Source organism: Shewanella sp. TB7-MNA-CIBAN-0143, from assembly GCF_040310065.1.
Classification (GTDB): domain Bacteria; phylum Pseudomonadota; class Gammaproteobacteria; order Enterobacterales; family Shewanellaceae; genus Shewanella.
In genome coordinates this window covers 1-101,236 of record NZ_JBEOPL010000018.1, presented here as the reverse complement: position 1 = coordinate 101,236, position 101,236 = coordinate 1, and the positions used below count along the sequence as shown (strand labels likewise).

The 101,236-nt window shown below is 41.8% G+C and carries 89 protein-coding genes and 1 pseudogene; 49 read left to right on the top strand and 41 right to left on the bottom strand.

Going from position 1 to position 101,236, the window contains the following annotated elements; all coding sequences use genetic code 11:
• Positions 1-384 precede the first annotated feature (384 nt).
• Together AAEY97_RS15430 and AAEY97_RS15425 are read left to right on the top strand one after the other, a co-directional pair.
• Positions 385-930 (top strand): gamma carbonic anhydrase family protein, encoded by a 546-nt coding sequence (locus tag AAEY97_RS15430; protein WP_350999808.1) that lies wholly within the window; start codon positions 385-387, stop codon positions 928-930.
• 272 nt (positions 931-1,202) lie between these two features.
• The gene (locus tag AAEY97_RS15425; RefSeq protein ID WP_335692848.1) at positions 1,203-2,411 is read left to right on the top strand and encodes a sensor domain-containing diguanylate cyclase; all 1,209 of its coding nucleotides are present in this window, start codon (positions 1,203-1,205) and stop codon (positions 2,409-2,411) included.
• Here AAEY97_RS15425 and AAEY97_RS15420 read toward each other — a convergent pair.
• The 4 genes from AAEY97_RS15420 to AAEY97_RS15405 are packed head-to-tail and all read right to left on the bottom strand — an operon-like array spanning position 2,408 to position 6,208.
• Positions 2,408-2,665 (bottom strand): DUF1488 family protein, encoded by a 258-nt coding sequence (locus tag AAEY97_RS15420; RefSeq protein WP_162021972.1) that lies wholly within the window; start codon positions 2,663-2,665, stop codon positions 2,408-2,410. The two genes, AAEY97_RS15425 and AAEY97_RS15420, sit on opposite strands and share 4 nt — an antisense overlap.
• Complete coding sequence (aroE, locus tag AAEY97_RS15415; RefSeq protein WP_101087387.1) at positions 2,665-3,498, bottom strand: shikimate dehydrogenase; 834 nt, start codon at positions 3,496-3,498, stop codon at positions 2,665-2,667. Before aroE ends, AAEY97_RS15420 begins: the two co-directional genes overlap by 1 nt.
• A 56-nt stretch (positions 3,499-3,554) precedes the next feature.
• Positions 3,555-4,814 (bottom strand): amidohydrolase family protein, encoded by a 1,260-nt coding sequence (locus AAEY97_RS15410; protein WP_350999803.1) that lies wholly within the window; start codon positions 4,812-4,814, stop codon positions 3,555-3,557.
• Between the two features lie 11 nt (positions 4,815-4,825).
• On the bottom strand, positions 4,826-6,208 hold the full coding sequence (locus AAEY97_RS15405) for an amidohydrolase (RefSeq protein WP_350999800.1): 1,383 nt from the start codon (positions 6,206-6,208) through the stop codon (positions 4,826-4,828).
• 183 nt (positions 6,209-6,391) lie between these two features.
• Between AAEY97_RS15405 and AAEY97_RS15400 the strand changes: the two are divergent.
• A pseudogene (locus tag AAEY97_RS15400) lies at positions 6,392-6,825 on the top strand (group II truncated hemoglobin).
• Here the strand turns inward: AAEY97_RS15400 and hemF are convergent.
• The 6 genes from hemF to AAEY97_RS15370 all read right to left on the bottom strand — a co-directional run bounded on the left by hemF (position 6,822) and on the right by AAEY97_RS15370 (position 11,644).
• Positions 6,822-7,754: an oxygen-dependent coproporphyrinogen oxidase gene (hemF, locus tag AAEY97_RS15395; RefSeq protein ID WP_011635522.1), complete on the bottom strand. Its 933-nt coding sequence runs from the start codon at positions 7,752-7,754 to the stop codon at positions 6,822-6,824. The pseudogene AAEY97_RS15400 and the gene hemF sit on opposite strands and share 4 nt — an antisense overlap.
• 4 nt (positions 7,755-7,758) lie before the next feature.
• The gene (tsaC, locus tag AAEY97_RS15390; protein WP_059746088.1) at positions 7,759-8,325 is read right to left on the bottom strand and encodes an L-threonylcarbamoyladenylate synthase type 1 TsaC; all 567 of its coding nucleotides are present in this window, start codon (positions 8,323-8,325) and stop codon (positions 7,759-7,761) included.
• Positions 8,326-8,350: 25 nt separating this feature from the next.
• On the bottom strand, positions 8,351-8,914 hold the full coding sequence (locus AAEY97_RS15385; RefSeq protein WP_162021967.1) for a DNA topoisomerase family protein: 564 nt from the start codon (positions 8,912-8,914) through the stop codon (positions 8,351-8,353).
• 59 nt (positions 8,915-8,973) lie between these two features.
• Complete coding sequence (locus AAEY97_RS15380; RefSeq protein ID WP_011635519.1) at positions 8,974-9,447, bottom strand: DUF494 family protein; 474 nt, start codon at positions 9,445-9,447, stop codon at positions 8,974-8,976.
• A gap of 2 nt (positions 9,448-9,449) precedes the next feature.
• Positions 9,450-10,478 (bottom strand): DNA-processing protein DprA, encoded by a 1,029-nt coding sequence (dprA, locus tag AAEY97_RS15375; RefSeq protein WP_502959467.1) that lies wholly within the window; start codon positions 10,476-10,478, stop codon positions 9,450-9,452.
• 71 nt (positions 10,479-10,549) lie between these two features.
• The gene (locus AAEY97_RS15370; RefSeq protein WP_409085822.1) at positions 10,550-11,644 is read right to left on the bottom strand and encodes a LysM peptidoglycan-binding domain-containing protein; all 1,095 of its coding nucleotides are present in this window, start codon (positions 11,642-11,644) and stop codon (positions 10,550-10,552) included.
• A gap of 138 nt (positions 11,645-11,782) precedes the next feature.
• Here AAEY97_RS15370 and def point away from each other — a divergent pair, with 138 nt between their 5' ends.
• The 5 genes from def to AAEY97_RS15345 are packed head-to-tail and all read left to right on the top strand — an operon-like array spanning position 11,783 to position 17,420.
• Positions 11,783-12,295, top strand: a complete 513-nt coding sequence (def, locus tag AAEY97_RS15365; RefSeq protein WP_101087380.1) for a peptide deformylase — start codon at positions 11,783-11,785, stop codon at positions 12,293-12,295.
• Between the two features lie 8 nt (positions 12,296-12,303).
• A complete protein-coding gene (gene fmt / locus AAEY97_RS15360) occupies positions 12,304-13,260 on the top strand; it encodes a methionyl-tRNA formyltransferase (RefSeq protein WP_350999795.1) in 957 nt (318 codons plus the stop codon).
• A gap of 1 nt (position 13,261) precedes the next feature.
• Positions 13,262-14,545, top strand: a complete 1,284-nt coding sequence (gene rsmB / locus AAEY97_RS15355; RefSeq protein ID WP_350999792.1) for a 16S rRNA (cytosine(967)-C(5))-methyltransferase RsmB — start codon at positions 13,262-13,264, stop codon at positions 14,543-14,545.
• Between the two features lie 16 nt (positions 14,546-14,561).
• Complete coding sequence (trkA, locus tag AAEY97_RS15350) at positions 14,562-15,971, top strand: Trk system potassium transporter TrkA (RefSeq protein WP_011635513.1); 1,410 nt, start codon at positions 14,562-14,564, stop codon at positions 15,969-15,971.
• A 6-nt stretch (positions 15,972-15,977) separates the two neighbouring features.
• The gene (locus AAEY97_RS15345) at positions 15,978-17,420 is read left to right on the top strand and encodes a TrkH family potassium uptake protein (RefSeq protein WP_162021964.1); all 1,443 of its coding nucleotides are present in this window, start codon (positions 15,978-15,980) and stop codon (positions 17,418-17,420) included.
• Positions 17,421-17,488: 68 nt separating this feature from the next.
• On the opposite strand, the gene hemG (AAEY97_RS15340) is transcribed toward AAEY97_RS15345, so the two are convergent.
• Positions 17,489-18,034, bottom strand: coding sequence for a menaquinone-dependent protoporphyrinogen IX dehydrogenase (gene hemG / locus AAEY97_RS15340; protein WP_101087375.1), 546 nt, complete (start codon positions 18,032-18,034; stop codon positions 17,489-17,491).
• A gap of 198 nt (positions 18,035-18,232) precedes the next feature.
• Between hemG (AAEY97_RS15340) and AAEY97_RS15335 the strand changes: the two genes are divergently transcribed.
• Entirely contained in the window at positions 18,233-18,538 is a 306-nt protein-coding gene (locus AAEY97_RS15335; protein WP_011635510.1) for an ArsR/SmtB family transcription factor, read from the top strand.
• A gap of 131 nt (positions 18,539-18,669) precedes the next feature.
• On the opposite strand, the gene hemG (AAEY97_RS15330) is transcribed toward AAEY97_RS15335, so the two are convergent.
• The 4 genes from hemG (AAEY97_RS15330) to pepQ all read right to left on the bottom strand — a co-directional run bounded on the left by hemG (AAEY97_RS15330) (position 18,670) and on the right by pepQ (position 22,657).
• Positions 18,670-19,200, bottom strand: coding sequence for a menaquinone-dependent protoporphyrinogen IX dehydrogenase (gene hemG / locus AAEY97_RS15330; RefSeq protein ID WP_350999785.1), 531 nt, complete (start codon positions 19,198-19,200; stop codon positions 18,670-18,672).
• Positions 19,200-20,657, bottom strand: a complete 1,458-nt coding sequence (locus AAEY97_RS15325; RefSeq protein WP_059746096.1) for a TrkH family potassium uptake protein — start codon at positions 20,655-20,657, stop codon at positions 19,200-19,202. Before AAEY97_RS15325 ends, hemG (AAEY97_RS15330) begins: the two co-directional genes overlap by 1 nt.
• 73 nt (positions 20,658-20,730) lie before the next feature.
• Positions 20,731-21,345, bottom strand: coding sequence for a YigZ family protein (locus AAEY97_RS15320; protein WP_350999782.1), 615 nt, complete (start codon positions 21,343-21,345; stop codon positions 20,731-20,733).
• The gene (pepQ, locus tag AAEY97_RS15315; protein WP_011635506.1) at positions 21,338-22,657 is read right to left on the bottom strand and encodes a Xaa-Pro dipeptidase; all 1,320 of its coding nucleotides are present in this window, start codon (positions 22,655-22,657) and stop codon (positions 21,338-21,340) included. Before pepQ ends, AAEY97_RS15320 begins: the two co-directional genes overlap by 8 nt.
• Positions 22,658-22,892: 235 nt before the next feature.
• Between pepQ and fadB the strand changes: the two genes are divergently transcribed.
• The 5 genes from fadB (at position 22,893) to AAEY97_RS15290 (ending at position 30,645) form a co-directional block, all read left to right on the top strand.
• Positions 22,893-25,043 carry a fatty acid oxidation complex subunit alpha FadB gene (fadB, locus tag AAEY97_RS15310; RefSeq protein WP_350999778.1) on the top strand — a complete coding sequence of 717 codons (2,151 nt, stop codon included), beginning with the start codon at positions 22,893-22,895 and terminating at the stop codon, positions 25,041-25,043.
• A 22-nt stretch (positions 25,044-25,065) separates the two neighbouring features.
• Positions 25,066-26,229, top strand: a complete 1,164-nt coding sequence (gene fadA / locus AAEY97_RS15305; protein ID WP_101087370.1) for an acetyl-CoA C-acyltransferase FadA — start codon at positions 25,066-25,068, stop codon at positions 26,227-26,229.
• A gap of 247 nt (positions 26,230-26,476) precedes the next feature.
• The gene (gene tusA / locus AAEY97_RS15300; protein WP_011635503.1) at positions 26,477-26,722 is read left to right on the top strand and encodes a sulfurtransferase TusA; all 246 of its coding nucleotides are present in this window, start codon (positions 26,477-26,479) and stop codon (positions 26,720-26,722) included.
• Between the two features lie 3 nt (positions 26,723-26,725).
• Positions 26,726-27,169: an MOSC domain-containing protein gene (locus tag AAEY97_RS15295; protein WP_059746101.1), complete on the top strand. Its 444-nt coding sequence runs from the start codon at positions 26,726-26,728 to the stop codon at positions 27,167-27,169.
• A 293-nt stretch (positions 27,170-27,462) separates the two neighbouring features.
• Positions 27,463-30,645, top strand: a complete 3,183-nt coding sequence (locus tag AAEY97_RS15290; RefSeq protein WP_350999775.1) for an amidohydrolase family protein — start codon at positions 27,463-27,465, stop codon at positions 30,643-30,645.
• Positions 30,646-30,706: 61 nt separating this feature from the next.
• Here the strand turns inward: AAEY97_RS15290 and AAEY97_RS15285 are convergent, their stop codons facing one another.
• Positions 30,707-31,270 carry a DNA-3-methyladenine glycosylase I gene (locus AAEY97_RS15285; protein ID WP_350999772.1) on the bottom strand — a complete coding sequence of 188 codons (564 nt, stop codon included), beginning with the start codon at positions 31,268-31,270 and terminating at the stop codon, positions 30,707-30,709.
• 112 nt (positions 31,271-31,382) lie between these two features.
• On the opposite strand from AAEY97_RS15285, the gene glyQ reads away from it, so the two are divergent.
• Positions 31,383-32,288 (top strand): glycine--tRNA ligase subunit alpha, encoded by a 906-nt coding sequence (gene glyQ, locus AAEY97_RS15280; protein WP_011635499.1) that lies wholly within the window; start codon positions 31,383-31,385, stop codon positions 32,286-32,288.
• 9 nt (positions 32,289-32,297) lie between these two features.
• Positions 32,298-34,382, top strand: coding sequence for a glycine--tRNA ligase subunit beta (gene glyS / locus AAEY97_RS15275; protein WP_350999769.1), 2,085 nt, complete (start codon positions 32,298-32,300; stop codon positions 34,380-34,382).
• Between the two features lie 151 nt (positions 34,383-34,533).
• Here the strand turns inward: glyS and AAEY97_RS15270 are convergent, their stop codons facing one another.
• The 5 genes from AAEY97_RS15270 to dnaA form a co-directional block, all read right to left on the bottom strand.
• Positions 34,534-35,586, bottom strand: coding sequence for an HDOD domain-containing protein (locus AAEY97_RS15270; protein WP_101087366.1), 1,053 nt, complete (start codon positions 35,584-35,586; stop codon positions 34,534-34,536).
• A gap of 100 nt (positions 35,587-35,686) precedes the next feature.
• Positions 35,687-38,104 carry a DNA topoisomerase (ATP-hydrolyzing) subunit B gene (gene gyrB / locus AAEY97_RS15265; RefSeq protein WP_101087365.1) on the bottom strand — a complete coding sequence of 806 codons (2,418 nt, stop codon included), beginning with the start codon at positions 38,102-38,104 and terminating at the stop codon, positions 35,687-35,689.
• Between the two features lie 15 nt (positions 38,105-38,119).
• Positions 38,120-39,202 carry a DNA replication/repair protein RecF gene (gene recF, locus AAEY97_RS15260; protein ID WP_162021954.1) on the bottom strand — a complete coding sequence of 361 codons (1,083 nt, stop codon included), beginning with the start codon at positions 39,200-39,202 and terminating at the stop codon, positions 38,120-38,122.
• 88 nt (positions 39,203-39,290) lie between these two features.
• Complete coding sequence (gene dnaN / locus AAEY97_RS15255; protein ID WP_101087363.1) at positions 39,291-40,391, bottom strand: DNA polymerase III subunit beta; 1,101 nt, start codon at positions 40,389-40,391, stop codon at positions 39,291-39,293.
• 19 nt (positions 40,392-40,410) lie between these two features.
• Positions 40,411-41,796, bottom strand: a complete 1,386-nt coding sequence (gene dnaA, locus AAEY97_RS15250; protein ID WP_011635493.1) for a chromosomal replication initiator protein DnaA — start codon at positions 41,794-41,796, stop codon at positions 40,411-40,413.
• A gap of 445 nt (positions 41,797-42,241) precedes the next feature.
• Here dnaA and rpmH point away from each other — a divergent pair, with 445 nt between their 5' ends.
• The 6 genes from rpmH (at position 42,242) to AAEY97_RS15220 (ending at position 46,684) form a co-directional block, all read left to right on the top strand.
• The gene (gene rpmH, locus AAEY97_RS15245; RefSeq protein ID WP_006083827.1) at positions 42,242-42,379 is read left to right on the top strand and encodes a 50S ribosomal protein L34; all 138 of its coding nucleotides are present in this window, start codon (positions 42,242-42,244) and stop codon (positions 42,377-42,379) included.
• A 12-nt stretch (positions 42,380-42,391) separates the two neighbouring features.
• On the top strand, positions 42,392-42,748 hold the full coding sequence (rnpA, locus tag AAEY97_RS15240) for a ribonuclease P protein component (RefSeq protein ID WP_011639470.1): 357 nt from the start codon (positions 42,392-42,394) through the stop codon (positions 42,746-42,748).
• A complete protein-coding gene (yidD, locus tag AAEY97_RS15235) occupies positions 42,715-42,969 on the top strand; it encodes a membrane protein insertion efficiency factor YidD (protein ID WP_011639469.1) in 255 nt (84 codons plus the stop codon). Before rnpA ends, yidD begins: the two co-directional genes overlap by 34 nt.
• Before the next feature lie 3 nt (positions 42,970-42,972).
• Complete coding sequence (gene yidC / locus AAEY97_RS15230; RefSeq protein WP_162024243.1) at positions 42,973-44,601, top strand: membrane protein insertase YidC; 1,629 nt, start codon at positions 42,973-42,975, stop codon at positions 44,599-44,601.
• Positions 44,602-44,682: 81 nt separating this feature from the next.
• Complete coding sequence (gene mnmE / locus AAEY97_RS15225) at positions 44,683-46,044, top strand: tRNA uridine-5-carboxymethylaminomethyl(34) synthesis GTPase MnmE (protein WP_101087361.1); 1,362 nt, start codon at positions 44,683-44,685, stop codon at positions 46,042-46,044.
• A 25-nt stretch (positions 46,045-46,069) separates the two neighbouring features.
• Complete coding sequence (locus AAEY97_RS15220; RefSeq protein ID WP_101087360.1) at positions 46,070-46,684, top strand: 3'-5' exonuclease; 615 nt, start codon at positions 46,070-46,072, stop codon at positions 46,682-46,684.
• On the opposite strand, the gene AAEY97_RS15215 is transcribed toward AAEY97_RS15220, so the two are convergent.
• The gene (locus AAEY97_RS15215; RefSeq protein WP_192116444.1) at positions 46,685-47,551 is read right to left on the bottom strand and encodes a LysR substrate-binding domain-containing protein; all 867 of its coding nucleotides are present in this window, start codon (positions 47,549-47,551) and stop codon (positions 46,685-46,687) included.
• A 141-nt stretch (positions 47,552-47,692) separates the two neighbouring features.
• Between AAEY97_RS15215 and AAEY97_RS15210 the strand changes: the two genes are divergently transcribed.
• Both AAEY97_RS15210 and fghA read left to right on the top strand, forming a co-directional pair.
• Positions 47,693-48,823, top strand: a complete 1,131-nt coding sequence (locus AAEY97_RS15210) for an S-(hydroxymethyl)glutathione dehydrogenase/class III alcohol dehydrogenase (RefSeq protein WP_350999763.1) — start codon at positions 47,693-47,695, stop codon at positions 48,821-48,823.
• Positions 48,824-48,896: 73 nt separating this feature from the next.
• Positions 48,897-49,742 (top strand): S-formylglutathione hydrolase, encoded by an 846-nt coding sequence (gene fghA / locus AAEY97_RS15205; protein WP_350999760.1) that lies wholly within the window; start codon positions 48,897-48,899, stop codon positions 49,740-49,742.
• Between the two features lie 78 nt (positions 49,743-49,820).
• Here the strand turns inward: fghA and AAEY97_RS15200 are convergent, their stop codons facing one another.
• Entirely contained in the window at positions 49,821-51,188 is a 1,368-nt protein-coding gene (locus tag AAEY97_RS15200) for an alanine/glycine:cation symporter family protein (RefSeq protein ID WP_162024241.1), read from the bottom strand.
• 115 nt (positions 51,189-51,303) lie between these two features.
• Between AAEY97_RS15200 and mioC the strand changes: the two genes are divergently transcribed.
• The 17 genes from mioC to glmS all read left to right on the top strand — a co-directional run bounded on the left by mioC (position 51,304) and on the right by glmS (position 68,038).
• Positions 51,304-51,744, top strand: a complete 441-nt coding sequence (mioC, locus tag AAEY97_RS15195) for an FMN-binding protein MioC (protein ID WP_350999755.1) — start codon at positions 51,304-51,306, stop codon at positions 51,742-51,744.
• A 471-nt stretch (positions 51,745-52,215) separates the two neighbouring features.
• Positions 52,216-54,105, top strand: a complete 1,890-nt coding sequence (gene mnmG / locus AAEY97_RS15190) for a tRNA uridine-5-carboxymethylaminomethyl(34) synthesis enzyme MnmG (protein WP_101087355.1) — start codon at positions 52,216-52,218, stop codon at positions 54,103-54,105.
• A gap of 112 nt (positions 54,106-54,217) precedes the next feature.
• Positions 54,218-54,838 (top strand): 16S rRNA (guanine(527)-N(7))-methyltransferase RsmG, encoded by a 621-nt coding sequence (gene rsmG, locus AAEY97_RS15185; protein WP_101087354.1) that lies wholly within the window; start codon positions 54,218-54,220, stop codon positions 54,836-54,838.
• 62 nt (positions 54,839-54,900) lie between these two features.
• Entirely contained in the window at positions 54,901-55,689 is a 789-nt protein-coding gene (locus AAEY97_RS15180; RefSeq protein ID WP_101087353.1) for a ParA family protein, read from the top strand.
• 9 nt (positions 55,690-55,698) lie between these two features.
• The gene (locus AAEY97_RS15175) at positions 55,699-56,580 is read left to right on the top strand and encodes a ParB/RepB/Spo0J family partition protein (RefSeq protein WP_101087352.1); all 882 of its coding nucleotides are present in this window, start codon (positions 55,699-55,701) and stop codon (positions 56,578-56,580) included.
• A 225-nt stretch (positions 56,581-56,805) separates the two neighbouring features.
• The gene (locus AAEY97_RS15170) at positions 56,806-57,189 is read left to right on the top strand and encodes an ATP synthase subunit I (RefSeq protein WP_101087392.1); all 384 of its coding nucleotides are present in this window, start codon (positions 56,806-56,808) and stop codon (positions 57,187-57,189) included.
• Between the two features lie 12 nt (positions 57,190-57,201).
• Positions 57,202-57,996, top strand: a complete 795-nt coding sequence (gene atpB / locus AAEY97_RS15165; RefSeq protein WP_101087351.1) for a F0F1 ATP synthase subunit A — start codon at positions 57,202-57,204, stop codon at positions 57,994-57,996.
• Positions 57,997-58,061: 65 nt separating this feature from the next.
• The gene (gene atpE, locus AAEY97_RS15160; RefSeq protein ID WP_011639455.1) at positions 58,062-58,313 is read left to right on the top strand and encodes a F0F1 ATP synthase subunit C; all 252 of its coding nucleotides are present in this window, start codon (positions 58,062-58,064) and stop codon (positions 58,311-58,313) included.
• A gap of 37 nt (positions 58,314-58,350) precedes the next feature.
• Positions 58,351-58,821, top strand: coding sequence for a F0F1 ATP synthase subunit B (gene atpF, locus AAEY97_RS15155; RefSeq protein ID WP_101087350.1), 471 nt, complete (start codon positions 58,351-58,353; stop codon positions 58,819-58,821).
• Positions 58,822-58,837: 16 nt separating this feature from the next.
• Entirely contained in the window at positions 58,838-59,371 is a 534-nt protein-coding gene (gene atpH / locus AAEY97_RS15150) for a F0F1 ATP synthase subunit delta (protein WP_101087349.1), read from the top strand.
• 14 nt (positions 59,372-59,385) lie between these two features.
• Positions 59,386-60,927, top strand: coding sequence for a F0F1 ATP synthase subunit alpha (atpA, locus tag AAEY97_RS15145; RefSeq protein ID WP_101087348.1), 1,542 nt, complete (start codon positions 59,386-59,388; stop codon positions 60,925-60,927).
• A 53-nt stretch (positions 60,928-60,980) separates the two neighbouring features.
• Positions 60,981-61,841, top strand: coding sequence for a F0F1 ATP synthase subunit gamma (atpG, locus tag AAEY97_RS15140; RefSeq protein WP_101087347.1), 861 nt, complete (start codon positions 60,981-60,983; stop codon positions 61,839-61,841).
• 35 nt (positions 61,842-61,876) lie between these two features.
• Positions 61,877-63,268: a F0F1 ATP synthase subunit beta gene (gene atpD, locus AAEY97_RS15135; protein ID WP_101087346.1), complete on the top strand. Its 1,392-nt coding sequence runs from the start codon at positions 61,877-61,879 to the stop codon at positions 63,266-63,268.
• Between the two features lie 36 nt (positions 63,269-63,304).
• Positions 63,305-63,733 carry a F0F1 ATP synthase subunit epsilon gene (locus AAEY97_RS15130; RefSeq protein WP_101087345.1) on the top strand — a complete coding sequence of 143 codons (429 nt, stop codon included), beginning with the start codon at positions 63,305-63,307 and terminating at the stop codon, positions 63,731-63,733.
• Positions 63,734-63,881: 148 nt separating this feature from the next.
• Positions 63,882-65,246: a bifunctional UDP-N-acetylglucosamine diphosphorylase/glucosamine-1-phosphate N-acetyltransferase GlmU gene (glmU, locus tag AAEY97_RS15125; RefSeq protein ID WP_335692772.1), complete on the top strand. Its 1,365-nt coding sequence runs from the start codon at positions 63,882-63,884 to the stop codon at positions 65,244-65,246.
• 154 nt (positions 65,247-65,400) lie between these two features.
• Complete coding sequence (locus tag AAEY97_RS15120; RefSeq protein WP_350999750.1) at positions 65,401-66,171, top strand: DeoR/GlpR family DNA-binding transcription regulator; 771 nt, start codon at positions 65,401-65,403, stop codon at positions 66,169-66,171.
• Between the two features lie 37 nt (positions 66,172-66,208).
• Positions 66,209-68,038, top strand: a complete 1,830-nt coding sequence (glmS, locus tag AAEY97_RS15115) for a glutamine--fructose-6-phosphate transaminase (isomerizing) (RefSeq protein WP_101087342.1) — start codon at positions 66,209-66,211, stop codon at positions 68,036-68,038.
• A 416-nt stretch (positions 68,039-68,454) separates the two neighbouring features.
• Here the strand turns inward: glmS and AAEY97_RS15110 are convergent, their stop codons facing one another.
• Complete coding sequence (locus AAEY97_RS15110; protein WP_162024236.1) at positions 68,455-68,952, bottom strand: fasciclin domain-containing protein; 498 nt, start codon at positions 68,950-68,952, stop codon at positions 68,455-68,457.
• 210 nt (positions 68,953-69,162) lie between these two features.
• Here AAEY97_RS15110 and AAEY97_RS15105 point away from each other — a divergent pair, with 210 nt between their 5' ends.
• Positions 69,163-69,408 (top strand): DUF805 domain-containing protein, encoded by a 246-nt coding sequence (locus AAEY97_RS15105; protein WP_350999814.1) that lies wholly within the window; start codon positions 69,163-69,165, stop codon positions 69,406-69,408.
• Between the two features lie 165 nt (positions 69,409-69,573).
• Here the strand turns inward: AAEY97_RS15105 and AAEY97_RS15100 are convergent, their stop codons facing one another.
• Both AAEY97_RS15100 and AAEY97_RS15095 read right to left on the bottom strand, forming a co-directional pair.
• A complete protein-coding gene (locus AAEY97_RS15100; RefSeq protein WP_350999746.1) occupies positions 69,574-70,767 on the bottom strand; it encodes a class I SAM-dependent rRNA methyltransferase in 1,194 nt (397 codons plus the stop codon).
• Between the two features lie 499 nt (positions 70,768-71,266).
• Positions 71,267-71,932 (bottom strand): class I SAM-dependent methyltransferase, encoded by a 666-nt coding sequence (locus AAEY97_RS15095; RefSeq protein WP_335692765.1) that lies wholly within the window; start codon positions 71,930-71,932, stop codon positions 71,267-71,269.
• Positions 71,933-72,480: 548 nt separating this feature from the next.
• Here AAEY97_RS15095 and AAEY97_RS15090 point away from each other — a divergent pair.
• The 3 genes from AAEY97_RS15090 to AAEY97_RS15080 all read left to right on the top strand — a co-directional run bounded on the left by AAEY97_RS15090 (position 72,481) and on the right by AAEY97_RS15080 (position 75,101).
• Positions 72,481-73,656, top strand: a complete 1,176-nt coding sequence (locus AAEY97_RS15090) for a porin (RefSeq protein WP_350999742.1) — start codon at positions 72,481-72,483, stop codon at positions 73,654-73,656.
• Positions 73,657-73,770: 114 nt separating this feature from the next.
• Positions 73,771-74,301, top strand: coding sequence for an FMN-binding protein (locus AAEY97_RS15085; protein WP_101087336.1), 531 nt, complete (start codon positions 73,771-73,773; stop codon positions 74,299-74,301).
• A complete protein-coding gene (locus AAEY97_RS15080) occupies positions 74,259-75,101 on the top strand; it encodes a PepSY domain-containing protein (RefSeq protein ID WP_350999811.1) in 843 nt (280 codons plus the stop codon). Before AAEY97_RS15085 ends, AAEY97_RS15080 begins: the two co-directional genes overlap by 43 nt.
• 18 nt (positions 75,102-75,119) lie before the next feature.
• On the opposite strand, the gene AAEY97_RS15075 is transcribed toward AAEY97_RS15080, so the two are convergent.
• From AAEY97_RS15075 to AAEY97_RS15040, 8 genes are all read right to left on the bottom strand, one after another.
• Complete coding sequence (locus tag AAEY97_RS15075) at positions 75,120-76,721, bottom strand: methyl-accepting chemotaxis protein (RefSeq protein ID WP_162024233.1); 1,602 nt, start codon at positions 76,719-76,721, stop codon at positions 75,120-75,122.
• Positions 76,722-76,934: 213 nt separating this feature from the next.
• Positions 76,935-78,386 carry an SLC5 family protein gene (locus tag AAEY97_RS15070; protein ID WP_162024232.1) on the bottom strand — a complete coding sequence of 484 codons (1,452 nt, stop codon included), beginning with the start codon at positions 78,384-78,386 and terminating at the stop codon, positions 76,935-76,937.
• A gap of 35 nt (positions 78,387-78,421) precedes the next feature.
• A complete protein-coding gene (locus tag AAEY97_RS15065) occupies positions 78,422-79,186 on the bottom strand; it encodes a SapC family protein (RefSeq protein ID WP_162024231.1) in 765 nt (254 codons plus the stop codon).
• Positions 79,187-79,195: 9 nt separating this feature from the next.
• Complete coding sequence (locus AAEY97_RS15060) at positions 79,196-80,719, bottom strand: tryptophan halogenase family protein (protein WP_350999736.1); 1,524 nt, start codon at positions 80,717-80,719, stop codon at positions 79,196-79,198.
• 130 nt (positions 80,720-80,849) lie between these two features.
• Positions 80,850-83,615, bottom strand: a complete 2,766-nt coding sequence (locus AAEY97_RS15055; protein WP_350999733.1) for a TonB-dependent receptor — start codon at positions 83,613-83,615, stop codon at positions 80,850-80,852.
• Positions 83,616-83,982: 367 nt separating this feature from the next.
• Entirely contained in the window at positions 83,983-85,344 is a 1,362-nt protein-coding gene (locus AAEY97_RS15050) for an alpha/beta hydrolase family protein (RefSeq protein WP_502959468.1), read from the bottom strand.
• 130 nt (positions 85,345-85,474) lie between these two features.
• Positions 85,475-86,626 (bottom strand): galactokinase, encoded by a 1,152-nt coding sequence (galK, locus tag AAEY97_RS15045; protein ID WP_350999729.1) that lies wholly within the window; start codon positions 86,624-86,626, stop codon positions 85,475-85,477.
• Positions 86,619-87,671 (bottom strand): UDP-glucose--hexose-1-phosphate uridylyltransferase, encoded by a 1,053-nt coding sequence (locus AAEY97_RS15040; RefSeq protein WP_101087327.1) that lies wholly within the window; start codon positions 87,669-87,671, stop codon positions 86,619-86,621. The genes galK and AAEY97_RS15040 overlap by 8 nt, the downstream gene beginning before the upstream one ends.
• A gap of 252 nt (positions 87,672-87,923) precedes the next feature.
• Here AAEY97_RS15040 and glpD point away from each other — a divergent pair, with 252 nt between their 5' ends.
• On the top strand, positions 87,924-89,447 hold the full coding sequence (gene glpD / locus AAEY97_RS15035; protein ID WP_350999726.1) for a glycerol-3-phosphate dehydrogenase: 1,524 nt from the start codon (positions 87,924-87,926) through the stop codon (positions 89,445-89,447).
• A gap of 73 nt (positions 89,448-89,520) precedes the next feature.
• Here the strand turns inward: glpD and AAEY97_RS15030 are convergent, their stop codons facing one another.
• From AAEY97_RS15030 to AAEY97_RS15020, 3 genes are read right to left on the bottom strand one after another with little or no spacing between them, the layout of a single operon-like run.
• Positions 89,521-90,447 (bottom strand): SMP-30/gluconolactonase/LRE family protein, encoded by a 927-nt coding sequence (locus AAEY97_RS15030; protein ID WP_162024225.1) that lies wholly within the window; start codon positions 90,445-90,447, stop codon positions 89,521-89,523.
• Positions 90,440-91,402: a 2-dehydro-3-deoxygalactonokinase gene (locus AAEY97_RS15025; protein WP_162024224.1), complete on the bottom strand. Its 963-nt coding sequence runs from the start codon at positions 91,400-91,402 to the stop codon at positions 90,440-90,442. The genes AAEY97_RS15030 and AAEY97_RS15025 overlap by 8 nt, the downstream gene beginning before the upstream one ends.
• Position 91,403: 1 nt before the next feature.
• The gene (locus tag AAEY97_RS15020) at positions 91,404-92,171 is read right to left on the bottom strand and encodes an SDR family NAD(P)-dependent oxidoreductase (protein WP_254439841.1); all 768 of its coding nucleotides are present in this window, start codon (positions 92,169-92,171) and stop codon (positions 91,404-91,406) included.
• A gap of 195 nt (positions 92,172-92,366) precedes the next feature.
• On the opposite strand from AAEY97_RS15020, the gene AAEY97_RS15015 reads away from it, so the two are divergent.
• Positions 92,367-93,065 carry a FadR/GntR family transcriptional regulator gene (locus AAEY97_RS15015; RefSeq protein WP_101087323.1) on the top strand — a complete coding sequence of 233 codons (699 nt, stop codon included), beginning with the start codon at positions 92,367-92,369 and terminating at the stop codon, positions 93,063-93,065.
• 95 nt (positions 93,066-93,160) lie between these two features.
• Here the strand turns inward: AAEY97_RS15015 and AAEY97_RS15010 are convergent, their stop codons facing one another.
• Positions 93,161-95,293 (bottom strand): alpha-galactosidase, encoded by a 2,133-nt coding sequence (locus tag AAEY97_RS15010; protein ID WP_162024223.1) that lies wholly within the window; start codon positions 95,291-95,293, stop codon positions 93,161-93,163.
• A 278-nt stretch (positions 95,294-95,571) separates the two neighbouring features.
• On the opposite strand from AAEY97_RS15010, the gene AAEY97_RS15005 reads away from it, so the two are divergent.
• Complete coding sequence (locus AAEY97_RS15005; RefSeq protein WP_350999720.1) at positions 95,572-97,536, top strand: beta-galactosidase; 1,965 nt, start codon at positions 95,572-95,574, stop codon at positions 97,534-97,536.
• Positions 97,537-97,589: 53 nt separating this feature from the next.
• Here the strand turns inward: AAEY97_RS15005 and AAEY97_RS15000 are convergent, their stop codons facing one another.
• The 3 genes from AAEY97_RS15000 to AAEY97_RS14990 form a co-directional block, all read right to left on the bottom strand.
• Positions 97,590-97,811 (bottom strand): DUF2061 domain-containing protein, encoded by a 222-nt coding sequence (locus AAEY97_RS15000; protein WP_101087320.1) that lies wholly within the window; start codon positions 97,809-97,811, stop codon positions 97,590-97,592.
• A gap of 196 nt (positions 97,812-98,007) precedes the next feature.
• Positions 98,008-98,922 carry a 1,4-dihydroxy-2-naphthoyl-CoA synthase gene (locus AAEY97_RS14995; protein ID WP_101087319.1) on the bottom strand — a complete coding sequence of 305 codons (915 nt, stop codon included), beginning with the start codon at positions 98,920-98,922 and terminating at the stop codon, positions 98,008-98,010.
• 99 nt (positions 98,923-99,021) lie between these two features.
• Entirely contained in the window at positions 99,022-99,369 is a 348-nt protein-coding gene (locus AAEY97_RS14990) for a hypothetical protein (protein ID WP_101087318.1), read from the bottom strand.
• Positions 99,370-99,445: 76 nt separating this feature from the next.
• On the opposite strand from AAEY97_RS14990, the gene ccoG reads away from it, so the two are divergent.
• Positions 99,446-100,873, top strand: a complete 1,428-nt coding sequence (gene ccoG / locus AAEY97_RS14985) for a cytochrome c oxidase accessory protein CcoG (RefSeq protein WP_101087317.1) — start codon at positions 99,446-99,448, stop codon at positions 100,871-100,873.
• Positions 100,874-101,236: the final 363 nt, after the last annotated feature.

Here is a 101,236-nt window from a genome sequence, read left to right as displayed (position 1 = left end):
GAATGTCCACACAGATTTCTTGTTTAGATTGTTAAAGAACGTTGCTAACATGAACATCTTTCGATTTTTCATTCAGCAGCCGTTGACGCTAGGTCGTTGGCTTGGGGTGCGTATTTTACGCTTTCCCGGGTTGGCGTCAAGTGTTTTTTCAAACTTTCTTTTCGCCTTGAATTCTGTGTTTTGAAGCACTTAATTCAACCTGACTCAGTAACCGCTTGCGCTGTCTGCCGTGTCAGTGGATGCGCATTATAGGCACCACACGGTTTTGCGCAAGGCCTTTTTTAAGGTTATTTGTTATTTTCGGCTTGTTTGCGGATAATTTAGCCTGACCAGCTAGTTTTTAAGCATTATACTGTCACAAACCATGAATATATAAGGATTGTTATGTCGACTAATATAAGAACTTACCAAGGAATACACCCTGATTTAGCTGATAACGTCTATGTTGACGAGTCTGCAGTGCTGGTTGGTGACATTAAATTAGACCATGACGCGAGTGTTTGGCCATTAGTTGCTGCGCGCGGTGACGTAAATAAGATACGCATAGGTAAACGCAGTAATGTGCAGGACGGCAGCATATTACATGTAAGCCGTAAGTCTGCGGCAAATCCTGATGGGCATCCATTGATTATTGGTGATGATGTCACTATTGGTCACAAAGCAATGTTACATGGCTGCAAGATTGGTCATCGTGTACTTATCGGTATGGGTGCAATTTTACTTGATGGTGCAATAGTAGAAGATGATGTGATTGTGGGAGCGGGTTCATTAGTTCCTCCCAATAAGGTTTTGCAGAGTGGTTATTTATATGTTGGCAGCCCATGCAATCAAGTGAGGCCATTAACTGAAGCCGAACGTGCATTTTTGCCACAGTCTGCTGATAACTATGTTCGTTTAAAAAATGAATACTTAGTAGACCTACAACAATAAGCCTGTTCGTTTAATGTAATGGATCGATTTTTCTTGGTCCATTGCATGTCCCCACTAAAATACCTTACTCCACACATTTTTTTATACTATCTGTTGATAAACTAATGTGGTCTTATATGATAGTAACTCATTAAGTTATGCTGTACTGCGTGTTTGATTGTTGCAACTAAAAATCTAAGAGTCACTATATTGAGCTTTATTGCTAGATAGAGTGACTACATACAGTTTTGAATGCTAACCAGTATCGCTGAATATTTAACAAGGATGGTTAAGTGAAAACCCAAAAACGCGTTTCCACCAAATATATCGGCTATCTTGATATTAAGCAGCACTTACTACTCTTGGTCATCCCTCTATTACTTATCAGTATTATTTCATTTACAGCATTTGATACAGGTAGTGCTTATCAATTCCTATCTCTTATTGGTTGTGGTTACACTACCTGTTATGCCATCACATATTTTGTCCATAGACAAAATATGTTACGCCTTTGGCAACATTTGGAACATGTAATCCACATTAACGATACGACTTATGAGCTAGTCAATTTATCGAGCCAATACGATTCAGAACAAGCTTTTTTGGATGCACTACTACTAAAAGCAATAAGTGTTATAGATGATGCTGAAATGGGCAGTATCATATTGGTAGATAATCAGACTAATCAGTTACAGTTTGAATCTGTTATTGGACTCAATATTGATGCCTTGCAAAATATTAACTTTACCCTAAAAGACACTTTTCTATATCGATTGACTCAAGGACGTTGCCATAAAACCGTTGTCATTAGTAACATCAATGCTAAAAACCCCAAGCAATATGATCAATTTGTGCTACCAAATGCTTCAATCAAACCAATTTGTTCCACCTTGTCTAGCCCCATCCGTATTGACGGAGAGCTTTACGGGATGATGAATTTAGACAGTAGCAAGATGGAAGCCTTTGGTGATTACGATATAAATCTGGTGAATATTCTTACATCAGAAGCCGCGAACGCAATTTCACTGTACCAAAAGTCTAAAAAAATTGAGCTCCTGGCTGATTATGATGGATTAACAGGACTGTATAATCGCAAAAAATTTGATGCAACAATTCTACAATGGCAACACCACCCAGAGTTAGCAAGCTATATCATTATTTTGGATATGGATAACTTAAAGCCATTAAATGATCAGTACGGACATCAAGCCGGGGACGATGCATTAAAGGCTTTTGCGCAATCACTAAAATCAATGTGGCATCCACATTTTTTAGTCGCTCGATATGGCGGTGATGAATTTATTGCACTATGCCGTGGCCCCATCGATGTCTTAGAGCAGCAAATAACACAACTGCAGCATGACCTAACGCTGTTAAACCCCGCGATTCATTTTAGCTATGGACTTGCCCAGTATAATCAAGATTGGTCTAACGCGTTTAAACAGGCAGATAATAATATGTATAGCCAAAAGCGACTGAAGAAACAACTGAATCAGCCTTAAGCTAGAATAATATTACCACTGTCACTAAAAGCTTCTTGTTCAATCAATGCTTCTGCTTGGTCTTCAAGGTCAAAACGACATTGCTCAAATAAACACACGGCATTACTTCCACTCACAATTTGCTTGTCGCAAAGCTCACTGATGGCCGAAAAACTGGCATAACAGTTGATATTAACCCCTTGCTGCTGAGCAACAAACTTCACTTGATTGGTTTCGAGGTAGACTTGATCGGTAAATATCACGCTTTGATTCATTAGTCAGCTGCCTTTTGTGCTAATGATTCACGCAGTTTTAGCATAACCGAACCCGTATCAGGAGTAACCCCACGCCACAAACTAAAGCTTTTTGCCGCTTGACCAACCAACATACCTAGCCCATCAGCGGTTTTACGAGCGTGTTGTTCTTGAGCCCATTGGTTAAAGACTGTGGTTTGTTGGCTGTAGGTCATGTCGTAACAATCTGTTGTTTCATCAACGATAACGCTAGGTAAGGAAATTAATTGTCCAGATAGACCAGCTGAAGTTGAGTTAATCACTAAATCAAATGGCGATATTAGCTCTTCAATGGGTTTAGCAAAAAAGTTACCATACTCATTGAATAAGGCTTGAAGTTGCTCTGCTTTTTCGTGGGTCCGATTACAGATAATCAACTGAGCAACATTGTGTTGTAATATCGGTAAAATGCAGCCTCTTGCCGCGCCACCAGCTCCCACCAATAACACTCGCTTACCTTTCAGCGAACCGAACAGCATTTCTAGGTCATTCACCAAACCAACACCATCGGTATTGTCACCGCCAATTTTACCATCAGGCAAATTAAACAGGGTGTTTACCGAGCCTGCGAGTTTAGCCATCTCACTGAGTTCGTCACACATGGCAAATGCTTGCTCTTTAAAAGGTGCAGTAACATTAGCGCCTTTACCACCATCGGCAAAGAATGCCGTTAACGAAGAGTCAAATTGATCGACCGGCGCGAGAATAGCTTCATAGCTCAAGTCTTGCTGAGTTTGCTTGGCAAACTCAGTATGTATAAATGGTGACTTACTTTGGGCTATTGGGTTACCAAATACAGCATACTTATCTGTCATTCGCTTTGTCTCTTCATTAACGATTTAGGGAAACGCCCCACGTAAATCGTGAGATGCTATCGGCTATAGGCTTCAGGCATTGCCGTTTTTTGTAAATAGCGATCACGGAGCTTGTCTTGACGACTGTCTGTGCTTTGCTCCTCTCCTGCAATCCACATCTTTTGCACTTTACTACTGAACTCGAAAGGATCGCCGCTCCATAATACTAAATCGGCAGGCTTGCCGACCGCAATCCGCCCAGAGTCTAAATGAAAAATATCAGCCACATTTGCCGTCACAGAAGCCAGAGCATCATCATAATTCATCCCGTTAGCAACCGCATTACCAGCACTAAAGCGTAGTGCGTAAATACCATGACTATCACCGGGTAATGCAATGGCTACTTTGACACCCGCGTTTGCTAGTTTACCTGCATTTTCGAGTGAATTATGCAATGCATCAAAACTTTCTGGTAAGTTACGCATGCTATCAATAACCACAGGGATGTTTGCTTGCGCGAGCTTATCAGCCACTAATACAGCATCAGCAGCATTGACCAGGATAAGATCTATGCCTAAGTCTTGTTTAAGTTTAATTAAATGCAAAATATCGCTGGCACGGTCGACGTCGATAATTAATGGTTTTTCACCCGCGAGTACCGCGTGAATAATCTCATCTTCACGGCTTGGCACTTCGCTATCATCTTCAGCTGTTTTTTTCGTTTTACTCTTTTTGGCTTGCGCTTTTTTAGCATCTTCAAGTTTATGGATCAATTGCTGCATTCCTGCTGCACGAGAGCCTTCTTCTTTGGCACCTAATGCAACCACTAATCCGGTGTTAGCGGCCAGTATACTGTCCCAATCACCACTTAAGTCTACGGTAAATGTTTGTCCTGCAAAAATGCCTTCGCCACCACCTGATGACACTACATTACGAGTTATCCCGCCTTTGCGAGCAAATGGCACTGTAGATGCCTTGGGGTTGTAAGCTAAACTAGGATCAAAAATGACATCCGCTTCTTTTTCGTAAGCATCACGTGAAGAGGCTACCGCACCGATTTCTACTAAGCCTAAATCATTCATACTCGCGATAAAGCCTGGAGTTAATATTGCCCCTTTAGCATCTATCACGGTATCAGCTGTCGGTGACGCCGGATTTATGGCCACAATAGTGCCGTCTTCAATCACAACTGTGGCATCAGTTAATACGCCTTGTTCTGTGGCGGTATGCACTGTGGCATGGATAATTGCTACGCTTTCAGCTTGAACTACACCGCAACTTAACGCAAAGCTGATAGATAAACTCAAGGCAAGTACTGATTTATTAAATAATGTCATTGTCTTGCTCCTTATTGTTGACCTAACATAAAGTCACTTTGTGCCTGGTAGGCAGGGTCTTGGCGGTCATACACTTTTGCACCATCAATAAATACCTGATCAGCTTGAGCGTATACGCTAAACGGATTGGTATTCCATACAACCACATCTGCATTTTTACCCTTTTCGAGTGAACCGGTCTTATCGCTAATACCCAATGATTTTGCCGCATTAGCAGTAATCCAACCAATTACGTGCTCAGCTTTTAAGTCAAAGCCGTTAGCATTCGCGTTATTCATAATTTTTGCCGTTTCTTGATTAAGGCGCTGAATGGTTACGCCAGAGTCTGAATGTACGACAGCACAAGAGTTTTTAACGGCATCGACCATAGCAACATTTTCAAGCACCATGTCGTATGCTTCGAGTTTAAAGCCCCACCAATCTGGCCACATAGCAGCACAGTTACCATTCTCAGCAAGCAAATCGGCAATTTTATAAGCTTCTACCGCATGATGGAATGTACCTGCGTGATAACCGAACTCCTTACCTAGGTCGATCATCATTGCCATTTCTTCCGCTTTGTAACAATGGTTGTGAATTAAAATATCACCTTCAAGCACACCTTTAAGCGTGTCTTTCATTAAGTCGCGCTTAGGTGCTACAGGGTTATTACCTGCGGCATAGTCAGCATCATATTTATCCCAAGCACGTTTGTATTCTGTTGCTTGAATAAACGCTGTACGGTAACCCGCCATATTACCCATACGAGTCATAGGTAATTCGTTACGGCTGCCATATAAAGATTTAGGATTTTCACCACAGGCCATTTTTAATCCATAAGGCGCGGCTGGGAACTTCATCGCTTGCATAGTCGTAGCAGGAACATTTTTGAGTGTCACCCCACGGCCACCAATCAGGTTGGCTGAACCAGGTAAAATTTGTAGCGTAGTGATGCCACCTTCTCGGGCACGATTAAACCCAGGGTCTTGTGGCCATACACTATGCTCTGCCCATACCTCAGCGGTTACTGGGTTGGTCATTTCATTACCGTCATTGTGTGACTCGGCATTGGGACTTGGATAAACCCCTAAGTGTGAATGCACATCAATAATACCAGGGGTAATCCACTTGCCTTTAGCGTCGATAACTACAGCATCTTCAGCGGAAAGCTGTTGACCAACTGCGCTAATTTTACCGTCTTTAATTAATACATCGGCATCATCAATACGTTCACCAGTGCCGGTTAACACAATGGCATTTTTTAACAGTGTGGTTGAATTAGGCAGTATTTGATAAGTACTTGGATACGGATTGGCATTGATTGTGATTTTAGGGTCTTGTTGTTCTGCTGGGCTACAACCTGCAATTGCAGTTGATAGCGCCACAGCAACCAAAGAAGGCATTAATTTTGCCATTGGGATCTCCTGTCTTATTTTGCGACTAATCTAACCAAGTTAACTGCCGAAATACAGCCTAATCGTTAAATAATTGGTATCAAAACGTTAACAAAAAAATGATCCTGCCATGACATTGATTTAGATATAATAACCCCGACACTCTTAAACACTGACTTAAACACTGACTTAAACACTGACAATATGAACTGGTTACGTAAATTATTCGCTAAGCCGCAAACCGCTGATGACAGAGATACAGCGCAGTCAAATGCCTACGACCTTATTGGTGGCGACAAGGTTATCCGCACAATTGCCCATGACTTTTATCAACAAATGCAAACACGTCCCGAAACCCAAGCGTTATTAGCGATGCATCGCTCGCCAATGCAAGAGTCTGAACAAAAACTGTATGGTTCTTAAGTGGTTGGTTAGGTGGTCCGCAACTGTATCAACAAAAACATGGTCATCCGGCTTTACGTGCCAGACACATGCACTTCGCGATTGATGAATCAATGCGAGATCAATGGTTAATCTGTATGCGTGCAGCCATTCAAAACAACATAAAAAAGCCTGAACATCAGCAAGTGATTATTCAGGCTATTTCTGCGCTAGCAGATAATATGCGTAATCGTTAGACTGCAGCTAACCAGTCTTGTGGCTTTAGGTAGATGTCATACAGCTCTGCTTCTGCAGTCCCTTCTTCTGGGGTGAATGCATATTCCCAGCGAACCAATGGTGGCATCGACATTAAAATGGATTCTGTTCGGCCACCAGTTTGCAGACCAAATAAAGTGCCACGATCATAGACCAAGTTAAACTCAACATAGCGGCCACGGCGATAAAGCTGGAACTGACGTTCGTCATCGCCATATTCTAACTCTTTGTTGCGTTCGACTATCGGCGCATAAGCTTCAATAAAACCGTTGCCTACCGCTTGCATAAACTCAAAGCTTCGCTCAAAACCAGGTTCGTTAAGATCATCAAAAAACAATCCACCGACACCACGGGTTTCATTACGATGCGGTAAGAAGAAGTACTCATCACACCATTTTTTATACTTTGGATAAACATCTTCACCAAATGGATCGCAAATATCTTTAGCCGTTTGATGCCAGCTAACGACATCTTCTTTAAATGGATAGTAAGGCGTTAAATCAAATCCACCACCAAACCACCATACTGGGTCGGCACCTTCTTTACGGGCAATAAAAAAACGCACGTTAGCATGAGTCGTTGGAATAAACGGATTATTAGGGTGAATAACCAATGACACCCCCATAGCTTCAAAACTTCGGCCAGCTAATTCTGGACGATGTGCCGTGGCCGATGCGGGCATAGCGGCGCCCATCACATGAGAAAAGTTAACGCCGGCTTGCTCAAATACTTGGCCTTGAGTTAATACTCGACTCGTACCACCGCCACCTTCTTCACGTTCCCACGAATCTGCTTTAAACGTCGCTTTACCATCGAGCAGCTCTAAACGCTGACAAATATTTTGCTGTAATCCCAACAAAAACGATTTTACTTGTTGTGCGTCTGGCACATGGGAAGAGGTGTTTGACATAGTATTAGCTTCCATTACGAAGAATTTGACCACTGCGAGCATCGATAATGGTTGATGGCTGACGTTGTTCGCCCAGCTTACCTAAAATCAATGCATCAATTTTATCGCTAAAATCAGTGATGATATGTTGTGCATCGACTACCGGTTGCTCACCGGCTAAATTGGCACTTGTCGATACTAAGGGTTTATTGAGGGTGTCGCATAACTCTCGAACTACTGGGTGAGCAGATACCCGTACGGCAATTGAATCAAACTCGCCGCATAATAATTTTGATACGTGTGACTGAATAGGCATAACAAATGTAAATGGCCCAGGCCACTTTGATTGAGCAAACTGCAGTTGTTGCTCAGTTAACTGAGTGATATCAAGATAAGGTAATAGTTGCTCAAATGAACTGGCCACCAAAATTAAACCTTTTTGCCAAGGACGCTGTTTTACTGCCAACAGTTTCTCGATAGCACTGTCATTATCAGGATCGCATCCTAAACCAAATACAGCTTCTGTTGGGTAAGCTATCACGCCACCTTGTTGTATGGTGGTGGCGACAGCCGATGGCTGCAGTTGTAACATTGGATTTCCTTTCATGGTATAGAAACTATAAAGCACGCTTATATTTACAGGATTTTTGCGGACACTCGACTCGGCTACCAGCCGCACCTTTACGTTCGACTAAAATTCCGAAGCCACAGTCTGGGCACGCTTCATTATGGGGAGGATAGTTTACGATAAACTTACATTTTGGGTAGGCACTGCATGCAAAAAAAGTTTTACCATACCGGCTCGTTCGAGATTCTAGATGGCCTTTTTTGCACAATGGGCAAGTTATCTGCTCAGCTTCATTGGCGTGGTCATGCTTTTCAATATGGGTACATTCAGGATAATGCGTACAACCGATAAAAATACCAAATCGACCAGACTTAACAGCCAACTCATTACCACATTTAGGGCACTCAGAACCGCTAATAATTTGGGTTTCGATCGACTCGTGTTGCACTAGCGGACGGGTATAGTCGCAGGTTGGATAGTTATTACAGCCCACAAAACTGCCATGTTTACTGTGTTTAACCGACAACTCAGCGCCACAAACAGGACAAAGTTCAAACTCTTTCTCCAATGCATGTTCGTGGACAGTAAATAGCTGCTGATCAATTTTCGACATGGGTTTCTCTATGAGTAATATTCTATAGACCTAAAAAAGGAGGCTAAGCCTCCTTTCTGTTATGAGTGTAAGCGCCCTTCTGGCTGCTCGAAGATTAAATCTTCCATTTGCTCATAGGCTGACTCATTTCCTGGCACATTAAATAGTACCATTAATACCACCCATTTGAGATCTTCTAACTCTAATGTTGGTTCATCTAACTCCATAACACGGTCAATAACCATTTCACGAGTTTCGACACTGAGCACTTGAATCTGTTCTAAAAACAGTAAAAAACCACGACACTCAACATCTAATTTGGCCATTTCCGCTTTAGTATAAATACGGAATGAATGTTGTGCATGATTACACAAGTACGGTTTATCACTCTCTTGTAGATCAGCTAAGTGCTCTAACCAAGAAAGTGCTTTGATAATATCAACTTGATGAAAACCCGCACGGGTTAACTCTTTAGTGAGTTCATCTTCATCAACTAATAACTCAATCTCACTATGAACATAATTTTCAAATAAATACATGAGGATATCGAACATGGCTAACTCCTCTTTAGTCTGACGTAACCACCGGGCACAGCTGCAACCCACCCTTGTAACTCAAGTTCAAGCATTTGTATTAACACCAGATCTATCGGTTTCCCACTATCCTCAACCACCGAGTCTATCGCGGTTGTTTCATATCCTACACTAGCTAACAGCGGAGGAAATGGCAAATCACTAATATCATTATCCTGTATATGGTGCCGTAGATGCAATTGTTCAAGGTGATAATCTGATAAACAGCCTAATTCTTCTATTATATCGGCAGCAGACTCGACAAGTTTTGCACCATTTTTAATTAAATCATGACAACCTTGGCTATATCCTCCTAATACCGATCCAGGTACAGCAAACACTTCACGATTTTGCTCCATTGCCAACCGAGCACTTATTAATGAACCACTTTTACGGCTTGCCTCAACCACCACAGTACCTAAGCTTAAACCGCTGACAATACGGTTACGCCGAGGAAAGTTACCAGCAAAAGGCCCTATACTTGGCCAGTATTCACTGATGACGCAACCAGTATTAATGATCTCATGATACAAGTGTTGATGACGCTTAGGATAAATACACTCTACTCCACAGCCCAGCACTGCCATGGTCGTTCCATTAACCGCCAAAGTCGCTTTATGGGCTGCACCATCAATACCCGTCGCCATGCCGCTAGTGATCGAAAAACCTTGATTAGCTAAATGACCAGCGAGATCTGTTGCCATATCTAAGCCGCCTCGAGAGGCATTACGGCTACCAACAATCGCAATACTCGGTAATAAAAGGGATGCTATCGAGCCTTTAATAAATAATACCTGCGGTGGATCTGATATTTGCGCAAGTAATGGGGGGTAAAGTGGATCAGAGAGGGTCACAATGTAGTGATTAGGCTGCGAATCGAGCCAGGTTAGAGCTTGCTCTACTTTATTAAAGTCGATATGGCATTTAGCCAACAGGCTTGCCGATAAAGGTAAGGCCTGTGGCTCAAACTCTAGACGTTGACGAATCTCTTCAACGTCCATTTGAGTTAACAATTGTTGAATCCGAGCAGGTCCTAGCCCAGATACTGCACAAACAACTAGCCAGTCGACCAGTTTATCTGAAATTATTCACCTTTAATCGTCAATGGATTTGGTTTGGTCAATTTATCACCCACTCGAACAGGATGGTCATTAAACATAATCAACCCTAAACTGGTTTTATCAAACACTTTAAAAACCATCAAATTACCATGGAAAATATCGGGCATTTTATACACGGTATCTTCTGAAAAATTCGCCAACACTTTATCGTAAGATGAACGGTCAAGAGGGCGAACAGGATTACCATCATTATCGATAATAATGTTTTCGCCATCACGGTACATTGAAAAAACATGTCCAGTCTCAACGCCATCATTGGCACCACGATCTATATAGACAACGTCTAATTTACCTGCTTCGCGAATATTACCTGTTGTACCAATAATAGATGTAGCAACGCTTAAATCTGCCGCTTTAGGAATAAAATAAGCCGACATTAACGCTTCATCTTCTACAGGTGCAACATGAAATCCACCTTTGGTTTCACGTAAACTACTCAGTAATTCAACTTTCGAGACATCGCCAGACTCAATAACACGTCCACTAGAGGTTAAAATAAGTTCTAGGCCTAATAATTCACCGCTATCTGGAGCAAAAAACTCACGTCCAGTTTGATAAATTGCCACTTTAAGACCTTGCTCAAGCTTTGAGTTCACATAGACAACGTCATTGACCACATGATGAATTGATGAGCTTTCACCACTCATAACTATCGGTAATCCCGCCAACCAAGTTGGATCAACAACTCTGTTCTGCACTAGATAGGGCTTAATCAACGCAAGGTCAACAGGTGGGATAGGACCATCTTTCGATATCATCCGCCCTTCTGGACTCTTTTTAATGTGCTGCTTAACAACCAAACGGGGCTGACCATCAATAAAGACTAATGTCAGTCGATCCCCTGGATAAATTAAATGTGGGTTAGCAATTTGTGGGTTTTCCCCCCACAATTTAGGCCAACGCCATGGGTCATTTAAAAAATAACCAGAAATATCCCATAGAGTATCGCCTTTTTTAACGATATACGTATCTGGATGTCCAGCTTTCAAGGTTAATGTATCAGCATTGACCCAATAAGAATTTAGACATAAAAAAACAAGTAAAAGTAAGCGTTTCATGGTGCAGTCCATGTTGTTTAGCTCTTTATTAGAGCTTTTTGCTGTTATTGATAGGCTGTAAGGATTAAAATTACCCTAATCGCAAAGGCCAGTATAGCTAACTGGCTGAAATTTGACAGACTTGCTAAGAGTTTATATATGCCATTACTTAATGTTTTACGCTTTCCAGATGAACGTTTACGCACTATCGCTCAACCTGTAACGGATTTCGGTCCACAATTACAGACACAAATAGATAACATGCTCGAAACCATGTACCTAGAGAAAGGTATCGGTTTAGCTGCTACTCAAGTGGATTTTCATCAACAATTGATTGTGATGGATCTACAAGATGAAGTTGAACGGCCAACTATTTTTATTAATCCTCAAATAGTGGCTAGCAGTGGTGACTTGGCTAATGAAGAAGGTTGCCTATCGGTACCCGGTATTTACGCCAAAGTTGACCGTGCAGAATTTGTCACCTTAAAAGCGCTAGATCGTCACGGTAAAGAGTTTACTGTTGAAGCTGATGAGTTGTTTGCTATTTGTATTCAACACGAAATGGATCACCTTAAAGGTAAGCTATTTGTCGATTATTTATCGCCTCTAAAACGTCAACGCATTAAAACTAAGCTTGAAAAAGAAGCTCGTTTAGATGCTAGAGAAGCATAGGAAAAAATTTGAAACCGTTAAAAATTATCTTTGCCGGTACTCCGGATTTCGCAGCTCGACACTTACAAGCACTCATCGACTCTGAACACGATGTGATTGCGACTTATACTCAACCCGATAGGCCTGCTGGTCGAGGTAAGAAACTCACCGCAAGCCCAGTAAAAGCGTTGGCTTTAGAGCATGCTATTCCGGTATTTCAGCCTGCATCATTACGTAATGAAGAGGCACAAGCGGCATTAGCAGCTCTTAATGCAGATATTATGATTGTTGTGGCTTACGGGTTGATTTTGCCAAAGGTAGTGCTTGATACCCCACGTTTAGGTTGTATCAATGTGCACGGTTCAATTTTACCTCGCTGGCGTGGAGCGGCCCCAATACAGCGCGCTTTATGGGCCGGTGATACCGAAACCGGTGTCACCATTATGCAGATGGATATAGGCCTAGATACTGGCGACATGCTGCTCAAAACGCACTTACCGATAGAGGCTACGGATACCTCGGCTAGCCTTTATGAAAAGCTGGCAGAACAAGGGCCAACAGCCTTAGTACAAGCACTGATTGGTTTAAGTGATGGTAGCCTCAAAGCACAAAAGCAAGATGAAACTCTGGCTAACTACGCTGAAAAATTGTCCAAAGAAGAGGCTCGTCTTGATTGGAATAAAAGCGCAAAACAGTTGTGGCAATACATTCGCGCCTTCAATCCATGGCCAGTAAGTTATTTTGAACACCAACAAAGCGTGATTAAAGTGTGGCAAGCAGATTACAGCGCAGAATTCTGCTCGCAAGCGCCAGGAACCATTATTGCAGCGACTAAGCAAGGTATTGAAATTGCTACCGCAGACGGCAAGTTAATGATTAAAACTATGCAACTGCCCAACAAAAAGCCGCTTGATGTGGCCGACATTCTTAATGCTCGTGGTGATTGGTTTACCGCAGGTGTGTGTTTAAACCAAGAGGCTAACTAGCATGAATGTTCGCGCACTAGCGGCTAAAGCGATTTATGAAGTCCTTGAAAAAGGCATTTCGTTATCGGTGGCTCTACCCGATCAACAGCAACACTTACAAAATGGCAAAGACAAAGCCCTATTAGCTGAATTATGTTACGGCGTTATGCGTCAATTACCACAACTAGACAAGTGCGTGAGTGACTGCTTAGCAAAACCGTTTAAAGGTAAACAGCGTATATTGCATCAATTGCTGATCGTAGGTTGTTATCAACTCTACTTTACTCGTATTCCAGCGCATGCGGCGATCTCAGAAACGGCAGAAGCTTGCAGACAATTACGTTTTGATGGTTTGGTGAAAGTGGTCAATGGCGTATTGCGTAATATTCAGCGCCAAGACAGTGCATTAAATACTGACTCAGACACGCTACGTTTTAATACTCCAGCTTGGTTTATTAAGCGTTTACAACAAGCGTATCCAAATAACTGGCAAGACATTATTGAGCAGAGCCACCAGCGTCCGCCAATGTGGCTACGCAATAATCAGCAATCGCAAACTCGTGATGCTTATTTAGCGGCACTAGCTCAACACGATATTCCAGCCCAAGCCGGTTCAAGCCAAGATGCTATATTGCTCGAAAGCGCAAAAGATGTCGCAGCATTACCCAACTTTATGGAAGGCGCTGCATCGGTGCAAGATGGCGCGGCGCAATGGGCTGCTACCTTACTTGCTCCTGCAGCAGATGAACTCGTTTTAGACGCTTGCGCCGCTCCTGGCGGAAAAAGTTGCCATTTACTAGAGCTTGCTCCCACTATCAACTTAGTCGCTGTCGACTTTGATCAAAAACGCCTTGCTCGAGTACAACAAAATCTGGACAGGTTGCATTTAAAAGCGCAACTTATTCACGGCGATGCGGCAGATATTCCATCATGGTGGCAAGGACAACAATTTGATCGAATCTTGCTTGATGCGCCTTGTTCTGCAACTGGGGTCATTCGCCGTCATCCAGACATAAAATGGTTACGCAAAAATAGCGATATTGAAGAGTTAGCCAACTTACAAAAACAAATATTGGATCATTGTTGGCAATGGCTTAAACCGGGTGGCACCTTATTATATGCAACCTGCTCTATTTTACCGCAGGAAAACAGCCAACAAGTTGAACAGTTTCTAGCACGGACACCCGATGCGAGTTTAGTACCGATAGAGCAACAAGCTCATATCAGTGATATCGGTTGGCAAATTTTGCCTGGGCAAGACAACATGGACGGCTTCTATTACGCGCGCCTAGTTAAAGCAATTTAAGGATGTACCTCAAGCCATGAAAATTATTATTTTAGGGGCTGGGCAAGTAGGCGGCACGTTAGCTGAAAACTTAGTCGGTGAAAATAACGACATCACACTCGTCGACAGTGATCGCGCTCGGCTAAGGCTATTACAAGACAAGTTTGACCTACGAGTTGTTGTCGGTCATGGCGCTCATCCGAGTGTATTAAAAGAAGCGGGTGCAGAAGATGCTGACATGCTCATTGCGGTAACCAATAGCGATGAATGTAACATGGCAGCTTGTCAAATTGCTTACAGCTTATTTGGTACACCAACAAAAATTGCTCGTATTCGCTCAGAAGCTTATTTAGAACTGCAAGATAAACTGTTTATCAATAGTGAAATTAAAAGCGGTGACGCTAAGCCTCGCGGCGGTTTTATTATTGATGAGCTGATTGCACCAGAGCAGTTAGTGACCGCTTACATACAAAGATTAGTAGAATACCCAGGTGCACTCCAAGTACTTGAATTTGCTAAAGGTAAACTAAGCCTCGTTGCGGTTAAAGCTTATTATGGCGGCCCATTAGTGGGTAACGCATTAGCCACATTACGTGAGCACATGCCCAATATTGATACCCGCGTTGCCGCTATTTTTAGGCAAGGCCGGCCTATCATGCCGCGCGGCACGACCATTATTGAAGCCGATGATGAGGTGTTTTTCGTTGCCGATAGTCGTCATATTCGTGCAGTAATGAGTGAGATGCAAAAACTGGATAATTCGTACCGCAATATCATGATTGCGGGTGGCGGTAATATTGGTTTTGGTCTTGCGCAAAAGTTGCAACGTACTCATTCGGTTAAGTTAATTGAACACCGTCAAGAGCGCGCGGAGTTACTTTCAGAAAAACTGGAAAAAACCACTGTGTTTTGTGGCGATGCTTCAGACCAAGAATTATTGTTGGAAGAAAACATCGATCAAACCGATGTGTTTATCGCTGTCACCAATGATGACGAAGCCAATATTATGTCTGCCCTGCTTGCCAAACGCATGGGGGCGAAAAAGGTCATGGTACTTATTCAGCGTGAAGCCTATGTTGATATTGTGCAAGAAGCTAACATTGATATTGCCATATCTCCGCAGCAAGCCACTATTTCGGCGTTACTGACTCATATTCGCCAAGGTGATATATGTAATGTTTACTCATTACGCCGTGGTGCAGCAGAAGCTATTGAAGCGATTGCCCATGGCGACTCAAGCACGTCAAAAGTTGTCGGTAAACAGATTGGCAACATTAAACTCCCGCCAGGCACGACTATTGGCGCCATTGTACGTAATGATGAAGTGTTAATGGGCCACGATAAAACGGTAATCGAACAGGGTGACCATGTTATTTTATTCTTAGTGAATAAGAAGTTCATCGGTGACGTAGAGAAACTGTTTCAACCAAGTGCTTTTTTCTTTTAATTTTCTATGTTTAACGTCAAACAAATCATTTTTATCCTCGGTATTTTTCTCTCAATACTGACAGGGTTTATGTTAGTTCCAATGGCTTTTGCGCTATTTTATGGCGAAGAAACCATTGGTGACTTTATGATGTCCGGTTTATTTACCGGCTTTATTGCTATTTTGTGCATTCAAAATGGTCGCAACCATCATTTTAGTCTTAATATTCGCGATATGTTTATGCTGACCAGTATCACTTGGTTTGTCGTGAGCTTATTCGCCGCGCTGCCCTTCACTCTTTATCACGGTATTAATTATACCGACGCTTTTTTTGAAACCATGTCAGGCATAACCACCACCGGTTCAACGGTATTATCCGGATTAGACAATATGGACCATAGCATTTTAGTCTGGCGTTCATTATTGCAATGGCTTGGCGGCATTGGTTTCATTGTGATGGCAGTAGCAATCCTGCCATTTTTGAACGTGGGGGGAATGCGCTTATTTAGAACTGAATCATCAGACTGGAGCGACAAAACGATTCCTCGCACCCAGCACATGGCCAAACATTTATTCCTGATTTATGTAGTATTAACACTATTGTGCACATTGTCCTATCACCTTGCGGGCATGCATTGGTTTGAAGCTATCAACCATGCCATGACCACATTATCAACGGGTGGATATTCCACTTCAGACAGTTCAATGGCGGCCTTTTCACACGAGGCACATTGGGTTGGTATTGTGTTTATGTTAGCGGGTGGACTACCGTTACTAATGTTTGTTCAAACCATACAACAACGCAGCTTACGCTTATGGAATGATCAACAAGTGATAGGCTTTTTACGCTTTGTGTTACTGGTGTCATTCTCATTAGCCTTTTGGCTGTGGCAACATCAGCAAATAGACTTTTTAGATGCATTAAGACTTGCTAGCTTCAATGTTATTTCTGTCATCACCACAACCGGTTACGGTCTAACAGATTATCAATCGTGGGGATCTGTCGCCAGTGTCGTATTTCTGTTTTTAATGTTTATTGGTAGCTGTTCTGGGTCAACGTCTGGTGGCATAAAAATATTTCGTTTTCAAATCGCATTCTCAATTATGCGTCAGCAGATTAAACAGCAATTCCATCCCAATGGCGTGTTTAAAGACAAATACAATGGCCACCGCATTCAAGATGACATTGTCCGTTCAATAATGGCTTTTTTTATGCTGATGATAGTGGTGATATTATTACTGTCGCTCACACTTGTACTAACCGGATTAGATCCAATGACCAGCTTTACCGGAGCAATAACCGCAGTGGCAAACGTAGGACCAGGCCTTGGTCCTATTATTGGTCCTGCAGGAAACTTTGCCCCACTTCCCGACGTCGCTAAGTGGGCTTTGGCAATAGGAATGTTATTAGGGCGTTTAGAAATACTGACAGTCGCAGTGTTGTTTCACCCTAAATTTTGGCGTTTTTAATACAGGCTGGGTCGATGGTTAACATAGCGCTGATTAACCTTAGCTTAACCATCTGTTGGGTATAATCACTACGCAGGCACGACAGTCGCTAGTTTGGCAATATGATCAGCATAAACCTTCACATCATTCCAATCGGTATAATCAATAATGGCTGTTGGGTCGGTGGGGCCATCGGTCATTTTCATGATAAGGCGGATCATCAAGCTGTCATACCAAGGCCAAGAAGGGTAATCGACTTTACCGGCAATAATTTTCACATCTTGCGGTTGCCACTCAGATAAAGTTAAAAACTTCTGTAGATATTTATTGTTTTCAGGAATGCGTTTTTCAGGATTACGAGCCACAACGTTGACGCAAAAAAAACTGTTTGGCAGTTGCGATAAATGCTGCTGATTTTCACGCACAAACTCAAACACCGATTTATGATACGAGCCATATAATACACAAGCCCCTAACGCAACAGCTTGGTATTTAGACCATTCAATTGGCGCTTTATCTTGAAGATTAACCACATCACAATGATCGCCTTTAGATTGAATTTGTTCTGCTATTGCACGGCTAATATGTGCAGTATGGCCACCTCGGGAATAATATAACACTAAAATATTGGCCATTTTGCGATTCTCATTGTTGGATTATTTGCCTCAGTTTGGCAAAAAAAGCCTTTTTAAACCTCTGCAATGATCACAAATTAGAAATAGCTCATATATTTAATAGTTAAAATTGAGATCTCCATGATGCGGAAGTATGATAATGAACAAAACACAGCAAAATCCAACCAGATCGTAATTTAAGGTTATATAAGGACACTCATGAAGCAAGATATCGATGTCGCAACCATGCTTAATAATGCAGAAACGGCAGCACAATGGCTAAAAGCCATTGCGAATCCTTACCGCTTAATGATTTTATGTTTATTGTTAGAACAAGAACTAAGTGTCACAGAGCTAAATGAGACTGTGCCTTTGAGCCAATCAGCTTTGTCACAGCATTTAGCGGTACTGCGCACCCAAGATTTGGTCAACACTCGTAAGAGCTCACAAGTGGTTTACTACACCCTTAAAAATGAGCAAGTCACCGAAGTGATCTCGATACTACATCGACGCTATTGTGCCTAAACAGCTATTATGGCTAAGCAACAACTATGACTAAACAACATCGGATTTAAACATCATAGACGCTTAAGTCACACTGAGAATAAATGGCGTTTCCAATAAGGTATATTAGGCACGCTATTGGGTTTATGAGGCTATTTTTGCGCTGCTATTTGTTTAGCATAGTCATCTACTTTACCCCAATCAGTAAACTCAAACGTTCCCTGAGTATCTGTCGGTCCCTTAGTCATCCACATGATAAATCGGATCATAAACTTATCGAAAAATCGGTAACGAGGGTAATCAATCTTACCGGCAAAAACGCCTAATAACTGAGGTTTCCAGGCAGATAAAGTTGAAAATTTCTGCATATATGGGTTGGTTTCAGGGGTGTTTTTTTCAGGCTTTCTTGCCACTACGTTTACGCTAAAAAAACTATTGAGTTTGGTGTCGAGCAGTGCTTGGTGTTGTTCAACAAACTTGAATAATTCTGGTCGATGTTTGCCATATCGAATACTGGCACCAATAACGACTTTATCAACACTCGCTAAATCTTCAGCCTGAGCTTCAGCGAGATTAACCACACTAACTTGCTCACCCTGTTCAACTAATATTTGCTTAATTTTCTGACAAATTGCCAGTGTTTGCCCATCGACCGTTGAATATAAAATCACAGTATTTAACATTAATTCTTCCAAAATGTGGGGGTAAATAGCACCAATAAGGTGAACACTTCTAATCGGCCAAATAGCATTGCCATCACGAGTACCCACTTAGCACCGTCTGAAATACTGGCATAATTTGATGCCACATCGCCCAAACCTGGGCCTAAGTTATTTAAGCTGGCTGCCGTTGCACTAAATGCGGTAATGGCGTCCATATCCATTGCCATTAAAATCACCATACACACCACAAACACTAAAGCATAAGCAGAGAAGAATCCCCATACCGCATCAATAATTCTGTCGGGTAATGCCGTAGAGCCAATTCTAATGGAATACATAGCTTTAGGATGAACAAGTCGTTTCAGTTCACGCGACCCTTGTAGTACTAATAGTATTAAACGAATCACCTTCATGCCGCCGCCTGTCGAGCCAGCACAACCACCAATAAAGCTTGAGAATATTAATAAAATAGGTAAAAACAGCGGCCAAGAATGGAAGCTTTCAGTACCGAAACCTGCCGTTGTTGAAATCGAGACCACTTGAAAGAAGGCGTAATCGAGTGTTTTCTCTGGAGAGTCGTATATTCCAGATTGATACAAGGTAGCGAAACAAATTGCGGTCAATACTACCTGTACAGCGATAAGCACCTTAAATTCTGCGTCTTTTAAATATACTTTGACGTTAATGCCACGACGAGTAAATGCGGCAAAGTGTAAGCTAAAATTGACTGCCGCAATCAACAAGAAAAATGCACAAATCACATTAATCAGCGGGCTTTGAAAGTAACCAATACTGGCATCATGAGTCGAAAAACCACCAATAGCGATAGTCGAAAACGAATGGCAAATAGCATCAAATGCATCCATACCGGCAAAGTAAAATGCCAATGCACAAGCAGTAGTAAGTAAAAAGTAAATGTACCATAAGGCTTTGGCCGTTTCGGCTATACGAGGAGTCACTTTAGTGTCTTTAACCGGACCAGGCACTTCAGCTTTGTATAGCTGCATACCACCAATACCGAGTAGAGGTAAAATGGCCACTGCGAGTACGATGATACCCATACCGCCCATCCACTGCAGTAAATGGCGATAAAACAATATTGACTTAGGCAAGTCATCTAGCCCGACTATCACAGTCGCACCTGTTGTCGTTAAGGCCGAAAACGATTCAAAAAAACTATCGGTCCAACTTAAATCAGGGTTATTAGAAAAAATAAATGGCAGTGCACCTATCGATCCAAGCACCGTCCAGAACAACACCACAATCAAAAAGCCTTCACGCGTTCGTAGATCACCTTTTTGATGACGGTTGGGGTACCATAATAAAAAGCCTAGAAAAATACTGACAAAAAAGGCCTGAATAAATGCAGTACCACCACCATCTTTATACAAGATAGCCACCAATGCTGACGGCAGCATAGTGATTGAAAATAATCCCATCAGCAAACCGGTGATTCTAATAATTGTTTTATATTGCATTAAGGGTTCTGTTTAAGTTGTGCTGCGTCGAATTTAACAATTGAGTGACATTTTGGCATAAGTTCGTCATAGCTCAAACAGTAAACTTTACTTGTAGCTGACCCTGCGTCTGGGTCGCTAATGCTTGATTAAAAGCCTGATGGTGCGATTTAGCCAGTTCAAAGTGTATTTCAACTTTTTCGGTAAACTCTTTATCCATCACCACACCATCATATTGAGCAATTATATATTCAACATCGGTGAGTTGAGCATAATGACATACTAAGCGTGCAGGATACCTTAAATGCTTAACCTGAGTCTGTATTTGCGTTAACCCTTGCTTTATACCCGAAGTATAAGCACGCACTAAACCGCCCACACCCAATTTAGTGCCACCAAAATAACGCACTACAATAACCCCTAGCTCACCAATATTTGCGCCTTGTAAGCATGCTAACATGGGTTTGCCGGCGCTACCTGACGGTTCGCCATCATCGCTAGCGCCCATATCAATGGTATTTTCTGGGCTGCCGGCTACAAACGCATAACAATAATGGTTGGCTCCTGGATATTGCTGCTTTACGTCAGTAAGCGCTAACTTCATATCATTAGGATGTGGGCAATGAAATAACAAAGAGATAAAGCGGCTATGCTTTATCTCTTCTTCTATCAGTACGTTAGCTTGCGGTATTAAATATGACTCAATCAACTAGACCAAACTCTCTCGTCATATTTTCTACTCGGTCTTGATGCACAATGACGTTATCTTCAATGCGAATGCCTCCAAATGGACGCATCTCATCAACCGTAGTCCAATTAATAGCTTGCTTAGCGGTAGCAGATAACTGATTAAGTAAGGTATCGATAATATAAAGGCCTGGCTCAATAGTCAGTACCTGATTAGCGGCTAATACTCTTGTACAGCGTAAAAAAGGATGCGCCTCAGGTGCAGCAATATGGGTTCCGCGCTCATCGTGGGAATAACCGCCCATATCATGAACTTGTAACCCCAACATATGCCCTAACCCATGCGGGAAAAAGGCACTCGTTACGCCTTGGGCAACTAACTGTTCAGCAGTGCCATTAGCCAAGCCAAAATCAATCAGTAACTGACCTATATAATGGTGTGTCGCGATGTGCAGGTCGACGTACTTAACCCCTGGCTTCATCTGCTCAATAATGGCTAATTGCACTTTATCCAATGCGACGATTAATTCGTAAAAACGATTTTTCTCGAATGAGTAAGTACGGGTAATATCTGCGGCATAGCCATGATAACTGGCCCCAGCATCAATCAAAAAAGATAAACGCTGCGCAGGCTTAACATGTTCTAAAGCGGTGTAATGTAAAATAGCGGCATTTTGATTTAATGCCACGATATTGCCGTAAGGCACTTCATTTTCGCCTTGGCCAATTTCGAGCAAATAACGTTGCTGAATTTCAAACTCACTGGCACCATCATAAAACGCATTTTTGGCAGCCAAATGTCCTTTTACCGCAATTTGGTTCGCTCTGCGCATGCACTCAAGTTCATACTGAGTTTTGTCTGCACGATGATAATGTAGATAGTTCATTACTGCATCAGGGTTACGAGCCGCAAAGCCCAATACATCAGCCACATCTAAGTGTTCACCAATATACGCCCACGAGGCTAAGTCTTTAGGTAAAAAATCAGCAATTCGATCTGGCTTGGTCAGTAATTGAATATCAAAATGCTCAGTCCAGAAGGCTTGCGGTACATCATTCACCTTATGCCAAAAATCAACTGGGCGATAAAACACTAAAGTAGGCTTATCTTGACCATTAGCGATAACCCAACAATTTGGCGTATCTAAAATAGGTAACCACGCTTTAAATTGCGGGTTCACTTTAAAGGGATAGTTAAGGTCATCTAAAAACTGTCGATGAGGTTGTCCCGAGTGAATCACTAAACCCGAAAGATTTTCACGCTGACAAATTTCGCCTACTCGGCGATTTAATTCCGCCATGTGCGCATGATACAGATGTGCTAACTGATCCATTGACTATCCCTTTGCATGAGTTTTAACCCAATAAGTCTATCACAAACAAAAAAAGACCTCGCTAGATGATAAAAAATTAAACGGCCGTTTAAATTGGGTGTTGTAATTTATCTCATTTAGTCGCACACTGAGAATTAGCTGGTCAATAGATGGCCGAAACCGCTGTGATTCAAGCTTGATAACTGCACAGTAAATAAGATGTGGAAGTCGCTTTTAAGCAATAAGGAAGCAAGCAATGATCTACCAAAGCCCTACCATTCAGGTTGAGTTACTTGAAGATAATATTGCCAAACTGTGTTTTAACGCACAAGGTTCGGTAAATAAATTCGACAGAGAAACAATAGCCTCTCTTGATGCCGCCCTAGACAGCATCAAACAAAATACCAATATTAAAGCCTTGCTGCTGACATCAGCAAAAAGCACCTTTATTGTTGGCGCAGACATTACCGAATTCTTAACGCTATTTCAGCAAGACGATGCCACGTTGCTAGCTTGGGTTGAACAAGCCAACGCAGTATTCAATAAGCTAGAAGACTTGCCGTTTCCGACAGCATCAGCAATTAACGGTTTTGCGTTAGGCGGTGGTTGCGAAACCATTTTAGCGACTGACTTACGCGTTGCTGATACCAATGCTCGCATCGGTTTACCAGAAACCAAATTAGGTCTTATTCCTGGTTTTGGTGGCACTGTGCGTTTACCTCGAGTAATCGGTGCAGATAATGCACTTGAGTGGATTACCACAGCTAAAGACCAACGCCCAGAAGATGCGTTAAAAGTAGGCGCTATTGATGCCGTTGTCGCACCAGAAAACCTAGAAGCTGCTGCGATTCAAATGTTGCATGATGCCCTTAATGGTAATCTTGATTGGCAAGCTCGTCGCACCAAAAAGCAATCACCATTACAGTTACCAAAACTTGAAGCCATGATGTCTTTTGCAACCGCAAAAGGGATGGTGTTCTCAGTTGCAGGCAAGCATTATCCAGCGCCAATGGCCGCTGTGAATGTTGTTGAACAAGCAGCTGGTTTGGATCGTGATGGCGCATTAAAAGTAGAAGCACAAGCTTTCATTAAATTAGCTAAAACAGATGTCGCCCAAGCGCTAATTGGTATTTTCTTAAATGACCAGTTCGTTAAAGGTAAAGCAAAGAAAGCCGGTAAACTCGCTAAAGATGTTAACCAAGCAGCAGTATTAGGTGCAGGTATTATGGGCGGCGGCATTGCTTACCAAAGCGCCAGCAAAGGCACACCAATTGTAATGAAAGACATCGCTCAGCCAGCATTAGAGTTAGGCTTGAACGAAGCGGCTAAAATTCTGACAACACAAGTTGCGCGCGGTCGCTCTACGCCAGAAAAAATGGCTAAAATATTAAACAACATCACCCCTTCTCTAGATTATGCCGCTATCAAAAATAGCGACATCGTTGTAGAAGCGGTTGTTGAACATCCAAAAGTTAAGGCTACTGTACTAGCTGAAGTAGAAGGTTACGTATCAGAAGATGCCATTATTGCATCAAATACCTCGACTATCTCAATCAACTTACTGGCTAAAAGCCTTAAGAAACCTGAACGTTTCTGCGGTATGCACTTCTTTAACCCTGTGCACAAAATGCCATTAGTTGAAATTATCCGTGGTGAGCACAGCTCTGAAGAAACCATCGCAACGGTAGTGGCTTACGCCAGCAAAATGGGTAAAACCCCAATCGTAGTGAATGATTGCCCAGGCTTCTTTGTTAACCGTGTATTGTTTCCATACTTTGCTGGCTTCAGTGGTCTACTTGCTGAAGGTGCTGACTTTGCCGCTGTCGATAAAGTCATGGAAAAGCAGTTCGGTTGGCCAATGGGCCCAGCCTACTTACTTGACGTAGTCGGTTTAGATACCGGTCACCACGCCCAAGCAGTAATGGCTGAAGGTTTCCCAGACCGCATGGGTAAAAATGGCAAAGACGCTATCGACATTATGTTTGAAAACAAACGTCTAGGTCAGAAGAACACTAAAGGATTCTATGCCTATTCAGTTGACCGTCGTGGTAAGCCGAAAAAAGACATTGATCCAACTAGCTATGAATTATTAAGCGCTGAGTTTGGTGAATTGAAAGCATTCGAGTCTGATGACATCATCGCTCGCTGTATGATCCCGATGATCATCGAAACGGTTCGTTGTTTAGAAGAAAGCATTATTGCATCACCTGCTGAAGGCGACATGGGTCTAGTTTACGGTATTGGTTTCCCTCCATTCCGTGGCGGTGTATTCCGTTACTTAGACACCATGGGCGTAGCAAACTTTGTTGCCCTAGCAGACAAATACGCACATCTTGGTGGCTTATATCAAGTTACTGATGCAATGCGTGCACTTGCAGCCAACAACGGTAGTTACTACCAAGCCTAATTAGTGGGAAAGGAATTAAATCATGAAACAAGCTGTTATCGTAGACTGCATTCGTACCCCAATGGGCCGTTCTAAGGCTGGGGTATTTAGAAATGTACGTGCAGAAACATTGTCTGCAGAATTAATGAAAGCACTGATGTTGCGCAATCCACAATTAGACCCTAACGACATTGAAGATGTGATTTGGGGTTGTGTGCAGCAAACACTAGAGCAAGGTTTTAACATTGCCCGTAATGCATCATTGTTAGCTGGCATTCCTAAATCGGCTGGCGCAGTAACGGTAAACCGTTTATGTGGTTCGTCAATGGACGCCCTTCATCAAGCGGCTCGTGCCATTATGACTGGCCAAGGCGACACCTTTATTATTGGTGGTGTTGAGCACATGGGTCACGTACCAATGAACCACGGGGTTGATTTTCACCCTGGTTTGGCAAACCGCGTAGCTAAAGCATCTGGCATGATGGGCTTAACCGCTGAAATGTTAGGTAAAATGCACGGTATTACTCGCGAACAACAAGATGCATTTGCGGTACGTTCTCATCAACGTGCACATGCAGCAACTATCGAAGGTCGTTTTGCCAAAGAGATTTGGGGCATTGAAGGCCACGATGTAAATGGCGCACTGATCAAAGTGATGACTGACGAAGTTATCCGTCCAGAAACAACACTAGAGTCACTTGCCGGTTTACGTCCAGCATTCGACCCTGTTAACGGTACTGTGACTGCTGGTACATCATCTGCATTATCAGACGGTGCTTCTGCAATGTTGGTGATGGAAGAATCTAAAGCTCGCGCTTTAGGTTTAACCATCCGCGCACGTATTCGTTCAATGGCCGTTGCCGGTTGTGATCCTGCAATTATGGGTTATGGTCCAGTACCAGCAACCAAAAAAGCATTAGCACGCGCTGGCTTATCTGTTGCCGATTTAGACCTTATCGAATTAAACGAAGCGTTCGCGGCACAATCATTACCTTGTGTTAAAGATCTTGGCTTACAAGATGTTGTCGATGAAAAGATTAACCTTAACGGTGGCGCAATTGCATTGGGTCACCCACTAGGTTGTTCTGGCGCACGTATCTCGACAACACTGATCAACTTGATGGAAGAAAAAGATGCAACGCTTGGTCTTGCCACTATGTGTATCGGTTTAGGTCAAGGTATCGCAACTGTATTCGAACGCGTTTAATCGTTCTCATACCAAGCTGATACTTTTCAGTTGTATCAAGTGAGTTGTACAAACGAGCCAAATTGGCTCGTTTTTTTTATTTTAAAATTTTCCTACTTTGGCTAATGTTCCACGTGAAACATGTTTTATGAAAATTAAAAAATAATAAAAAAACTCAATATAACTTTAAAACCAAGCAAACTTGGCAAGCTTAAATGACAAGAGTAACATTAGCGCTAATTCGATAGGTAAACATAGACAGCATTTCATGAACGATATTTATACCCAAGCACAACACCAACTCGATGCTCTTGGTCTTCGATGCCCAGAACCTGTAATGATGATTCGAAAAACAGTACGCAAAATGGCAGAAGGTGAAACCTTATTAGTCATTGCAGATGATCCCGCCACCACTCGTGATATTCCAAGTTTTTGTGAATTTATGGATCACACGTTAATTGCCAGTGATATCAGCAAGACTCCTTACCACTATTTACTCAAAAAAGGACTGTAATGAATGACCATCACATTGGAAGCTATCGCGTATAAAACAGCAAAACGCGGCATAATGAAGTCAGCCTTTTGTGCCAATGTGACCTTAGAGCGAGGCGTCGAAAACGATATTTTTGGCAGACCAGGAAAACGTCAAGTAACAGTCATGTCTAAACAGCAGTGGCACACAGCCTGCCAAAAAATTAATGCCGATTTAGACTGGTTAACTCGAAGAGCTAATTTATTGATCAGCGGCTATGAATTTAGCGCAGCAGATGTCGGTAAAACGATCACCATAGGTACTGAGCTTAAACTACAAATCACAGGTGAAACCGATCCATGTAAGAAAATGCAACAAGCATATTCAGGTCTAGAGCAGGCATTAACGCCCGACTGGCGTGGCGGAGTCACCTGCCGCGTGATTCAAACTGGATTAATACAACTAGATGACTCAGTAAAAATAGATTAGTAAAACCGATAAATCATTTTCGTTTAAGCCTTCCATAATAAAATCTAACGCTATAGCACTCATTGTCTATTAATCGATAACAGACATATGTGTTAACGTCTGTCATTAATTGATACAGATTTGTTGTACACCTTATCGGTAATTTATGCGATAAAGGAACTATTCAAACCGACAAACGCAGTAAAGCCAAATACTCTTTAGGTCATCTAATCATGCAAAATGATATTTCCTAAACGGGTATTGGGCTTGATTAAATCCACTGAAAATAAAAACGACAACGGATAATCTACTCTATGTTGACTCAAAAACTCACTCCACTTTACACCGCAATGGCACTTACTCTAGGTATATCTAGCTTTGCCTATGCCGAAGATGACAAAGTAAAATGGCACGTAAATGCTCCAGAAAATGCGCCATTAAGTAAAATTGATATCAATGTAACCGAAGGCACATGGATGAACGTCAATGTATCGCCAGATGGTGAACACATTGTATTTGATTTATTAGGTGATATTTATCAAATACCGATAGCAGGAGGCGAAGCCAAACCACTGGCACAAGGTATCGCTTGGCAAATGCAGCCAGTATATAGCCCTGACGGTAAGTATATAGCTTTCACCTCTGATGAAGATGGTGGCGACAATATCTGGATAATGAATGCCGATGGTACCAATCCACACGCTATCACTACTGAAACATTTCGTTTACTCAACAGCCCGGCCTGGAGTCCTGATTCACAATACCTAGTAGCACGTAAACATTTTACCGGCACCCGCAGCCTCGGAGCGGGTGAAGTGTGGATGTTTCACGTTGCTGGTGGCGAAGGCGTTAAACTAACAGAGCGCCCTAACGAACAAAAAGATTTGGGTGAACCTGCCTACTCGCCAGATGGACGCTATATCTACTTTAGCCAAGATGCGACCCCAGGCAAGACCTTTCATTACTCAAAAGATTCGGTCAAAGGTATTTATAAAATTAAGCGCTATGACACCCAAACGGGAGATATCGAAGTATTAATTGAAGGAACTGGTGGTGCTATCCGCCCAACACCAAGCCCTGATGGCAAAACGCTTGCTTACATCAAACGCGATGGATTCCAATCGACACTATATTCACTGGATTTAAAGTCTGGTGAAGAAACTAAGCTGTATGACAAACTCGATCGTGATATGCAAGAAACATGGGCAATTCATGGCGTGTATCCAACAATGTCTTGGACCAAAGACAATAAGCACATCGTATTTTGGGCTAAAGGTAAAATTAATAAACTTGATGTCGACAGTAAAAAAATATCTGACATTCCATTCAGTGTTAAATCTCAAAGAGATATTCAACCATCGGTCCGCTTTACTCAAAACTTAGATCAAGATGAATTTGATGTAAAAATGCTGCGTATGGCACAAGTGTCACCTGACGGCGAAAAAGTAGTATTTGAAGCCTTAGGTAAAATTTGGATTCGTGATATTAAAGATGGTAAACAGAAACGATTAACCCGTTTAGATGATGACATCAATGAGCTGTTTCCACAGTGGTCACGTGACGGTAAAGACATCGTATTCACCACTTGGAACGACCAACAACAAGGCACCGTCAGTGTGGTTAGCGCCAGAGGAGGTAAAGCCAAGGTGTTGACCAACGAGCCTGGCAAATATGTCGAGCCAACCTTTTCGCCTGATGGCGAATATGTTGTTTATCGAAAGGCTCGCGGCGGATACATGACACCACGAACTTGGTCACAAGAACCGGGTTTATATAAAGTCGATATCAAAGGAAAGCAAAGCACTAAACTAACCGCCAGTGGCCATCAGCCACAATTCGGTGACGACTCAGACCGAGTTTACTTTATGGATTCAGGTGAGACACCAGAGTTTGCATCAATCGGCATGAACGGTTTTGAAAAGCGTACCCATTATACTAGCGACCATGCTACCGAGTTTCGTTTATCACCAAACGGTGAGCACTTGGCTTTTGCTGAGCGTTTTAGAGTGTACGTCACTCCTTTTGCTAAACACGGTGAAACCATTGCGATTGGGCCTAAAGCAACCAACTTACCCATTACTCAACTGAGTGCTCGTGCAGGTGAAAGCATTAGCTGGAACGGTCAAAATAACCAACTGTATTGGACATTGGGCCCTGATTTATATCAAGCCGATGTAGACACTCAATATGTAAAAGCAGAAACCAAGGTCGATCCAAAAATAACCTCTATTGGCTTTAAAGATAAAGCCGATGTTCCACGTGGAACAGTAGTGTTTACTGGCGGTAAAGTGATAACCATGGAAAATGATCAGGTGATAGATAATGGTGTTGTTATCGTTAAAGACAATAAAATTGTCACAGTCGGTGATGCCAATACGGTGATCCCAAAAAATGCCCAGATTATCGATATTAGTGGTAAAAGCATTATGCCGGGCTTATTTGATGCTCACGCCCACGGCGGACAAGCGGATGATGAAATTATTCCACAACAAAACTGGGCCTTATATTCTGGGCTGTCACTTGGGGTAACGGCTATTCATGACCCATCGAATGACACTACCGAAATTTTTGCTGCTTCTGAACAACAAAAAGCAGGCAATATTGTTGGCCCTCGTATTTTCTCAACGGGGACTATTTTATACGGAGCCAACTTACCAGGCTATACCTCGCATGTAGATTCACTTGATGATGCAAAGTTCCACTTAGAGCGTCTTAAAAAAGTCGGTGCATTTAGTGTTAAGAGTTACAACCAACCTCGCCGGGATCAACGCCAGCAAATTATTGCTGCTGCACGAGAGCTCGAAATGATGGTAGTACCTGAAGGTGGCAGTTTGCTGCAACACAATTTATCGATGATAGCGGATGGCCACACCACGGTAGAACATTCGTTACCAGCAGCGTCTATATACAATGACATCAAACAATTCTGGAGCCAAACTGAAGTACACTATACACCGACCTTAGTTGTCGCTTATGGTGGTATTTCTGGCGAGCATTACTGGTATGACAAAACTGACGTTTGGGCTCACCCTCGTCTAAGCATGTATGTTCCGCATGATATTCTTGATGCCCGTTCAATGCGCCGCACTACCGCGCCAGATGAACATTACAACCACTTTAATGTTGCCCGCGTAGCCAATGAGTTAAACAACATCGGCGTTAAACCTAATATTGGTGCTCATGGTCAACGAGAAGGATTAGCTGCACATTGGGAAATGTGGATGTTTGCTCAAGGCGGCATGAGTAATATGGAAGTCTTAAAAACCGCAACAATCAATCCGGCGACAACCTTTGGTATGGACCATCAACTAGGTTCTATTAAAGTGGGTAAATTGGCTGACTTAATAGTGATTGATGGCGATCCATTAGCCGATATCAGAACGACGGATAAAGTCACTTACACTATGGTTAATGGTAAGCTGTTTAATTCAGAAACCATGAATCAACTCAATGGTGATAAACATAAACGTAAGCCTTTTTTCTTTGAAAAAATCTAACGATTAAATTAATCCAATAAAAAGGGTGTTCCGCGTGGAACACCCTTTTTTTATATAAATATCAATACTGGCCGTAACAATGACAGTCAGTCGTGTGGTCATTCACCATACCTACCGCTTGCATAAAGGCATAACAAATTGTTGGGCCAACAAAGTTAAAACCAAGCTTTTTTAACGCTTTAGACATCGCTTCAGATTCTGGTGTTTGTGCAGGAACTTGGTTTGATGAACTGAAGTTATTTGCTCTCGGTTCACCGCCGACAAAACTCCATAAAAACTTAGAGAAATCATCACCCTGCTCCACAAATGCTAAATAAGCTTTAGCATTTCTGATGATCGAGTTTATTTTAAGACGATTACGTACAATACCTGGTTCAAGCATTAACGCTTCCACTTTAGCTTGATCGTACTGAGCAATAATACTCGGCTCAAAATTAGCAAAAAGTTGTTGGTAGTTTTGTTGCTTTTTAAGAATCGTAATCCAAGATAATCCAGCTTGTTGACCATCAAGACAAAGCTTAGCAAAAAGCTGTTTGGCATCAAACTCAGGACGTCCCCATACTGTATCGTGGTAATGCTGATATAAAGGGTCTTCACTTACCCAGCCACATCGGTTAACTTGCATGGTATGGTTCCATTAACGTTTTTAGTAGTACGTTAAAAAATAACCTACATCTGCCTTGCTCTACAAGGTATAATCATTAACATTTTCTATTAATAGCCTGACAGTAGTAGACATGACGACGAAACACGACGTAAAGACATTTCAGGGTTTCATCCTAACCCTTCAGGAATATTGGGCGCAGCAAGGTTGCGCAATTGTTCAACCTCTAGATATGGAAGTTGGCGCTGGTACTTTCCACCCGCAGACGTTCTTACGTTCATTAGGCCCGGAGCCAATGAGCAGTGCATACGTGCAACCGTCTCGCCGTCCTACTGATGGACGTTATGGTGAAAACCCAAACCGCCTGCAACATTACTACCAATTTCAAGTAGTGCTAAAGCCATCTCCAGATAATATTCAAGAGCTATATTTGGGCTCACTTGAAGCACTTGGCATCGACACCAAAGTACATGATATTCGTTTTGTTGAAGATAACTGGGAGTCGCCAACATTAGGTGCTTGGGGTTTGGGTTGGGAAATTTGGCTTAATGGTATGGAAGTGACTCAGTTCACCTACTTCCAACAAGTTGGCGGAATTGAATGTAGCCCTGTTACAGGTGAAATCACTTACGGGCTTGAGCGTTTAGCCATGTACATTCAAGAAGTGGATAGCGTATACGATCTTGTTTGGACTGACGGACCACTTGGTCGTGTCACTTATGGTGACATTTTCCATCAGAACGAAGTAGAACAGTCTACCTATAACTTCGAACATGCCGATGTCGATTTTATGTTCACCCTATTCGATCAATGTGAAAAGATGTGCATGCACTTATTATCACTAGAAAAGCCATTACCACTACCTGCTTACGAGCAAGTAATGAAAGCATCACACGCTTTTAACTTACTTGATGCTCGCCATGCTATATCAGTCACTGAACGTCAGCGTTATATCCTTCGCGTTCGTACTATGGCAAAAGGTGTTGCAGAATCTTATTATCAAGCACGTGAAGCTCTTGGCTTCCCAATGTGTAAGTAGAGGTAACGAATGAATTTTGAAAACTTACTCATTGAAGTGGGTACCGAAGAATTACCACCAAAAGCGCTGCGCACGTTAGCTGAATCATTTTTAACGAGCTTTACAGATGAATTAACTAAAGCTGATTTACCTTTTGAGTCTGCAGTTTGGTATGCCGCCCCTCGCCGTTTAGCGATTAATGTGTTGGGTCTTGCATTAGCACAAGCTGATAAAGTCGTTGAAAAACGCGGCCCCGCAATTAGCTCGGCATTTGATGCCGACGGTAACCCAACTAAAGCAGCACAAGGCTGGGCTCGTGGTAACGGTATTACGGTTGAGCAAGCAGAGCGATTAGTCACCGATAAAGGTGAATGGTTAGTCCATCAAGCTAAAGTGGTTGGCGTTGAAACTAAAAGCTTAATAGCTGACATGGCACAACGCGCACTAGATAAGTTACCAATCCCTAAGCCAATGCGTTGGGGTAACAACAAAACTCAGTTTATTCGCCCGGTTCACACGGTGACTATGCTATTAGGTAGCGAATTAGTTGCAGGTGAATTGCTTGGTATTAAATCTGACCGCATTATTCGTGGCCACCGCTTTATGGGTAAAGCCAGCTTTGAGTTAGATCATGCCGACAATTATTTAGCCGCGCTAAAAGAGCAAGGTAAAGTCCTAGCAGATTATGAATTACGTAAATCGCTAATCAAAGCTGATGCTGAAGCAGCTGCAGCAAAATTAGGTGGTATTGCCGATATTCAAGATGGACTACTTGAAGAAGTGGCTTCACTGGTTGAATGGCCAATAGTGTTAACAGCTAGCTTTGAAGAAAAGTTTTTAAATGTGCCTTCAGAAGCCTTAGTTTACACCATGAAAGGTGATCAAAAATACTTCCCAGTATTTGATAAAGCCGGCAAATTATTGCCTAACTTTATCTTTGTTACTAATATCGAATCTAAAGATCCGCAGCAGATTATTTCAGGCAACGAAAAAGTGGTTCGCCCACGTCTTGCTGATGCGGAGTTTTTCTTTAACACCGATAAAAAGCAAACATTAGCATCTCGTATTGCCAGCTTAGAAACCGTGGTGTTTCAAAAACAATTAGGCACATTGAAAGCGCGTGTTGAACGTATTTCGGAACTTGCAGGTTTCATTGCGACGCAAATGAACAACAACGGTGTTGAGACCAACAATGTAGATGCTAGTCGCGCCGGTTTATTGTCTAAAGCAGACCTTATGACCAACATGGTCATGGAATTTACTGATACTCAAGGCACTATGGGCATGCACTACGCCCGCTTAGATGGCGAAACAGAAGCTGTTGCTATCGCACTTGAAGAGCAGTACAAACCTAAATTTTCTGGTGATACAGTACCAACGGCTACAGTATCGTGTGCGGTTGCACTAGCTGAAAAGTTAGATACGCTAGTGGGTATTTTTGGCATTGGCCAAGCACCAAAAGGTGCGGCCGACCCATTTGCACTTCGCCGTGCAGCCATTGGTATTTTGCGCGTTATCGTAGAAAACAAACTGCCTCTGGACTTGGTAGAGTTAATTGCTAAAGCACAAGCTTTACATGCGACTAATATCACTAACACTAATACTAGTGAAGATGTACTTGAGTTTCTTCTCGCTCGTTTCCGCGCTTGGTACCAAGATAAAGGCATTCAAGTTGACGTTATTTTAGCGGTACTAGCTCGTCGTCCAACCAAACCTGCTGATTTTGACAGTCGTGTTAAAGCTGTATCGCATTTCCGTAGCTTAGAAGCTTCTACAGCGCTAGCAGCGGCAAATAAACGTGTTTCTAATATATTGGCTAAAGTTGAAGGCGAATTACCCGCAACCATCAATTCAGCTCTATTAACAGAACCAGCAGAAAAAGCGCTCGCTGATAAGCTTGTACAATTACAACCACAGTTAGCCCCGCTGTTTGCTGATGGCGATTACCAACAAGCATTAACGCTATTGGCTGACTTACGCGAAAACGTCGATCAGTTCTTTGAAGATGTGATGGTAATGGCAGATGATGAAGCATTGAAAAATAACCGTTTAGCGTTATTAACCAATCTTCGTGAGCAGTTCTTGCACGTTGCAGACATTTCGTTGCTGCAATAATGTAAATTAACTGTAGTTGAGATAAAAGCGCCGCAAGGCGCTTTTTTTATGGATTACTTCTTATGACTTACTTTTTATGGCTTAAGAGTATCAGCCACAACGTGGGGCTATAAAAGGTTAAGGCAGACACCTTAGCCGCATTGATATCAATTTAAAACTGGATAAGCTTTTGATGTAAAACGATAAAATCTTCTTCACTACACTCAACCTGAGCTAACAACACGGCTAGTGCTGGTTGAGGCAATTTGTCGACTTGCTGCAACATTGAACACTCACTAATAATATTGGCTTTCCAAATAAGCAGTGTCATGCCATCAGTAGGTTTAATATTGGTATTGGCCAATAACGTTAACGGCGTTTCAAAGTGCAGTGGTAATTGCCAACAGCGCGCTAACAGTGCACTTAAGGTCAACGATTTTGTGGTCATCACCTGCTTAAATAGTATTGAATTAGGCTGCTCTCCAGGTTCTGCTTGATAAAAAGCATCCACCAGCATTTTAAAAATCGCAATTTTACCTACATCATGCAGTAAGCCCACTAAAAAAGCGCTGTCTCGTTGCTCGGGGCTCGCTAACTCGCTGGCCAAAAAAGCAACTTGCATAGAATGACGCCAGATTTCAGCCCCAAAGCGTCTAAAATAAATAGGCTTTATATCAATTAACTCACGGGCTAAACTCGCGGTAATAAATTGCCTTAATTGTTGTCGCCCCACTTGTACTAGCGCTTGTTGAATACTGCTAACATCATTCTCAGCTCGTTTAAAAGCAGGCGAATTACATAACTTAAGTACTTCAACACACAACAGAGGGTCTTGTTCAATAAGTTGTATTAGTTCTTGGGTTTCAATACTGTCGTCGGCTAGTTTTTTATCTAGCTCGAGTATTTTGCTGGGCAGCTTTAATACATTTTCCGCAATCGACTGAGGTGAGCTTAATGCCAGTTCAATATTGTGCATCACGCTTCGCTCTAAATTATTCGCTATTCCTGTTGTTGTAGTTTGTTGGTTTGCAAATAATAAACTGTAAAATAAAGCCGACAGATCTAACTGCGATTCAACTGCTTGATGTTGCGTAACCTCTATTGCAGGTACTGGTGCTTTGGATTTGGTTTGCTGACGTTTCTCTGCAGTACTAATGCCAGTGAATTTGGCCTGTTCATTGCGGTCTCGAACATTAAACAATTTTTTAAAGAAACCAATAACCACTGTAAATAGCCTTATTAAATGTTAAGTAAATACTATTATAACCATAGCACTAAAAACAAAAATGGGTGCCAAAGGCACCCATTTATACACTAAAATTTTGTTATACGTCTAAGTTGGCCACATTAAGCGCGTTAGTTTCAATAAACTCACGACGCGGCTCAACTTGGTCACCCATCAAACATGTAAATAGTTGATCAGCAGCAACTGCATCTTCAATAGTAACGCGTAACATACGACGTGATTCTGGATCCATTGTAGTTTCCCACAATTGTTCAGGGTTCATTTCACCCAATCCTTTATAACGTTGAATATATAGGCCGCGTTTAGCTTCACTAATAGTCCAATCTAATGCTTCTAAGAAGCTTTCAACTTCTTTAACACGTTCGCCACGTTGTACATAACCACCTTCTTCAATCATACCCTCTAATGCAGCACCTAGCTTAGCGATACGCTGATAATCAGATGATGTGAAGAAGTCATAACCAAATAGATAGTTAGTATCAATACCGTGCTTGCGGATTGTCACGCTAGGAGTGTAAACCTTGCGCTCAGGGTCAAGCATTACATTAGCTGTAAAAATAATACCGCTACTTTCACGTTCAACTAGATCTGCAATGAAGCCATTACACCATGCAGTCATTTGCGCTTCGTCACTTAACACTGCTGTAGTCACTTCTGGGTGATACAACATACGGTCAAGTAAGTTAGTTGGGTAGCGTTTTTCTAAGCGCTTAATAATGCGCTCAACTTCACGATACTGCGCCACTAAACGCTCTAATGGCTCACCAGACATACCAAAAGCACCTGGGCTTGGATAAATATTGGTGCCATCGAGTGCTTGAGTGGTTAAATACTCAGTTAATGCTGGCTCATCTTTCAAATACTGTTCTTGCTTACCTTTTTTCACTTTGAAAAGTGGTGGTTGAGCAATATAAATATAGCCACGTTGGATCAATTCAGGCATTTGACGGAAGAAGAAGGTCAACAGCAAAGTACGAATGTGTGAGCCGTCGACGTCAGCATCGGTCATGATGATGATGTTGTGATAACGAGTCTTATCTGGGTTGTATTCATCGCGGCCAATACCACAACCTAATGCAGTAATCAGCGTTGCCACTTCTTGTGAAGATAACATCTTGTCAAAACGCGCTTTTTCTACGTTTAAGATCTTACCTTTTAGTGGAAGAATTGCTTGGTTTTTACGATTACGTCCCTGCTTGGCTGATCCGCCAGCAGAGTCCCCTTCCACTATGTATATTTCAGAAAGACCAGGATCTTTCTCTTGGCAGTCAGCTAACTTACCTGGCAAACCACCTAAATCTAGTGCGCCTTTACGACGAGTCATTTCACGGGCTTTACGCGCCGCTTCACGAGCACGTGCTGCATCAACAATTTTACCCACAATTAATTTAGCATCTGCTGGGTTTTCTAATAGATAATCGTTTAACTGCTCACCCATTGTTTGTTCAACAGCGCTTTTCACTTCACTAGACACAAGTTTGTCTTTAGTTTGCGAGCTAAACTTTGGATCAGGTACTTTTACTGAAATAACCGCAGTTAAGCCTTCGCGCGCGTCGTCACCTGTCGCGTTAGTTTTGCCTTTTTTGTTAAAACCTTCACGTTCCATGTAGTTGTTCAAGTTACGTGTTAAAGCGCCACGGAAACCGGCTAAGTGAGTACCACCATCACGCTGAGGAATATTATTAGTAAAACAGAAAATATTCTCTTGATAACCATCGTTCCACTGCATCGCAACTTCAACGGTGATACCATCTTCGCGCTCATGAGAAAAATGGAAAACATCTTTGTTAATCGGCGTTTTATTACGGTTTAAGTAATCAACAAAAGCACTAATACCGCCTTCATACTTAAAGAACTCATCTTTACCGTCGCGCTCGTCAACTAAACGAATGCCGACACCTGAGTTTAAGAATGATAGTTCACGTACGCGTTTGGCTAAAATTTCAAAATGAAATTCAACATTGGTAAACGTGTCACCACTTGGCCAAAAGCGGAGTTCGGTACCGGTTTTAACCGCATCACCAATTTCTTTGATAGGCGCATCGGGTACACCATGAGTATAAAACTGCTCATAGACTTTACCTGCTCTACGAATGGTTAACTGTAGTTTTTTCGATAACGCATTAACGACCGAAACACCCACACCGTGCAGACCACCAGAGACTTTATAAGAGTTATCATCAAACTTACCGCCAGCATGAAGTACGGTCATAATAACTTCAGCGGCAGAGATACCCTCTTCTTCATGTATCGAAACAGGAATACCACGACCATCGTCTTTTACTGAGACTGAACCATCTGAATGAATGCTAATGGTGATATCACTACAATGGCCTGCTAAAGCTTCATCGATAGAGTTATCGACCACTTCGAATACCATGTGATGAAGACCTGTGCCATCATCAGTATCACCAATGTACATACCAGGTCTCTTACGGACTGCATCAAGGCCTTTTAATACCTTGATACTCGAAGAATCGTAACTATTCTCTGACATATTTATCTCTCGTTGTTATTCAATAACCGTTACCAACCCTTGTTCCACATGAAACATCCTGTTTGGAGGGCTAGATAACGAATCGACTATTGCTTGCGGTTCGATCGCAGTGACAAAAATTTGTGCACCGGTTTCGGTTAACTGCTGTAGCAATAGCTGCCTATGCTGTGCATCCAACTCCGACGGTAAATCGTCGACTAGATAAATACTATTTTTATCTAGTTGTTGTTTGAGCAACTTTCCCTGTGCAATACGCAGTGCACAGACTAATAATTTTAATTGTCCACGGGACAACGCATCCTGCGCCGGTAAATTACCCACGCGCAAACGTAAATCTGCTTTGTGGGGGCCGCTGCCCGTATTTCCAGCGGCTAAATCTCTTGAGTATTGGTTTTCAAGTAATTGGGCAAAATCCGTTTTACTGTCCCATCCTCGAGTAAAAGAAACCTTAATATCAATCTGAGGTAAAAACACTCCGATTATACCCTTTAGTAGCACATTTAACGAGTCTACATATTGATTTCGTATATCGGTAACCTGTTCAGCATACCGCACCAACTCCTTATCCCAAAACTGTATTTGGTTATAGGGAGAGTGATTTCTAAGTAATTGGTTTCGTTGCTTTAATACCTTTCTAGTATTCACCCAAGCTTGATAAAAATGTGGGTCAGAATGAAATGCACCCCAATCAATAAATTGACGGCGGGCTTTAGGTCCCTCGAACAACAAAGAAAAACTTTCGGGAGTAATAACTTGAATGGGTAACGTTTCGGCCAGGGTTGATAAACGCTTTACTTTCTCGCCATCAATTTTTACTTCGATCTCACCGCTTCGATGACGACGTAAGCCAATTTTACAATCTCTGTCAGCATCAATTAAATGCGCAAACAAAGTCAGTTTATCGTCATCATGGTTGATCACACGTTGGGATAAATGGCTTCTAAACGAACGGCCCATACCCAAAAAATAAATAGCTTCGAGAATACTGGTTTTGCCACTGCCATTTTGACCGTAAATCAAATTTAAGCCATCACCCGGTTGTAATGATGCTGAGGTAATATTACGAAATGAACCTATGGTAATACGCGATAAACTCATGAAGACCTATTGTGATAACCCAATAAAACGGTAGAAACAAAGAAGGTGCTTTGCAGCACCTTTCATATAGCAATAACACAATAACGCATTACAGACGCATTGGCATCACGACATACATAGAATCTTCTTCTTTGTGGTTCTCTATCAAGGCACTTGAATTGCCATCAATTAAAGTAATTCGTACTTCATCACTGGCTAAGTTATTTAACACATCAAGTAGATAACTGACGTTAAAACCAATTTCTAGCTTATCAGAGTCATATTCAACATCAATGATCTCTTCAGCTTCTTCTTGTTCAGGATTATTGGCAGTAATTTTCAATAAGCCAGATTCAAGCTGAATACGTACTCCACGGAATTTCTCATTCGAAAGAATAGACGCACGAGTTAACGCTTGTTTTAATTGGTTACGACTGGCGATAACCACCTTATTGCCACCCTTAGGTAACACTCGGCGGTAATCAGGGAAACGGCCATCGACAAGCTTACTGGTAAATACCGCGGAACTGGTAATCGCTCTAATGGCATTATCACCAATGGCAATGGTAATGTCCTGGTCGTCACTGTCGAGCAAGCGCGCCATTTCAACCACCCCTTTACGAGGCACAATCACTTGTTTTTCGGGTAATGAAACATCAAGCGTACGATGACTTAAGGCTAAACGGTGTCCATCGGTGGCAATAGCACGTAATACATTGCCTTCCGTTTCAAATAACAAACCATTGAGGTAATAACGGACATCTTGGTTAGCCATTGAAAACTGAGTTGAATCAATAATCGACTTCAACACGCCTTGCTTTAAGCTAAATTCGATATCCGCTTGGAATTCTTCAACGTTGGGATAATCTTCGGCGGGTAATGTTGCCAATGAAAAACGGCTGCGACCTGAACGCAATAACCATTTATTATCTTGTTGCTCGACCTTTAATTCGCTCTGCTCTGGTAATGACTTAACAATATCCAGTAACTTTTTAGCCGGAACCGTCGTACGACCGATATCAATGTCACCATGAATAGCCGCTTGGCCCACCAACTCAACCTCTAAATCAGTGCCTGTTAGCTTAAGTGATGACTCACTAACTTCAACTAATAAGTTGGCTAAAATAGGTAAGTTGTGTCTGCGTTCTACCGCGCCGCACACTAGCTGCAACGGCTTTAATAGGGCGTCCCTATCAATTGAAAATTTCATCGTGTCAACATTCCCTGAATTAAGAAGACAAAGTTCTAATCAAGTTAGCATAATCTTCTTTAATATCATGACTTTCTTCGCGCAATTGGGCGATTTTACGACAAGCATGTAATACTGTCGTATGGTCACGACCACCAAAAGCATCACCAATTTCCGGTAAACTTTGGTTAGTAAGTTCTTTAGATAGCGCCATCGCCACTTGTCTAGGCCTTGCCACACTGCGAGAACGGCGTTTAGACAGCATATCTGCCATTTTTATTTTGTAGTATTCAGCAACAGTCTTCTGAATATTATCTATAGTGACTAATTTTTCTTGTAGTGCCAAGAGATCTCTTAATGCTTCACGCACAAAGTCGATAGTGATTGGGCGACCAGTAAAGTTAGCATTAGCAATCACGCGGTTTAGTGCACCTTCTAATTCACGTACGTTTGAACGTAAACGCTTGGCAATAAAGAATGCCACTTCATCAGGTAGGTTTATTCCGCTCTCTTGTGCTTTACGCATTAAAATCGCTACGCGGGTTTCTAATTCAGGTGGCTCAATAGCAACCGTTAAGCCCCAACCAAAGCGAGATTTTAAGCGATCCTCTACCCCGTCGATCTCTTTCGGATAACGGTCTGAGGTTAAAATAATTTGATGATTACCTTCTAACAATGCATTAAAGGTATGGAAAAACTCTTCTTGTGAACGATCTTTATTGGCAAAAAATTGAATGTCATCAATAAATAGCGCATCAACACTACGGTAATAACGCTTAAATTCTTCGATCGCGTTATTTTGCAGCGCTTTAACCATGTCCTGAACAAAACGCTCAGAATGCATATACACCACTTTGGCATTGGGATTATTTTTAATAATGCCATTACCTACAGCGTGTAAAAGGTGAGTTTTACCTAAACCAGTGCCGCCATATAAAAATAACGGATTATAAGCACCACCAGGATTTTCAGAAACTTGCAATGCAGCAGCTTTACCTAACTGGTTTGATTTACCTTCAACGAAGTTATCAAATTGGTAAGTAGGATTAATATTGCTGCGATGATTAGGGTTAATAATCGGTTCAGCCTGGGTATTAAAGGACGTGGTTCCTACCTGGGCTTTAGTTTGGCGATTAACAGGCTTAGCCGCTACAGGAGCTGGCGCAACCGGACGAGCTGAAGGACGGCTACCAATATCAAAACGTAACTTAGGTGCATTACTGCCCATTTGTTCAGTAAAAAATTGATTAATGATATTGATGTATTTATCGCGTACCCAATCCAGCACAAAACGATTTGGCGCATACAAAACCAAAGTATCACCATCCATTTCAGCCTGTAACGGACGGATCCACATACTGAACTGCTGTGCTGATAACTCGTCTTGCAGTCTGCCGATACATTGTTGCCAAAGTGAAACCGCCACTTATTTATCCCCAAATATCTTTAATCAAAGGAGGTGTATTCTATAGGGAGATCACAATGATCGCTATCCTTTAAAGAAGAATTATCCCCAGCGGGATCATTCTGTGTATATATCTGAGATCAGCGAAGATCAAAATCGATCCATTAATTGCAAGATTCAAGCAAATCCAGCTTTATTAACCGATCCACCTTGATCTATAATAGCATTTCTTTGATCTACTGAAACAACGAAAGATCCACAAGATATAGTGTCTGTACACAGACTTATCCACATCTTCTGGTGCTTAATCGATAGTAGCTTCAAATAAAGATTGGCAGAAATTTGTCATATAAGTACTTTCGTTATTGACGAGGCTACTTAAAGTGATTACAATTCGGCCTCTTTTTTGCCCTTACCTCTAATGTTGGAGATAAGGTAAATTCACTAACAAAGACGGATTGCCATCATGAGTAAACGTACTTTTCAACCTAGCAACCTGAAGCGCAAGCGTTCTCACGGCTTCCGCGCTCGTATGGCTACTGTAGGCGGCCGTAAGGTCCTTGCACGTCGCCGTGCGAAAGGTCGCGCTCGTTTATCTGCGTAAGTAGATAACTAGGTGACTAGCTATACCTTTTCGCGGGAGTTACGTTTGTTAACTCCCGCGCAATTTAAATCTGTATTCTCCAATCCAATCAAAGCATCCTCTGCTGAAATAACTCTGCTCGCAATTCCAAATTCAGAGCAACATCCTCGTTTAGGATTAACTGTGGCCAAACGTTTTGTTAAACGTGCAAACCAACGTAATCGTATTAAACGTGTGATAAGAGATAGTTTTCGTTTACATCAACACGACATCCCAGATATAGATATCGTTGTATTAGTCAGAAATGGCGTGATGGAAATGGAAAATGCAGAACTACACAAATTAATAGAAAAGCTATGGCGCAAACTCAGTCGCCGTTACAATGGCTAGCAACTACGGTTATCCGTGGTTACCAAATTCTTATCAGCCCTTTATTGGGACCGCGGTGTCGGTTCAATCCAACTTGTTCTTATTATGCTATCGAAGCAATAAAAACACATGGAACAGTGAAAGGTAGTTGGTTTGCAATGAAACGCATATTAAAATGTCACCCTTTACATCCCGGCGGTAGTGATCCCGTCCCCCCTAAAAATGACAGGTGTAATAAATAGGCTATGGAATCTCAACGCAATATATTGCTAATCGGTCTGCTGTTTGTCAGCTTTTTAATGTGGCAACAATGGCAAACAGATAAAGCACCAAAACCGGCAACAGCTCAAACTGTTAGCCAAACTAACGCCGCCTCACAACACAGTGCTGACGTTCCAGAAGCAGATATCTCTGGGGAACCAATAGAATTACCTGCAAATAAAAACCTTATTAGCGTTAAAACTGATCAGCTTGATATTAAAATCAGCCCGATTGGTGGTGACATAGTTTATGCCGCATTAGTGGAACATAAACGCGAAATTGACAGTAGTGACCCATTTGTCATTTTAGAACAAAAGAACAATTTCACTTATATCGCCCAAAGCGGACTTATTGGTCGTGATGGTATTGATAGTAGTGCCAATGGTCGAGCTGCTTATAGTGTTCAAACCAATTCATATTCTTTAGCTGAGGGTAAAGACACATTAACCGTGCCATTTACTTATACAGCAGACAACGGTGTCACCTACGTAAAAACCTTTACGTTCACCCGTGGTCAATATGATGTCGGCGTAGATTACAGCATCAACAATACTTCGGCTGCACCGTTACAAGTGCAAATGTATGGTCAAATTAAGCAAACGATTAAAGAATCTGAAAGCAGCATGATGATGCCAACCTATCGTGGTGGTGCTTTCTCGGCTCAAGATACTCGTTATGAGAAATATAACTTTGACGATATGGCTGACAAAAATCTTGCTAAAGTAACACAGGGTGGTTGGGCAGCAATGCTACAACATTACTTTGTGTCAGCTTGGGTGCCGCCAGCAACAGATTCAAACACCATTTTCTCAAGTATGAGTGCTGGTGGAATGGCTAATATTGGTTTCCGTGGTGCGGTATATGATATTGCTCCTGGCGCAACTCAAGAAATTAGCTCACAGTTTTATGTTGGCCCTAAAAACCAAAAAGAGCTTTCAGCTATTTCTGAAACCTTAAACTTGGTTGTTGATTACGGTTTCTTATGGTGGTTAGCGATTCCAATCCATTGGTTATTGATGTTCTATCAATCATTTGTGGGCAATTGGGGTGTGGCTATTATTTTGATCACTCTCACCGTCCGTGGTGGTCTATATCCGCTGACTAAAAAGCAATATACCTCTATGGCCAAAATGCGTAATCTACAGCCTAAATTGGCAGAGATGAAAGAACGCTTTGGTGATGACCGTCAAAAGATGGGTCAAGCTATGATGGAGCTGTATAAGAAAGAGAAAGTAAACCCTATGGGCGGTTGCTTACCTATTCTATTACAAATGCCAATCTTCATTGCACTATATTGGGTACTACTAGAAAGCTATGAATTACGCCACGCACCATTCATGCTTTGGATTAATGATTTATCGGTCCAAGATCCATACTATGTATTGCCATTGTTAATGGGCTTATCAATGTTCTTGATGCAGAAAATGCAACCGGTAGCGCCAACAATGGATCCAATGCAAGTAAAAATGATGCAGTGGATGCCAGTTATCTTTACCGTATTCTTCTTATGGTTCCCAGCAGGTCTAGTACTTTACTGGCTAGTGGGTAACTTAGTTGCAATCACACAGCAGAAAATTATTTATGCTGGCCTTGAGAAAAATGGCATAAAATAAGCCTAAACTCAATGTTGTATAACTGATTAAAAAGGCGGCTGATTAGCCGCCTTTTCCTTTATCAATTTTATAGGTAATACCGTGACAACAGACACTATTGTGGCACAAGCCACCGCCCCTGGACGAGGTGGCGTAGGCATCATTCGTATTTCTGGTGATTTAGCCACTAATGTCGCTACAGCGATTATTGGCCACATACCCAAAACGCGTTACGCAGAATATTGTGACTTTAACAATGCTGACGGTCAGGTGATTGATCAAGGGATTGCGCTATTTTTTAAAGGACCAAATTCATTTACCGGCGAAGATGTCCTAGAACTGCAAGGCCATGGCGGTCAAATAGTACTCGACATGCTAATTAAGCGAGTGATGGAAATAGACGGTATTCGTATTGCTAGACCAGGTGAATTTAGCGAACAAGCCTTTATGAACGATAAACTCGACTTAACTCAAGCAGAAGCGATTGCTGACTTAATTGACGCCACCAGTGAACAAGCAGCAAAAAGTGCCTTGCAATCACTACAAGGTGAATTCTCAAAAGAAGTTCATGAGCTTGTCGACCAAGTCACCAACCTGCGTTTATATGTAGAAGCAGCGATTGATTTCCCCGATGAGGAAGTCGACTTTCTATCCGATGGTAAAATTGCCAATGCCTTATATAAAATCATCGATAAGCTAGACACAGTGCAAGCCAGCGCCAAACAAGGTTCAATCATCCGTGAAGGAATGAAAGTTGTGATTGCCGGCCGTCCTAATGCTGGTAAATCAAGCTTACTCAATGCATTAGCCGGTAAAGAGTCGGCAATTGTGACTGAAATAGCAGGCACAACTCGCGACGTACTACGCGAGCACATCCACTTAGACGGTATGCCGCTGCACATTATCGATACGGCAGGGTTACGAGACACTCTAGACACTGTTGAACAAATCGGCATAGAACGCGCATGGGCAGAAATAGCCAGTGCCGATAGAGTCTTGTTTATGGTCGATGGCACCACAACTGACGCCATAGATCCGCACGAAATTTGGCCTGACTTTATCGACCGTCTACCAGCAAAGCTGGGAGTGACAGTGATACGTAATAAAGCTGACCTAACCGGTGAAACCTTAAATAACACCGAAGAGCAAGGTTACAGCGTTTATAGGATATCAGCTAAAACAGGTTTAGGGGTTGATGAGTTAAAGCAACACCTCAAATCATTAATGGGTTACCAAAGTAACTTAGAAGGTGGTTTTATTGCCCGCCGCCGCCATTTAGAAGCACTCGATCTTGCTGCAAATCACTTACAACTGGGTAAAGAACAACTTGAAGTGTATTTAGCTGGAGAGTTACTGGCAGAAGAACTGCGCATGACACAAATGGCCTTATCTGAGATCACCGGTAAATTCACCTCAGATGATCTATTGGGCAAGATTTTTGGCTCATTCTGTATTGGTAAATAGTGTATAGATAAATAGGTGTAAATTGATGAAACTCGCCAATCACGTCGTGATACTCGACTTTGAAACCACAGGATTATCACCAGATAACGGTGACCGAGCCATAGAAATTGGTGCGGTTAAGTTAGTTAATGGTCAAATAGTCGATACTTTTCAGGAATTGATTAATCCTGGTCGGCGAGTCAATAGTTTTATTGAGCAATACACTGGTATTAGTAACGATATGCTTAAACATGCCCCTGCGTCCAAACAAGTCATGGGGCAGTTTGCTAAGTTTATTGATGGTTTTAATTTGGTGGCACACAATGCCAGCTTTGATAAAAAGTTTCTCGATGCTGAGTTTAGCCATAGCAAACTGTATTACACTGGTCAGTTTGCTTGCTCGTTATTATTATCAAGGCGGATAAGCCAAGATGCTCCCAACCATAAGCTTGGCACGCTTGTAGATCATCACCAGTTACCTAACGATGGTGTGTTTCACCGCGCTTTAGCCGATGCCACCATGACCAGCCATTTATGGTTACATCAAATAGATCTATTACAACTACAGCTGCCCAAGCAAGCTATTACCATTGATATGATCAATAAAATATCCAGCCTACCAAAAGCGCAAATTGCGCGTTATTTGCGAACGATGAGCTAGTTACAACTCTTGCGATAACTTATCGACCAGCAATCTCACTTTGGGTGATAAATGGCGATTATGCGGATACAAAGCCCAAATACCTTCTTTAGGTTGTTGAAAAGGTGCCAGCAATACCACTAACTCCCCTTCAGTAATAGCATCATTGACGTAATATCCCGGTAACTGCACAATCCCCAAACCACAAATAGCCGCATTTAATAAACTTAAACCACTACTACAGGCTAAAGATCCATGCACTTTTACCGCCTTGGGTTTACCTTGCTCAACAAAATGCCAATGAGACTGACTGCCGATTAAACAATTATGCTGACTTAACTCCGATAACGCATAAGGCGTACCGTATTTAGCGATATAACTCGGGGCTGCGCACACATATTGGCTGCGACTCGTAAGCCGCTTTGCCATCATAGTAGAATTAGTTAACCGCCCTAACCTAATAGCCAAATCATAACCACCATCCACTAAGTCAAGTTGCTGATTAGTCAGCTCACAAATCACTTCAATATCAGGATATTGCTGCATAAAATCAATCACTATCGGCATGATAAACTTTTCACCGTAAGTCACTGGTGCAGTAATTCTAATCAGTCCTTGTGGCTTATCTTTTAAGCTTGAAATAGCACGTTCTGCTTCATCAAGACTGTTTAATACTTGGCGACAATGCTGATAATAAACCGTACCTTCTTCGGTTAACGATACTTTGCGGGTGGTGCGATAAAATAATTTGGTGTTTAAACGGTTTTCAAGCTGACTAATCTGTCGACTCACTTGCGCGGTAGAAATACTCAAACGCTTGCCAGCCACTGTAAAACTGTCAGTTTCGGCCACAGCCACAAATTCAAAAATGCCTTCCCACTTCATCATTATTACATTCTCGTAAAAGTCATTTGCAAAATAAGCTAATTATCATTCTATGATAAACAAATACAATGGCTAAATACACTACACTGTAGTAAAACCACTTAACCATGTTGACCATGGTCGTTAATGTTAAGGAAATCATTTATGTCAGCACAATTTATTAAATCCAAAGCCGCTATTGCTTGGGGACCTGGCCAACCACTATCGGTAGAAGAAGTCGACGTAATGTACCCAAAAGCGGGTGAAGTCATGGTACGTATTGTGGCATCTGGCGTTTGTCATACCGATGCTTTCACGCTTTCAGGTGATGATCCTGAAGGGGTATTCCCGGCGATTCTTGGTCATGAAGGCGGCGGTATTGTTCACATGGTCGGTGAAGGCGTTACTAGCGTACAAGTCGGCGATCATGTTATTCCGTTATACACAGCAGAATGTGGAGTATGTAAATTCTGTACTTCTGGTAAAACCAACCTTTGCAGCGCAGTGCGTGAAACTCAAGGTAAAGGGTTAATGCCAGACGGCACCACGCGTTTCTTTAAAGATGGTGAGCCAATTTTTCACTACATGGGTTGTTCAACATTTTCTGAGTACACTGTATTACCGGAAATATCATTAGCAAAAGTCAGTAAAGATGCGCCATTAGAAGAAGTATGTCTATTAGGCTGTGGTGTGACTACCGGTATGGGCGCTGTCTTGAAAACAGCTAAAGTTCAAAAAGGTGATACTGTCGCTATTTTTGGTTTAGGCGGTATTGGTCTATCGGCAATTATTGGTGCCACCATGGCTGGCGCCAGCCGAATTATTGGTATTGACCTTAACGAATCAAAATTCGAACTTGCCAAAAAATTAGGGGCAACAGACTGCATTAACCCTAAAAACTTTGATAAGCCGATTCAAGAAGTGATTGTAGAAATGACCGACGGTGGTGTCGATTTCTCATTTGAATGTATTGGTAACGTCAATGTAATGCGCAGTGCATTAGAATGCTGTCATAAAGGTTGGGGCGAGTCCGTCATTATTGGTGTAGCAGGTGCAGGCCAAGAAATATCAACCCGTCCATTCCAATTAGTTACTGGTCGCGTATGGCGTGGCAGTGCATTTGGTGGCGTTAAAGGACGCAGTGAATTACCTGGTATTGTTGAGCAATACCTAGCTGGCGAATTTAAACTTGACCACTTTATAACTCACACCATGGGTATTGACGGCATTAATGATGCATTTGATTTAATGCACAAAGGTGAAAGTATTCGCAGCGTGATCCACTTTGCCAAGTAACACTTAATTTATCATGACAGATGCAGTTAAGTGTAAAACGACTTAACTGCGGTTTGACAAATAAGGACACATCATGACCATTGAAAGTATCAGCAGTACCAAAGCATTTGGTGGTTGGCATAAACAATACAGTCATCAATCAAGTACGCTTAATTGCACCATACGGTTTGCTATTTACTTACCGCCACAAGCCGAAAGCCAAAAAGTGCCGGTTTTATATTGGTTGTCAGGGCTCACTTGTACTGATGAAAACTTTATGCAAAAAGCAGGTGCACAACGCATAGCAGCAGAGTTAGGCATGGCTATTGTCGCACCCGATACCAGCCCTCGAGGTGAAGGTGTTGCAGATGATACCGACGGCGCTTATGACTTTGGTTTAGGTGCAGGCTTTTATCTAAACGCCACCAAACCACCATTTAGTCAGCATTACCAAATGTATGATTATGTGGTAAACGAATTGCCAGCACTGATTGAAGCCCATTTCCCAGTAACAGAGCAACGCAGTATTAGCGGCCACTCAATGGGTGGACATGGCGCGTTAACCATAGGATTAAAAAATCCGCACAGATATAACAGCCTGTCAGCATTTAGTCCTATTTGTCACCCAATGGACTGCCCATGGGGCATCAAAGCATTCCGTGGTTATTTAGGTGATGATCAGCAGCAATGGCAACAATACGATAGCTGCGAGTTAATGGCCAATAGCCAACAATTTGTGCCCACGCTGGTGGATCAAGGCAGTAATGACAACTTTTTAGACGAGCAGTTAAAACCACAAGCCTTAGTTCAAGTAGCTAAAGACAAAGGTTATCCGCTTGAACTAAGAATGCAGCCAGGTTATGACCACAGCTATTATTTTATCGCAACGTTTATTGAAGACCATCTGCGTTTTCATGCTAAACACTTAGCACTTAAATAAAATACAATATTTGATAGTTGTAATGAATCAATAAAAATGAAAACGAGCCATTTTGGCTCGTTTTTTTATACATTACAGTTAACGATTAGCATCTAACCGAGAGAAATAATCTTTTGCTGCAGCCCTAACTTTAGGAGCTAACAATAAAGCAGACGTCATCGTCGGTATCGCCATCAATGCATAAGCAGCATCAATAATATTCACAATTTCTTGCAAGCTGGCTGTCGCAGCAAACAAAATAGCTAATAAATAAAAGTACTGATAAAAACGAATACGTTTACGACCAAATAAAAAGGCAAAACATTGGCCACCATAGAATGCTTGAGTAAAAATGGTGCTAATACTAAAAAACACCACACATAAAATAAGCAAATATGGTCCAATACCTGGCATCGTAATTTCAAATGCCTGCGCCGATAAATTTACCCCTTCAGCATCAGTACCTTGCCACACACCCGAGATTAAAATAATCATCGCTGTTGCAGTGCAGACTAATAATGTATCAATAGCAGGGCCTAACATGGCCACTAAACCTTCTTTTACTGGTTCATTAGTTTTGGCACTGCCATGAGCCATAACCTCTGTACCAATTCCGGCCTCATTCGAAAATGCCGCTCGGCGAATACCAATTAACATTGTCCCTAAAATTCCGCCGCCAACCGAATTTAACGAAAATGCTTCAGTGAAAATAAGACTAAAATAGCCAGGTACTTGCTCAATATTTGACACAATCACATAAGCAGCACAACTCATGTAAATTAAGATCATCATCGGCACAACTTTAGATGCTACGGTCGCAATACGCTTAATTCCACCAAGAATAACGCTTGCCACTATCACCATAACAACGATCCCTAAACTCAAATCAAGCCAAAAAGTCGATTGATCCGCCGGAAAATGACCCGGTTTAACAAATAACCACTCTCGGATTATCTGTACTAATTGATTTGAGTTAAACAGCGGGAAATTACCAATTAAGCCAACAACACAGAAAAATACCGCTAAAAAATGCCATTTTTTAGTTAACCCTTGAGTAATAATGTACATAGGGCCACCCTGTACATCACCATTTTCATCTTTACCACGATACATAATAGCCAAAGTACATGTAAAAAACTTGGTCGCCATACCAACAATAGCGCTGATCCACATCCAGAAAATAGCTCCCGGACCACCGACCATAATAGCCACAGCAACACTACCAATATTTCCCATTCCCACGGTACCGGCCATAGCACTGGATAACGCCCCAGCATGGCTGATATGCCCTTCGGCGCCATCATCAGGATATTTACCTCTCACGACATTAATAGCGTGACCTATGTACCTAAAAGGCACAAAACGAGAATAAATAAGGAAGAATAAGCCACCGCCAACGAGTAAAATAAGCATGTGAGGACCCCATGCAAGGTCAGCTAGCTGTTTAGTAATATCAGCAAGATTCATTAAAACCTGTTGTTTTATTGTTAAATAGTAATTAAGAAAATACTGATATTACTCGCACAGCGCAATGAAAAATAAGCGTAAAATAGATGAATAAATTTAATAATTCGGAGTCAAGATGGCAAAAGTAGCATTATTAGTAGGCACAACATTAGGCGGTTCAGAATATGTTGCCGATGAAATGGCAGCTCAACTTGATGAGTTAAACCATCAAACAAAGGTATTTATTGAGCCTAATATGGATGAATTAGCAGATTTTCCAGTGTGGATCCTTGTATGTTCTACTCATGGAGCAGGCGATCTTCCCGACAACATAGTGCCATTTCATAAGCAATTAATGATCGAAATGCCCGATCTTAACCATATAAAGTTCGCTTTATGTGCAATTGGTGACTCTAGTTACGATACTTTCTGCCAAGGGCCAGAAAAAATAACCGCACTACTTTTGCAAAATGGATCTAAAGCCATTGTGGATAAGATCCAAATCGATGTGCAACGAGACCCAATACCAGAAGAACCTGCTCTAGCGTGGTTATTGCAATGGCAACATCTTATCTAAGCATATAGATATCCGATCATTGTCTGCATAAATCGTGATCAACTCACAGATTAGATCATACTTATCCACAATATATTACTTATAAGTATAAGTTTGTGGATAAGCTATTATTTTTAGCGATCATAACTCTGTACTATTCACAGTCCGATCTGCTCAATGATCACCCTTGTGGATAACTACCCGATCTATCCCCATGTTATCTTGAGTTTGATCGCGATCAGATCACAGGTTAGTTTTAACTTTACCGTATGATTTTAAACAGAAATAAAAGTTATCAACAGAAAAGTCAGATCCTAATAATAAACATAATAAAAAGATCTATATAAAGATCTTAAGATCTATTAAGCAAACCGCATCTTGATCAATCAATGGAAAATGATCGTTCACGTTCAGACGAGCAAGTGCTAAAATGATCCAATCGAAAAAAGAATAAATTCGAATTTAACTTTCTTAGCTATCAAAGGTCAGATAATGCATTTTCATGAACGGTTTGATGTAATTGTTGTTGGTGGTGGTCATGCCGGAACTGAAGCAGCACTTGCAGCTGCAAGAATGGGCTCAAAAACATTATTGTTGACCCATAACATCGACACACTTGGCCAAATGTCTTGTAATCCTGCTATAGGCGGGATTGGTAAAGGCCACTTGGTAAAAGAAATTGACGCCTTAGGTGGAGCAATGGCAACCGCCACTGACTTTGCAGGTATTCAATTTAGAACATTAAATTCAAGCAAAGGTCCTGCCGTTCGTGCAACACGTGCCCAGGCAGACAGAGCGCTGTATCGTCAAAAAATCCAACATATATTACAAAATCAACCTAATTTACGTATATTCCAACAGGCTGTTGACGACCTAGTTGTTGAAAGCGATAAAGTTGTTGGTGTAGTAACACAAATGGGTTTAGCTTTCGAAGCACCAGCAATTGTATTAACAACGGGTACATTCTTAAGTGGTAAAATCCATATTGGTATGCAGAATTACAGTGGTGGTCGCGCAGGTGATCCACCGGCAATTGCATTAGCGAATAGATTACGTGAATTAAATATCCGTGTTGGCCGTTTAAAAACTGGGACACCACCACGTATCGATGCTAATACCATTGATTTTACACAAATGACTGAGCAAAAAGGTGACACACCACTGCCAGTAATGTCATTTGTTGGTGATGTTAGTCAGCATCCAAGACAAGTTTCATGTTTTATCACTCATACCAATGAGAAAACCCACGATATTATTCGTGGAGGACTTGATCGTAGCCCTATGTATTCAGGTGTTATAGAAGGGATTGGACCGCGTTATTGTCCGTCTATCGAAGACAAGATCCACCGTTTTGCAGATAAATCATCACATCAGATATTTATTGAGCCTGAAGGCCTAAGCACTAATGAAATTTATCCAAACGGTATCTCAACAAGTTTACCGTTTGACGTACAGTTAAATTTAGTCCGTTCAATTAAAGGCATGGAAAACGCTGAAATTATGCGTCCTGGCTATGCTATTGAATATGATTACTTTGATCCACGTGATCTTAAAAACTCATTAGAAACTAAAGCCATCGAAGGACTTTATTTCGCTGGTCAAATTAACGGTACGACTGGTTATGAAGAGGCCGGAGCTCAAGGTTTACTTGCTGGAATGAATGCATCACTGCAAGTTCAAGGCAAAGCAGCTTGGTGTCCTCGCCGTGATGAAGCTTATTTAGGTGTTTTAGTTGACGATTTATCAACCTTAGGTACAAAAGAACCGTACCGCATGTTTACCAGCCGTGCGGAATATCGTTTATTACTTCGTGAAGATAATGCCGATTTACGTTTGACTGAAAAAGGCCGTGAATTAGGCTTAGTTGATGATAAGCGATGGGAATCATTTATTGCCAAAAGAGAATCGATCGAATTAGAACTTCAGCGCTTGCGCAGCCAATGGGTTCACCCAAATTCAGCTTTATTAGGGGTACTTAATCCACAATTAAACACCCCTATTTCACGTGAAGCATCATTTGAAGACTTGCTACGCCGTCCTGAAATGGATTATGCAAAGCTTATGTCATTAGAGGGTTTTGGTCCTGGACTTGAAGATCAACAAGCAGCTGAACAAGTACAAATTCAAGTTAAGTACTCTGGTTACATTCAGCGTCAGCAAGATGAAATTGATAAAGCGATCCGTCATGAAAACTCATTATTGCCACTTGATCTGGATTATCAAGAAGTGCCAGGTTTATCAAATGAAGTGATCGCAAAACTCAATAATCATAAACCTGACACAGTTGGACAAGCATCACGGATCTCAGGCATTACTCCTGCAGCGATCTCAATTTTGCTAGTACATTTGAAAAAACGAGGTTTATTGCGAAAAATCGCATAAATATAGTTATTTTTTCAACTCAATACCACAAGGGAAGCCATAAGGCTTCCCTTAGTGCTTTTACGGCTTCATAATAACTGCCGTCTTTATCATGCAACCTACGAGGCTTTCTGTGTTATCTGCCCAACTTAAAACCTATTTAGCTGAAATGAATATGTCGGCCACTGAATTACAACAAAAACAATTAATAGGTTTTGTTGAAATGCTTGATAAATGGAATAAGGCTTATAATCTCACCGCCGTTCGTGATCCTGAGCAAATGTTAATCCGTCATGTTATGGACAGTTTAACCGTTTCTCCTTATCTTGAAGGACAACGTTTTATCGATGTGGGAACTGGCCCTGGTTTACCCGGGATCCCATTAGCGATTATGAATCCAGATAAGCAGTTTGTGTTGTTAGACAGTTTAGGTAAACGGATCCGTTTTCAAAAACAGGTTCAATTTGAATTAAAAATTAATAATATTACCTCGGTAGAAAGCCGTGTTGAAGCTTATAACCCAGAGATTAAATTTGATGGTGTGTTAAGTCGAGCATTTGCATCTATTCAAGATATGCTCAGTTGGTGTCATCATTTACCGACTGAGAAAGGCACTTTTTATGCGTTAAAAGGCCAGTTAAATCAGCAAGAATTACAAGATATGCCAACAGGATTTTTGTTGGTAGAAACCATTGTATTGCATGTACCAACGTTAGATGAACAGCGACATTTATTAAAAATTGCTAAGCAATAACTCGCATTTCTTTCGCTAATTAAGCTAACCGGACATCAATAACTTTAAGACAGGATGACATTGTGGGTAAAATCATTGCCGTAGCCAACCAGAAAGGTGGCGTTGGAAAAACAACAACTTGCGTTAATTTAGCCGCATCACTTGCCGCCACAAAGCGTAAAGTGTTGTTGATCGATTTAGATCCTCAAGGTAATGCGACTATGGGCAGTGGTGTCGATAAATATGAAGTCGATAACACCGCTTATGAATTATTAGTCGAAGAAAAACCCTTTGCCGAAATAGTCATTAAAAATACCATAGGTAAATATGATTTGATCGCGGGTAATGGTGATGTCACTGCTGCTGAAATTAAATTAATGGAATTTTATGCACGTGAGATCCGTTTGCGCAACGCATTAGCACCGATCAAAGATGATTATGACTTTATCTTTATTGACTGCCCGCCATCACTCAATATGTTAACTGTAAATGCCATGTCGGCTGCTGATTCTGTACTCGTGCCAATGCAATGCGAATATTATGCCTTAGAAGGCTTAACGGCGTTAATTGACACTATTACAAAGTTAGGCGCCATGGTTAACCCTACATTAAGCATAGAAGGCATTTTGCGGACTATGTATGATCCGCGAAATCGTTTATCTAATGATGTATCTGATCAACTCAAACAGCATTTTGGTGAGAAAGTGTATCGCACTGTGATACCGCGAAATGTTCGTTTAGCTGAAGCACCTAGTTTTGGTGCACCTGCCATGTATTACGACAAATCAAGTGCCGGAGCTAAAGCCTATTTAGCCCTGGCAGGTGAAATAATCCGTCGTGCAGAACAGCAAACTCAACCCAAACAAGCGTAGGATACAAAAATGACCATAAAAAAACGCGGTTTAGGTAAAGGCTTGGATGCCTTATTAAGCCACAGTAATACTGCTAGTCGTAAAAATGATCAAGTAGAAGAGCAGCAATCTGCAACGTTAAATGACTTACTACACCTTGATCTTGATTTATTACAACCAGGTAAATATCAACCACGTAAAGATATGTCGCCAGAAGCACTAGAAGAGCTAGCTGAATCAATTCGTGCTCAAGGTGTTATACAACCTATTATTATTCGTAAAATATCTGCAACTAATTATGAAATTATTGCCGGTGAACGTCGTTGGCGTGCAGCTCAACTAGCCAAACTTGATAAAGTACCGTGTATTGTAAAGCAAGTAGCTGATGATGCTGCGGTCGCTATCGCGCTAATTGAGAATATTCAACGTGAAGATTTAAATGCAATGGAAGAAGCCATTGCCTTGCAACGATTATTAGAAGAATTTGAATTAACTCATCAACAAGTGGCTGATGCAGTTGGTAAATCCCGTGTTAGTGTGTCTAATTTATTGCGTTTAAATAGCCTTAATGAGCCTGTTAAACGTTTGTTGGAAAATGGTGATATCGACATGGGCCACGCGCGGGCTTTATTGGCGGTAGAAGGCGATGAACAGACTAATTTAGCTCGATTAGTGGCCTCAAAAGAAATGACTGTTCGAGAAACTGAACGATTAGTTAATAAAGCCCTAAATCCGGCTAAAGACGCCGAAACACCAGCTAAAGATCATGATGTTAGTCGTTTAGAACAAGAGTTAATTGAAAGACTCGGTGCCAAGGTTGCAATCAATCATGGCAGTAAAGGTAAAGGCAAAATTGTAATAAATTACCAGAATCTAGCTGAATTAGACGGAATTTTAAGTAAAATCCGCTGAAATGTGCAACAAACCAATTTCATTAGTAAGTTTGTGACATAGCTCTAATTTTAGTTTTTGATTATTTAGCGCTGAATCGTGCGTAAAATCGTTGTTTTACTATCATCAAAGTTGCAAACAAAGCGCGAAAAGGTATACTTTGCAGGCTTTTTGAATCTTAAGGCTAGTTTAATATATTAAATTTAACATTAGGACCGCGAAAGGCAATAATGCGGAGATATGAAGTTGGGTAATGTTTTAGCGCGTCGTGGCAGGTTAGCAGCCTATAAATTAGTGCTGGTACAAGCTACAGTCGCGTGTATTATTTCAACACTATTTTTCGTTATGTGGGGAGCACAGTATGGCCTATCTGCGCTAGCAGGTGGCGTAATTGCTGTACTTCCTAATTTTGTATTCGCAACCCTAGCTTTCTCACATAGTGGGGCAAGCTCTGCAGCAAAAGTGATTAAAAGCTTTTACTGGGGGGAAGCGGTAAAGATGCTATTAACCATTGCATTATTTTCGTTAGTGTTTATCAATATAAAAGTTGGATTTATGCCGCTTTTTACCTGTTACTCATTAGTGTTAGTTGTACATTGGATAGCACCTTTATATTTCAAGCAAAGTTAAGTGGGATGAATCATGTCTGCAACTGGTGAAGAAATGACACAGCAGAGCTATATCCAACATCACCTTACCAATCTAACAGTTGGTGAAGGATTTTGGACTTGGAACATTGATTCGTTGCTCTTTTCGGTTGGGCTTGGAATGTTGTTCTTATGGCTGTTTTACCGTGCCGGCAAAAAAGCGACCACAGGCGTTCCTGGCAAATTTCAATGTTTTGTCGAGATGATTGTTGAGTTCGTTGATAGCAGTGTGAAAGAAACTTTTCACGGCCGCAATCCTGTTATTGCGCCTTTAGCTCTGACAATTTTCGTCTGGATTTTCATGATGAACTTCATGGATATGATCCCAGTCGATTGGTTACCTTCACTGGCTTTATTAGCTGGTGTTCCATACCTAAAAGTTGTCCCGACTACAGACGTTAACATTACCTTCAGCTTAGCTCTTGGTGTGTTTGTGCTGATTATTTATTACAGCATTAAAGTCAAAGGTGTTTCAGGTTTTGTTAAAGAACTAACATTTCAGCCTTTTAACCATTGGGCAATGATACCCGTCAACTTATTATTAGAAACAGTAACTTTAGTTGCGAAGCCGATTTCATTGGCTCTACGACTATTTGGTAACTTGTACGCTGGTGAGTTGATATTTATCCTTATTGCATTGATGTACGGTTCTAACGTGGCGTTATCTGCTCTAGGTGTAGGATTACAACTAGGTTGGTTAATTTTCCATATTTTAGTTATTACTTTACAAGCATTTATTTTCATGATGTTGACCATTGTTTATTTAAGCATGGCGCATGAAGATCACTAAGGGTAACCGAAAATTTTTTTGACCTAAATCATTAATAACAACGATTTAGAATATTGGAGATAGATATGGAAACTGTATTAGGAATGACGGCAATTGCTGTTGCTCTACTCATTGGTATGGGTGCATTAGGAACAGCTATTGGTTTCGGCCTTTTAGGTGGAAAGTTTTTAGAAGGTGCAGCTCGTCAGCCAGAAATGGCGCCTATGTTACAAGTTAAAATGTTCATCGTAGCGGGTCTTCTAGATGCCGTAACTATGATTGGTGTAGGTATTGCGCTATTTATGCTATTTACTAACCCATTGGGTGCAATGCTTTAACTAACGCTTCTGTCTTTAATCTAACTAGGAGGCTGTTGTGAATTTCAACGCTACCCTATTCGGTCAGACGGTTGCCTTTATTCTCTTCGTGTGGTTTTGCATGAAGTTTGTATGGCCTCCGTTGATGAATGCCATCGAAGAACGCCAGAAGAAAATTGCTGATGGTCTGGCTGATGCCGGCCGTGCAGCAAAAGATCTAGAGTTAGCACAAATTAAAGCTACTGAGCAACTAAAAGAAGCAAAAGTAACTGCCAACGAAATTATTGAGCAAGCTAATAAGCGTAAGGCTCAAATCGTTGAAGAAGCTAAAGTTGAAGCGCAAACTGAGCGAGCTAAAATTATCGCTCAGGGTCAAGCAGAAATTGAAAACGAACGTAATCGCGTGAAAGATGATTTGCGTAAGCAAGTTGCTCTACTAGCTATCGCTGGTGCAGAGAAAATTCTTGAACGCGTGATAGATCCAGAAGCCCACAGTGACATAGTTAATAAACTTGTTGCTGAAATTTGATTAAGGGAGTTGAGTTATGGCTGAATTAAGCACCATCGCTCGCCCTTACGCAAAGGCAGCTTTTGATTTTGCTGTTGAGCATAAAGCAGTAGAAAGTTGGACAGAAATGTTAACTTTCGCTTCATTGGTAAGTGAAAACGAATCAATAAAGCCACTGCTTAATGGTACTCTCGCGAGTACACAACTTGCCTCACTTTTTATAAAAGTATGCGGTGAGCAAGTCAATGAGCAAGGTCAAAACCTGATAAAGGTAATGGCTGAAAACGGTCGTTTAGGGATACTGTCAACAGTATCGCTACTTTTTGCTGAATACCGTAATGAGTGGGCAAAAGAAGTTGAAGCCGATGTGGTTTCTGCTACTGAGCTAAGCTCTGAGCAACAGCAGCAAATTAGTGTTTCTTTAGAGAAACGTCTCGCACGCAAAGTTAAGCTGAATTGCAGCATCGACGCATCGCTTATTGGCGGTGTAATTATTAAATCAGGCGACCTAGTCATTGATGGCTCGGTAAGCGGTAAGTTATCGCGTTTGTCTGAAAAGCTGCAGTCGTAATTGGGAGTTTGAGCATGCAACTGAATTCCACTGAAATCAGCGATCTGATTAAGCAGCGGATCCAGCAGTTCGACGTCGTTAGTGAAGCTCGCAACGAAGGTACAATCGTTGCAGTAAGTGACGGCATCATTCGCATTAACGGCCTAGCCGATGTAATGCAAGGTGAAATGATCGAACTGCCTGGTGGCTGTTTTGCAATCGCGTTGAATTTAGAACGTGATTCTGTCGGCGCCGTAGTAATGGGGCCTTATGCTAATTTAGCAGAAGGCGATAAAGTAAGAACCACTGGTCGTATTCTTGAAGTACCGGTGGGTCGTGGTCTACTTGGCCGCGTTGTTAACACTCTAGGTGAGCCTATTGACGGAAAAGGACCTATCGACAACGATGGTTTCTCTCCTGTTGAAGTGATTGCCCCAGGTGTTATTGAACGTAAGTCAGTATCACAACCAATTCAAACTGGTTATAAAGCCGTTGATGCCATGATCCCTATTGGTCGTGGTCAACGTGAATTGATTATTGGTGACCGTCAGACTGGTAAAACAGCGATGGCAATCGATGCAATTATCAACCAGAAAGAGTCAGGCATTAAGTGTGTCTATGTAGCTATTGGTCAGAAAGCTTCTACCATCGCTAACGTAGTACGCAAGCTTGAAGAACATGGTGCATTAGCTAACACTATTGTTGTTGTTGCCTCAGCTTCTGAAGCTGCCGCACTACAATATTTAGCGCCATATTCTGGTTGTTCTATGGGTGAATACTTCCGTGACCGCGGTGAAGATTCTTTAATCGTATATGATGATTTGTCTAAGCAAGCAGTTGCTTATCGTCAAATTTCACTACTATTAAAGCGTCCACCAGGACGTGAAGCATACCCAGGTGATGTTTTTTATCTACACTCTCGTTTATTAGAGCGTGCTTCACGCGTAAACGTGAATTATGTAGAAAAGTTCACTAAAGGTGCAGTAACAGGTAAAACCGGTTCGTTAACCGCTTTGCCTATTATTGAAACCCAAGCTGGTGATGTATCAGCGTTCGTACCGACTAACGTAATTTCTATTACAGATGGTCAAATCTTCCTTGAGACTGATTTGTTTAACTCTGGACTACGTCCAGCAGTTAACCCAGGTATTTCAGTTTCTCGTGTTGGTGGTGCTGCGCAGACTAAAATCATCAAGAAACTGTCTGGCGGTATTCGTACTGCACTTGCACAGTATCGAGAGCTTGCTGCGTTCTCACAGTTTGCGTCTGATTTAGATGATGCAACTCGTGCTCAACTTGAGCATGGTGAGCGTGTAACCGAATTAATGAAGCAAAAGCAATATGCTCCTATGAGCGTTGCTGCCCAGTCTGTGTCTATTTTCGCAGCTGAAAAAGGCTACCTTAAAGGTGTTGCTTTAAATGAAATCGGTCGCTTCGAGGCCTCTCTGCTTTCATACATGAACAGTCAACATGCTGACCTAATGAACACCATCAATGCTACTGGCGATTATAACGCTGATATCGAAGGTGAGTTAAAGGCAGGCATGGACAAGTTCATTGAAACCCAAACCTGGTAATAATGAACACGGGGTGTCATTAGGCACCTCAGGTCCCAGATTGGAGAGTAGAGATGGCCAGCGCTAAAGAGATTAAAACCAAGATCGCGAGTGTTAAAAATACTCAGAAGATCACTTCCGCTATGGAAATGGTTGCCGCCAGCAAAATGCGCAGAGCGCAAGAACGCATGGCAGCTAGCCGTCCATATGCAGAAAATATGCGTAAGGTGATCGGTCACGTAGCGCAAGGTACTCTCGAGTATAAACACCCCTATTTAGAGGTGAGAGATGCCAAGCGGGTTGGTTACATTGTTGTAGCAACCGACCGTGGCCTTTGTGGTGGTTTGAACGTCAACCTCTTTAAAAAGGTTGTGTCAGACGTTAAAAAATGGAAAGAACAAGGTGCAGACGTTGAGTTTTGCCCAATTGGTGCCCGTTCTGTTCAGTTTTTTAAAAGCTTTGGTGGTGAAGTTTCCGCCCATGCATCAGGTTTAGGCGATGCGCCAAAACTTGTTGATTTGATTGGCACAGTACGTGTCATGTTAAAAGCTTACAACGAAGGTAAATTGGATCGTCTGTACATTGTGTTTAACAAGTTTGTTAATACAATGACCCAGACTCCGGTGATCGAACAGCTGCTACCTTTACCTAAGTCAGATGAAGAAGTAGCTAGTTATCCTTGGGATTATATTTACGAGCCAGATCCAAAAGAAGTTTTAGATCTATTGTTAACTCGTTATGTAGAGTCTCAAGTATATCAAGGTGTTGTTGAGAATATTGCCTCTGAACAAGCTGCCCGTATGGTAGCTATGAAGGCGGCAACAGACAACGCTGGCGAAATGATCGATGATTTGCAACTCGTCTATAACAAGGCCCGTCAGGCTGCGATTACGCAAGAACTGTCGGAAATTGTATCAGGCGCTGCAGCGGTTTAGGTTTAGGTAACGAAATCAAGTTTAGAGGATTAATCATGAGCACAGGTACTGTTGTCCAAGTAATTGGCGCGGTTGTGGACGTAGAGTTTCCACAAGATTCTGTACCTCGAGTATATGACGCTCTGAAGATCACTGGTGAAGGCGCCTGTAATGGTTTGGTGCTGGAAGTTCAGCAGCAACTAGGTGGTGGTGTTGTTCGTACCATCGCTATGGGTTCTTCTGATGGTCTGCGTCGTGGTCTAGAGGTAGCAAACTCAGGTTCACCAATTACTGTTCCGGTAGGGGTTGCAACCCTTGGCCGTATTATGAACGTATTGGGTGAGCCTATCGATGAAGCGGGTCCTATTGGTGAAGAAGAGCGTTATGTTATTCACCGTGCAGCCCCTTCATACGAAGATCAGTCAAATTCAACTGAGCTATTAGAGACGGGTATCAAGGTTATCGACCTTGTTTGTCCTTTCGCTAAAGGTGGTAAAGTCGGTCTGTTCGGTGGTGCTGGTGTTGGTAAAACAGTCAACATGATGGAACTGATTAACAACATCGCTAAAGCTCACTCTGGTCTTTCTGTTTTCGCTGGTGTTGGTGAGCGTACCCGTGAGGGTAACGACTTCTACTACGAGATGGAAGATTCAGGCGTATTAGACAAAGTAGCCATGGTTTATGGTCAGATGAACGAGCCTCCAGGTAACCGTTTACGCGTAGCGTTAACTGGCCTGAGTATCGCTGAAAAGTTCCGTGACGAAGGTCGTGACGTATTGTTGTTCGTGGACAACATTTACCGTTACACCTTAGCGGGTACTGAAGTATCTGCACTACTAGGTCGTATGCCTTCTGCAGTAGGTTATCAGCCAACACTAGCTGAAGAGATGGGTGTTCTTCAAGAACGTATCACTTCAACTAAGTCTGGTTCGATTACTTCTGTACAAGCAGTATATGTACCTGCGGATGACTTAACTGATCCGTCACCAGCAACAACCTTCGCTCACTTAGATGCGACTGTTGTATTGTCTCGTCAAATTGCATCTTTGGGTATTTACCCAGCGGTTGACCCATTGGATTCGACTTCACGTCAGTTAGATCCACAGGTTGTTGGCCAAGAGCATTATGATGTTGCAAACGGTGTACAAACTGTATTACAGCGTTATAAAGAGCTGAAAGACATTATTGCTATCTTGGGTATGGATGAATTGTCAGATGATGACAAAACCATGGTATTCCGAGCACGTAAGATTGAGCGTTTCTTATCTCAACCTTTCTTCGTAGCAGAAGTCTTCACTGGTTCTCCAGGTAAGTACGTTTCTCTTAAAGACACAATTCGTGGCTTCAAGGGTATCTTGGAAGGTGAGTTCGATCACATCCCAGAGCAAGCGTTCTACATGGTTGGCTCAATCGATGAAGCTGTCGAAAAAGCTAACAAAAAGAAATAACTAGGCCGTAAAGCTTAGTTCTTTAAGGAGAACTTGATGGCAGCCAAAACAGTCCAACTTGATATTGTTAGTGCCGAAAACAGCATCTTCCATGGCCAAGTTAGCTTTTTAGAAGTTAATGGTGCTGAAGGTGAGTTAGGTATTATGCCTAACCATGTTGCGTTACTGACAAAAATCAAGCCTGGTATGGCGCGCTTTATCAAGCAAGATGGCAGTGAAGAAGTGTTGTATTTATCAGGTGGTTTACTTGAAGTACAACCTACTGCAATTTCAGTGCTTGCTGATGTAGCATTACGTGCCGATGATATTGATGAGAAAGCTGCTTTAGAAGCCAAAGAACGTGCAGAGCAAGCAATTGCTAATGCCGGCACTGACTTCAATTATGAAGCTGCTGCAATCGAATTAGCCAAATCTATGGCTCAATTACGTGTTGTTGAATGCATCAAGAAAAATATCACCAGATAATCTGATTATTTGACGCTTAAAAGGCGACTCTTACGAGTCGCCTTTTTTATTGCCTATTACTGGCTAACTTAGCGCCTTTATTTTCACTTTGGTTCGTATTCCGCTAAAATGTCTGCAAATCTCTATCCGTTCATTAAAGGAATGCTCAATGTCGTTAAATGTTGTGATCTTAGCTGCAGGAAAAGGAACTCGGATGCGCTCAGATCTGCCTAAAGTGCTGCATCCCATTGCCCATAAAAGTATGGTGCAACATGTTATTGATACTGCCAATTCTTTAGGGTCATCGGCTATTCAATTAGTGTATGGCTATGGTGCAGATAAATTACAAGCGGCTTTAGGTGAGCAAGCATTAAATTGGGTATTGCAAGCAGAGCAACTGGGAACGGGCCATGCCGTTGCCCAAGCTAATCCAAATATTAACGACGACGACACGGTATTGATTCTTTATGGTGATGTGCCACTAATTCAACAATCGACCTTAGAAGCTTTATTGGCCGTTCGTCCTGCTAATGGTCTTGCTATCTTAACGGTCAATTTACCTAATCCAACAGGTTATGGTCGTATCGTTCGTGAACAGGGTAAAGTCGTCGGAATTATTGAACAAAAAGATGCTAATGCTGAGCAGTTAGCCATTAACGAAGTGAATACCGGCATTATGGCGGTACCCGGTAAGCAGTTAAAAGCATGGTTAAATCGTTTATCTAATAATAATGCTCAAGGCGAATACTATTTAACTGACATTATCGCCATGGCTAATGCCGATGGTGTTGAAATTACTACCTCACAACCACAATCAGCTATTGAAGTTGAAGGTGCTAATAACCGCGTACAACTTGCGCAGTTAGAGCGAGCTTACCAAGCTCGAGCTGCTGAAAAAATGATGCTTGAAGGCGCTAATTTACGCGACCCTGCCCGTATTGATATTCGCGGTAACGTGACTGTTGGTATGGATGTGATGATTGATGTTAACGTTATTTTTCAAGGTCAAGTGACCTTAGGTAATAACGTCACAATTGGTGCTGGTGCTATTTTGATTGATTGCGACATTGCCGATAATGCCGAAATTAAACCTTATACTATCGTTGAAGGCGCTAAGCTTGGACAAGCTGCGAGCGCAGGACCTTTTGCTCGCTTACGCCCAGGGGCAGAGCTTAAAGAAGATGCTCATATAGGCAACTTTGTTGAAATTAAAAAGAGTGTATTAGGTAAAGGTTCAAAAGCAGGCCACTTGGCTTATTTAGGCGATGCACAAATTGGCGCAGGCGTTAATATCGGTGCCGGTACGATTACCTGTAACTATGACGGTGCCAATAAGTTTATTACTACTATTGAGGATGGTGTATTCGTCGGTAGTGATACCCAGTTAGTTGCGCCTGTTACCATAGGCAAAAATGCCACGTTAGGTGCCGGCTCAACTATAACCAAAGATGTTGCTGAAAATGAACTGGTGATTACACGCGTTAAACAGCGTCATATTACCGGTTGGCAACGGCCAGTTAAAATAAAAAAATAAGCTTTAATATTCTAAAATCTAAAAGCCTCTGCATATGTCAGAGGCTTTTTTTGTACTTTTATTTCAATTTTTGAGCGATAAGCTCTAGATAAAGTTTCATTTGGTGCTAAAATATCTTTCGTTTCGAAACTTATATGAAAGATAGTTAATTTAAATGACTAAACGTAACACCCAGCAACGTCGCCATTCGATTATTAAATTGGTTAATGAACAAGGCGAAGTCAGTGTCGATGAGCTAGCAAATCTATTTGCCACTTCAGAAGTCACTATTCGCAAAGACTTAGCCATGCTTGAAACTCATGGGCTATTGTTACGACGTTATGGTGGGGCTGTGCCTGTACCTCAAGAAATGACTCAAATTACCAATGAAAAACTGTCTTTAAACAAGCAAGCTATTGCAGCTAAAGCCGCTGAGCTTATTCGTGATCATAACCGAATTATTATTGACAGCGGCAGTACGACTTCAGGTCTTGTGCAACAGCTAAATGACAAGCGCGGCTTGGTGGTGATGACTAATTCATTGCAATTGGCAAACGCCATTCATGAACTTGAAAATGAGCCGACATTATTGATGACCGGTGGCACCTGGGACCCTCACTCAGAGTCTTTTCAGGGCCAAGTGGCAGAGCAAGTATTACGTTCATATAACTTTGACCAACTTTTTATCGGTGCCGACGGCATCGATCTCGATCGTGGCACCACCACATTTAACGAACTAACCGGCTTAAGTAAAGTAATGGCTGAAATGTCTCGTGAAGTCGTGGTGTTATTAGAGTCGACTAAAATTGGCCGACGGATCCCTAATCTAGAATTACCTTGGGATGTGGTTAATGTCTTAGTTACCGACGACAACATCACCCAAGAAGCCGTTAGCACTATTTCAGCGCATGGCGTCAGAGTCATACTCGCGCCATACACTAAGTAAACAAAATTAAATTGAAACAGTAAAGGAAACAACTAACATGTGTGGAATCGTAGGCGCAGTGGCGCAAAGGGATGTTGCAGAAATTTTAGTAGAGGGCTTACGTCGTCTAGAATACCGTGGTTATGACTCAGCTGGCATTGCTGTTATCCATCAAGGTGAGTTAAGCCGTACTCGCCGCGTTGGTAAAGTACAAGAGTTGTCGTCTGCACTTGATGCCGCACCGTTAAGCGGCGGCACCGGTATTGCCCATACTCGTTGGGCAACTCATGGTGAGCCAAGCGAACGCAATGCACACCCACATTTATCTGAAGGTGATATTGCCGTTGTTCATAACGGTATTATTGAAAATCACGGTAAATTGCGCCAGATGTTAAAAGGTTTAGGTTATGTATTTTCATCAGACACCGACACCGAAGTTATTTGTCACCTTGTTCATCATGAACTAAAGACAGCTGCGACATTATTAGTGGCAGTGCAAGCGACAGTAAAACAGCTTGAAGGTGCCTATGGTACAGTTGTTATCGACCGTCGTGATAGCGAACGCATGGTTGTTGCCCGTAGCGGAAGCCCATTAGTGATTGGTTACGGTTTAGGTGAAAACTTTGTTGCCTCTGATCAACTAGCACTGTTACCTGTAACACGTTCATTTGCCTTTTTAGAAGAAGGTGACGTTGCTGAAATTACGCGCCGTGAAGTTAACATTTTTGACGTTAATGGCAACGCAGTTCAGCGCGAAATGAAAGAGTCGGAAGTGACTCATGATGCCGGTGACAAAGGTGAATACCGTCACTACATGCTGAAAGAGATTTACGAGCAACCAACCGCCATTGCACATACTCTAGAAGGTCGTATTGCGGGGGGTAAGGTTTTAGATTCAGCTTTTGGTGAAAATGCTGCTGAATTTTTAAAAGACATTAAACACGTGCAAATTATTGCCTGCGGTACCAGTTATCATGCAGGTATGGCCGCGCGTTACTGGTTAGAAGATTGGGCTGGCGTATCATGTAATGTCGAAATTGCATCTGAGTTCCGCTACCGCAAATCGCACCTGTTCCCAAATAGCTTGTTAGTGACTATTTCACAGTCTGGTGAAACAGCTGATACTTTAGCGGCAATGCGCCTAGCAAAAGAAATGGGCTACAAAGCCACCTTAACTATTTGTAACTCAGCTGGTTCATCGTTAGTACGTGAATCTGACATGGCTTACATGATGAAAGCTGGCGTAGAAATTGGTGTTGCATCAACTAAAGCCTTTACCGTTCAACTAGCTGGCTTGTTAATGTTAACAACGGTTATTGGCCGTCATAATGGCATGTCTAGCGACATGGAAGCGGCTATTACTCAAAGCTTGTTATCAATGCCAGCTAAAGTGGAACAAGCGCTTGGCTTAAATGATGCAATTGCAGAATTAGCAGAAGACTTTGCCGACAAACAACATGCATTATTCTTAGGCCGTGGTGATCAATACCCCATCGCGATGGAAGGGGCATTAAAGCTAAAAGAGATTTCATATATTCACGCAGAAGCTTACGCATCTGGTGAGTTAAAGCACGGTCCATTAGCTTTGATTGATGCAGATATGCCAGTTATCGTGGTTGCACCGAACAATGAATTACTCGAAAAGCTTAAATCGAACGTTGAAGAAGTGCGTGCTCGTGGCGGACTAATGTATGTGTTTGCCGATGTTGATGCTGAGTTTGAATCAGACGACACCATGAAAGTTATCCAGGTACCACATTGTGATCAGTTCATGGCACCGTTGATCTACACTATTCCATTACAGTTATTGTCATATCATGTGGCATTAATTAAAGGTACTGATGTAGACCAACCACGAAATTTGGCTAAATCAGTTACAGTTGAATAAGATTTTGATTTAATTGTTTATTTTAATAAAAACGGTTTCTTAGGAAGCCGTTTTTATTGGGTGAAATAATATTATAGCGTAATGGGATAATTGACCATTAATAGTCTGGTTGTTAAATCTGTCTATTTCGATAGGGGCATTTTATTCCCGACGAAGATTATCGCCGCCCCAGTTTTAAATGGGGTTTAGCTAATTAAAGATACTATTGGAGTCGTTGAAGGCTATTGAGGATTGTTTAAATATGGCTATTAAGCTGTCTCGGCAGCCAGTTAACTACGTCACAAGCAAGGTATTATCAAAGCATTGATTGGTTACTATTGTGTGCTGGCTTAAATCGTTCAGCACAACAGAATCGGGGGCATGGAATGTATCCTATGCCCCCGACAGTGATTAATTGCTTAGTAATTGCTTAGTAATTACTTAGGTAGTAGCACTGTGTCAATCACGTGGATGACACCGTTGCTAGCGTTAACATCTGTCATGATAACTTTTGCATTGTTTACCATCACATTACCGTCTTTTACTTCAATGGTAACTGTTTGTCCTTCAACTGTTGTTGCGCTATCTAGCTTAACTACATCAGCAGCTAACACTTTGCCAGCTACAACATGATAAGTTAATACCGCGACAAGCTTATCTTTGTTCTCTGGTTTTAGTAGCATTTCTACAGTGCCTTCAGGCAACTTTGCAAATGCATCATCTGTTGGTGCAAATACCGTAAATGGACCTTCGCCTTTCAGCGTTTCAACAAGTCCTGCCGCTTTAACTGCAGCTACGAGAGTGGTAAACGAGCCATTTTCAACCGCTACATCAACAATGTCTTTTTTCATACCATGATGTTCGGCATAAGAAACAGATGAGAACGCTAAACTAGCCACTACAAGAGTCAGTATCGTAGATATTTTCTTTAACATTTTATCTTCCTTTTAGGTGTGTACCATTTTGAGTTCAGCATTAGTTACGCAGTAGTTAATCAACTAGATCAATTTTGTTTCAATGAACTTGTGAGATGACGTTGTGTGCACTTAGGGGGTCAATATCACTAAAATAAGTCTAATTGCATAAAGCTGACAGGAAGATATAACGATGGTGATATTTATCATGGATTTTTTTTACGGGTCGACATTCTGAATATTGTCTTAGCTGTACTTGGTTTAGATACCATTTCAGCGATAGTGAGTCTTGCGCTATTAGTTCCAAGTCTTAGTATTGCAGCTAGAAGGTTACATGACACTGGCCGCTCTGGCTGGTGGCAATTAATACTATTAATCCCAATTATTGGTTTAATTGTTCTGATTGTTTTCTTAGCTCAAGACAGCCATGATGTAAATGATTACGGTGTTAACCTTAAGTTGGGTGTTCCAACATAAAACCGATCAAGATATCGTGATGCGGCTAATACTCATCTTGACTTAAACGCGTTTTGATTGTGTGACTGATATTATCGGCATAAGATTTCGTAGAGCTTACAGCTATTTTACCCAACAAAAAGGGAACAGATACTGTTCCCTTTTTGATTTGGTCAAACTTAGCTATTACCAAACACGAGCGACGAGTCCTTTCAGGTAATAACCTTCAGGGAATGCGCTGCTAATTGGGTGATCGCTGGCTTGGTGCATGCGTTCAATAAATTGCACTTCACGCTTAGCATCAAGTGCGGCATCGGCAACCACTTTTTGGAATAGGTCTGACTGCATTAAGCCTGAACACGAGAACGTCAGTAATATTCCACCTGGATTAAGTAATTGCATCGCAATCATATTGATGTCTTTATAACCGCGACATGCGCCATCGAGTTGCGACTTATTGTCGGCAAATTTAGGCGGGTCTAAAACAATAACATCAAAGGTTTTACCTTCATCTCGGTACTGGCGTAGTAATTTGAATACGTCAGCTTCGTTATAGCTTACATGGTCATCATTAAGATTATTAATGGCCATATTATCGCGAGCAGTTTGTAGAGCTAAGGTTGATACATCGACATTTTCAATACTCGCAGCGCCTGCTTTGGCGGCATATAAGCCAAAAGTACCGGTGTAACAGAAACAGTTAAGTACTGACTTACCCTTGACGAAACGAGCCGCCATAGCACGGTTGTCACGCTGATCCAGATAGAAACCTGTTTTATGACCTTTAACAACATCGACGGCAATCTTAATACCGTTTTCTTCGATGATGACGGGCATAGCAGGTAACTCCCCGTGTAGTAATCCTACAACCGGAGTCAGGCCTTCTTTCTTTCTTGAGTCGACATCTGAACGCTCATAGACAGCGCAGTCCGGATATTGAAGAACCAGTTGCTCAACGATAGTGTCGCGCCATTTTTCAGCACCAGTGCTTAACAGTTGGCAAACCAATACGTTGGCATAACGGTCTATGGTAATACCGGGTAAACCGTCCGATTCAGCGGCAATTAAGCGATAACCCGTTAGACCTTGTTCGCGAATCAAATCATCACGTCCTGTTTGGGCTCTTTTTATGCGTCGGGCGAAGAAGTCGGCATCGATAGTTTCGTCTTTGTCGAAAGTCCATATCCGCACTTGGATTTGAGATTCTGGCGACCAGGCACCGCGTCCGAGCCAATGCCCGTCGTGCGCCACTACTTCAACAGTGTCACCAGCTTGCGGTTTTCCGCCATTGACGTTGTGAATTCCATTGGAAAATATCCAAGGGTGGCGACGCTCTAATGAACGCTCGCGGCCAGGTTTAAGTTTAATTCTGATAGCCATGGTATTGCCTAATGTAAAGTATAAAAGGGGTAAAAAGAGTTATCGCGCATCTAATAACGATGCCATATAAGCCTAATCGAAATTGAATATAGGCTTGGGGTAATGCCTCAATAATTGAGTGCATTAGCCAGGGGGCGACAAAATGGGATCATAGCCTGTTTTGAGCCTAAAAACCTGACAAATAATTAAATGGTTGGCTTCGTGTGGTGTGGTTAATGTAGATTCTGGCGGTTGAGTCGGTAATTATTGTTTATTCCATCCAGCATTAAAGGTATTTTGTTGCGTTATAGCGAGGTTAAACGGTGCTGGTGGTTGATGCACAATCAAATATGCCTACAGATTTGTGATGATGTTTTTAGATCGAGTGATTAACGTGATGCTTTTGCTAACCGTCAAACACAACGCCACAAGCATTCGGTAGCAATTATGCCAGGCGTTGCTGAATCCCAGTATTTGAACACACTGATTACTCGTACTCGATAGTGGCAATAATACTTGATTAGGTGACGATATTACCACGTGAAAAAACCAGAATGTAGCCTTTAAAGGGTAGAGCTAAATAGTCGGTGTGTATTGGTTTAAAATGGCTGCTGATGAAACCGAACTCAGCTAATTTTACACTGAGTTTATTCTTTCTACCTCTACCGGGGTCTACAATGATGACGTCACATTTTTTACTGGCATGGTTTTTAATAAAATAAGCCAATAACTGCACATGCTCATCTTCATAGAGTAAATCGCTGCCAATGATGACGTCAAAAAGTCCCAGCTTACTGGTGTCATTGGCCCAATCTACTCGCTCAAAAGCAATGTTTTTACCATTGTTGAGTTTTGTATTTCGATTAAGGAACTGCTCTACTTCTGGGTGATAGTCGGTTGCGGTAATATCGGCATGTTTTTCGTTGAGGAGTAAGCTTGATAATGCGATTCCACAGCCTATTTCTAGAATTCTTTTACCTTCGGTTTTGTAATCCAACATATAGTTTGCCAGCACTAAGCTTGATGGCCATACAATGCCAAAAATAGGCCAGCTTGCAGAGGATATTCCGAGTTTTTCAGCAACACCTGTAGGGTCATAAAATTCTTGATTATTACGTAAGGTGCATAGATGAACATCTATGTCACCAAATTCAACGGTTTGGTAGCTTAAACGAAGAGCTGTCATTGGGCCGTCTCAAAAATTGAGCGCTCAGCCAGCTATCGAGGACAAATAAATGACAAAACGAAGAGGTTTTAGTTAGGTTATAGCAGTTCGTTAGAAAGGCAATGTATTTAACTAACTGTTAGGTTTTGTTAGACTTAGATCTTTGTTAAAAGCATTATAGTATTGTATTTTTACCTGCTCGATGGAACTCAGTTGGATTAATGTTCTGTGCAGATATTAACTCATCTATAACTGATAATGTCGGCGCGAAAAGTTGGTTTTTACTCACTCCGGCACCAGATTAGCACCTCTATTTGTATTTCAATAAAACCCCGTTTCTACCAATTTATAACATCATTCTGGCCCGTCATCAGTGTTAACTCTTTTTATCAATATTTGTATCTGTTGTGACATTTCACTGTTATTTGTGATTGTTAATAATGTGACATGCGTATCACAAACTTAATGATAATGGTTTGCATTAACATGTTCGTTATGTATAATTCACGAAAATTTACATTGGTTTACACAACACAGTAGTTGTTTACATTGTCTAATCGGGATGAGATATGAAAAAAACGTTAATTGCTGCAACACTATTTAGTCTTTTGGCTAGCAATCAAGCTATGGCTTCTGACGAAACGACTGAACTACGTCAGATTATTGAGCAGCAGCAGAAAGTGCTTAAAGATCTTGAAAAGCGTCTTGAGCAAACTGAAAAGCGTGTAGAAACTACTGCAGATGTAGTAGAAGCGACCGCATCAAGTAAGTCGGCTACCACTATTGGTGGTTATGGTGAATTACACTATAACAATATTAGCAATAACCAAACTGGTACCGACAAAAAAGAATTCGATTTTCACCGTTTTGTATTGTTTGTGGGTCATGAGTTTAACAGCACCACTCGTTTTTTCTCTGAACTAGAAGTTGAGCATTCAATTGCCGGTGAGAGTCAAAATGGCGAAGTTGAGCTAGAGCAAGCTTATATCGAGCACGATTTTAATGAGATGCTTACCGCTAAAGCGGGTCTATTCTTAATGCCAGTAGGTATTATCAACGAAACTCACGAACCAACGGTATTTTACGGTGTTGAGCGTAACCCGGTAGAAAAAGATATTATTCCTGCAACATGGTGGGAAGGTGGTTTAAATCTTAATATTAAAGCCGCTCCAGGTTTAGCTTTTGACACTGCAGTGACTTCTGGTTTGTATTTGGACGAAAGCTCAGGCTATAAAATCCGTAACGGTCGTCAAAAAGTATCTGAAGCGAAAGGCGAAGATTTAGCTTATACCGGCCGCGTAAAATACACTGCAGTACCGGGTTTAGAATTAGCTGCCACGGTTCAGTATCAGTCTGACTTAACTCAGGGGACTGCTGGTGTTGATAGCGCTTCTGCTACATTGTTAACAGCACACGCTATTTACAGCATTGAAAACTTCACTGTTAAGGCATTATTCGCCCAGTGGGATATTGATGGTAAAGAAGCTGAAGCATTAGGTCGCGATAAGCAAAATGGTTTCTATATTGAGCCTTCTTATCGCATTAATGAACAGTTTGGTGTGTTTGCTCGTTATAATGAGTGGGACAACAATGCGGGTGATAGTGCCGATACTAAGAAAAAACAAACCAACGTGGGTGTTAACTACTGGTTACACGAAAACGTAGTGTTTAAAGCTGATTACGAAAACATTGGTGGCGCTGCAGATTCAGACGGTTTCAACCTAGGTGTTGGTTACCAGTTCTAATTGCTGAGCATTCAGTAAAAGCACGCATCGATGAAACAGATTATCGGTAAAATTTTGGGTGCCAACAGTGTATATTGTCGGCACCCTTATTTTTGTTCTTGGCTAAGGATTGATATGCAGGCAATATTACGATCATATTTGATGTTATTTATGATGGGGTTAGCTGTTTATTTTTCGGCATTTAGCGCTGTAGCAACACAGTATCAGTCAAATGACGCCTTTATTAGCCAAGCATTTAATGGCAATGCTGGCGAGTCTAAAGTGTTGTGGTTAGATGATGATCTCAAACAAGCCGTAGAAGCTATTTTAGCCCATCGTTTTAATAAAATGCGTATGCGTTACTGGCTACACAATGATGAAACCGTTTGGATAATGGACGAAATAGGCAAGGAATCGCCGATTACGGTGGCTATTCATATTAAAGACCATCAAATTATGCGGACTAAAGTGCTAATTTATCGTGAAAGTCGCGGTGACGAGGTTCGTCATGATTTTTTTACAGACCAATTTAAGCTGGCCAAGTTAGATGACCAACATCAGCTTGATAAGCATATAGACGGGATTACTGGTGCAACATTATCAGTAAGAGCGTTAACTAAGTTATCGCGCATTGCATTGTTACTTCATGCGCATGTGGTGCAATAAACCACGTTTCAATTCTAGCGGATCATTTCAAGCAGGTTAGTGTGACAAAAACATCTCGACGTAACCGTTTTAGACTTAAGATTTTGCGAGCCCTTCGTCCTTGGCACCGTCGCTTAGGATTAGCGAGTGCGTTATTTATCTTATTGTTAGTGCTGACTGGCGTAGCGATAAATCACAGTGATGATTTTGGTTTAGACCAAGCACCGGTTACCCAGTCGTGGTTGCTTGATTATTATGGTATTGCTCCTCCTTCTTATGTTGCTCAGTTTGGTGTTGCACCTACTGCATTATATATTACCGATAATCTATTGTGGCAAAACCAACATATGATTTTAGAGTCCAATGCGACCTTAATTAGTGCCAGCTATGTCGGTAACATGCTGGTGGCCATAGATGCACAGCAACTGTATTTATTTAATGATCTTGGTCAGTTACAAGAAACTCAAAATGCCAGCACCGGACTTCCGTCTGGTTTGTTAGCGCTAGCGATTGTTGATGGCCGGGTGTGGTTAAATACTGAAAATGGTGTATTTCAAGCAGATGAGCAACTCATCGATTGGCAAGCTATTGCGCCGTTAACAGCACCTGTTTGGCTGAGTGAAAGTAAATTTGTGGATAAAGAGGTTGTTAATCTTGCGCGCAGCGCTAACTTACATTGGCAACGCGTAATGCTAGATCTGCATAGTGGTCGCTTATTTGGATCATTAACGGTTTGGCTGTGGGACTTATTCGCGCTAGCATTACTAATGGTATCTCTCAGCGGCTTTTGGATTTGGTTAAAACAAAAACCACCGAGATAATCTATTCAATTACCATTTTTAGCGTTCAAACTGATCGACTGTGTCGGTTAGCTTATCGGCTAAATTACTCAACTTATTACCTGCCTCGCTAATTTGATGATTCCCCTCAGATACAGATTCACCTAATAGCGTAAAGTCTTGTACTTTAAGCTTAACGGTATGAGCCTGCTGCTGTGATGCTTGTGCTAGCATGGCTGATTCTTGGCTTACTGTGGCAAGAGACAAAATAAGTTGGCGGCTCTGTTCAAGTGTTACTACTAACTGATTTGCTAATGATACGGAGTGTTGTGCTTTTTGTTGGTTGGATGCCATATTGTCGACCGCAGATTGAATTGAATCAACGATATTGGCGAGCATTTTATTTATTTCTACAGTTGAATTATGTGTGCGTAAGGCTAACGTTCTAACCTCATCTGCAACTACCGCAAAACCTCTTCCTGTTTCACCGGCTCTAGCCGCTTCAATAGCTGCGTTCAATGACAATAAATTAGTTTGTGAGGCGATATCGGCAATGGTTTTTACCACGGTAGCCACTTGTTTACCTGAATTTTGCAGTGTGAGTAGCATGCTGGCAGTCGTTTCAATGTCTTGAGCTAATACGCTAATGCTGTCAGCTGTTTGTTTAACTTCTTTTTGCCCTTCAACCATGCTCTGCGCACCCTGCTGAGCAGAATCTGATGCACTTTGTGAATGTTCGACACTTTGCTCCATTTGCTGCTCAAGTTGCGACATCACATCTACTAAACTCACAATAGTGTGTTGAAGCTCATCCACAGAGGCTGATGATTTACCTGTAGTGTTACTTAACTGGGCAACGGTTTGGCTAATACTGGCGATGGCGTCATGTACTTCATTCATTCCTAAACGGAATACGTTAATTAAGCCATTAACACTGGTGGCCACATTACTAATTTCAACAATGCATTCATCAGACAGTTTGGCTTTTAAATTACGATTTTGCGCAATGCGGGTGAGGTCGTTTGACAGTTGCTGTATAGGAGTGGCTATTTGTTTTTGTGCTGCTAAGTAGGCCCCAACAGCAACAACCAACATGAGTCCAACTAATACAAAAATGAGCATAGTATTGTAGCCAAGTTCGCTTTGAATGTTCATTGCATTTTGGTTGGCTTGAGTCGAAATTTCTTCGGCGAGAATGTCTAGACGATCTTTGAGATCGTTAGCACTATCATTTAATGTACCTAAATGATTGCGGGCATTGTCCCAATCTACCGATGATTTACTCATGGTGTTTTCAAGTGCCGATAACGCCGCGTTAAGCGCGTCAATTTGCGGCATTAATTGGGTAGATGTTACGGTATTTAATTGTTGATACTGCTCGTTAAGACTTTTTTCTAGTTGAACTTTATTCTGGTTAAACTCTGTAACGTCGATGGTTGTACCGTATAAAGAATAACCCATTAAAACCAGTTCTTTGGCAAGACTTTGTACCCGTGTAATGCTGTTAAGCGCAGGTAATGTGCCATCGACAAACCCGCCAACTTCTTGTTTTACGGTTTGGTTGCTGTTATTGAGTAAAACAGCCGCCACTAGGGTCATTAATAAAATAGCTGCATAGCCTAGTAGAATACGAGCTTTGATAGTATTAAAAGCGTTAAACATGGGTTAATACCTTAATCGGGTCATTTTTTGATCTCAGTGTAACTAAGACCGGAGACAAGAGAAGTTATATTCATTTTTTTCTAATGCTAATCATATCGGCACAGTACTAACATTCTTGATTAGTAAGGCCTAAATTATCATTAATTTAGATTTTTAGGGTAAAAAAAAGAGCGAACATTTTGTCAATGTTCGCTCCGGTATCGATGTTACCGACTAAGCCGTTTCTATCTCGTCGCCTTTGGCAAATTGAATAGTGTTGCCAAACACAAAGCGGTTTGAGACTAACGCAAAGGTGATGCAGGCGGCTAATGTGACTGGCATTAAGTGAATGTAGTGCCAGCTTGAATAGAATGGGGAAAATTCAAATGTTAGTGAGGCATATAGCATTACTCCAAATATAACCGCACCGATCCCCGCTCTGGCATCTATATTTTTAAACACTAAGCCTACAATAAATATCGACAGAATAGGCATACTGAGTAAACCATTTAACTGTTGTAATAAGTTGATGATACTTTCGGCTTGTTGATAAATAGGCACTAATGTAAGAGTTAAAATACTGAGTAATAATGTAACCCAACCGCTTAAGCGCACCACGTTAGGGTCTTTTTTAATATAGGCTTCGTGAATGTCACACACATACAGCGCCGTCGCTGAGTTTAGTAAACTGTTGTATGTCGATAATACTGCCGCAGCCATTGCGGCGGCAAATACACCCGTTAACCACGTTGGCATGAGGTCACCTACAATTCGCCCGTATGCAGCATCACCAATATCACCATACAGTTTGTATGACACAATCCCAGGAATAACCACGATAGCCGGTACGATTAGAATACGAATACCTGCTGCAGCAAATACGCCTTTTTGAGCTTCTTTTAGTGTGGGTGCGGCCATGGCACGTTGAGTAATGGTTTGGTTGGTACCCCAATAGAACATTTGGATGAAAATCATTCCGGTTAGTAGGGTGTGCCAAGGTAAAGGCGAATCATCACCACCAATGAAGGTGAGTCGTTCTACCGGAATATCAGATAAGTCATAATTAATCGCATTTAGGGCTAGATACACCACAAAAATGGCCATGCCCAGTAATAATACTCCAGAGTAGGTGTCTGATACGGCTACCGCGCGTAACCCTCCGAAGAAAGCATAAACTGCGCCTAGCGTCGCAAATGCAACAGCAATATACATAAGTGGAATGTCGACATTAAACATGGTCTGCATAAACAGAGAGCCTGAATAAATCACTGCTGGCATGTAGATAAAAGCATTACCTAAAAAGAATATAGACCCAATAACGGCTCGTATATGCTTGTTATTGTATCTTTTTTCCAACAACTCAGTTGTGGTGGTACAGTTATACTTGTAATAAACGGGTAAGAATAATTTAGCCAGAATAATCAGGCCAATCACAGCAGAGAACTCCCACCATGCTAGCAGTGCCATTTGGTTACCGTTCATGCCCACCAGCTGATCAGTACTTAAATTTGTTAGGGTGATAGACCCTGCCACAAACACCCAACTTAAGCCGCCCCCAGCGAGAAAATATTCTTTATTTTGTGTGCTTTGTTGACGGTTGCTGCCACGACATTTTATGTACGTTAATAACCCAATCATTGCCGTTACAATGGTAAATACGGATATTTGAATAATATTTTCAGACATTATTGTTCCCTTTCCCAAGTTTTTATTGGGTATTGTTATGCCGCAGCTGAATTTTTACTGACTTCTAATTTGATGCTTTTTATTGGGTTCAAACCTGGGGTTTTATTGTGCTTTTTGATCAGCGCATTGAGTTGAAATAATGACATTAGCATGGCTTGTAATGGCGCAAGATAACCTTTCTGGTGTAGCTCAAAGAGTGCTTCTTGGCTGAGGGCTTGTAGTTTGTCTTCATCAATAGTGAATAAACCCGACAAACTAGGTGTTGAGCCATCTTGATGCTGGATTAAAATACTAATTGGGCGTAGCAGGCCAAGTTGGCTAATATGCTGATTAAATGCTTGGGTCTGGAGATCATTGTTAATGTCAGATTCAAGCAAAGCTTTTACTCTAGATAAATGCAGCGATGCTTTGCCGTTGGTTTCAAAAATGGCTTGTCCTGTTGTGGCAGAAAACACCCCATGTTGTTCGTCAATACCAATGGTGTAACGTTGTGGGTCGTCAGGTAACATCATCAAAAAAAATGGAAAGGTTTGCATGTTAGTTGGCGTGTGTAGCGCGGTCCACTTACCTTGTTCGACAAATAGGTTGCTACCTTGCTCGAAGCTAGTAAATGCCGTTAATACCCATTGACCATTGTTACCATCACGGACATAAACAATTGGCATACTGCAAGCCGTTTGGCTGACTTCAGATACCCGCAGGTTCATGATGTTTTGTTGATGAGCAAATTGGATGGCGCTGTCGTTTGCTAATCGTAAGTTTTGGTGCTGTTGAGGCGTTAATTCTGTTAGTTTTTTCATATTTTTATTCTATTGTTGAGAATGAGTTAACCATTGTTCAATGAAGTCTCGATGAGGCGGCAATGTATTGAGCATCTGCTGCGTAAGCTGAACATTACGGTTAAGTATCTGAGTGGCTTGGGCCTGTTGTTGGTATAAGTGTGCATGTTGAGAATAGTCAGGGCTGAAACCCATACCATAAAGTACATATTGATAACTAGCGGCTGGAAATAACTCATTTGGGCCATTGAAGTCTTTGCTGGTGGGGCCTCGATAAGCCCAAATGCTTAAGTCTTCTTGTAAGCTCTGTGGAATAGAGTCGGGATGACAATGTGCTTGCCAATAGGGTTCGGGTCTTTTCGTCAGCATGTAATGTAGTTTTAAAAAATCAACAATACGTCCCCAGCGATATTCCATTTGTTGGTTAAACCGTTTGGCCGTTAATGCCATGATGGTATCGTTAACCGGTAGGTTGTCGGCAATGTAGCGTGCAGATATTTCGACTAGCATAATCGCAGTGGCTTCTAGTGGCTCAACAAATCCTGCTGCCATGCCAACAGCAACACAATTTTTTTGCCAATAGCGTTCACGATGACCACTTTGATAGCTGATTTTTTTTACGCTTAAACCTTCGGCTTGGGGGCCAATATAACGGCGTAAATTGGCTTCAGCCTGTTCGTCGGTCATATAACGGCTTGAATACACATGACCGACACCGCGGCGATGTGTTAAGCCAATATCCCAAATCCAACCTGAGTCCTGCGCTGTGGCGATGGTGTGCGATGCAATCGGGCTATGCTGATCTGTATAGGGCACTTGCATTGCAATGGCGCGGTCGTTAAATAGCACATGATCCAGTTTAACAAACGGCACATTAAGTGTTTTACCCAGTAATAAAGATGCAAAACCGCTGCAATCGATAAATAAATCACCGTCAATTGAACCTTGGTCAGCAAGTGAAATATAGCTGATGTTACCTTGGCTATCGACATGGGCTTGTTCTACTGTTCCGATGACATGCTCTACTGCTAGCTTGGCTTTACAATGCTGTTTTAATAAGTCGGCAAAGGCGCCAGCATCAAGATGGTAAGCATAATTGCAGCTGCCTTGATATTCGCCTTCTGCCATGCTGCGAGGAGCAAGGCCTGACTCACAAATAGCATGTTGGAAGTTGGTGTGTTCGGCATAGTCTTTGATGTTGTCGATATAAGGTGCTAAGTCGATACGACCATAACCTAATGGAACCGTAAATGGATGGTAGTAAAAGTCGCCATTTCCATGGACCCAGTTAACAAACTTGCCGCCTTGTTTAAACGTGGCGTGACAAGCCTTAAAGACTTCGCTTTCGCTTAAACCTATTTGTTGTAAGGTATTTTTCATGGTTGGCCAAGTACCTTCACCAACACCGACCGTGGGAATGTCTGATGATTCCACTAAAATAATTGTTAAGTCATTACCTGTCTGGCTTTTATGGTGCGATGCAATGATAGCTGCGGTTAACCAACCCGCTGTACCTCCACCCACAATGATTATTTTTTTGACTGCTTTTGCCATTGGGTTAACATCCTATTTGCAATGAAATGTGCTTAATTACCGTCGTAGTTAAACACTATCACAAGGTGTGTTTTATATATCATAAACAAAAAAGACAGGTGCTAAGCACCTGTCTTTTATTACTTATAATTTAAAACTTGCCTCTAACGCCTAGAGAATAGCGCGATCCGTTATCTTCAACCGAATAAATTTGGTTGGCGAAACGACCTGTTTGAACGAGCTCTTCTTCAGTGATGTTAATGCCTTCAACAAACACCGATACATGTTCAGTGATGTCATAGCTGGCGCTAATATCCCACTGGCCAAACGTTTCGGTATTGATTGGTTCACCATTAAAACCATTGTCTAGCTGACGTAAGAAGCCTTCGCGGTTGTTAAATGCAACACGGGCTTGGAAGTTATCTTGCTCATAGAACACGATTAAGTTTTGTGAATTACCTAAACCTTCAAGTGCGAAACTTTGAGTGCTGTTAGCATCTACTGTCACATTGCTATCAACCACAGTCGCGTTGGCGGTAACACCAAAGCCGTTGTCGAAGATATGAGTTAAGGCAACTTCATAACCAGTAATACGTGCTGATTCACCGTTACGAGGGCGGGTCACAGTGTACTGTTCTGACTGACCATTTAACTCTTCTGTTGTGCCAACAACTGGGTCAGAACATAAGTCTGAGTTAGCCGTGCTACAGTTAAAGTCTGGGCCAGTTCGGTCAGTCATTTGGTAAGTTTCATCACCCGTTAACGTCACGATAAAGTCGTCAACTTCTTTACTGAAAAATGCAAAGCTGAAGATGCTGGCGTCATCGTAATACCACTCGTAAGAGATATCCCAGTTTTCAGAACGGAACGGTTCAAGTGATGGATTACCACCGCTAGCTGTTAAGTTCTGACGACGTGGCTCGTTAAAGTTAGTCGCTGGAGATAGCTGTGACATGGTTGGACGGGTTAACGAGTCATACATGGCAAAACGTAGCACCATGTCGTCTTGTAGGTCTAACTTCACGTTTACGCTTGGCAACAAGTTTGAGTAAGTTGTGCCTTGAGTAATATTTGTCGCTGGACCGTATATGTTTTGGAACAATGTCGCATCACTGGTCGGTACTACGTCAGAAATATAACTCTGTACGGCACTGACTTCTACATCAGTCGTTGAGTAACGAGCCCCTAAATCAACCGTTAATGGCATATCACCTACGTCATACACAAACGTGAAGTTCATGTATAAGCTGCTGACATCTTCATTAATGGTATAGCGATTGTTTTGCAGTGTTGGGGTGATTGGATAACCTTCAGCGGCTAAATAATCGACCATAGCATCACCATCATAGGTGTAGAAGGTGTCGATTAAACCAGAGAAATAGTTATTCGCAGTATAGGGTCTGAAGTTAATGGCTTCATTGGGTGCAGGAGTACCATAACCACAGAATTGACACTGACTACCAAAAATCTGGTAACTGGATTTTTCACGCTCTTGACGGTATAGACCAAATTTCGCTTTCGTGAACACCAGTGAATCAGGTGAATATTCGAAATCAGCTTTAAACTCAGTAATTTCATCTTCGTCAGTAAATTGATTACCTTTTTCGTTATAATGTAAACGAGAAAGGCCGGCATCAGGTAAGTTGCCATTTTCAAAACCACCATGGATAACGGTAGGGGTTCCACCCGTGCCATCAAATTCATAGCTGTTGGTCATACCGACAACGTTGAAACGGTCGCGGCCAGCACGATCGTTTTCAGCATTTGAGTTTGAAACATCAAAGTTAGCTTTTAATTGGTCTGTAATATCCCATTTAACATTTAAGCCGACACCGCTGTTTGTCACGTCGCGAGAGTTGCGAGTGTGCGACACAAAGTCAGTTGCTGGGTCGCCACTGCCTTGATGTAAACCAACATCTTGGCTAAAGGTTAATAAGGTGCCTGTTGCAGGGTCGATAGTGGCATTGCCAACGCGGTCTGGCTCAAACCATGATGCTAAATCGGTAACTTCAGAATCCACTTCAAATTTTGAAATAAAACCATCCAAGGTAATGCTGACGTCGTCAGACGGAGCATACTGGAATACTAAGCTACCGTTAGTACGAGTTCGGTCCTGTTGATCAACGATTTGGTCCCAGTTACGTGGAATATAAGCATTGGTAAACAACACGCCATCACGTGAATTGGAAATAGTTTGACCGCCACGCCAACCGGCGGTGTTGATTTGGTTAATTTGAACTTGGCGCTCTTGATGGCTTACGGCAAGTAATACACCCATAGTTTCATCATTGAAGGTGTTACTGATCAAACCTGAGACAGAAGGTGAAATTTCTTCTGAAAGACTTTCATACATTCCTTTCACAGAACCGACAAGTTGGAAGCCTGAATAATCAAAAGGACGCGCGGTTGTGACGTCGACCGTACCGCCAATACCACCTTCTTGCATGCTGGCACTGCTGGTTTTATAGACGTTAGCACCCGTAATTTGGTCAGCGGCTAAGATGTCGAAATTAAACTCACGACCAGCGCTATCTGTCGCTAATTGACGGCCGTTAACCAATACTGTATTGAATTGTGGGCCAAAGCCACGAACCGTTACTGCCTGACCTTCACCACCACTTCGGTCAATCGATACACCAGTAATACGTTGTAATGATTCGGCTACGTTTAAATCTGGAAACTTACCTAAATCTTCGGCTGAAATACCATCCGACACAACCGAAGCAGATTTCTTATCGGCCATTGAATTTTTTAAACTGCTGCGTATCCCCTTTACAGCAATAACTTCTATTGTTTGTTCATTAGCTTGAGTTTCTGCTTCTGCTGCAGAGACGCCGTTAACACTTCCTAATGCCCCAGCAATGGCAAGTGCTATCGTTGTCCTCTTACCAAAAGTTGCGATTCCTTTTGTCGACATTTTTCTTCCCCCAGTTGATGTTGTTGCTTTTTTATAAAATCTTTATTTTTAATTAAAGCTTATTTATCTTATAAATATATTAATTGAGCTTAAATATCAACCTTTTCTTAACAAGTATGGTGTAATTTAATGATGAATTTTTAGACTAATCACTGACATCATGGTGATATACATTGCAATAAATAGTACCAAAACCTAAGGTTGTAAATGAATTTAGTCTTTGTAATTAAAGATATTACTGTCATCGCTCAATGTTTATTCAGACAGTAATCAGACTGTATTTTTTGTGTTTATTACACTTTGGTATAGTTCATTTCTTGTAAAAAAAACAGTCTGATAACAATCAAAACAATTTCAAAATGGTTATTTATTGCGGTGCGGATTTCATATCCCATGACATGCCTGTGGCATAGCGGTGGGCAAAACCTTTCCAGGCTGTCGTTGGATTGCCTTGTTGATCTTGCTCATTAGACTGAGCGCTTAATTGTAGGTATGAACACTTATCTTGTTGATTTTTAACATGGCAATCCATCATAGCTAATGCAAAGTGTTTATTGATGGTATTAAGCTGTGTCGTATTCCAGGCGGGTTCAAAATAGTGGCCTAAATCTATTTCATTTTGGTAAGCCACTTTAGGTGCTGGATGTGGGGCAATATTATGGCGAGCATTATGATAGGTGAGCATATAGGTATGTTCACCGCCAGTTTGCTGGTATAGCGATTGAATGCCTTTATAACCAGAAATATCATCAAGATCGCCAGCAACATACAGTGTTGGGACGGTTATTTTTGCTAATGCTACTGGGTCAAATAGTTGATGGTTGCCTCCCCAGGGGGCCATAGCAATCATGGCTTTCCATTTAGGATCTACTGTTACAGGGGCTGTTTGGCCACCAGCACAGGTGTTGAGTAAAGTAATGGCGCCATTGATAACATTTTGGTCTTTGCTGCCGGTAAAGGTAGCGGCAGTTTGTGGGTTAAATTGATAACAGCCGCCCACAGTGTTGACCGCACCATAGCCGCCCATTGAATAGCCAATCAAGCCTGATCGTTTCGTGTCGATAATGCGACTGACAAAATTGTCACTGCCGGTAAAATAATCAAGGGCAAATTGTTGATCACGCGAACGGTTTAATAATGTGCTAAAAAAACCGCTAAACGGAGCATTAACCATATCGACATCAGCATTAGTCGAGTCGGTGTGATCCAGTGCCGCAACAATATATCCGTGTGACGCTAGATGCTCAGCTAAGTAAAACATAATGGTGCGATAGCCAGTATAACCATGGGATAACACGATGAGTGGAAATGGCTGATCCGTTAATGCGGCCACTTCTGCGTCACGAGTGGCATTGCCTTGCAGTGAAAATGGTAATCCTAAACGGGTTTCATCATTATAAACGGCATTTAATACTGCCGGTTGGTTTTGCTTGGTCGCGGCAGTTTTGTTACTTGGGTACCACACCTCAATGTTGAGTTTTCGGTCTTCAGCTATTTGGGTTTTGGGATTAAATTGATTTTTATGAATCAAGTTAACAGTTTTAACACCGACTTGATAAAGCCCTGTTTGCGCTAGCTCTGGCAACGCTTCCTTTGGCAGTGTGTTGGGGTAAAGCTGTTCGGCGACTAGAATGGTATTTTTTGTGTCACTGTCTGTTGCGTTTGCGGCAATGGCGCTTGAGTGGGTGCCTAAACATAACAACGCGATAGAAATAAGTGATTTGGTCATCATTAATGCTGTCCTTTTCAGTAATGCATGCTCTTCAGCATGGGCTGTAGTACTTGGTCATTTTTATTATGTAATGCGGGCGGGTCCTCAACCCACATCATTTTTTGTTATCGACTCATTTACAGAGTTACTACGGAAACGTTTCTACGGTTAATCCTTTGCCTGCGGTGCAAACATAAATGTCCGCTTGCAAATTAAACTGCGCAAAATAGTGTTGCTCAACCGCTTGCTGAATAGCGGCTACGTCTTCATTACGGCATAAACACACTATCGCGCCGCCAAATCCACCACCGGTCATGCGTACGGCGCCTCTGTCTGCTAAAGCTTGTTGGCAAATTTGCACTAAACCATCGGTGGCAGGTACGGTCACTTCAAAGTCATGCTTTAACGATTGATGTGATGCGGTCATTAAAATGCGCAGTTGTTCGATGTTATTACTGGCTAAGGCTTGGGTTGCGGCAATGACGCGGGCATTTTCGGTGATCACATGGTGAGCTCGGGAGAATTCATTCGCGCTCATTTGTGGCTTAGTTTGCATTAACAACGCTAAGTCAGCATCGCGCAGGGTGGTTAAGCCCATTTTACTGGCGGCTTGCTCGCAGTCGATACGGCGTTGGTTGTATTCGCTGTCGACTAACTTTCTAGGGTAGTTAGAGTTAACAATAACAATCGATAAGTCTGTTGGAATGGTCACCGATTTTGTGTGTAAATTTTGGCAATCGATTAATAACGCTTGGTCTTGTTGACCTTTAGCTGAAATTAACTGGTCCATTATGCCGCACTGGCAATCCATAAAATCATTCTCGGCTTGTTGACCGAATAAGGCGATTTGCTCTTCGGTTAAATTTAGGCCGCAAACATGATTAAACATCCCTGCAATCGCCACTTCTAGTGCCGCCGAAGATGACAAACCACTGCCTTGCGGCACATTACTTTCAATCAATAAATCAACACCTTGTAGCTGGTGGCCAGCACGGTTAAGCACAAATGCAACCGCACGGATGTAGTTGCCCCATTGTGACTGACCAGCACTAATTGGTTGATTAACGTCAAAGCTTTCTTGTTCATTCGGATACATGGTTGATAGTACATTAACCGTGTTGTCATTTCGTATATGGTAAAAAACTTGAGTGCGGAAAGTGAGTGCGCAAGGTAATACGAAACCTTGATTGTAGTCGGTGAATTCACCAATTAAATTAACCCTACCAGGAGCACTAACTACCCCTTGTGGTAATGATGAAAACTGCTGCTGATAGAATGCCTGTAGCGCGTCGTTATTCATTATTGTTTCCTTGAGAGTAATGGATGTCGCTGGCATTTTGTAAAATTTTTGCAGCTGTTTCTGGGCTTAAATCGCGTTGACTTTCGGCGAGCATCTCGTAGCCGACCATGTGTTTTTTTACGGTGGCTGAGCGTAATAGTGGTGGATAGAAATGGCCATGTAAGCGCCAGTGGCTATTGTCGTCAAGTTTGCTTGGTGCACTGTGCCAACCCATTGAGTACGGGAAGCTACAATTAAACACATTGTCGTATCGGGTGGTGAGTATCTTAATCGCTTGGGCTAAAGCAGTTGATTGCACATCGGTTAGCTCACCAAAATGGCGTACATCATCTTTGCATACGAGTAAGGTTTCAAAAGGCCATGCAGCCCAAAATGGTACAACCACAAGCCAGTGGTCATTTTGATAAACAACTCGCTCACCGTCGGCAATTTCATGTTTAACATAATCGCCGAGCAAATTGCCGCCATGATGTTGTTGGTAGTTACGCTGGTTGTCTTCTTCTAATTGTATTTCGGTCGATAAATGATTGTGAGCCCATACTTGTCCGTGGGGATGAGGTTGTGAACACCCCATGACTTCACCTTTGTTTTCAAAAATGTGTACACATGCATACTGAGCAGATAATTCGATGTAGTTCAGTTTCCAGGTATTAACTACATCATTGATCTCAGCCACGGATAATTCTGGTAAGGTTTTATTGTGCTTAGGTGAGAAACAAATCACTCGGCATTCACCCGTAGCCTGCTCTATTTCAAATAATGGATTGTCATGATTGAGCGCGGCGGAATGTTCGGTCACTTGTGACGTTAGTGCGCCAAAGTCGTTAGTAAACACAAAGGTTTTATCATAAGCAGGATTGATACTGTCGTTTGCACGATGATTGCCGGGGCATAAAGGGCATGTGTTATCGTACTCTGGTAAATTCGAAGGGGCATTTTTTTCTGTCGCACCTAACCAAGGACGATTATTTCGATGTGGCGACACTAGCACCCAATTACCTGTTAACGGATTTTTTCGTCTGTGGGTAAATTCAAACTGACTCATGGCAATCCCTTTCATCTATATGTGTCTGGAGCAATAACCAGAAAATGCATATTATTATCTCAATTGTACTGTTGATAAATGCTGTAAATTTAATTTATATGATAAATACTACTATTAAGTATTTTATTTAACAAGATGTAATCAATTTCGACAAGATCTTTCTAATTCAGCTTGTCAATTGACCGTCTGTCACTCTATGATGTTGCTAATATATATTATTTATCATATTTATTTTAGTGGTGGGATACGTAAATGGAAGCCGATAGAGAAATTGTTGATGTTGTCGTGATTGGTGGCGGCATAAACGGTGTTGGAATAGCGGCCGATGCAGTGGGGCGTGGTTTACGTGTCTTGCTGTGTGAACAGAATGACTTAGCGTCTGCAACCTCATCAAATAGCAGTAAACTGATCCATGGTGGACTTCGGTATTTAGAACATTATGAGTTCCGTTTGGTTAAAGAAGCATTAGCAGAGCGTGAAGTGTTGCTTAAAAAAGCCCCTCATTTGATCACTCCGTTGACATTTAGGCTTCCCCATCAGTCTCATTTACGTCCAGCGTGGATGATCCGTCTTGGGTTATTTTTATATGACAATTTAGCATCACGCGTCACTCTGAATGCGTCTAAAAAAATTAACTTCACACAAGATAGCCCATTAAAACCTGAAATTACTCAAGGGTTTGAATATTCTGATGCTTGGGTCGATGACTCTCGTTTAGTGGTATTAAATGCCCTTGCAGCGAAAGAGTTAGGGGCACAGATTTGTACTCAAACCCGCTGTATTACTGCCGAACGCGACAATGGTATCTGGAAGCTCACCTTACAACATCAAGGGGACAAGTCATTACGTCAGGTGTATGCAAAAAGTATTGTTAACGCTTCTGGACCTTGGGTGTCGAGCTTATTTTCAAATGTATTAAAGCAGCCTTCACCACAAAAAATTCGTTTAGTAAAAGGTAGCCATATTGTGGTGCCTAAAATCCATCAACAGCCACACGCTTATATTTTGCAAAATGTCGATCAGCGGATTGTGTTTGTGATCCCATTTGAAGATGACTTTTCTCTGATTGGTACCACTGATGTTGATTTTACCGGCGACCCTAAAGATGTGCGTATCGACCAGCAAGAAATTGATTATCTGATTAGCATTACCAATCACTATTTTAAAAGCACCATTAGCGAACAAGATATTGTGCATACGTTCTCAGGGGTGAGACCATTAATGGATGACGAGTCAGATTCGGCGCAGTCGGTGACCCGTGATTACACCTTTATTGTCGACGCCCCTAAAGATAAGGCGCCGCTATTGTCAGTGTTTGGCGGCAAAATTACGACATATCGAAAACTGGCCGAAGCGGCAGTCAATCGATTAAAACCTTTCCATCCTCAAATGGGTAAACCTTGGACAGCAACTCAAACGCTACCTGGTGGTGATTTTACTGATTTAGGTGATCTTAACCGGATTTATCAGCAACAATATCCTTGGATAAATACACGATCTATTAATCGTTTATTACGAACTTACGGAACCCGTACCCAATCCATTTTAAATGATGCTGCGAGCAGCGAGGCATTGGGGATTGATTTTGGTCATGGTTTATATCAAGCGGAAGTCGATTATGTTATTGCCAATGAATGGGCCAGTTGCAGTGCAGATATTTTATGGCGACGGACTAAGCTAGGTTTGCATTTTACTGAGGAACAACAGCAAGTACTGAGTGATTATGTCGCCAGTAAACAGGAAGTTGCACCGGCAGTTGTTTCTGATGTGAGTTAACCTTAACGTGTTAACACTAGCACCCAAAATGATAAAAAGTTTTTGGGTGTGTTTTATCTGCCATTGCTGTGATTTATGCTTGGTTGATATTGATACGACAAGGTGTGTCGACGATCCCAGTAACGTGATGTAACTGATAAATAAACACGTTACCCGATAATGGATAATCAACGAGTTGCTGTTGAGTCAGTTCAATACGTGATGTTGTCACAATTAACCAATCTAAATTTGGGCCTCCAATGGCGACACTAGAGGGTTGTACAGCAGGTAGAATTAACTTTTCGACGATATGACCATCTGGATGATAACGTACCACGCTATGATCGCCCCATTGGGCATTCCACATAAAGCCATGTGCATCAATAGTTGAACCATCAGGAAATACATGATCTTCGGTGGTCGCAAACAAGGCTTTATCCGTTAATGTTTTGTGAGTTGGGTTATAGCGATATTGATGGATGCAATGTTTTTCAGAGTCTGCGTGATACATAATGTTACCGTCAGGGCTCCAACACAAACCATTAGAGATCAAAATATCTTCAATGGTTTTATGGCATTCACCGTGGTTATCTATCCGGTACAAGTTGCCTTGTTGATGTTGATCATGACGGGTTTCAACCATGGTTCCCGCCCAAAAATGTCCACTGCGATCGGTGCGGCCATCATTAAAACGGTTACCTTTCTGTGCAACTTCAGGTTGGCTAAGCCATGTTAATGCATGTGTATCGAGATGATACAGTGCAAAACCTTGCTCAAAGGCGACAATTAACTGAAATGTTTGCTGTTCTGCTAAAAACGCAAAGCTGCCAATACGATAGGGTAAACTGTATTGATCGTGCAGCTGAGTCTCGACACTATATTTGTGAATTTTTCCTTGTATGATATCGATCCAATAAATGGCTTGTTGTTGTGGGTGCCATAAAGCATTTTCACCCAAATCATTTTGTGATGGGATAACCTGTATAAGATCGCCGATGCTCTGGGTTAGTGTATTATTCATCTGTCGAATGATGTGCGTGTTGGTACACAACATTAAATCCTGCCAATGTCGCGTCTGTAACATCCCATAATGTTGTGTTGATATTACAGTGATGTAACACTTCAACAAAACATTGGCTTAAGTGAGGTGGACCAATAATCGCCACTGATTCTAATTCTGTTAATTGCCACTCTTGGGCGCTGATAGCTGCGCGAACATCACTTCCTATCAATAGTCCTGATAAATACGCATGTGCTTGTTTGGTTGAGAAATCCTCAAAAAGCTGTTTACTGCGGACGCTATATAATCCGTGATAAAAATTATCGTTAGTAGATGACAAGATAAAATCAGCACCTTCAATAAATGCGCCAAAATCAAATTCTAAATCTGATACTTTTTCTTGGATCAATACGCTGTTAGATGACAATAGGTCATACAGTTCACCGGTTAGCGCAGTTTTGAATAAAATGACTTTACCTTCTTCAATTAGCACCCATTTAGTATGGGTTCCAGGCAAGCATACAAGATGTCGACCAACTAGATGCTGTGGAGCCATCGCAAGCCAGCCCAGTAAATGAAATTCTTCTCCACGCATCGAGTCATGGAGTTGGTTATAAAGCTGGCAACTTAATCCTGGGAATATGGTGACTTGATGGCCTTGACTGTCAAAGCGCGTCCCGGCAGAGATCACCTCTTGGGGCGAAATAGGACAAGCAAGATATTGGGTTTCTTTCCAGCCAATGCTTGAACCTATTTGACCTATCATCAATATAGGTAGTTTTCCAAAACGATTAGCCCAAGGTGCAATACTGTCCATTAGTGTGGTTTCAAAATCGGTTTGAATTTTCTTCACGCCGACATTATTGGCTTGTTCAAGCACTATTAATGGTTTACCGACTTCGGCTAAACATAGATAAGCACGTAAATGGCTTGTGCCCCAATCGACAGCAATAAAATGTTGATATTTAGCAAGCAAGCTAAGCTCTCCCACCGTCAATATTGATACACTGACCGGTGATCAATTCACTATTGTTTGAGGCTAAAAACAGGGCGAGTTTGGCAACATCTTGAGGGGTGATTCGGCGTTTTAATGCCATCGCATCAGTCCATTTTTGCTCTTCTTGTTCTGTTAGCCAACTGGCCAGCTGCTTTTCGGTGGCGACCCAACCGGGCAAAATGGCATTGACACGAATACCAGATTCTCCAAACTCACGCGACAATGAGCGTGTCATACCAATTAAGCCTGCTTTTGCTGTCACGTAGCCAGTCATTTGTTGTGAGCCTAATAACGCGGTGATTGAACTGAAATTAATAATGCTACCGGAATGCTGCTGCTTCATTAAAATATAAGCCGCTTGAGATGCAAAAAAAGCAGGGTCTAAATTAATTTGCATGCACTTATGCCAATCATGGGCTGAAATCGTTTCGACATCTTGGCGCGCATCATTAGCGACATTATTTATCAGTACGTCAAAACGGCCAAAGTGTTGACCAACATCTCTAATGGCTTGTTGTAATGATTCGGAATCGGTGGCATCGACAGCGCGAAACCAAATTGATGAAGCATCAATTTTGGCCATTTTGCTAAGTAGATTGGCTGCTGTTTTATGATCGATATCAATAAAAGCCACTTTAGCTTGTTGATGTATGAAGGCTTCGACCATAGATGCGCCAATACCGCTGGCGCCGCCAGTAATAAAGATGACTTTGTCTTTCAAGTCTTGATATTGGGTTAACAAACTCACTTATAACGCTCCAAACCTACTTTTTATGATTATGGTTAACTAGCGGTATTTGTTGGATTTAATGATTAATCCGAAAAATAATGATGATTATTAAGTCTATTTCTAACATTAACACCACTGAAAACAAAGTTATATCGTAATTGCGTTTAAATATGATATAACAGATTTATGTACTGAATATTGGACAGTAAAAGCATGAATAATTCTCCACGTCAAAATTTAACACATCAATTAACTCACGATTTGGGCATTGCCATTGTAAAAGGGGTTTACCCTGTTGGCGAAGGTTTACCCTCTGAAGCTGATTTGTGTATTGAATACGATGTTAGCCGTAGCTCAACGCGTGAAGCGGTAAAAATGCTGTCTGCAAAAGGCCTTATTTCATCTCGGCCTAAACAAGGTATTCGCGTGTTGCCTGAAAGCAATTGGAACATGTTTGATACCGACGTATTAAAATGGATTTTAAGCAGTAAACCGTCATTGTCTTTACTGAAAGAGTTTACTCAAGTGAGGGTTGCGCTAGAACCGCAAGCGGCGGCACTTGCAGCAATGAACGCATCTGATGAGCAATTAGCGTCTATCGAGAAGGCACTCGAACGTATGGTTGAAGCTGAACAAGGTTTAGATGACCCGTTAGAAGCGGATATTGCATTTCATACCAGCATCCTAATCGCCAGTGGTAACCGTTTTTTTGTGCAATTAACCGAGTTTATTGGTACCGCACTCAGGGTGAGCATTCGTTACACCAACAAGATAAAAGGCGTGCCGGGTGCGGATGTGAAAAAGCATGCCGAAATTTTTAATGCGATTAAAGCGCGCAATCCTGAATTATCTAAAGCCGCTGTTTCAATGATTTTAGATGAAGCACTTGAGCTGATTGAGTTGAAGTTGTAGTCGGTCGAAACAATCATAAAAAGAGCACCTAAAGGGTGCTCTTTTGCTTAATGGGGATAAATAATGTGCGCTATAAAGAGGCGCGCGATAAAGTATTATTTCACTTCATTTAACTCAAAAATCAACGACGTTTGTGGGAAGGTAATCGGCAACTGCATGCCAAAGGTCATTAATGCTTCACCACTAAAGGTTTGATCGTCTGTCATGGCTAATACAGACGGTGAGTAGAATGAAAATCCGGCCGGCCAAATTAGTGATAGTTGATAATCTCTGTCGGCATCTAATCCTGCAAAATGATATTTTGGCGGATTAGTTCGTTGGGTCTCTTTGACGCTGTTGTAAGCAAACAAAGCTTGGGTTTGGTTTGTACTAACAATACCAAAGTTGATTGAGTCGCCATCGCTGTTTAATCGTACCAACTTGCCACTGTGAATTAACTGACGATGCTGTTTGTGCAGCTTGATTATCTGCTGTAACTGCTCACGTTCATCATGGGTTAACTCTCGAGGATCCATTTCAATCCCCATGTGGCCAAAGAAAGCGACCGCGGCTCGCATGGCAATATTGATGTGTCGCCCGGTAATGTGACAATCGCGCGGGCCAACATGCGCCCCCATCACTTCTGCTGGGAAAAAGAATGAACAACCACGTTGAATGGTGAGTCGATCTAATGCGTCATTTGAATCTGAAGTCCATACTCGATCAGTGTGTTGTAATACACCGTAATCAACTCGCGCACCACCAGAGGAACAACTTTCAATTTCAATGTGTGGATGACTATCTTTAAGGCGCTTGATTAAAGCATAAGCGGCTTTAGTTTGTTGATGTACTGCCGGCTTACCCAATAAATTACCTGCATGATTGAGATCGCGGTTCATGTCCCATTTGAGGTAGAGAATTTGTGGGTATTCAACCAAGATATCGTTAATCGCATTAAACAGATATTCAGTCACGTCTGGGTTCGTCATGTCTAGCACTAGCTGTTTTCTAAATTGCAGCTGCTCGTTACCTTGGGTTTGCAGCGCCCATTCAGGGTGGTTGCGATATAAATCGCTGTCTGGATTAACCATTTCAGGTTCAAACCATAAACCAAATTCCATGCCCACGTTATTAACATGATCAATCAGTGGTTGCAGTCCGTCTGGGTAAATTTCACGATCAACAGTCCAGTCACCTAAACCGGCAAAGTCACCACGGCGACCTTTAAACCAGCCGTCATCGAGTACAAATCGTTCTGCGCCAATGTCAGCCGCTTGGGTCGCTAATGATTGTAAAACAGCAACATCATGGTCAAAGTAAATTCCTTCCCAAGTGTTGTAGTGCACTGGGCGTGGCTTTAGGCGTACCTTTTCAGTGATAAGTGATTGACGAACATACTGATGGAAGCAATGAGATAAGCCACTAAAACCGTCATTAGAATAGGCTGTATATAATGTTGGGCTGACATAAGACTCGTTAGGCGCGAGTATCATTTCACCAGGCATTAATAATTCACCTAATTGGGCATAACTGCGGCCTTCTGCAAGTAACTCCGCTCGCATTTTATGGTTGCCACTCCAACCTAAATGAAAACCATAACACTCACCGCCTTGTTCATGGGTGAGTTTGTTGTGCATTACCATGCCCGGGAAATTGTCGTGTGAGGTTTTACCTTTACGGTTTTCACGCACAAAACTGCCTAAGAAGGTATCAAAAGACTTGCGTTGGAATTCGTTCGACCAACGGCCTTCAAACGACATTACTTGGTCAATATGCAGAGGCATCGGAATGGTTGGCGCTGCACACCAATTCACATTAACTGAGGTTTGGCCTAAATTGGTTAATTCTGTTGTCGCACTGAGTACGTCACTGCGTGGGTTAAGCTGTAAGTGATGCTTAACGCTTAGCTGACGTAGGGTATCTACTGACTCGAAATACACTTCGTTTTCATTCGGTTGGTTCACTTGTGTTAGTGCACCACCAATTGACCATGCAATGTTGTTATCAAAAATTTCAATGCCAGGTGCACCGGTAAAACCTTCACCCATTAACGGCGATAATGAAATAGGCGCTTCAACAACAACTGAGCATTTAGCTTCTTGTCTGGTGCTTAACCGTTTCATCATGTCAAAGCTGGTCTTTTCAGATAACTTTTTACCAAAATACAAAATGGCAGGAGTCTTGTTTAAGCAATCAACGATCAAGCTAGTATGTTGGCCATTAAGCAAAACGAACTGGGGATGTGACATGATATTGTCCTTGATTGACGTTTTTGTGTTTATACACACTGATTAAGCATACATATTCGAATGTGTTGGATTGAGCCAGCAACATTCTGCAGTGTGTTAATGATGTATTCGGATTATTTTAAAATACTATATATCATATAAATACTAGGTTAGTATATTGATCGTCATTAAAAATTGGTTAAATAACCCCGTAATTTTGCTTATGACAGTAGGGTAGAACCTTAACAATATCCTATGTTCGAGCCAACGGTTTTACGCACTATATATTGGAGATTAACATGTTAGGAGTTTGCTACTACCCTGAGCATTGGCCTGAATCTATGTGGCAACAAGACGCAAAAGAAATGCGTCAGCTTGGATTACAGTATGTGCGTATTGGCGAGTTTGCGTGGTCTAGAATTGAGACTCGTGATGGCGAGTATTCTTTTGAGTGGCTGGATCGTGCCATTGAAACGTTAGCTAACGAAGGGCTGCAAGTGATTATGTGCACGCCAACGGCTACGCCTCCTAAATGGTTAATCGACAAATACCCAGACATTTTACCTGTCGATATTAAAACAGGTACTACCCGTGGCTTTGGTTCGCGCCGTCATTATGATTTTTCAAGTGATAACTACTTTCGTGAAGCAATGCGTATCTCTACCGTTATTGCACAACGCTATGGTAAACATCCTGGCATCTGTGGCTGGCAAACGGACAACGAGATTGCTTGTCACGATACTACTCATAGTGGCTCATTGGTGGCTAAGTCAGCATTTCAACAGTGGTGCAAAGCCTATTATCACAACGATATTGAAAAGCTCAATACTGCCTGGGGTAATGTTTTCTGGTCGATGGAATATCAAGATTTTGAACAAATCGAATTACCTATTCTAGCGGTAACTGAAACCAATCCTGCTCATCAACTGGCTTACCGTCGTTTTAGTTCTGACCAAGTGGTGAAGTTTCATGATGCAATGGTTGAGATCATTCGTGCTCATGCGCCAAATCGTTTTGTAACCCATAACTTTATCCCGTTAGTCGATACTCAAGCCGATAACTTTGCATTAGCCAAAAACCTCGATTTTGTCAGTTACGACAATTACCCGCTCGGTCGTTCAGATATGTTTTTTAAACATATGCCAGCAGAACAATTTAAACCGTACATGCGTACCGGACACCCTGACTTTTCAAGTTACTCGTTTGACCAAAGCCGTGGTGTGAGTAATAAAAACTTTTGGGTAATGGAGCAGCAACCTGGTCCAGTAAATTGGGCGCATCACAACCCTCGTCCTGAAAAAGGCATGGTTAGACTGTGGTCATGGCAGGCGTTTGCCCATGGTGCAGACTGCGTGTGTTATTTCCGTTGGCGCCAAGTGCCATTTGCGCAAGAGCAAATGCATGCAGGCATTAAACGTAACGATAATTCGAAAGCTGCAGCTTGGGCTGAAGTTGAGCAAATGCGTGACGAGTTGGCCAAAGTCGATTTTACCATTAGCGATCCAGTACAAGCGAAAGTGGCTATCGTGACAGGTGCTAACAGTCAGTGGGTGACCGAGATTGAACGCCAAGGTGACAGTTACAATCATCAACGCGTTGAGTTTGCTTATTACTCGGCATTACGTCAGTTAGGGTTAGCTGTAGATTTTGTCTCTGTAGATCATGATTTGACACAGTATGCTTTAGTTGTCGCACCGTGTTTACCGATTGTGCCGCAAGCCTTTGTTGATAAATGTCAGCAAGCAAACGTACATTTGGTTATCGGTCCTCGCTCAGGTAGTAAAACGGATGAATTGTCATTAGTGCCTACGTTAGCACCGGGAGCATTCCAAGTTTTAGTTCCTGTAAGAGTATTATCAACTGAAACCATTCGTCCAGACTGCAGTGAAGTCTTGCATTTTAATGGGGTTGAGTTTGAAAGCCAGTGCTGGCGAGAGGAGCTAGAACTCGGCGATGGTGTTGATGTGGTGGCGACGTATCATGATGGTAGTCCTGCTGTGGCTCGTCATCAAAATACTAGCTATGTAGCGACATTGACCTGTGATGGATTTTTACTCGAGTACTTTAAAATGCTTGCAGTAGAGTTAGGATTAACCACATTAGCGTTACCTAAAGATATGCGTGTGGTTAAGCGTGGTCAGTATGCTTACTTGTTTAACTACGCCGGTTATTCGCAAACTGTACCAAGTGAGTTACAAGGGCAATACGTTTTAGGCAGTGCAAACCTTGCTGCTTACGATGTTGCTATCATTAAACTCGTATAGTGTAGCAACAAGTATATGTTAGTAAGATTATGGCCATCAATCTGGCCATAATCTTAGCTCACAAGCTGAATTGACTCTGTTGTTATCTCAGCTTGTTGCATCTTTTTCAACTCAATGTTTTTCCACACCTTGTCATGAAAGTAGAACACAACTGTATTAACGGCAGGTTCAAGCAGGGCAATGGTACCACCGATAATAATGCTACCGGTTAATAGGTAGGTAATCGTAAAAGCGACACTGAAGTGTAAAATGGCAAAGCTAATAGTCTTTTTCATGATGAATCCCCTGTTTGATTTATTTAAATGATAACAGTTATCATTATCAAGTAAAGAGGGTTAATTCGATTATTGCAAATGAAAATTTCGATTACGTTTATTATTTTTAATCTTGAAACAAATAAAGACCCTAAGTAGGGTCTTTCATATAGTTAATCACATGAATAAATGCAGTCTATAACATCAGGTGTTGAGATTAGTAATGCCAAGGAAAACGTGAAAAGTCTTGATCTCGTTTTTCTAAAAAGGCATCGCGACCTTCTTGAGCTTCTTCACTCGCATAGGCTAAGCGTGTTGCTTCACCAGCAAACAGTTGTTGGCCGACTAAACCATCATCAGCCATATTGAAGCCATATTTAAGCATACGCATTGCAGTGGGGGATTTAGAGTTAATCTCTTTGGCCCAAGCTAAGGCTTCAGTTTCTAGTTCGGCATGTGGAATGGCACGATTTACCATACCCATGTTAAATGCCTCTTCTGCAGAGTAATTAAACCCAAGAAAGAAGATTTCGCGGGCTCGCTTCTGACCAATCATCTTGGCTAAATAAGCACTGCCATATCCGGAGTCAAAGCTACCTACATCAGGATCGGTTTGCTTAAAAACAGCGTGTTCTTTTGACGCCAATGTTAAATCACAAACCACATGTAAACTATGTCCACCACCCACAGCCCAGCCAGGTACAACCGCAATGACCACTTTAGGCATGAAGCGGATCATTCGCTGCACTTCTAATATATGTAGGCGCCCCATTCGAGCTACATCAGGAGTACCTTCTTCAGCACCTTCATATTTATAGCCATCTTTACCACGAATACGCTGATCGCCGCCTGCGCAAAATGAGTATTGACCTTTTGCTGATGGTCCATTTCCTGTAATAAGTACACAACCTACATCGGACCATTGTCTAGCGTGGTCTAGAGCCATATAGAGTTCATCTACTGTTTTAGGACGAAATGAGTTAAGGCAATCAGGCCTGTTTATTGCGATACGCACCGTGCCTTGGGATTTTGCCCGGTGGTAAGTGATGTCTTCAAAATTGAATCCTTCGACAAGATTCCATAACTCAGGGTCAAAGATGTCAGATACTGATTCAGTTTGTGATGGTGTCATAAAAAAACCTAGCCCCTATTGCAGATATTACACAAAGGCTAGGCTTATTTGATACTTAGGTCAATTCGTTACCATAAAATCGTTAACGAGCACAAGTTATTAGATTTTATCGCAAATAAATTGCAAATTTTCTGTTGAAAAAACAGGGTGGCGAGCACTACTATGGCAGTATTCGATTTTAAACTCACTAATGGCTTCGTTACTGGTAAATACACCATCTAATTCACGAATTTCAATTGTCGATAAACGCTTATAAATTTCTTCTTTAACTTGTGGAATGTGCTTATCGATTTTAATGATTTTTGTACCCGTCATCGAATCAAGCTTTTTATCTGCCTTAGTAAACATCGTTTTAATGTCATTAATTGGCTTATCAAGCTTGTCTGTTTCTGTCGCGAAATAATAAATAATCCCCGCGATTATTGCTAATCCTATCCAGCCTCTCATCTTTTTATCCAATAATGTGTTATTACCTATATAATAAGCTAGTTATCGTTCAATATTAAAGCAGTAAGGCTGTAACATGACGACAGAATCCAACTCCAAGGACTTTTCCAAACAACAACGTATTCAAATCCATCAACCTGATGCTAGTAAAGCAGACAGCTTCAATCCGCGCAACCGTATTTACGTAAGAGCTGTCGATGGCTTATGGACAACCTTACGACGTTATATGGGTTGGATAGCCATGTTATTTTTCTTACTTCTGCCTTGGTTACCCTGGGGAGACCGTCAAGCCGTTTGGTTCAATCTTGCTGAGCAAAAATTTCACGTCTTTGGTTTAACTATTTGGCCACAAGATCTCACCTTGCTTGCGGCACTCTTTATGATCGCCGCATTTGGGCTGTTTTTCGTTACCACTTATCTCGGTCGAGTGTGGTGTGGCTATACTTGCCCACAAACCGTGTGGACCTTCATCTTTATCTGGTTTGAAGAAAAGTTTGAAGGCGCGCGTAATAAACGTATCAAGCTTGACCAAATGCCGTGGAGTGTCAATAAACTCTGGCGTAAAACAGCAAAACATACTTCTTGGTTATTAATATCACTATTAACAGCCACTACCTTTGTATCCTACTTTGTGCCAAGTCGTGAGCTTTATATTGACTTCTTTACCCTTAATGCTGGTGGCGGGATATATTTTTGGGTGGTTTTCTTCACTATTGCTACTTACGGTAATGCCGGATGGATGCGTGAGATCATGTGTATTCACATGTGTCCCTATGCCCGCTTCCAAGCTGCCATGTTTGATAAGAATACCTATATAGTAGGCTACGACACCCAACGCGGTGAAACACGTGGTCCTCGTACACGTAAACAAGATCCTAAAGAGATGGGTTTAGGCGACTGTATTGACTGTGACTTGTGTGTACAAGTGTGCCCAACTGGAATCGATATTCGTAATGGTCTGCAATATGAATGTATTAACTGTGGTGCTTGTATCGATGCATGCGATAACACAATGGAACGCATGGGATACGACAAAGGGTTAATCAGTTACACAACAGAAAACAAACTTGATGGTGTGCAAGAAAAGGTATTGCGACCTAAGTTAGTGGGTTACGGTGTGGTACTCACGGTGATGATATTAATATTCATATATGCCAGCGCAACGATTGCACCTGTGCGTATGGATGTCATTAGAGATAGAAACTCACTTTATCGAGAAAACAACCAAGGCAATACAGAGAATACCTTTACGATTAAAATTCTCAATAAAACAGAACAGCCGCAAGAATATGAGCTAAGCGTCGAAGGCTTGCCTAATGCCAGATGGATTGGCCCACAGCATGTATCGATAGAAGCGGGTGAAGTATTAACCTTACCAATTAGTATTGCTGTTGATCCTATTGAGTTGAAGAGAAGCATCACCAAAATCGATATCAAAATAACTGCGCAAATAGATGGCAGCCCAATAGAAATAAAACAGGAAACTCGATTCTTTGGTGATTAGAACTGAGTGAAATAGCCGAAAAAGGGACGGATAGTCCCTTTTTTGTTCTTTTCGATTGAAAAAACACCTCTCGGTCATGTTTTTGCAATATTTAGCCTATTTATGCTTGCACAAATAATTAAGCTCCCTATAATGCGCAACCACTGACACGGCATACGTCGCTGGCAGGTTGTAAGGTTCAAATTGAAGTTTACAACGGCGAAAAGAAAGTTTGAAAAAACACTTGACGCCAACCCGGGAAAGCGTAGAATACGCACCCCAAGCCAACGACCTAGCGTCAACGGCCGCTGAATGAAAAGTCGAAAGATGTTCATGTTAGCAACGTTCTTTAACAATCTAAACAAGAAATCTGTGTGGACATTC

Excerpts from the sequence above, each read along its gene's own strand:
- AAEY97_RS15430 (WP_350999808.1), top strand. The coding sequence starts at position 385 with ATGTCGACTAATATAAGAACTTACCAAGGAATACACCCTGATTTAGCT.
- AAEY97_RS15420 (WP_162021972.1), bottom strand. The coding sequence starts at position 2,665 with ATGAATCAAAGCGTGATATTTACCGATCAAGTCTACCTCGAAACCAAT.
- aroE (WP_101087387.1), bottom strand. The coding sequence starts at position 3,498 with ATGACAGATAAGTATGCTGTATTTGGTAACCCAATAGCCCAAAGTAAG.
- AAEY97_RS15410 (WP_350999803.1), bottom strand. The coding sequence starts at position 4,814 with ATGACATTATTTAATAAATCAGTACTTGCCTTGAGTTTATCTATCAGC.
- AAEY97_RS15405 (WP_350999800.1), bottom strand. The coding sequence starts at position 6,208 with ATGGCAAAATTAATGCCTTCTTTGGTTGCTGTGGCGCTATCAACTGCA.
- hemF (WP_011635522.1), bottom strand. The coding sequence starts at position 7,754 with ATGTCAAACACCTCTTCCCATGTGCCAGACGCACAACAAGTAAAATCG.
- tsaC (WP_059746088.1), bottom strand. The coding sequence starts at position 8,325 with ATGTTACAACTGCAGCCATCGGCTGTCGCCACCACCATACAACAAGGT.
- AAEY97_RS15385 (WP_162021967.1), bottom strand. The coding sequence starts at position 8,914 with ATGTCGAAAATTGATCAGCAGCTATTTACTGTCCACGAACATGCATTG.
- AAEY97_RS15380 (WP_011635519.1), bottom strand. The coding sequence starts at position 9,447 with ATGTTCGATATCCTCATGTATTTATTTGAAAATTATGTTCATAGTGAG.
- AAEY97_RS15370 (WP_409085822.1), bottom strand. The coding sequence starts at position 11,644 with ATGAAACGCTTACTTTTACTTGTTTTTTTATGTCTAAATTCTTATTGG.
- def (WP_101087380.1), top strand. The coding sequence starts at position 11,783 with ATGCCATTACTTAATGTTTTACGCTTTCCAGATGAACGTTTACGCACT.
- rsmB (WP_350999792.1), top strand. The coding sequence starts at position 13,262 with ATGAATGTTCGCGCACTAGCGGCTAAAGCGATTTATGAAGTCCTTGAA.
- trkA (WP_011635513.1), top strand. The coding sequence starts at position 14,562 with ATGAAAATTATTATTTTAGGGGCTGGGCAAGTAGGCGGCACGTTAGCT.
- AAEY97_RS15345 (WP_162021964.1), top strand. The coding sequence starts at position 15,978 with ATGTTTAACGTCAAACAAATCATTTTTATCCTCGGTATTTTTCTCTCA.
- hemG (WP_101087375.1), bottom strand. The coding sequence starts at position 18,034 with ATGGCCAATATTTTAGTGTTATATTATTCCCGAGGTGGCCATACTGCA.
- AAEY97_RS15335 (WP_011635510.1), top strand. The coding sequence starts at position 18,233 with ATGAAGCAAGATATCGATGTCGCAACCATGCTTAATAATGCAGAAACG.
- hemG (WP_350999785.1), bottom strand. The coding sequence starts at position 19,200 with ATGTTAAATACTGTGATTTTATATTCAACGGTCGATGGGCAAACACTG.
- AAEY97_RS15325 (WP_059746096.1), bottom strand. The coding sequence starts at position 20,657 with ATGCAATATAAAACAATTATTAGAATCACCGGTTTGCTGATGGGATTA.
- pepQ (WP_011635506.1), bottom strand. The coding sequence starts at position 22,657 with ATGGATCAGTTAGCACATCTGTATCATGCGCACATGGCGGAATTAAAT.
- fadB (WP_350999778.1), top strand. The coding sequence starts at position 22,893 with ATGATCTACCAAAGCCCTACCATTCAGGTTGAGTTACTTGAAGATAAT.
- fadA (WP_101087370.1), top strand. The coding sequence starts at position 25,066 with ATGAAACAAGCTGTTATCGTAGACTGCATTCGTACCCCAATGGGCCGT.
- tusA (WP_011635503.1), top strand. The coding sequence starts at position 26,477 with ATGAACGATATTTATACCCAAGCACAACACCAACTCGATGCTCTTGGT.
- AAEY97_RS15295 (WP_059746101.1), top strand. The coding sequence starts at position 26,726 with ATGACCATCACATTGGAAGCTATCGCGTATAAAACAGCAAAACGCGGC.
- AAEY97_RS15290 (WP_350999775.1), top strand. The coding sequence starts at position 27,463 with ATGTTGACTCAAAAACTCACTCCACTTTACACCGCAATGGCACTTACT.
- AAEY97_RS15285 (WP_350999772.1), bottom strand. The coding sequence starts at position 31,270 with ATGCAAGTTAACCGATGTGGCTGGGTAAGTGAAGACCCTTTATATCAG.
- glyQ (WP_011635499.1), top strand. The coding sequence starts at position 31,383 with ATGACGACGAAACACGACGTAAAGACATTTCAGGGTTTCATCCTAACC.
- glyS (WP_350999769.1), top strand. The coding sequence starts at position 32,298 with ATGAATTTTGAAAACTTACTCATTGAAGTGGGTACCGAAGAATTACCA.
- gyrB (WP_101087365.1), bottom strand. The coding sequence starts at position 38,104 with ATGTCAGAGAATAGTTACGATTCTTCGAGTATCAAGGTATTAAAAGGC.
- recF (WP_162021954.1), bottom strand. The coding sequence starts at position 39,202 with ATGAGTTTATCGCGTATTACCATAGGTTCATTTCGTAATATTACCTCA.
- dnaN (WP_101087363.1), bottom strand. The coding sequence starts at position 40,391 with ATGAAATTTTCAATTGATAGGGACGCCCTATTAAAGCCGTTGCAGCTA.
- rpmH (WP_006083827.1), top strand. The coding sequence starts at position 42,242 with ATGAGTAAACGTACTTTTCAACCTAGCAACCTGAAGCGCAAGCGTTCT.
- yidD (WP_011639469.1), top strand. The coding sequence starts at position 42,715 with ATGGCGCAAACTCAGTCGCCGTTACAATGGCTAGCAACTACGGTTATC.
- yidC (WP_162024243.1), top strand. The coding sequence starts at position 42,973 with ATGGAATCTCAACGCAATATATTGCTAATCGGTCTGCTGTTTGTCAGC.
- AAEY97_RS15220 (WP_101087360.1), top strand. The coding sequence starts at position 46,070 with ATGAAACTCGCCAATCACGTCGTGATACTCGACTTTGAAACCACAGGA.
- AAEY97_RS15215 (WP_192116444.1), bottom strand. The coding sequence starts at position 47,551 with ATGATGAAGTGGGAAGGCATTTTTGAATTTGTGGCTGTGGCCGAAACT.
- AAEY97_RS15210 (WP_350999763.1), top strand. The coding sequence starts at position 47,693 with ATGTCAGCACAATTTATTAAATCCAAAGCCGCTATTGCTTGGGGACCT.
- fghA (WP_350999760.1), top strand. The coding sequence starts at position 48,897 with ATGACCATTGAAAGTATCAGCAGTACCAAAGCATTTGGTGGTTGGCAT.
- AAEY97_RS15200 (WP_162024241.1), bottom strand. The coding sequence starts at position 51,188 with ATGAATCTTGCTGATATTACTAAACAGCTAGCTGACCTTGCATGGGGT.
- mioC (WP_350999755.1), top strand. The coding sequence starts at position 51,304 with ATGGCAAAAGTAGCATTATTAGTAGGCACAACATTAGGCGGTTCAGAA.
- mnmG (WP_101087355.1), top strand. The coding sequence starts at position 52,216 with ATGCATTTTCATGAACGGTTTGATGTAATTGTTGTTGGTGGTGGTCAT.
- AAEY97_RS15175 (WP_101087352.1), top strand. The coding sequence starts at position 55,699 with ATGACCATAAAAAAACGCGGTTTAGGTAAAGGCTTGGATGCCTTATTA.
- atpB (WP_101087351.1), top strand. The coding sequence starts at position 57,202 with ATGTCTGCAACTGGTGAAGAAATGACACAGCAGAGCTATATCCAACAT.
- atpE (WP_011639455.1), top strand. The coding sequence starts at position 58,062 with ATGGAAACTGTATTAGGAATGACGGCAATTGCTGTTGCTCTACTCATT.
- atpH (WP_101087349.1), top strand. The coding sequence starts at position 58,838 with ATGGCTGAATTAAGCACCATCGCTCGCCCTTACGCAAAGGCAGCTTTT.
- atpA (WP_101087348.1), top strand. The coding sequence starts at position 59,386 with ATGCAACTGAATTCCACTGAAATCAGCGATCTGATTAAGCAGCGGATC.
- atpG (WP_101087347.1), top strand. The coding sequence starts at position 60,981 with ATGGCCAGCGCTAAAGAGATTAAAACCAAGATCGCGAGTGTTAAAAAT.
- atpD (WP_101087346.1), top strand. The coding sequence starts at position 61,877 with ATGAGCACAGGTACTGTTGTCCAAGTAATTGGCGCGGTTGTGGACGTA.
- AAEY97_RS15130 (WP_101087345.1), top strand. The coding sequence starts at position 63,305 with ATGGCAGCCAAAACAGTCCAACTTGATATTGTTAGTGCCGAAAACAGC.
- glmU (WP_335692772.1), top strand. The coding sequence starts at position 63,882 with ATGTCGTTAAATGTTGTGATCTTAGCTGCAGGAAAAGGAACTCGGATG.
- AAEY97_RS15120 (WP_350999750.1), top strand. The coding sequence starts at position 65,401 with ATGACTAAACGTAACACCCAGCAACGTCGCCATTCGATTATTAAATTG.
- glmS (WP_101087342.1), top strand. The coding sequence starts at position 66,209 with ATGTGTGGAATCGTAGGCGCAGTGGCGCAAAGGGATGTTGCAGAAATT.
- AAEY97_RS15110 (WP_162024236.1), bottom strand. The coding sequence starts at position 68,952 with ATGTTAAAGAAAATATCTACGATACTGACTCTTGTAGTGGCTAGTTTA.
- AAEY97_RS15100 (WP_350999746.1), bottom strand. The coding sequence starts at position 70,767 with ATGGCTATCAGAATTAAACTTAAACCTGGCCGCGAGCGTTCATTAGAG.
- AAEY97_RS15095 (WP_335692765.1), bottom strand. The coding sequence starts at position 71,932 with ATGACAGCTCTTCGTTTAAGCTACCAAACCGTTGAATTTGGTGACATA.
- AAEY97_RS15090 (WP_350999742.1), top strand. The coding sequence starts at position 72,481 with ATGAAAAAAACGTTAATTGCTGCAACACTATTTAGTCTTTTGGCTAGC.
- AAEY97_RS15085 (WP_101087336.1), top strand. The coding sequence starts at position 73,771 with ATGCAGGCAATATTACGATCATATTTGATGTTATTTATGATGGGGTTA.
- AAEY97_RS15075 (WP_162024233.1), bottom strand. The coding sequence starts at position 76,721 with ATGTTTAACGCTTTTAATACTATCAAAGCTCGTATTCTACTAGGCTAT.
- AAEY97_RS15070 (WP_162024232.1), bottom strand. The coding sequence starts at position 78,386 with ATGTCTGAAAATATTATTCAAATATCCGTATTTACCATTGTAACGGCA.
- AAEY97_RS15065 (WP_162024231.1), bottom strand. The coding sequence starts at position 79,186 with ATGAAAAAACTAACAGAATTAACGCCTCAACAGCACCAAAACTTACGA.
- AAEY97_RS15060 (WP_350999736.1), bottom strand. The coding sequence starts at position 80,719 with ATGGCAAAAGCAGTCAAAAAAATAATCATTGTGGGTGGAGGTACAGCG.
- AAEY97_RS15055 (WP_350999733.1), bottom strand. The coding sequence starts at position 83,615 with ATGTCGACAAAAGGAATCGCAACTTTTGGTAAGAGGACAACGATAGCA.
- AAEY97_RS15050 (WP_502959468.1), bottom strand. The coding sequence starts at position 85,344 with ATGACCAAATCACTTATTTCTATCGCGTTGTTATGTTTAGGCACCCAC.
- galK (WP_350999729.1), bottom strand. The coding sequence starts at position 86,626 with ATGAATAACGACGCGCTACAGGCATTCTATCAGCAGCAGTTTTCATCA.
- AAEY97_RS15040 (WP_101087327.1), bottom strand. The coding sequence starts at position 87,671 with ATGAGTCAGTTTGAATTTACCCACAGACGAAAAAATCCGTTAACAGGT.
- glpD (WP_350999726.1), top strand. The coding sequence starts at position 87,924 with ATGGAAGCCGATAGAGAAATTGTTGATGTTGTCGTGATTGGTGGCGGC.
- AAEY97_RS15030 (WP_162024225.1), bottom strand. The coding sequence starts at position 90,447 with ATGAATAATACACTAACCCAGAGCATCGGCGATCTTATACAGGTTATC.
- AAEY97_RS15015 (WP_101087323.1), top strand. The coding sequence starts at position 92,367 with ATGAATAATTCTCCACGTCAAAATTTAACACATCAATTAACTCACGAT.
- AAEY97_RS15010 (WP_162024223.1), bottom strand. The coding sequence starts at position 95,293 with ATGTCACATCCCCAGTTCGTTTTGCTTAATGGCCAACATACTAGCTTG.
- AAEY97_RS15005 (WP_350999720.1), top strand. The coding sequence starts at position 95,572 with ATGTTAGGAGTTTGCTACTACCCTGAGCATTGGCCTGAATCTATGTGG.
- AAEY97_RS15000 (WP_101087320.1), bottom strand. The coding sequence starts at position 97,811 with ATGAAAAAGACTATTAGCTTTGCCATTTTACACTTCAGTGTCGCTTTT.
- AAEY97_RS14995 (WP_101087319.1), bottom strand. The coding sequence starts at position 98,922 with ATGACACCATCACAAACTGAATCAGTATCTGACATCTTTGACCCTGAG.
- AAEY97_RS14990 (WP_101087318.1), bottom strand. The coding sequence starts at position 99,369 with ATGAGAGGCTGGATAGGATTAGCAATAATCGCGGGGATTATTTATTAT.
- ccoG (WP_101087317.1), top strand. The coding sequence starts at position 99,446 with ATGACGACAGAATCCAACTCCAAGGACTTTTCCAAACAACAACGTATT.